General features: G+C 61.8%; 79 protein-coding genes and 1 pseudogene. 50 read left to right on the top strand and 30 right to left on the bottom strand.

Going from position 1 to position 84,809, the window contains the following annotated elements; translation table 11 throughout:
* Positions 1–98: 98 nt before the first annotated feature.
* Complete coding sequence (locus tag C0456_RS11570; protein WP_291052046.1) at positions 99–926, bottom strand: PhnD/SsuA/transferrin family substrate-binding protein; 828 nt, start codon at positions 924–926, stop codon at positions 99–101.
* 194 nt (positions 927–1,120) lie between these two features.
* Positions 1,121–1,378 carry a helix-turn-helix transcriptional regulator gene (locus tag C0456_RS20935; RefSeq protein ID WP_367179252.1) on the bottom strand — a complete coding sequence of 86 codons (258 nt, stop codon included), beginning with the start codon at positions 1,376–1,378 and terminating at the stop codon, positions 1,121–1,123.
* Positions 1,379–2,647: 1,269 nt separating this feature from the next.
* On the opposite strand from C0456_RS20935, the gene C0456_RS11565 reads away from it, so the two are divergent.
* Both C0456_RS11565 and C0456_RS11560 read left to right on the top strand, forming a co-directional pair.
* Positions 2,648–3,193 (top strand): sigma-70 family RNA polymerase sigma factor, encoded by a 546-nt coding sequence (locus C0456_RS11565; RefSeq protein WP_291052042.1) that lies wholly within the window; start codon positions 2,648–2,650, stop codon positions 3,191–3,193.
* 175 nt (positions 3,194–3,368) lie between these two features.
* Entirely contained in the window at positions 3,369–5,219 is a 1,851-nt protein-coding gene (locus tag C0456_RS11560) for a HipA domain-containing protein (protein ID WP_291052039.1), read from the top strand.
* 84 nt (positions 5,220–5,303) lie between these two features.
* On the opposite strand, the gene C0456_RS11555 is transcribed toward C0456_RS11560, so the two are convergent.
* From C0456_RS11555 to folE (C0456_RS11540), 4 genes are read right to left on the bottom strand one after another with little or no spacing between them, the layout of a single operon-like run.
* Positions 5,304–6,083, bottom strand: coding sequence for an SDR family NAD(P)-dependent oxidoreductase (locus tag C0456_RS11555; RefSeq protein WP_291052037.1), 780 nt, complete (start codon positions 6,081–6,083; stop codon positions 5,304–5,306).
* A gap of 47 nt (positions 6,084–6,130) precedes the next feature.
* Entirely contained in the window at positions 6,131–7,549 is a 1,419-nt protein-coding gene (locus C0456_RS11550; protein ID WP_291052034.1) for an aldehyde dehydrogenase family protein, read from the bottom strand.
* A complete protein-coding gene (locus C0456_RS11545; protein ID WP_291052031.1) occupies positions 7,546–8,733 on the bottom strand; it encodes a CoA transferase in 1,188 nt (395 codons plus the stop codon). The genes C0456_RS11550 and C0456_RS11545 overlap by 4 nt, the downstream gene beginning before the upstream one ends.
* 17 nt (positions 8,734–8,750) lie before the next feature.
* Positions 8,751–9,449, bottom strand: a complete 699-nt coding sequence (gene folE, locus C0456_RS11540) for a GTP cyclohydrolase I (protein ID WP_291052029.1) — start codon at positions 9,447–9,449, stop codon at positions 8,751–8,753.
* A gap of 331 nt (positions 9,450–9,780) precedes the next feature.
* Between folE (C0456_RS11540) and C0456_RS11535 the strand changes: the two genes are divergently transcribed.
* Complete coding sequence (locus C0456_RS11535; protein ID WP_291052028.1) at positions 9,781–10,776, top strand: hypothetical protein; 996 nt, start codon at positions 9,781–9,783, stop codon at positions 10,774–10,776.
* Positions 10,777–10,809: 33 nt separating this feature from the next.
* Here C0456_RS11535 and C0456_RS11530 read toward each other — a convergent pair whose 3' ends face one another.
* Both C0456_RS11530 and C0456_RS11525 read right to left on the bottom strand, forming a co-directional pair.
* Positions 10,810–11,289: an Lrp/AsnC family transcriptional regulator gene (locus C0456_RS11530; RefSeq protein ID WP_291052025.1), complete on the bottom strand. Its 480-nt coding sequence runs from the start codon at positions 11,287–11,289 to the stop codon at positions 10,810–10,812.
* Positions 11,286–11,747: an Lrp/AsnC family transcriptional regulator gene (locus C0456_RS11525; RefSeq protein WP_291052022.1), complete on the bottom strand. Its 462-nt coding sequence runs from the start codon at positions 11,745–11,747 to the stop codon at positions 11,286–11,288. The genes C0456_RS11530 and C0456_RS11525 overlap by 4 nt, the downstream gene beginning before the upstream one ends.
* A 338-nt stretch (positions 11,748–12,085) precedes the next feature.
* Here C0456_RS11525 and C0456_RS11520 point away from each other — a divergent pair, with 338 nt between their 5' ends.
* From C0456_RS11520 to C0456_RS11490, 7 genes are all read left to right on the top strand, one after another.
* Complete coding sequence (locus C0456_RS11520; RefSeq protein WP_291052018.1) at positions 12,086–13,192, top strand: phosphotransferase family protein; 1,107 nt, start codon at positions 12,086–12,088, stop codon at positions 13,190–13,192.
* A gap of 100 nt (positions 13,193–13,292) precedes the next feature.
* Positions 13,293–15,791 carry a TonB-dependent receptor gene (locus tag C0456_RS11515; protein WP_291052015.1) on the top strand — a complete coding sequence of 833 codons (2,499 nt, stop codon included), beginning with the start codon at positions 13,293–13,295 and terminating at the stop codon, positions 15,789–15,791.
* 253 nt (positions 15,792–16,044) lie between these two features.
* A complete protein-coding gene (locus tag C0456_RS11510; RefSeq protein ID WP_291052012.1) occupies positions 16,045–17,808 on the top strand; it encodes an amidohydrolase family protein in 1,764 nt (587 codons plus the stop codon).
* 100 nt (positions 17,809–17,908) lie between these two features.
* On the top strand, positions 17,909–19,201 hold the full coding sequence (locus tag C0456_RS11505; RefSeq protein ID WP_291052010.1) for a cytochrome P450: 1,293 nt from the start codon (positions 17,909–17,911) through the stop codon (positions 19,199–19,201).
* Positions 19,202–19,246: 45 nt separating this feature from the next.
* Positions 19,247–20,278: a hypothetical protein gene (locus tag C0456_RS11500; protein WP_291052007.1), complete on the top strand. Its 1,032-nt coding sequence runs from the start codon at positions 19,247–19,249 to the stop codon at positions 20,276–20,278.
* Positions 20,279–20,358: 80 nt separating this feature from the next.
* Complete coding sequence (locus tag C0456_RS11495; RefSeq protein ID WP_291052003.1) at positions 20,359–21,435, top strand: phosphotransferase family protein; 1,077 nt, start codon at positions 20,359–20,361, stop codon at positions 21,433–21,435.
* Positions 21,436–21,564: 129 nt separating this feature from the next.
* The gene (locus C0456_RS11490) at positions 21,565–22,386 is read left to right on the top strand and encodes a tyrosine-protein phosphatase (protein WP_291052000.1); all 822 of its coding nucleotides are present in this window, start codon (positions 21,565–21,567) and stop codon (positions 22,384–22,386) included.
* Between the two features lie 123 nt (positions 22,387–22,509).
* On the opposite strand, the gene C0456_RS11485 is transcribed toward C0456_RS11490, so the two are convergent.
* On the bottom strand, positions 22,510–23,796 hold the full coding sequence (locus C0456_RS11485) for a site-specific integrase (RefSeq protein ID WP_291051997.1): 1,287 nt from the start codon (positions 23,794–23,796) through the stop codon (positions 22,510–22,512).
* Between the two features lie 274 nt (positions 23,797–24,070).
* Here C0456_RS11485 and C0456_RS11480 point away from each other — a divergent pair, with 274 nt between their 5' ends.
* Entirely contained in the window at positions 24,071–24,328 is a 258-nt protein-coding gene (locus C0456_RS11480) for a hypothetical protein (protein WP_291051994.1), read from the top strand.
* Between the two features lie 305 nt (positions 24,329–24,633).
* On the opposite strand, the gene C0456_RS11475 is transcribed toward C0456_RS11480, so the two are convergent.
* From C0456_RS11475 to C0456_RS11465, 3 genes are all read right to left on the bottom strand, one after another.
* Complete coding sequence (locus C0456_RS11475; protein ID WP_291051991.1) at positions 24,634–25,563, bottom strand: HEPN domain-containing protein; 930 nt, start codon at positions 25,561–25,563, stop codon at positions 24,634–24,636.
* A gap of 102 nt (positions 25,564–25,665) precedes the next feature.
* Complete coding sequence (locus C0456_RS11470) at positions 25,666–25,989, bottom strand: DUF736 domain-containing protein (protein WP_291051988.1); 324 nt, start codon at positions 25,987–25,989, stop codon at positions 25,666–25,668.
* A gap of 702 nt (positions 25,990–26,691) precedes the next feature.
* Positions 26,692–27,246 carry an antirestriction protein ArdA gene (locus C0456_RS11465; RefSeq protein ID WP_291051986.1) on the bottom strand — a complete coding sequence of 185 codons (555 nt, stop codon included), beginning with the start codon at positions 27,244–27,246 and terminating at the stop codon, positions 26,692–26,694.
* Positions 27,247–27,976: 730 nt separating this feature from the next.
* On the opposite strand from C0456_RS11465, the gene C0456_RS11460 reads away from it, so the two are divergent.
* The 7 genes from C0456_RS11460 to C0456_RS11430 all read left to right on the top strand — a co-directional run bounded on the left by C0456_RS11460 (position 27,977) and on the right by C0456_RS11430 (position 40,663).
* On the top strand, positions 27,977–29,032 hold the full coding sequence (locus C0456_RS11460) for a hypothetical protein (protein ID WP_291051983.1): 1,056 nt from the start codon (positions 27,977–27,979) through the stop codon (positions 29,030–29,032).
* Positions 28,989–30,500: a hypothetical protein gene (locus C0456_RS11455; protein ID WP_291051981.1), complete on the top strand. Its 1,512-nt coding sequence runs from the start codon at positions 28,989–28,991 to the stop codon at positions 30,498–30,500. Before C0456_RS11460 ends, C0456_RS11455 begins: the two co-directional genes overlap by 44 nt.
* Before the next feature lie 183 nt (positions 30,501–30,683).
* Entirely contained in the window at positions 30,684–32,222 is a 1,539-nt protein-coding gene (locus tag C0456_RS11450; protein WP_291051978.1) for a class I SAM-dependent DNA methyltransferase, read from the top strand.
* Positions 32,219–33,514 carry a restriction endonuclease subunit S gene (locus C0456_RS11445; protein ID WP_291051976.1) on the top strand — a complete coding sequence of 432 codons (1,296 nt, stop codon included), beginning with the start codon at positions 32,219–32,221 and terminating at the stop codon, positions 33,512–33,514. The genes C0456_RS11450 and C0456_RS11445 overlap by 4 nt, the downstream gene beginning before the upstream one ends.
* 477 nt (positions 33,515–33,991) lie before the next feature.
* A complete protein-coding gene (locus C0456_RS11440; RefSeq protein ID WP_291051973.1) occupies positions 33,992–35,758 on the top strand; it encodes a DUF262 domain-containing protein in 1,767 nt (588 codons plus the stop codon).
* A 7-nt stretch (positions 35,759–35,765) separates the two neighbouring features.
* The gene (locus tag C0456_RS11435; RefSeq protein WP_291051970.1) at positions 35,766–38,993 is read left to right on the top strand and encodes a type I restriction endonuclease subunit R; all 3,228 of its coding nucleotides are present in this window, start codon (positions 35,766–35,768) and stop codon (positions 38,991–38,993) included.
* Between the two features lie 497 nt (positions 38,994–39,490).
* The gene (locus tag C0456_RS11430) at positions 39,491–40,663 is read left to right on the top strand and encodes an acyl-CoA dehydrogenase (RefSeq protein ID WP_291051968.1); all 1,173 of its coding nucleotides are present in this window, start codon (positions 39,491–39,493) and stop codon (positions 40,661–40,663) included.
* 93 nt (positions 40,664–40,756) lie between these two features.
* Here C0456_RS11430 and thpR read toward each other — a convergent pair whose 3' ends face one another.
* Positions 40,757–41,317 carry an RNA 2',3'-cyclic phosphodiesterase gene (thpR, locus tag C0456_RS11425; protein WP_291051966.1) on the bottom strand — a complete coding sequence of 187 codons (561 nt, stop codon included), beginning with the start codon at positions 41,315–41,317 and terminating at the stop codon, positions 40,757–40,759.
* 73 nt (positions 41,318–41,390) lie between these two features.
* Positions 41,391–41,723 carry a DUF2853 family protein gene (locus C0456_RS11420; protein ID WP_291051963.1) on the bottom strand — a complete coding sequence of 111 codons (333 nt, stop codon included), beginning with the start codon at positions 41,721–41,723 and terminating at the stop codon, positions 41,391–41,393.
* A gap of 378 nt (positions 41,724–42,101) precedes the next feature.
* Here C0456_RS11420 and C0456_RS11415 point away from each other — a divergent pair, with 378 nt between their 5' ends.
* The 4 genes from C0456_RS11415 (at position 42,102) to C0456_RS11400 (ending at position 44,843) form a co-directional block, all read left to right on the top strand.
* Positions 42,102–42,875: a Bax inhibitor-1/YccA family protein gene (locus C0456_RS11415; RefSeq protein WP_291051960.1), complete on the top strand. Its 774-nt coding sequence runs from the start codon at positions 42,102–42,104 to the stop codon at positions 42,873–42,875.
* 147 nt (positions 42,876–43,022) lie between these two features.
* Positions 43,023–43,985 (top strand): malate dehydrogenase, encoded by a 963-nt coding sequence (gene mdh / locus C0456_RS11410; RefSeq protein ID WP_291051958.1) that lies wholly within the window; start codon positions 43,023–43,025, stop codon positions 43,983–43,985.
* A gap of 8 nt (positions 43,986–43,993) precedes the next feature.
* Positions 43,994–44,296, top strand: coding sequence for a putative quinol monooxygenase (locus tag C0456_RS11405; protein WP_291051956.1), 303 nt, complete (start codon positions 43,994–43,996; stop codon positions 44,294–44,296).
* Between the two features lie 4 nt (positions 44,297–44,300).
* Positions 44,301–44,843, top strand: coding sequence for a GNAT family N-acetyltransferase (locus C0456_RS11400; protein WP_291051954.1), 543 nt, complete (start codon positions 44,301–44,303; stop codon positions 44,841–44,843).
* Positions 44,844–44,911: 68 nt separating this feature from the next.
* On the opposite strand, the gene C0456_RS11395 is transcribed toward C0456_RS11400, so the two are convergent.
* The gene (locus tag C0456_RS11395) at positions 44,912–45,208 is read right to left on the bottom strand and encodes a PepSY domain-containing protein (protein ID WP_291051951.1); all 297 of its coding nucleotides are present in this window, start codon (positions 45,206–45,208) and stop codon (positions 44,912–44,914) included.
* 155 nt (positions 45,209–45,363) lie between these two features.
* On the opposite strand from C0456_RS11395, the gene C0456_RS11390 reads away from it, so the two are divergent.
* From C0456_RS11390 to C0456_RS11365, 6 genes are all read left to right on the top strand, one after another.
* Entirely contained in the window at positions 45,364–45,936 is a 573-nt protein-coding gene (locus tag C0456_RS11390; RefSeq protein WP_291051949.1) for a hypothetical protein, read from the top strand.
* Positions 45,937–45,972: 36 nt separating this feature from the next.
* The gene (locus C0456_RS11385; protein WP_291051946.1) at positions 45,973–47,193 is read left to right on the top strand and encodes a peptidoglycan DD-metalloendopeptidase family protein; all 1,221 of its coding nucleotides are present in this window, start codon (positions 45,973–45,975) and stop codon (positions 47,191–47,193) included.
* A 32-nt stretch (positions 47,194–47,225) separates the two neighbouring features.
* The gene (locus tag C0456_RS11380; protein ID WP_291051943.1) at positions 47,226–48,572 is read left to right on the top strand and encodes a S41 family peptidase; all 1,347 of its coding nucleotides are present in this window, start codon (positions 47,226–47,228) and stop codon (positions 48,570–48,572) included.
* Between the two features lie 184 nt (positions 48,573–48,756).
* The gene (locus tag C0456_RS11375; protein WP_291051940.1) at positions 48,757–50,001 is read left to right on the top strand and encodes a divergent polysaccharide deacetylase family protein; all 1,245 of its coding nucleotides are present in this window, start codon (positions 48,757–48,759) and stop codon (positions 49,999–50,001) included.
* Positions 49,998–50,513 (top strand): RNA pyrophosphohydrolase, encoded by a 516-nt coding sequence (locus tag C0456_RS11370; RefSeq protein ID WP_291051937.1) that lies wholly within the window; start codon positions 49,998–50,000, stop codon positions 50,511–50,513. Before C0456_RS11375 ends, C0456_RS11370 begins: the two co-directional genes overlap by 4 nt.
* A 19-nt stretch (positions 50,514–50,532) precedes the next feature.
* Positions 50,533–51,285, top strand: coding sequence for an alpha/beta fold hydrolase (locus tag C0456_RS11365; RefSeq protein ID WP_291051934.1), 753 nt, complete (start codon positions 50,533–50,535; stop codon positions 51,283–51,285).
* 73 nt (positions 51,286–51,358) lie between these two features.
* Here the strand turns inward: C0456_RS11365 and folE (C0456_RS11360) are convergent, their stop codons facing one another.
* Positions 51,359–51,979 carry a GTP cyclohydrolase I FolE gene (gene folE / locus C0456_RS11360; protein WP_291051932.1) on the bottom strand — a complete coding sequence of 207 codons (621 nt, stop codon included), beginning with the start codon at positions 51,977–51,979 and terminating at the stop codon, positions 51,359–51,361.
* Positions 51,980–52,342: 363 nt separating this feature from the next.
* On the opposite strand from folE (C0456_RS11360), the gene cysS reads away from it, so the two are divergent.
* The 8 genes from cysS (at position 52,343) to C0456_RS11320 (ending at position 60,201) form a co-directional block, all read left to right on the top strand.
* The gene (gene cysS / locus C0456_RS11355) at positions 52,343–53,728 is read left to right on the top strand and encodes a cysteine--tRNA ligase (RefSeq protein ID WP_291051930.1); all 1,386 of its coding nucleotides are present in this window, start codon (positions 52,343–52,345) and stop codon (positions 53,726–53,728) included.
* A gap of 50 nt (positions 53,729–53,778) precedes the next feature.
* Positions 53,779–54,276: a histidine phosphatase family protein gene (locus tag C0456_RS11350; RefSeq protein ID WP_291051928.1), complete on the top strand. Its 498-nt coding sequence runs from the start codon at positions 53,779–53,781 to the stop codon at positions 54,274–54,276.
* The gene (locus C0456_RS11345; RefSeq protein ID WP_291051925.1) at positions 54,273–54,893 is read left to right on the top strand and encodes an exopolysaccharide biosynthesis protein; all 621 of its coding nucleotides are present in this window, start codon (positions 54,273–54,275) and stop codon (positions 54,891–54,893) included. The genes C0456_RS11350 and C0456_RS11345 overlap by 4 nt, the downstream gene beginning before the upstream one ends.
* 196 nt (positions 54,894–55,089) lie before the next feature.
* On the top strand, positions 55,090–55,533 hold the full coding sequence (locus tag C0456_RS11340; protein WP_291051922.1) for an iron-sulfur cluster assembly scaffold protein: 444 nt from the start codon (positions 55,090–55,092) through the stop codon (positions 55,531–55,533).
* Positions 55,533–55,865, top strand: coding sequence for a membrane protein insertion efficiency factor YidD (yidD, locus tag C0456_RS11335; RefSeq protein WP_291051919.1), 333 nt, complete (start codon positions 55,533–55,535; stop codon positions 55,863–55,865). The genes C0456_RS11340 and yidD overlap by 1 nt, the downstream gene beginning before the upstream one ends.
* Positions 55,866–56,128: 263 nt before the next feature.
* A complete protein-coding gene (gene thrS, locus C0456_RS11330) occupies positions 56,129–58,111 on the top strand; it encodes a threonine--tRNA ligase (protein WP_291051916.1) in 1,983 nt (660 codons plus the stop codon).
* 42 nt (positions 58,112–58,153) lie between these two features.
* Positions 58,154–59,392 (top strand): O-antigen ligase family protein, encoded by a 1,239-nt coding sequence (locus tag C0456_RS11325; RefSeq protein WP_291051913.1) that lies wholly within the window; start codon positions 58,154–58,156, stop codon positions 59,390–59,392.
* A complete protein-coding gene (locus C0456_RS11320; RefSeq protein ID WP_291051911.1) occupies positions 59,389–60,201 on the top strand; it encodes a glycosyltransferase family 2 protein in 813 nt (270 codons plus the stop codon). The genes C0456_RS11325 and C0456_RS11320 overlap by 4 nt, the downstream gene beginning before the upstream one ends.
* A gap of 48 nt (positions 60,202–60,249) precedes the next feature.
* Here the strand turns inward: C0456_RS11320 and creD are convergent, their stop codons facing one another.
* A complete protein-coding gene (creD, locus tag C0456_RS11315) occupies positions 60,250–61,644 on the bottom strand; it encodes a cell envelope integrity protein CreD (RefSeq protein WP_291051909.1) in 1,395 nt (464 codons plus the stop codon).
* Between the two features lie 177 nt (positions 61,645–61,821).
* Positions 61,822–62,040 (bottom strand): 50S ribosomal protein L31, encoded by a 219-nt coding sequence (rpmE, locus tag C0456_RS11310; protein ID WP_011648164.1) that lies wholly within the window; start codon positions 62,038–62,040, stop codon positions 61,822–61,824.
* Positions 62,041–62,212: 172 nt separating this feature from the next.
* On the opposite strand from rpmE, the gene C0456_RS11305 reads away from it, so the two are divergent.
* A complete protein-coding gene (locus C0456_RS11305; RefSeq protein WP_291051907.1) occupies positions 62,213–64,045 on the top strand; it encodes an ABC transporter transmembrane domain-containing protein in 1,833 nt (610 codons plus the stop codon).
* 4 nt (positions 64,046–64,049) lie between these two features.
* Here C0456_RS11305 and C0456_RS11300 read toward each other — a convergent pair whose 3' ends face one another.
* The 4 genes from C0456_RS11300 to C0456_RS11285 all read right to left on the bottom strand — a co-directional run bounded on the left by C0456_RS11300 (position 64,050) and on the right by C0456_RS11285 (position 67,855).
* On the bottom strand, positions 64,050–64,217 hold the full coding sequence (locus C0456_RS11300) for a hypothetical protein (RefSeq protein WP_291051905.1): 168 nt from the start codon (positions 64,215–64,217) through the stop codon (positions 64,050–64,052).
* 291 nt (positions 64,218–64,508) lie between these two features.
* The gene (locus tag C0456_RS11295; RefSeq protein WP_291051902.1) at positions 64,509–65,084 is read right to left on the bottom strand and encodes a hypothetical protein; all 576 of its coding nucleotides are present in this window, start codon (positions 65,082–65,084) and stop codon (positions 64,509–64,511) included.
* Between the two features lie 341 nt (positions 65,085–65,425).
* Positions 65,426–66,925, bottom strand: a complete 1,500-nt coding sequence (locus tag C0456_RS11290; protein WP_291051900.1) for an NAD(P)/FAD-dependent oxidoreductase — start codon at positions 66,923–66,925, stop codon at positions 65,426–65,428.
* Positions 66,926–67,033: 108 nt separating this feature from the next.
* The gene (locus C0456_RS11285; protein ID WP_291051897.1) at positions 67,034–67,855 is read right to left on the bottom strand and encodes an inositol monophosphatase family protein; all 822 of its coding nucleotides are present in this window, start codon (positions 67,853–67,855) and stop codon (positions 67,034–67,036) included.
* Between the two features lie 169 nt (positions 67,856–68,024).
* On the opposite strand from C0456_RS11285, the gene C0456_RS11280 reads away from it, so the two are divergent.
* A complete protein-coding gene (locus tag C0456_RS11280) occupies positions 68,025–68,336 on the top strand; it encodes a DUF4282 domain-containing protein (RefSeq protein WP_291051894.1) in 312 nt (103 codons plus the stop codon).
* Here C0456_RS11280 and thiE read toward each other — a convergent pair whose 3' ends face one another.
* A complete protein-coding gene (thiE, locus tag C0456_RS11275) occupies positions 68,337–69,005 on the bottom strand; it encodes a thiamine phosphate synthase (RefSeq protein WP_291051891.1) in 669 nt (222 codons plus the stop codon).
* Between the two features lie 112 nt (positions 69,006–69,117).
* Between thiE and C0456_RS11270 the strand changes: the two genes are divergently transcribed.
* Positions 69,118–69,390, top strand: a complete 273-nt coding sequence (locus tag C0456_RS11270; protein ID WP_291051889.1) for a DUF2798 domain-containing protein — start codon at positions 69,118–69,120, stop codon at positions 69,388–69,390.
* 18 nt (positions 69,391–69,408) lie between these two features.
* Here the strand turns inward: C0456_RS11270 and C0456_RS11265 are convergent, their stop codons facing one another.
* The 5 genes from C0456_RS11265 to gap all read right to left on the bottom strand — a co-directional run bounded on the left by C0456_RS11265 (position 69,409) and on the right by gap (position 73,366).
* Complete coding sequence (locus C0456_RS11265) at positions 69,409–69,639, bottom strand: DUF1272 domain-containing protein (RefSeq protein ID WP_291051886.1); 231 nt, start codon at positions 69,637–69,639, stop codon at positions 69,409–69,411.
* A 13-nt stretch (positions 69,640–69,652) separates the two neighbouring features.
* Complete coding sequence (locus C0456_RS11260; protein ID WP_291051883.1) at positions 69,653–69,952, bottom strand: zf-TFIIB domain-containing protein; 300 nt, start codon at positions 69,950–69,952, stop codon at positions 69,653–69,655.
* A gap of 104 nt (positions 69,953–70,056) precedes the next feature.
* Positions 70,057–70,950, bottom strand: coding sequence for a fructose bisphosphate aldolase (locus C0456_RS11255; protein ID WP_291051880.1), 894 nt, complete (start codon positions 70,948–70,950; stop codon positions 70,057–70,059).
* Positions 70,951–71,059: 109 nt separating this feature from the next.
* Positions 71,060–72,256: a phosphoglycerate kinase gene (pgk, locus tag C0456_RS11250; protein WP_291051878.1), complete on the bottom strand. Its 1,197-nt coding sequence runs from the start codon at positions 72,254–72,256 to the stop codon at positions 71,060–71,062.
* A 99-nt stretch (positions 72,257–72,355) separates the two neighbouring features.
* On the bottom strand, positions 72,356–73,366 hold the full coding sequence (gap, locus tag C0456_RS11245) for a type I glyceraldehyde-3-phosphate dehydrogenase (protein WP_291051875.1): 1,011 nt from the start codon (positions 73,364–73,366) through the stop codon (positions 72,356–72,358).
* 195 nt (positions 73,367–73,561) lie between these two features.
* On the opposite strand from gap, the gene C0456_RS11240 reads away from it, so the two are divergent.
* A complete protein-coding gene (locus C0456_RS11240) occupies positions 73,562–74,503 on the top strand; it encodes a DMT family transporter (RefSeq protein WP_291051872.1) in 942 nt (313 codons plus the stop codon).
* Positions 74,504–74,913: 410 nt separating this feature from the next.
* Here the strand turns inward: C0456_RS11240 and secA are convergent, their stop codons facing one another.
* Complete coding sequence (gene secA / locus C0456_RS11235) at positions 74,914–77,658, bottom strand: preprotein translocase subunit SecA (protein WP_291051870.1); 2,745 nt, start codon at positions 77,656–77,658, stop codon at positions 74,914–74,916.
* Between the two features lie 181 nt (positions 77,659–77,839).
* On the opposite strand from secA, the gene C0456_RS11230 reads away from it, so the two are divergent.
* From C0456_RS11230 to C0456_RS11215, 4 genes are read left to right on the top strand one after another with little or no spacing between them, the layout of a single operon-like run.
* Entirely contained in the window at positions 77,840–78,754 is a 915-nt protein-coding gene (locus C0456_RS11230; protein WP_291051868.1) for a peptidylprolyl isomerase, read from the top strand.
* Entirely contained in the window at positions 78,751–80,001 is a 1,251-nt protein-coding gene (gene argJ / locus C0456_RS11225) for a bifunctional glutamate N-acetyltransferase/amino-acid acetyltransferase ArgJ (RefSeq protein WP_291051865.1), read from the top strand. Before C0456_RS11230 ends, argJ begins: the two co-directional genes overlap by 4 nt.
* Positions 79,998–80,414, top strand: a complete 417-nt coding sequence (mutT, locus tag C0456_RS11220) for an 8-oxo-dGTP diphosphatase MutT (RefSeq protein ID WP_291051863.1) — start codon at positions 79,998–80,000, stop codon at positions 80,412–80,414. The genes argJ and mutT overlap by 4 nt, the downstream gene beginning before the upstream one ends.
* Positions 80,414–80,593, top strand: a complete 180-nt coding sequence (locus C0456_RS11215; RefSeq protein WP_291051860.1) for a Flp family type IVb pilin — start codon at positions 80,414–80,416, stop codon at positions 80,591–80,593. The genes mutT and C0456_RS11215 overlap by 1 nt, the downstream gene beginning before the upstream one ends.
* A gap of 21 nt (positions 80,594–80,614) precedes the next feature.
* Here the strand turns inward: C0456_RS11215 and C0456_RS11210 are convergent, their stop codons facing one another.
* Positions 80,615–81,538, bottom strand: a complete 924-nt coding sequence (locus C0456_RS11210; RefSeq protein ID WP_291051858.1) for a methyltransferase domain-containing protein — start codon at positions 81,536–81,538, stop codon at positions 80,615–80,617.
* Between C0456_RS11210 and C0456_RS11205 the strand changes: the two genes are divergently transcribed.
* The 6 genes and pseudogenes from C0456_RS11205 to C0456_RS11180 form a co-directional block, all read left to right on the top strand.
* Positions 81,537–82,307 (top strand): ComF family protein, encoded by a 771-nt coding sequence (locus C0456_RS11205; RefSeq protein ID WP_291051855.1) that lies wholly within the window; start codon positions 81,537–81,539, stop codon positions 82,305–82,307. The genes C0456_RS11210 and C0456_RS11205 overlap by 2 nt on opposite strands.
* 68 nt (positions 82,308–82,375) lie before the next feature.
* Positions 82,376–82,636 (top strand): glutaredoxin 3, encoded by a 261-nt coding sequence (grxC, locus tag C0456_RS11200; protein ID WP_291051853.1) that lies wholly within the window; start codon positions 82,376–82,378, stop codon positions 82,634–82,636.
* 17 nt (positions 82,637–82,653) lie between these two features.
* Positions 82,654–83,106, top strand: coding sequence for a DUF1178 family protein (locus tag C0456_RS11195; protein WP_291051850.1), 453 nt, complete (start codon positions 82,654–82,656; stop codon positions 83,104–83,106).
* Between the two features lie 98 nt (positions 83,107–83,204).
* On the top strand, positions 83,205–83,507 hold the full coding sequence (locus tag C0456_RS11190) for an aa3-type cytochrome c oxidase subunit IV (RefSeq protein ID WP_291051847.1): 303 nt from the start codon (positions 83,205–83,207) through the stop codon (positions 83,505–83,507).
* Positions 83,508–83,629: 122 nt separating this feature from the next.
* Positions 83,630–84,601 carry an ABC transporter ATP-binding protein gene (locus tag C0456_RS11185; RefSeq protein ID WP_291051844.1) on the top strand — a complete coding sequence of 324 codons (972 nt, stop codon included), beginning with the start codon at positions 83,630–83,632 and terminating at the stop codon, positions 84,599–84,601.
* A pseudogene (locus tag C0456_RS11180) lies at positions 84,601–84,809 on the top strand (ABC transporter permease); the annotation flags it as partial. The gene C0456_RS11185 and the pseudogene C0456_RS11180, both read left to right, overlap by 1 nt.

Raw genomic sequence — 84,809 nt, 5'->3', positions numbered from 1 at the left:
CCCTCCCAATGAAAGACATTGCTGCAAGCTCAGCCGGCACAGGATCCGGTGAGGCTCCCCATTAAGCCCCCGGAAGGGGCGGGGCAGGGATGCCTGTTTCATGGCGCCCTGAATGGCTCATAGACGGCCTCCTCATAGGCCCGGAAGCGTTCGGCCCCTTCTGTCTCGGTCCATCCCTCTGCGAGTGCCTGCGCGACGCCAGACGCCTTGTGCGCCAGGAGCGCGTCCCGGATTGCCGCGCAGGGGACACCGTCCGTTTGGCGGCAGATGACCGGTCCAGGGGGCAAGGGCTCGGACCGCCAGAGGAGCCGCAAGGCGGCAGCGCGAGCGGGCTCAGTTTCCTGGAGCTTGCGCCAGGGATTTTCAGCCAGGGCAGCGATGTCGGCCCGGCCCGATAGCAGGTCTTCAAGCGCGCGGTCATGGGTCCCGGCATGGAGCCGCGCCGCGAAGTGATCCGGCGTCACGCCAAGCGTGCGCAGGAGGGCGGCCTGGACAAGAGCGCCCGACGTCGAGCCGGGCAGCACTTCGCTGTATCGCAGGGCCTCCATATGGGCGGGAAGGCCGGCAGGCGCCGTTACGCCTGTATCGGCCCGCGCAAGGAGTACGCCGCGATAGCGGTCCAGAACGGCTGGCGGCGTATCGAGGACCGCGACCGCGTCAATCCCGGCGCAATCGCGCATCGTCACGTACGCGCCCAGGTTGGTCATCGCCACGTCAACCTGACCGGCGCAGGCCGCTTCTGACAGGGCGTCCGGGGTGTCAAAGAGCACGATACGGGCCGGGCGGCCTGCGGCCTCTGCCACAAGCCCAGCAAGCGGCGTGAGTGCGACGCTGCGGTCGAATGCCGGATAGCTGTAGGAGGCGACGACAAGTGGCGCCTCCGGGGCGGGCCCAGCGACCAGGGCGCAAAGGAGGGAGATGATCATGGCATTATTTACCGCGGGTCATCCGGCTCCACAATCCGGAGTCCTGCTCCTAAAAAACAAGAGGCCAAGGGTGTCGATCAGCGGGTATTGGCGTGAGGCTTAGCCCATGGTGCTGCCTCGGTGTATCCTGCGGCGTTTGAGACCGACCATCAGTGCACAGGCAAGCCGCTCCTGAACAATGCTTGATGACACCGTCAATTGACTGGCGGCCTGCGCCGCTCCCGATCAATGACTTGTCGCATATACGCTTCAACTTCGGCCTCGATCCAGACGCTCCGCCTACCGATATGGACAGGTGCTGGGAACGGATGAACTGGGTCCTTGATCAGGGCGTACAGGAGCGACCGGCTGATGGAGAGCCGATCCTTGACGTCCTGAAGGCACAGGAACCGTGCAGGCCTCTCTTCAATTGGCGGAGCTTCCCGAAGGGTTGGCAGGGAGTGCTTCGGCATGGTCTTCGTCCTTGTCCTGGTGAGGCTGATGATCCAGCCAGCACAGGGCCCCATATTGGTCATCGTATACGGGCATGCCTAGTTGGAGCGAAGGCCTGTGCGTGCAATGACTTGGGATCAGGTGCAACGTCGCCGCTGCAACGCGCGCCCGTCATCGGGAGCATTCGAAGCGCACATTGGTCGCCGTTCCCATAGGCTCGCTTTGGGCTGCTGCTGACGGATGAACTGACCCGTTCGCAACAGACTCAAGGATGGGCTGATTTCAGACCCGAAATGGATCCGCTGGCAGAGCGCAAATACCGTGCCGCGCGGAGTGGCCTGATGGGGCGGTGAGTAACGCAGCCACCAGAAGAACCGGTTTGCCGCTTCTGGAAAAGTGATTTTCTGGCTTCACGCCCCGTGGCCCCCAACCCAGCGGGGAAGCGGCCGGGCCCGGCCTCATTTCCGCAATGACAATTCCAGGGTGCACAGATCTAATCACGCTGGAACCTGAATTTCGGCCTCCTGGGCCTGGCGCCAGCCCAACCTGCAGCCAGTGCAGGGGATCTGGCAAAAGGCGGCGTCTCGACCCGGTGCAGAAGGCGCCGAAAAACCGTTGTGCAGGCAAGGCGTTACCCAAGGGGTGGCGCCACCTCTTTTAACTTGCCCTACCGGGTTCGCTTTCATGGTCCTTGCATCCGCTTGCATCGCCTTGCCCTACTATGTACCTGGGCCGCACACGGAAGATCCATGGGCGCGCCCGGAAAAGCGAGCGAGCCTGGATTCGCAGGCCGTTCCGAATAACGTTTCAACCATTGGAAACGGACGCAGCAGGCGCAGGAAAACTGCCTCAACTTTCGGGATGGAGTATCCCTCCAATCCCGCAAGAACGACCCTTTTCTAGGTTGCAGAAGCGCTGTCGCCCCATGCCGATTGTTGGTAGAAATGACTGGGCTAATCACTCAGAATTCATCGTGGGGGGATGCTCAGAACTTCTTCACAAAAGCGCGTCTCGCGCAACAATACACGCGCATGGCAGGGAGGTGAAGGCGGCAACCACATGACAGGATCGGTCCTGGCAAAACGGACCGCATGGGACAATTCTCCGTTACCGGAGAGCTTAACAGCTTAGCTGCAATTGCCTGGACGAAGCGGCCTCACGTCCACGAAACCAGTGAGCCCAAAAAGGCGGAGCTGCAGAGCATAAGACTCCCTTCAGCATCAAAGATGCGTGGGGTGTGATACCCTCTTCTCCGACGACTTATCAATGTGTACCCATCCGGGTGCGGAATGGGTAATCCGCAGCCTGACTTTCCAGCACCGCCGCTCACGCAGCTCTTCCGCAGCCAGTACCGGCAGCTGGTCCGGTTCTGCCGGATCCGGGTTCGGAACCAGGCCGACGCCGAAGATATTGTGCAGGCGGCGTTCCTGAATGCCCGCCGGGCCTATCCGGAGAAGGGGATAGACGAGCTCCGGCCGCTCCTGTTCACGCTGGTGCGCAACGGGATGTTCAATTTTCTCAAGTCAGGCGATCACCGGCGGCAACAGGCATCCCGCGAGATTGGGGAGGTGGCAGATCAGGTGGCCTGCCGGAAGACGGTCAGTCCGGAGCAGCAGATGATTGATGCCGAGCGTCTGGCGCTTGTTGAGGCGATTATGGAAGCGATGCCGACGCGTCGGCGGGAGGCCCTGCGCCTGCACCGGATCGAAGGACTGACCCACACCGAGATCGCGGCTAGATTGTCGGTTACCCGCCAGACCGTCATCATAGACATCGCTGACGCGGTCGCCGAGCTCGCCGAAGGGCTGGCGCGCACAGAAGGCCGGCGCAAATAGCCTGCGAAAACCTTCGCGAACTCGACCCTTGCCTGGAGGATGATGCAAAGCCCCTGTCGTAAAAGGGGAAACGGCGCCCCTGCGCGCGTAATTATTGCACATTTCAGGTGCGTGAAAATTATTGACAATTGCGCCTATTTGTAATTATTGCGCATCTGAAATGTGGAATAATTACATGCTTTACCTTGTTGGCGAGAACATTGACGCGACAACGGCCCATCGCAAGGCCCAGGCGGGGGAGCTCGTTCAGGTCGTCCGGGGGGTATACGTTGAGGCTGCTTCAGATGCTGACCAGCTCCTGCGGGAGTTTGCTGTCCGCATCGCCAGCTATCTCTACCCCCATGCGTACCTGTGTTCGGCCAGCGCTGTTGACCTCGCCCCTACGGCAGACGGCCGGCTGTTCCTTTCCGGGCGCCGGAATCAGCGCACGCGGCTGCGGACTCTGGAGATTGTTCAGACCCAGGCCCCTCCGGCGCCTTCGCTTGACCGCGCCACGATCGGGGACCGGCTGGGCGAATTCACGATGCGGGTGTCTTCTCCGGAGCAGCGTTTCCTGGAAGCCTTCCGGCTGCGCAGTGAGCAGGCCAGTGCCCTGACCGAGCCGATGCGCCGCGCCATCGCCGAGCGCCTCATCGCAGGACATGGCACCGCCGATAAGGCTGCAGACGTGCTGTGGACCCTCGCGCGCGCAAACCAGTGGTACAGGGAAGGGGAGAGTGCAGAGCGGTATCTGAAGGGACACCGTCCGGAGATGCCCGGCGTCAGGAACCTCGCCGCGTTTACCCTCGAGGTCGCCTGGCACGGAGAAATAATCGGCCACCTGCATCATGACGGCCATGAGTGGCGCTGGCAGCCCGGCAACAGCGACGGGCCAGTCCTCGTGCGGGACCCGGTGCCCGGCACACTCCCGCCCTTCATTGAATCGCTGCTTCCGGAGGGGTGGCTTGCAACCGTTCTGAATGACGCGGACCAGCGCAGCGCGCTGCGCCATGGGAGGCGGTACCTGTCGAACATAACGGTCGCGGAATCGGCCGCCGCCCTTGCCGCTCTGCCTGCAGACATACTGGCAGGCCGTCTGCCTGCCTTCACCGAAGAGGGCGTATTCTCCGGCACATACCGGGGGCCGGGCCGGGGCCACCTGAATGAAACATTTGAAACCAACCTCGCACGCCTCTTCGCCGACAAGGCCACGCCGCGTCTTTCCGGTGTGCAGATCAAGGCGCCGATGTTCCTTGATCGCGAGGGCACGCTTGTTCCGGCCACGGACCAGCCCTTCACCCATATTCTGAAACCTGCGGGGACGTCAGGATTTGAACGGATGCCGGTTGTGGAATGGCTGTGCCTGTCCCTCGGCAGGGCCGCCGGATTTACCGTGCCCGCCTTCGCCCTGGCCCCGATGCCCGACGACATGCCGCCAGCGCTCCTGGTCGAGCGATTTGATATCCGGCAGGATGAAAAAGACAGCAGGAGGTTCGCGCTCGAAGATTTCTGCTCCCTTCTCGGGCTTCCTGCAGAAGACAAGTATAAGGGGACGATTGAGCGGGCAGCGCGCAGCCTCAGGCCCTTGTCCACCAGCCCGGACGAGGATCTCCTCATCCTGTTCGAGAGGGCAGTGTTCGCCTGGCTCGTTGCGGACGGCGACATGCACCTCAAGAACATTGCAGTGCTGAAGATTGCGCAGGGCGCGGGTCGCCGGGACTTTGCCAGTGTCCGGATGGCGCCACTCTATGATGCGCTGACCACGCGGGTCTTCCCGGGCTTTTCCGAAGATCGCATGGCTTTGAAACTTTCCGGAAAGGATGACAATCTTCACGCCAGCGACTTCTTTACGCTCGCGCGGGTCATGGGCCTGTCCCGGGAAATGGCCAGCGCGTCCCTCACGCGCCTGACCTGCGATCTGCTCGATGCTGTTTCAGCAATCGCATTGCCGGATCTGATAGCACGCAGCAGCGACGCTGCTTCGAGTTCCCGAAAGGTTATGGAAATTGTGCGGGAACGGAGCAGGGATCTCAAGAACCAGATCTGAGTTCCGGGATTCCGAACGAGGGAGGCCTGAGCCTTGTCATTGCAGACAATATGACCCGTCCAAAGGCTTGATATGCGCGCGCGATCAGAGGGGCGCGCAGAGATGACCGCCATCGACTTCGATCACCGCGCCTGACATGAAGGAGGAGGCATCCGACGCCAGCAGAAGCAGCGGACCGGCAAGTTCATGCAGTTCACCAAACCGGCGCATGGGAATGCGCCCCTGCATCGCTTTGCCATAGTCGCTCTCAAGAAACTCGCCCGACAGGTCCGTCGCGAAATAGCCCGGCGCGATGGCATTGACGCGGATACCATAGCGAGCCCATTCCCCCGCAAGGGCGCGGGTCATTCCGATCACGGCAGATTTCGAGGACGAATAGGCTGGAACAGCCACCCCGGGCCTTATGCCGGTGATGGAGGCGATATTGATGATGGAGCCGCCGGTGCCGGTCTCTATCATCCGGTTGGCCGCCGCGCAGGCGACCGCAAATGCGCCGTCCACATTGGTGGCGTAGACCTCACGCCATTGATCGGGGCTGGTCTTCAACGCCCGCGCCGTCCCGCCGATGCCGGCATTGTTCACAAGGACGTCCACTTTCGGAATATGCGCGAACGCGGCTTCGATGCTGCCAGAATTGCTGACGTCCATGGACAGGGCGTGCGCCCTGCCGCCTTCCCGGGCGATTTCAGTCACAAGGCCATCCAGGGCGTCCGCGCTACGGGCAGCGGCGATGACCTCCGCCCCCATTGAAGCGAGCAGCCGGACAAAGGCCCGCCCGAAGCCCCGCGAGGCGCCGGTGACGAGTATGGTCTTTCCGGAGAGATCCGCAGTGAGGGCAGGGCGGAGCGGCGAGGCAGGCGTCATCGCGATGTTCCTTTACTTATGATTGACGCAAGCGGGTCGATTGTGGGTCAGCGGGCGAGATAGACAGCCTGCGGCACCATGAATTCGAGCAGGCCTTCCATGCCGTTCTCGACGCCGAACCCGCTCTGCTTGTGCCCGGCGAAGGGCGTATCAGGGCGCAGGTTGAGGTTCTGGTTGATCCAGACCGTGCCCGTTTCAAGCTGGCGGGCGATTTCGAGGCCGCGCTCCGGATCGCCGGTCCAGATGGCGCCGGCGAGGCCATACTCGCTGTCATTGGCGCGGGCGATCACATCGTCAATGTCTGAAAACTTCAGCAGGGGGAGGATTGGCCCGAAGGCTTCTTCCTGCACGACGCGAGCCGATTCCGGGGGATTGTCCACAAGGGTGACGGGAATGAAGTAGCCGCCATTGCCGGGGACGTCTGCTCCTTCAATCAGGGTGAGGTTGTTCTGGCGGGCATCCTCGAGAAGCTCCAGGACGCGTGTATACTGACGCTTGTTCTGGAGTGGGCCGAGCACTGTGCCCTGATCGGCGCCATCGCCGACTTTGACAGCTTTGGCGATGGCAGCGAGGCGGTCACGCAGCTTGTCGTAAACGTCCTCGTGCACATAGAGCCGTTTGGTGGCGACGCAGATCTGCGCGGTGTTGAAGAAGGCGCCGAAGAAGATCTTTTCGGCAACCTCGTCGACGTCGACATCCGGCAGGACGATCGCTGCGTCATTCCCGCCAAGTTCCAGCGTCACGCGTTTGAGATCCTTTGCGGCGCTCTCCATGACTTTCTTGCCGGTGGCGGTAGAGCCAGTGAAGGAGATCTTGGCGAAGCCCGGATGGGCGGTCATTTGCGGGCCGAGACTGTCATCCCCGGAGATGATATTGAGGACACCCGGGGGGAACACGTCCAGAAGCAGTTCTCCGATCTTCAGCATACAGAGCGGTGTGAACGGGGAGGGCTTCAGGACCATCGTGTTGCCAGCCAGCAGGGCAGGCGCGATTTTCCAGATCGCGAGATTCACCGGAAAGTTCCAGGGCGCAATGGCGCAGACGGCGCCGAGGGGCACATAGCGCGTCTCTATGAACTGCTGATCGCTGTCTTCAGAGACGTGTACCGGCGGGCGGACCTTTGAGAGGGTCTTCAGCCAGTTGCCAGCAAGGGCGATCTCACCGCGGGCGCCTTCGGTGGGGCGGCCCTGTTCCTGCGTGAAGAGGCGGGTGAGCTCTTCCAGGTGTTGAAGGATCACATCGCCCGCCTTGTCGAGCTGGGCCGCGCGCTCATCGATCGGAACCCGCTTCCAGCTTCTGAAGGCCGTGCGGGCGGCATTGACGGCTTCATCGAGTTGCTCACGGCTGCAGTCCGGTGCGGCGGCGAAGGCCTCCCCCGTCGCGGGATTGATCACGTCGATCACTGTCGCCGAGCTGGCCAGCTTTCCGTTGATGCTCATGTGGTAGTCGCGGTCGAAGGCTGTCATGGGGTGTCCTCGGAAGGGGTGGGTTTTTCTGGGAGAAGGGTGAGGCTGTCCCGGATCTCTCCGGAATGCTCGCCCGTCAGGGGCGGTGAAATCTGCGAGGGTCTGAACCCGCAACCATACCGGACCGGGGGCGACATCTGGTACCAGGCCCCTTCTGTCGGATGGTTCCGGCGCTCAAAAAAGCCGGTCTCCTTGAGGTGCGGATCCTCCAATATATCTGCCAGATCCCGTACCGGCATGCAGGGAATACGTGCCCGCGTAAATCTCTCAACCCAGTCCGCCGTCGTGCGGCGCGGGGTCAGTTCCGCAAGCCGGCGATAGAGCAGGTGTTGCTGTAGGAGCTGCTGCTTCGGGGTGTCGATGCCGGACTGGCGGAGGAAGTCCGCATCTTCAGCCACCTTAAGTACGGTCGGCCAGGAGTCGGCAGTATACGGCACAATGCTGATATGTCCGTCTAGTGTGGGGAAGGGCTGCCGGTCGGGATCAAGCTGGCGGAAATAGCCCTCCGGAGCGTTCGGGGGATCAAATGTGAGCCCGCCCAGATGCTCTGCCATCATGAAATGGGTGAAGGCCTCAAACATCGGGACTTCCACGAACTGTCCCTCGCCGGTGCGCAGCTTGTGCACATAGGCGGCAAGCGCGGCCTGCGCGCCGTAGAGGCCTGCTACCTTGTCGGCAATCAGGGAGGGGATGTAGCGGGGCGTTCCGGACCCGTCGACCCGGCCTGCCAGGGTTGTTGCGCCGGACGCGGCCTGGATGACGTCATCATAGGCCTGGAGTCCGTCATACGGCCCTCCCGATCCGAAGCCGGTGCAATGAATGTATATGAGCTCCGGATTGAGGGCCTTCAGCTGATCCGGGGCAAAGCCGAGGGCTTCTATCGCCTTCAGGCGGACGTTATGGATGAAAATGTCCGCTGTCCGTATGAGTTCCCCCATGACGGCGCGATCTGCCTCCGTCTTGAGGTCCAGGACAATCGAGCGCTTGCCGCTGTTGAGCGCCATGAAACCGGGGCTCATGCCGCGGGACCCGGCCGGCTTCCCGGAATAGCGGAACTGGTCTCCCTGTGGCGCTTCCACCTTGATGACATCGGCGCCGAGCCCGGCCAGCATCTGCGTGGCATAGGGCCCGAACACGACGCTGGTCATGTCGATGATACGAACGCCCGTCAGCATGCCTGCCATTTAAACTCCTCCTCCCGTCATGGGCCCTCGAGTCTGATCAGGGAAAGGAACTCCCGCCGCAATGTGGCATCGTTCAGAAAGGCGCCGCGCATCACGCTGTTGGTCATATGGGTCCGGTCATCTTTCACACCGCGCCAGTGCATGCAGAAATGATCTGCATGCATAACGACAGCGATGCCATCGGGCGCGATGGCATCGCTCAGCGTATCGGCCAGCCGGACAATGGCCTCTTCCTGTATTTGCGGGCGCGCCATGATCCAGTCAGCGATCCGGGCGTATTTGGAAAGTCCGAACAGGTTTGATCCTGAATTGGGCAAGATACCGATCCAGACACGCCCCATGATCGGGCAGAGGTGGTGGCTGCAGGCACTCCGGACCGTAACCGGTCCAACGATCATCAGTTCATTCAGCGCCTCTGCGTTGGGAAACTCGGTCAGGGAGGGGCGGGGGGCGTATCTGCCCTGAAATACTTCCCGGACGTACATTCTGGCAACGCGCTCAGCGGTCTGTGCAGTATTGTGATCATTGTCGACATCAATCACGAGGCTGACAAGGACGTCTCGCAACTTCCGCGCAACCTCATCTACCAGACCATCGAGTTCACCCTCCCGGATGAATTCTGAAATATTGTCATTTGCGAAGAATCTTTTTCCGGAGACTTCTATCCGTTTACGGATGACAGAGGAAATGCCGGGATATTGGCTGTTAGGGCTCATGAATCAGGATCCGAAGATTTTTGAATGTGAGGAAGGCGATGATTCACTCAGGCAACGTTTAACTCACTATACAGAGCATAACTCCGGTGCGGGAGGTTAGGCAGTCGTCGCCCAGGGTCGGCGGCCTCTGACCTTTCTGTATGGCGACCCAGAGCGTATGACATCAAGGCGTCGACTCATTTGACCTTTTCGTGACTCGACCGAAAGGATCGCAATATAGAGAAAAAATCAAACGAAAAATAATAATGCGAACATAAAAATAGGTTATGGACGCGCAAAGTTATTATGGTCTAGGCTGAAAGGGCAGGAACGACGACAAGAGGAGCAACGGATGAAATATGATCTCAGCTGGGACAAGCCGCACACACCATCCGGTGACGTACTTTGGCAGGAGAGTGACTGCTACTGGTTCTATGACAGGGCGCAGAGGATCGGCGGATTTCATCGCATCGGTCAGAAACCTGCGACAGGAAAGGGGCAGGTCACTTTGTTTATCTTCAGGGAAGGGGGGCAGAGATTTGTGCTGAGCGCCGGTCCGAGGACAGAAGTTGTCCTGGATCAGGACAGCCGCCAGGGCGCCAAGCAGGTGGTTGGGGGACATACTGCCCAAGCGCTGGGCAATGGCAGAATGCGCTTTACCTGGCAGGAGCCAGAAACTGACGCAGATCTTGAGTTCTACGAGGCGTTTCACGAACCGAGGAACTGGTCTAAAACGGGCCACTCCGACGAGTTCATGAGCAATATCAATTCCGACGGGCACCTCGAATGTTCGGGTCGCATTCGGGGCACGATCCGGATCGGGACTGAGACATACACGATTGATGGCCTCTGCCACAGGGACCGGTCGTGGGGCTTGCGCGACAACAGCCGGGCAAGCCTGCACCGCTACCGGATGTTCTCGGGGACGGTCGGCCCGGAACTGAGTTTTGCGAGTTTCTTTCTGGACCTGAAAGGCGGGCCCAGCATGGTGGCCGGTTTCGTGGCACGAAACGGAGTTGACCATGACGTGCGGGATCTGCGGGTGATCATGCGCATGGACCGGGACGGGCTTACGCCACTTGGATCGACAGGTATCCTGACACTGGAGACGGGTGAAGAAATCCGGATAGAGAGCAATTCGGTTCAGGGATTTCTGACGCCAGTTCCCGAGGCCAACAGTGTCAGCCAGGATCATATCTCGACCTTTCTCTATAACGGAAAGGTGGGATTCCTGGACCTTGAATTCTGCATCAATCCCGGTCGCGGCGCATACATCCCCGAACAGTCTGACCTCACCTTTGGGGTGATCGAGCAGGGGCTGTCCCAATGCGTGTTATATCGTGACTAGACACCGAGGCAGGCCATGCGCTGCCGGTTCGAATCAGGCAGCCGGTCTCTTCTGGTCCTGATCCACAATCCTGACCACGTCGAGCCGGTGCTTGGGGGAAGATATAAGTTCGTGGGTTTCGAGAGAATAGATCCCCTTCCAGCGCCGGAAGTGCTGGTGGACCAGATCGGCCAGCGCCTGGCGGTCTTCGACGACGGCGAGAGTCACAACATTGTGGGGCCCCCCGGTGAGGGAGACGAACGGCACTTCCTTCAAGGCCGCGGCGGACATCGCAATCTTGCGGGCCATCTCCGGCGCTGTCTTGAGTCGCACGAAGGCGGCGCAGTTGAGACCCAATGCCTGCGGATTGACGAGCGCCGTGATGCGGATCGCACCTGAGCGCTGCATGGCTTTGAGCCTTTTGCCAATCGTCACGTCCGAGACATTCAGCAGCCGTCCGACTTCGCGATTGCTGATGCGGGCATCGACGGTCAGGATTTCGAGGATCTTTTCCTCAAGGCTGTCATTCTTCAATTTCTGGCTCCAAGTGATCCGTACCGCAGGTCAAGCTTTACTACTTCCAGAGACAGATTGGCGGCCCAGTGTGAGATCCCTTTCACAGCCGCAACCTTTGTCTCGATGACCTCAAGCAGATGTTGATGATCCCGGACATTCAGCTGCAGAAAGATATCGGGGTCTGAGAGCAGGACCGACACGGACGCGGCTTCCTCGATCAGTGACAGCTCTTCAGCGACCTCCTCAGGTGAGCGTTGGCTGACATAAATGTCCAGGAGGGCAATCAGATCGAGGCCCAGCGTCTTTACATCCCGCTGCGCGACCACCCTCAGAACATTGCGCGCCTCCATGTCGCGGATCCGGTTGGCAACCGTGATCTCTGTGCTCCCGACGCGGTCGGCAATCTCCTTATTCGTGAGCTGCGCGTTGCTTGTGAGGAGATCGATAATCTGCAGGTCCAGTTCGTCAGCAATCATGAGTGTATCCGGTCAGGCGATGCGCGGGCAGGGGGGCAAGCATTTTCCTTGTTTTTCTTAGACTAGTTTCCATAACGGTGTCCATCAGCGTAATTTTGCGAACGTGGACTGCTCGCAGGTGCTTTGCCGCGCTCAGCAAGGGGCGCCGGCAAGGGCGCGCGGACCGCATTCCTGGTCTTCCATCATCCAGGGTCGGAGAATGTGGCTAATTTGCCCTTTAGGAATTGATTGCGAATTAAATAGCAAAATTTGATTAGCGGCCATTGCGTAATGCGTTATAAGATTTTAATAATGCAAACAAGCGCCGGTAACTGGCGATGAACAGGGAGGCGTTTTCAGTGGATGCTAAGGACATCAGCAAAGGGATTGTGGAGATTTCCCGCAAGGCCCGGTTTCAGGGTGTCACGCCCGATGAGTGGCGCAGCCGGCTCGCAGCGTTTCTCGCCGCCCAGCCGGATGTGAGCGCGGTTACTTCCGTGGACGATGTCCGGCCCGTGGCGGAAGCGGCAGGAGGCTCCAATGGAACGATGTTGTTTCGTGCCAGATATCAGTCCGACGAAGGCCATCAGGATCGCCAGCTCGTATTGCGCTTCCTGCCGGAGAAGGGTCTGTTTCATCATTATGATGTGACCGAACAGTTCAACCTGCAGCGAGCCCTCGGCGAGACCGCCGTTCCCGTGCCAAAGCAGCTCTGGCTGGATTCGGAAGGGTCATACCTGGGCCGGCCCGGATATGTCATGGAGCGTGTCGCGGGAGTCAGTACACCGATGGCCTGGATGACATCGGGCATCCTGTATGATGCGCCTCCGGAAGGCAGGCGCGCGATGAGTGAAGGTTATGTCCGTGCCCTTGCGGATATTCATGAGCTGGACTGGCAATCCCTCGGGCTGGACTGGATGCGCGGGCGTGCAAGGGGTGCGCGCCCTGTCGAGCGCGAAACGAACTGGTACTGGGACGCGCTGCTCTGGAGTGGGCATACGGAATATATCCGGCAGCTTGCGCCGGTCCGTCAGTGGCTTATCGAGAATGAGCCGGAAGGCATGCAGGAGGTTCTCTGCCATGGCGATGCCAATTTCGGAAATTATCTCTATGTCGGCACCGAGGTCTCGGCAGTTCTTGACTGGGAAATGAGTTTTCTCGGACCCAGGGAATGCGATCTGGCGTATCTGAGAATCGGAGATTCCATTCTCCTGGATGGTGTTCCGTGGCCGGAGGGTGTTCTCACCTATGACGAGATGCGCGCAGAATATGAGCGGGCCTCCGGCTACACGTTGCAGCACATGGACTATTTCGAGCTCTTCGCCGGCTACCGGATGGCGGTGATCAACGTTCTGGCCATGAAGCATTTTCCGCCTGAGGTCCTGAGTGCGTATGAGCCTGTGCTCAGGCGCGGACCTGAACTCTGCCGGGCGCAGGCCCGGGCCCTGGGTGTGACGCTCGAATAGATCCGGGCGATTTCTGTCCGCAAGAATCCGGCGCGCCCTCTGCGGCGGCGCCCGGATACGGGAATGCTTACAATAAGAACAAGCGACAAGGGAGGAACTTATGTCGTCAATCGGTAACAGGCTTTCTTTGGGAGTATGCCTGACGGCGCTCCTGCTCTCCGGCCAGGTGGCTGCCGCCCAGGACAGCGCCCAGCCGGGGGCCGGCGAAATCGAGGCGAATGCGGCCGGTCCGGAGGCGGGCAGCGAAAGGCGGCTCGGCAGCATTGTTGTCACAGCGCAGAAAAAGGAAGAGGTCCTCCAGAGTGCGCCACTGGCGGTGAGTGCGTTTGACACTGAGGCGCTGGAACTCAAGCAAATCGAAGGTCCGCAGCAACTGCAGTTCAGTGTGCCGTCGCTGGTTTTCGCGCAACTCACTGGCTACACCCAGCTCTCTCTGCGAGGCATCGGCTCGGATCTGACCGTCACTGCCGGGGAGCCAACCGTGGCAAGTTTTCAGGATGGGGTCTATGTGGGGCAGCTGTTTACCCAGGCGGTCCCGAGTTTTGACCTGGAGCGGATCGAAGTGCTCCGTGGTCCTCAGGGGACGCTCTACGGCCGGAACTCCACCGGGGGCACCATCAACTATATTACACGACTGCCGGAGTATGATTTCGGCAGCAATCTTGCCGTGACCGCAGGCAATTACGGGCGTCTGGTCGCCGAAGGCGGCATAACGGGCGCCCTTGTGGACGACAGGGTGGCGGGGCGGCTGACCGTCAAGCACGAGCGCCGGGACGGGTACCGCCACAATCTCTATGATGGCCGGGATTATGACGGCAACGACCTCTTCAGCGCGCAGGGATCACTCCTGTTTGATCTGACACCGGATCTGAGGGTTATTCTGCGTGCAGATAAAACAAGGCAATCAGTTTCAAGCGTTCAGCAGTCTGTGGCGTCCCTTCCGCTTGCCTCCGGCGTGACGCCCCAGACGCCTCTGGGCGTCTTCTCTCTCCCTGCGCCCGTGCTGGCGGGTATTCCAGGGCTGCTGTCGCCCGGCGACCTGGCGCTTCTGGGAAACGGAAGCATAGCTGAGTATTACGGTCTCACTGCGCCCGGGCAAGCTGGCGGCGATCCGCGGAAAAGCCTGGAATTTTGGAATGATTTTCCGCCCAAGCAGGTTTTTGATGTCAAGGGCGTGAGCGGCACTCTCGAATATGACATCGGGAACGCGACACTCCGATCCATTACTGCCTATAGGGAATCGGAAGCCGAAATTCGTTACGATGGAGACGGGTCATCTGCGGCACTCCTCAATGCAAGCCCGATATTTCAGTCTTCCAAGCAGTTTACGCAGGAGCTGACGCTGTCAGGAGACGCGCTCTCCGGCAAACTGGACTATGTTCTGGGAGCCTTTTATTTTGATGACGAAGCCATCCTCAAGGCGGACCTCTTTTTGCCCGCAATCGGGGATCAGGTTGTTCTGGCGGGTAGTCTGACGAACCCGTCTGCGACCCCGGTATTCGATCTTTCCCGGCCGCTCGTTCCAAATCTTCTGCAATTGATCGCGGATCCGGTGCTCGGTACGATGCTCTACCAGTCCGGCGTCTCCCCGATAGGGACGCTGTCCTTCGGCGCTGACCAGAAAACGAAATCCGCAGCCATATACGTCAATGGCACCTATCATCTTTCTGATCGTCTGAGGGCGTCGGCTGGAGTCAGGTACACAGAGGATGAAAAAACAGCCCTGCGGCAGCTTCACTCGAACTTCGTTCCGGCCGCCGCACTCTGCGAAACAAACACCAGCAAGAGCTGGGGGGAGGTTACGGGAACCGGCGGGCTGGACTATGACCTCAGCTCAGATACCCTGGTCTATGGCAAGGTTTCCCGGGGCTACAAAGCGGGTGGATTCAATCCGGCCGAATGCACGGCCACATTCGATCCGGAGTTCCTCTGGTCTTATGAAGCCGGCTTCAAGTCGGTGTTCGCTAATAACCAGGCGCTGTTCAACGCGGCGGCATTCTATTACGACTTCTCGGATATTCAGTTCACCACTTATGTGAACAACAGTTCGTCGATCCGGAATGCTGCGGCCGCCACCCTCTATGGTGTCGAGGTAGAGTATGTGTTGCGGCCCGACGCATTTGAGGGGCTGCAGCTTGACGGTTCCGGGTCATGGATCCACTCCGAATATGATGATCAGTTGCTGACGGACCCGACAGAAACGGCAACTCTCAATATCGGCGGCAACCGTCTCATCAGGGCGCCGGAGTGGAAGCTGAATTTCGGTGCACAATATCAGGCCGATCTCGACCGGTTTGGAGAACTGCTGTTCCGGGGTGAGGCGTCCTACACCAGTGAAGTGTTCCACGACGTTTTCAACGGCGAAGCACCCGGGCAGGCCGGAACTGTGCAGGATGGATACTGGGTGTCGAATGCCAGAGTTGTCTGGCGCCCAGCAGATGACCGGTTTGAAGCCCAGTTGTTTGTCGACAACATCACAGATGAAATTTACGCGCACAGCGTGATTGCCTCCAGCACAACAGCTTCTGTGGTCGGCCAGTTTTCAGCGCCGCGCACTTATGGGGTACGGCTCTCCATGAAGCTGGGTTCGGCGCGCTGATTTATTCCTCCTGGTAAGCGCTTCGCCGCGCCAGCCAACTCTCCCGGCGGAGGAAGCTCCGCCGGGAGTATTTTTTTCCTCGGTGACAACCGCGTCTGTCCAGCGGGCGATATTTTTGGAGGTGGATCTGCTAAATTTACACCAGATAAAAGTTCGCAAACATTTGACAAGAGTTAGAAAAAAAGCATAATGCAAATTTGTAGGCTGTTAAAGTAAAGCAAAACGCAATTCACTCTTCTCTCGGGAGGCTAAAGTGGCAAAATTTGATACAGTGATCAGGGGTGGCAAAATTGTCGACGGGTCAGGCCGGCCGGCATTCATCGGGGACATCGCCATTTCCGGGGGGGTTATCGCCGCGATCGGACCGGCGGTTGAAGGGGAGGGGACGCGCACAATTGATGCGTCCGGAAAGATTGTTGCGGCAGGCGTTATCGATACGCATACGCACTATGATGCCCAGCTGCACTGGGATCCCTATGTCACGAACTCCGGCTGGCATGGTACGACCACGATTGCCGTCGGCAATTGCGGATTTGGTCTTGCCCCCTGTCGTCCCGAGCACCGGGACAGGTATATGCAGCAGATGGAGACGACTGAGCAGGTTCCTTATAAATCCCTCAAGGCGGCGCTGGAGTGGGACTGGGTCACCTATCCTGAATGGCTCGAGCATCTCAAGCGCACGCCGTTGGGTGTTAACGTCCTCAACATGGTGCCGCTCAATCCGCTGCTTATCTATGTAATGGGGCTGGAGGCAGCCAAATCGCGTCCGGCCACGGCTGAGGAGCGTGAGGTCATGAAAGCCGAGCTTCACAAGGCCATGGACATGGGGGCTATCGGCTTTGGTTTTTCCTACCAGGGCAACAATAACACCCACATCGACTGTGACGGGCAGCCGATGCCGACAGATATCATGCATCTGGAGGACCTGTATGCCCTGGCCGATGTTCTCCGGGAACGGGGCGAGGGCGTGGTCCAGGCACTCGTAGATTCGCCCGGCGCCCGGTTCAGCGAAGTCGGGCTCGAAGTGGCGCGCCGTTCGGGCCGTCCCGTAATCCATAATGTGACGCTCGTGAATGACTACATCCCGACCTATCATGAAGAAATGCTCGATATGCTCGACCGGGCAGAGGCAGAGGGGCTTGAAGTCTATTCCATGACGCTCACGATGCGCGGCTGGAATGAATTCAAACCCATGGACTGGGATATCTGGAACATCATGCCGGTTTTCCGGGAGTTCACCTTTGCTGGTGATCAGGCCGCAAAAGTGGCAAAGGCCCGGGATCCTGATTTCCGCCGCCGGCTGCGTGAAGCCTACGACCCGGTGCATCTTGCCGCTGCAGGGGGACCTTTGGAAACCTATAAACTCAATAAGGCGCACGGTGTGGAGCCTTGGGCCCGTTTTGAAGGCAGCACAGTAAACGAAATCGCCCAGGCCCTAGGTCGGGACAGCGTGACTGATCTCTTTATGGACATTGTTGCAGATACCGACGCTGCGTCCGACTTCCTGCTGCCGGACGCCCTGAGTTCGGATACCGCGAAAGTCGCTAAGGTTCTCCGGCATCCCCGGACAATTCCGGGCACGTCGGACGGCGGCGCTCACGTCAAGTTCTGGTCGGGGGGGCATTTCTCCACCGACATGATCATGTGGATGGTCCGTGAAAGCGGGCAGATGAGCCTTGAGGAGATGCATTACAAGCTTAGCGGCCTTCCGGCGACAGTCTTTAATCTGACAAATCGTGGTACGCTCGTCGAAGGATCTGCGGCCGATATCCTGATCTATGATTTCGACAAGCTGGGTTACAAGCGCCTTGAGTATGAGATTGCGAATGACCTTCCCGGAGGGGAGTGGCGCCGTGTCTGCAAGCCCGAGGGTATTGAGTTTGTCATCGTCAATGGAGAGGTTACGTTCACGGATGGTACAAACTGCACTGGCGCTGTCCCCGGACAAATGATCGGGGTCAGTGGCCCCGAAATTGACCGGAGACTTTCAGTCCCGTTTGTCCTGGCTGCCGAGTAGCCCCCCGTGCGGATGCAAGATCCCTGAAGGGCGGAACGCTCGTCAGGGATCAAGCGCCTCCGAATGGTTCGCTTGTGATGTGTACTTTCTTGAGGGTGTTATGACCCATTCCTCTCTGTCAGCAGAATCCGAGTCCGGCCTGCCTCGCCTGCTTACCGATCCCCGCAGCTTTGCTGAGCCCGAGCCAATCCATAAGGCTTTGGCATGGGCGAGGTCGCACGATCCTGTGCGCAAAGTGGAGGCACCCGGATTTGACCCTTTCTGGCTGATCACGAGGCATGCGGACATCCTTGAGATCGAGCGGCAGGCGGACATATTCCGCAATGAAGACCGGTCCACGGTTCTTGTTCCCCGTGATATGAGAGAGGCAATCGAAGCTAAACAGGGCTCGCCTCATCTGACGCGGTCCGTCGTGAACATGGATGGCAGCGAACACCGGACCTACCGGATGCTGACACAGGCCTGGTTTGTTGCCGGCAGCCTGAGGAAACTTGAAGGGCGCATCCGGGAAATTGCCCGCCAGGCGGTTGATAGAATGCTCGAGCGGGAGGGTGCGTGTGACTTTGTCGATGATGTGGCGCTGCACTATCCGCTGCATGTGATCATGGAGATCCTCGGTGTCCCGGAAAAGGATGAGGGGATGATGCTGGCGCTGACCCAGCAATTGTTTGGAGCGCGTGACCCCGAAAAGAGCAGGGATGCTGGAGCCATGGCAGATCCTGCCACGGCCCTGACAGTGTTCGATTCCGTGCTCAGGGATTTCTATGCCTATTTCGATCAGTTGACAGAGCTTCGCAGGCAGGCGCCACGGGACGACGTGGCATCGGTCATTGCCAATGCGATGATCAACGGAAAGCCGATCTCAAAACATGAGGCCAACAGCTACTACGTCCTGGTCGCCACTGCGGGCCATGACACCACGTCTGCGTCCACTGCCGGGGGTATCTGGTCCCTGGCGGAGGCGCCCGATCAGTTGCGGGCGGTCAAGTCCGATCCGTCCCTCATTCCCGGTCTCGTGGAGGAAGCCATCCGCTGGACGACCCCGGTGAAACATTTCATGCGTACGGCGGTGTCTGATTACACGATCAGCGGCAAGAGGATCGGGGCGGGCGATTGGGTAATGCTGTCTTACATGTCGGCCAATCGGGATGAGGCCGTGTTCGACGATCCGGATCACTTCCGCATTGATCGTTCCCCTAACCGGCAGCTATCGTTTGGCTATGGTCCACATGTCTGCCTGGGCCAGCACCTGGCGCGGCTTGAAATGCGGATACTGTTTGAGGAACTGCTTCCGCGTATCCGATCGATAGAGCTTGCGGGGCCTCCGAAATGGACGCAGTCGAATTTTATCAGTGGTCCCAAGAAGCTGCCAATCCGATTCAAGCCGGCCTGATACAGAAATCAGTAGCCTGAGATAACAAAATCAAGGGGAGGGCCTATGTCACTCTATTCCGAAGTAGATCTGCCGCATAAACCGAGCGATCATCCTGACTGGCAGGAGTCTTGGGTTCTTGTCTTCCGTGATCCCATATCCGGAGCCGTCGGTTTCCTGAGAACGGGCGCCTATGTGAATCAGGGCACGACTCAGACCCACTGGGGTATGGCCCTTCCGGACGGGACCCGCTTTCGCCGCCATCTGCTGGATCGCAAGCTTCAGCCCGGGGACCGGACTGAAACAACGGCCAGCTCAGGCACCGCGAAGTATTCCATTCCTGACATGAAGTATTGCCGGTTTGAAGCGTGGGACAAGGATGCTGATGTTGATCTCCGGGTTTATGACTGGTTCCCGTCTCAGGACTGGTCCTTCGTGGGTGGCCCCAATCACGGCAAGGAGCTGTCGAGCGTCTCTGGATCTGTGAAAGAAACCGTCGGAACCTCCGGTCATCCTGAAAGCGCGGGCAGGCTCGAGGGCCGCATCCGGTTTGGTGACCGGGTCATCAATATCGAGAATGGCATTGCGTATCGCGACCACGGATATGGCGCCCGGCCTCATGCTGTGTTCCGGTCCGCAAGATGGCATGCAGGTACCGTCGGACCGGACATGTCCTACTCTCTCATAAGCATGCACGATCAGGGCGGCGAAATGCACAAGTTCGGCTGGGTCATGCTCCTGGGTGAGCGGCAGACCATCCGGGATTTCCATACCGTGAGCTCCACGCTGTGTGACGGCTACTCTGTCATCGGCGGGTGGTCTGTTGTGAAACTGGAGAATGGCGAAACCCTGCGCATCAATGTCGACACGGTCGACGGGGTGGTGACGTCCACACACCTCAACAACGGAGGTCCGGGTTCCTCTCCGGCTGGTGTTGAAGCCCTGTCGATCCCGCGCTGGAACGGGCGTGCCGGCGTCTGCGACTTCAACATGATCGATAATCCGCGTCAGGGCGAAGCGGCGGTGTCTCATACGCTGTTTGCAAATTGTGAAGACGGATTGACAAAGCGCAGCTTTGATCCGGGGTGGATCCGATAGCGATCTCAGATCGAATTCTCAAACCAGCGAACTAAAAGCAGAAGCCGTTCGCAGACACGGCGGTTTTTCAGGAGGAAGCTATGAATGATTTATCGAATACGCTGGATCAAAGCGTTGCGGCCGCAAAGGGAAACTACGCAAAAATTGACGCCACCCGGCTGAAGGGATTTCTGGAAGACGTTTTTTCCGCTGATATTCGGCTGGGTGAACTAGGGGGCGGCGCCGCGAAATCGGGTTCATCTTCCGGAATTCTGGTTTTTTCCGCCGAGATACTGAAACGGGGTAGAGCCGAACAGAAGCAGCTCGTTTTGAGGTATGATCCCCAGACGGACAATCGGATATTCTACAAGTACGACCTTGATACAGAGTATAAACTGCTTGAAAAACTTCAGAACGCGCCTGTGAAGGTACCCCGCGTCTACGGTCTGGACGCGTCCGGTGAAATGCTCGGCGTATCGGGGTTCCTTATGGAGTGTGCACCCGGCGCCCCCATTCCAACCTCATTGTTCACCAGTGGTCCACTTGTGGAAGCAACTCAGCCTGAGCGCCGTGAAATTTATCTCGACATTCTTCGCAATCTCGCAGCCGTGCACAGTCTCGACTACGCCGCTTACGGCCTGGCGGATTTTTCGAAAGAGGCCCATGGCGGGTCGCCGCCGGAGAAATTCATTAACTGGTGGCGCAAGACTTGGGACTGGGCCAGGCCCGATGATTATGAGCGCTTGCTTCCGATCCATGAGTGGCTGCTGACAAATGCGCCGGTTATCAGACAGCCTGTGCTCATGCATGGAGACCCCAATCTCGGCAATTATCTGCTGCATAACAATCGTGTCTCTGCGATGCTTGACTGGGAGCTGAGTTCGGTCGGCGCGGCGGAGCTCGATCTGGCAATTCAGATTGTCTCAATGGATCCACATCGGCCGCATGCGGCAAGTCTGCCGGTCGCTCCGCCCACAGAAGCAGACTGGCTTTCAATGTATGCGGATGTCGGTGGAAAGCCGATCGGCGATCTGAGCTATTATAAGGTGCACGCCGCTTATGAAATTCTGATCTGCATGGGGTCCATGTCGAGATATCTCCCTGGAGATATTGCCGCCCAGTACAAGGCCATGACTGCATTTTACTGGGACATGGCCCAGCGCATCATGAGTTCATGAGAACGCGACGTCGCGGTCTTGTTTCGCAAACTCTACCAGCGTCAGCAATCCGCTGATCTCTGTCGGCGGGGGCGCGGCAATGAATTCCGGTGGGCCCAAGCATGCGATAAAATCGGATAGAAGGCGGATATGTGGATACGTACATTCAAACCCTACGCAGGAAGTGTTCCCAGCCGCGTCCTGAAACTGCAGGGAGCGCAGAACTTCCGTGATCTTGGTGGATATCCTACCGTCTGCGGAAAATCCGTTAGGAGATATCAGATTTTCCGTTCTGCAGGGCTGAATAAGCTGACGCAGTCTGACTATCGCAAAATCGACAGATTGGAGCTGAAAGGCGTGTTTGACTTGCGAACCCCGGAGGAACGCAACGCCTTACCCACTGTCTGGGTCGGCAACCCTGTCAGGCAGGCCGGCTTCCAGTCGGGCGACAATGGCAACCTGGATGCGATGGCCGCCACGTTTACAGACCCTGACCTGCGGCCGGAAGCCGTGACCGATTTAATGCTAAAACTTTACAGGCGCCTGCCCTACGATCATGCTGAGGCTTATGCATCAGTCTTGCGATGCCTGGCTGAAGGAGAGTTTCCGCTTCTGTTTCATTGCGCCGCCGGAAAAGACAGAACCGGGGTCCTGGCTGCCATCATCCTGTCTCTGTTGGGTGTCCCCGAGCCTCTCGTCATCGAAGATTACGCGCTGTCGGCCCGGATCGTGGATTACCGAAAGGAGCTTGGCCTCGACGACAAGACCCCCTCCGGGCTGCACGGGCAAAGTATGTTGCGCGAGCTCGCTGAGGAGGTGGTTGAGCCGCTTCTCATGTCCCATCCCGACTATATAAGGGCAACGTTCTCCGAGCTGGAAGGACAGCACGGGACCATCGAATCATTTGTAAAGACCGTGTACGGTTTAGATGAAATAGATGTGAGCGCCCTGAAAGACAAGCTTCTCGATTAGGCCGTTGCAGAATCGTACAACGTTTCTAGTGATCGCGCTGGAAAAGCGCATCCCCGCAAGAAGCCGTGGGGGGTGTATCTTTAGCCGCATCGGACGAGGCTGAGATGTCATTCAGTTTATTTGCTATTTTGACTGCGCCACACTGCTTATCTTCAGCAGGGTTTCAGCCCAGAGTTCGAGCGCGGCGCGTTTCTCCGCCGCATAGTCATACCGGTTATAGATCTGCGTGACCGGTGAGCCGAGCGGTGTGTGGTTGAGGATGCGGGCGATCACTTCTCCGCGCACGCCGCACCGCTCGGACGCCATCATGCTTGCGCCTGTGCGGCGCAGGTCATGGGCGGTTGCATTGTCGATGTTCAGCTTCTCACGGATCCGGCTCATGGCACGCGTGACGACGTGACGATCTACCGGCCCGTTGCCATGGATCGCCGGGAAGACGTGGCCCCGGTAATCGGCGACGAGCCGCGGCAGGGGTTTATCGATATCTTTTGGAACTTCGGTCGCTGTGGCGAGCGACAGCGCTCGCCGGATCAGCTGCTGGCTGAGAGGAGAGAGGGGCACATGATGGGACCTCCGGTTCTTCGACCGCTCCGACGCAATCACCCAGGACCGGGTGGTCCAGTCCAGTTCATCCGTGTGCATGCCGATGATTTCGCCCGCCCGCTGCAGCGTTGCCAGGCAGAGCTGGAGGGCGATCGCGATGGGTTCGGACACGCCCAGCTTCCCGCCGGTCTTTGCCACCGACCAGGTCTGCCAGAATAGCCGGATTTCAGCTTCACTCAGGACGCGGTCGCGGGACCTGTGTTGATAGAGCTGGGGAAACTGAGCCGGGTTCATCTCGACCCATTCTTCCCGGATGCCAAAATTATAGATCCGTCGCAGGACAGCATGGGTATAATTTGCTGTCCTGTTCCCGGAGGCTTCGGCGACCTCCCGGATACAGGCGCGCACTTCGCCGCGTTTCAGTTCCTGCAATGGACGTTTTGCCAGTTTCGGAGCGAGGTGGTTTCGCCAGACCCCCGATTCCATGATGTTTGTCTGCTTTGTGCGCTGGGCGGCTTCGGGCGAGGCAAAGAACGCTGTAGCGAGATCCTCGACAGTGCGTTCTGCCGCGATTGCCTCCGCTTTCTCGGTCTTCCTGACGGCTGCCGGATCACCGCCACTGACAGCAGCCGCGAGCGCCTGGATGGCCCGGTCCCGCGCTTCGGCGAGTGTGAGGGCGGGATACCGTCCAAGGGAAAGTCTGTTTCGCTTACCGCCCTTTGTCCGGTAGCGCAGCGACCACATTTTTGAGCCGTTCGTGCCGACCCGAAGCTCCAGCCCTTCGACGACTGAGTCTGTAACGGTGAGGCGTTCGCCTGACTTGGGTTTGATGGTTTCCACGAAGCGCGCTGTCATATTCTGTCGCATCATATTCCTCCTTTGGGACCCCGGGAGGGACTTCTGACCCCCAGACGATCCGATTTCGGCTCCAAGCCTCATACAGGGGGTCAAGGACCCCGGGTCCCATTTGGCCGCTGCTTGAAGAAAAACGCGATGAAACCTAAGGGAGCATGAATCGTGAAATAATTCAATATATACAGGGATAGTAAGGAGCGTTCCGCAACCCAATGAAACGGCATGAAACTACCAAAAATTGCGCTTGCCTACTAGGGATGAAATTGCCGTCCGCGCGATGAAGCGAATGAATCAAAACATCGCCCCAGCGCGCAGAGGCAAGGAATCTTCGAAAGACTGCATTGTTGTTGAAACCTATCTGGATGCACTAGATTCGCTGCGCGCCGCAGGAATGCAAACCACAGCAGTTTTTCTGTCTTCGAATACAAAAGACTATCAAACTGGAGGAGGGGTTCTGGAGCCTGCGCTTGTGTCAGACTTCGGACAGTCAAACATAAGCTACGCTCCTAACATGTCAGCTGCCAAGTCGTTTCTCGGCTTCTAACTTGGTAGCGTAAAAATTGCGTACTCTGGCCAAACAGGTGCGGTATTCTTACGATCGCAGCATTTTGCCGTATCCTTTCACTTGGTTCATGCACGAGTTTCTGACTTCGAGATTTAACGTGAAGTGCCGGTCGGTGCGTCCAAGTGGCTGCACTGTGCCTAATTTGACCAAGTGAAGAGCGATCCCTTCAATTTTCGTTCGCGCCAACTGCAGACAACAAAGAACTGCGATATCTTTGTACTTTCGGCGAGAACATGATGCGCTCCTGCTGGATGCTGGAGAAACGCCCACTCCCGGTGAAGAACTTAACCACTGGATAGCGCGCCATCTCTCAATTGCTCGATTTTGCATTGCGAACGTTTTCCCACAAGCTCCCGAAGGACTTCCGCCCGCTCACCGAGCCAGGCAAGCTCCTCAACTGTGATGGCGTAGTGCTCTGAATACCGCGCATCAATGTATCCGCGCTTGAGCAATTCAAACAGCCGCCGGTCATGCTTCGTCTCACGCGGCCAAGCTGTGATCAGGTTCGGGTCGATCTGCTCTGCAAGGGAGCGTAGGAATTTTATGCTGTGCGTTGATGGCGAGTAATTCGTCTCTACAAGGAGCAGGCAAGTATAGGCGCGCTCCACGGCTTGGTGAAATGTGAATGCTGCGTCACGCAGGTTGCCTACAGACACGTAGAACTTGGCGCCTGTAAGGGCCTGTTCAATCCGAGGAAACCTTACCTCAAAGTGCTTTTCTGCAGTGGTCAGCGCTTCCCCGGCCGTCTGCGGCTGTGGCGTCACGAAGGGCGTGCTGCCCTTGAGGTCATAAAGCGCGATGCCCTCTTTGATGATGTCGGTAAAGAAGTACTGGCCCTGGCGGAGGGCATCGTTCACCTCGTCCATCGTGTGCACGATGAAATTGACCGGGGTCCTGATGCTGGTTTCCCGCATGATCCGGTCTTCGGCCCGGTACCAGTAGGTCGCGAAATCAACGACGCTCTGTTGGTTGACGACGATCAGCAGGTCATAGTCGCTGAGGTATCCCTTCGCGGTATGGGGCTCGTCCACCCAGGTCCCGCGTGCATACGACCCGAAGAGGATGATCTTGAGGATGCGGCCTTGCTTCTTCGTCGGGGAAGAAGCGCCCGCCATGGCGTCAGCAAATTCCTCGAACAGGATTTCCGTCACGCGGGCGAGTTCGCGCTGCTTGCCATGGGGGAGGTGGTCGAGGTCGGTTCGCATCATCGTCATCTTAAGGAGCGCCGCACGGCGTGCAAAGCGCCAATCCTCCCTTCAGTTGAGCCTGCCGTAAGCCGGGAAGGGCCAGCCGCGCGGGGCGCGGCTGGCCGGTTTTCACTCCCCTGGGTTCCAGAGGAGGGCGTAGCGGCCCTTCTTGCCTTTGACCGGGGCGAGGTTGGCGTAGATCCGGCGCGGCCCGATCTGGGGGTCTGCGAGGGTCAGGGAGATGTACTCCTTACCGCTGGATTTCGCCTTCATGATCCAGCCGCCGCCGATCTCGGTTTCGGTATCGCCTGCGAAGATGCGGTAGTCGGGCTGGGCCGGAGCGGTCTTGTCCGCGTTCTTCCGGATGATGAGGGGGGCTGAGAGGCTCATCATGGCGAGGGTGCCTTCAAAGCCGGTCTTGGTTTCGGTGACGTATCCGAGTGCGTTTGCCATGGGGATCTCCTTTGCGTTTCCTGGCTCTTGTCTTCCGGGAACCCTTTGTTCCCGTCGACGCCGGACCGGGAGGACGGCCTTCGGCGGGCCTGAACCCGGCAGGGGCGCAGCAAAGCGGAGCACCGCCCCGCAGAGGAAATTTGGGCCGCGAGGAATGCGCCGTGAGGCGCAGGGGAAATTTCCTCGAAAGTGGCGGTTTCAGGCACGGCGGAGGTCGTCCAGGTCAAACGGCAAGAGACGGAGACAAGGGGGCGGGCGGACCTTGCCAGAGGAAGAAAAGCAGGTGCCCGGAAAACCACTCCCATGACCTCATCGAAACTATCGGCCCTGATGGTTCGCAACGAGGCTGAGCCCAAATGGTCTTCACACCGAAGAGCCGCCAGACCTTTCCCGGTTCGCTGTCTGTCGTTCTCATGCTTCGGCGACGAACCGGGTTCGCCGGTCTGGGGACATTGAAGGCCCGTGCTGGCGGGTGTGATCATTCTTCCCCATCGCTGTCTCCGCAGTGGGCAGCAGTCCGGCCGATCTGCTGATGCGCCGCCGAAGGCCAAGAGGGCGTGTCCAATGACTGAGCACCAAGGCACGCAGACTGAAGCAGAAGGGCTGCGCGAATGTCCGTGGACGGCCCAGATTGACGGCAAGGGCGCTGCCCCTGTCTGAGGCGCCTTGGCGTGCCCGCGCGAGACGCGAGGGCACATACCTTCACCGGCACCAGAACACATGCACTTCATCAAAGCCGACCTGGATGACGAGGATTTCGCCATTCAGCGCCATGTCACGGGCGAGGGCCTGCCAGTCGATGTAGTATTCCAGAGAAGCCGGAATCTCCGTCCCGGTTTCCCGGATCATCTCTTCGGCGAACGCGCCTGCCGTCTGATACTGCCCGGCATAGTTCTCGAACGCGGCGCGGGCTTCGGTGAGACCGTTGCCAAAATGGCTGTAAAGCTTCGCCGCCAGCCTGCCGCGCTCTTCAATAAAGCTGGCCAGTTCGCAGACCGTCTCGAAGGACGCGTGTTCAGAGAGGCATATGCCCTCGAACCCTTCATAGTCATGGATTGCCCATTCTTCGGCGCGAGGCACCGGGCTTTCACTCAGCATGGCGCCCACTTCCGCTTTCACTTCATCGGGAGTGGTAACAGCAATCCACCTTCCATGCAGGATGCCGGAGTTATAGGCGGCAAGGCAGGCCACATAAATACGCGGCCGGGCAGGGGCGTCAGCCGCTACGGCGGGGGTTGGTTCAACAGGGTCAGTCATAATCCGTGCTCCTCTCTGTCCCGGGTGCCTTCCCGCATAAGGCGGGAGGGGGCGGAGAAAGGCGCGCTGGCGGGGCGTAAAAGGCGGGCGGGCACGGGGTCAGGTCGGAGGACAGCAACAATCCAGACGCTTATAATCCCGCCCCCCGTGCGCGTCCGCCGCGCCCCGGCATAAGCGACGTCCGGCCCCTCCCGCCGTGTGCAGAGGCTTTGATGCTTTTGAGATGCCGGCGCCACGATTTGACCTGTCTCGCGTGGAGCTGAAACAACCAGGCGCCGCCTTCAGACATTTATGAGCGAACGCATCGCACAGGTGACCCCCTTGCCCCGCCAATGGGAAGCGCCTGTGCGCCGCCCTGCCGGGGAGACCCCGCAGCGCCGCGATGGCCCGCAGGGCAGCGTGGGGACCGGAGCCGAGCCGGGCCGATGGGCAACCGCCCATCGAACAGCCCCCGGAACGGGGCAGGGCGGGAAAAAGATATCGCGCGATGAGCAAGTTGGAGTTAGTCGCATATGAACCAGTTTCTTAGGGAAGCCTCAGATCATCTGACGATCAGTGTCATCGTTTAGCCAGGAGCTTTTTGTTCTATATTTGTTCCAAAATTGATGTTAGAAAGCGTTTCACAGATTTTTCGTTCCGGGGACCATTCGCGTGCGGGTGTAAGTTTCGGCGCGGTTGTTGCCTAAAGCCACGATTTAGTACAGAAAACGCCTACAATCTAAGGGGGAAGATGGTGGGATTTCTGAGTGACGACGAATTAAGTTCTTTGAAGATTGTGAACATGGCGCTGCACGGCGTGAGTGGCGCCGAATTCGTGCCTCAGCCAGCTCGCTCGGTGGAACATGAAGATTTCTTTCTCGCCCGGATACGCGAAAGTGACGCTGCAGCTGTCTTTGGCTTCGATCCGGCCTCGAGCACAAAGAGAACTATCGAAAGTATAGCCACTGGGGCTCTCTCGTTCGAGACGGGCGCCCAGACTCTCGCGCGGGAGTTCAACCGCTTTCACGATGGTACTAGCCGGGAGGGCGCTTTTTTCATTTTTGAGCTTAGCGCTGGACTGCCGAACATTAAGTTCTTTAGTCTGATTAAGTATGACTATGAGGAAGTAGTCGAACAGACGGACGGTAATGTCGATGCTATGCTGCGGCTCATAGTCCAGGCCTTCGTTGCTGGGAAGCGTTCGATACAGAAGGCTGCCCTAGTAAGGGTCGTAGACGGTAAAGCGGAGTCTGGCCTTTGTGCGACTGACAGAATCAAGCCCGGACCAGACATCGGCGACTATTTCGCCAAATACTTGGAGGTGAATCGCACACGGAGCGACGAGGACTTGAGTCGGGCAGTTGTAAAGGTGCTTCGCGAGGTGCTTACTGAGCACGCAGACGATTTGCCAGAGAAGGATGTCGCCGCTGCGTTCAGGCGAGCTCAGGCCCATCTACATGACCGCATAATGGTAACGGAAGATTCGGTCCGGGACGCTGTGCTTGCGGCAGCCGGCAATCCGGAGGACGAGAAGACCATCGGACGGATTGATCGGACTATCGGCCGCAGGGTGAAGAGCGCCAAGCTTGAGGGACTTGCATTCGCTCCCGATAGAAAGATTATTAAGAAGCCCGCGATGCTGCGGCTGCGCACTACGGAAGGCGTAGTTGTTGTGTATCCGGACGATGCTACTGCCATGGTCAATCGTGAGAAGACCGAGGCCGGCGGTGAGACAATCACAATTCGTACAAAGAAGGTCACAGATGAGCGCATCGTTTCTGAGAACGCTCGCATTAAAACTAGATGAATTGGTGACGGCCGGTGCGGTGGTCAGTGAGTTGCCTGATGTGCTGAAGGTTTCGGAGCTTTCAGCAGCGTCTGCGCAAGTCCTCGCAGGGATGATAGCCGACCTATCTTGGCAGGCCAGCATATTCGATAGAGCGGAAAATGAGACTGAGTTGGGCGATCTCGACGACAGTTTTGGGCCTTTTCGCATCACAGCCGTCAAGCCAACGCGGTTGGACGTGGCAGCGTTGGTGGTATCGGATGCGGGATTTGGCGAAATACTTCTCAGCGATATGGAAGGCGTAGAGATTGCAGTCGTCGGGCTGGATTATGCCTTCGCTGTTGAAGGCATGCGGTTCATTCCGGAGGAAGAGGTTTCGAGCGGTATCAGCGTCGGGCAATCTTTCCGAAACCCGCAAACACTGGTCCGCGAGTACGGAACAAACCGGATAGTCCCAAGTGTGATCGGCAAATGGCTTCTCGTGGAGCCGTCGACTTGGCACGAAAAAGACGGCAGGTATCGGCTCTGGGTCGGCTATGCCGTTCGGGCACTTCTGCCCGCTCTGGCCACGGAGATCGATCATGTCTCTGGATCATACGTTTTCAGAGGCCCTCCGCGCCTTGCGCTCGCAAAGTTGGAAGCTGGCGGAGACATCTTTGGCACAATTGGCCGTGTGGGCTTCGAGAACCTGCAGGCCGCGGTCAGGTGGGTTTACGAGTTCGACCGAGAAGCAGAGAATCGCCACACGCTTTTCGCGACAGAGTTTGCGCGCACCGGAAGCGCGGGTGCCGACACACTAGAATGCCTGCGTGACAATCTGGGCCACGCTCTTGAGGGCGCCAAGATTGCTCACGCCATGTCCGTCGCAAAAGTGAGCGCCGATAACCTGAAGGCCCTCGCGGATCTCCGGAAGGCAGTTACGGAAGAAACGGCGAAGATCACCGATGCCGTGCGCCAAGTGGTTGGCGCGCTGGCCTCTGCGCTGGCCATCGGCATCGGTCTTATAGCGGCCAGGATCGTGGCGAACGCACCCGGTCTCTTGGTGCTTGCGGTGATGTTTGTTGTGACAGGCTATATCTTCGTAGTGATTTACTCAGGACACAGGTTTGCCGCTTTGCAGCGAGGATTGAGGGACGTGTGGCGGAACCAGATTTACAGATTCCTGTCGCCTGATGAATACCAGAAGCTGGTCATTCAACCGAGCTTGGATGCCGAGAAAACCCTTAAGCGGGTTTCGTGGGTTGGCGGAATTTCGGTAGCCTTGGCCTTTCTCGTCACGGCGTGGGTGGCTCTGGTGCCGATCAAGGCGATTCCAAACAACAACGCAGGAGCAACCTCACCGTCCGTTGTAGAAGATGACGAACCAAAAAAGGTTTCCGAACAGCAAGAGGCAGAACCCGCACCTCCGGCGTCGTTTCAGCCGACCCAGGGCGAGGGTCGGCAGGAACCTCAATCAGAGAAGCCCGTAGATGGAGCGTCTGAGCCGTGATCTCGCAAAGATTGGCAGCTTATATTGGCTGGCCGTTTCTTTCACGTTCTAGCGATGATTGGATTGACTGATGCTGCCCGTCATTCTTCGTCTGCTAGAATTGAATGCCCCCGGTTATTGCGGTTGACGCCTCACCTACCTGATGAAACGTAGCATTCAGAATTCGAACGGGAAAAACACCGCATGGCATCACCGGACACCGGCTCAGACCTTGGCATTGAAGCCAGCCTCTTCAAGGCGGCAGACAAGCTGCGCGGCAATATGGAGCCGTCAGACTACAAGCACGTCGCCCTGGGCCTGATCTTCCTGAAGCACATCTCCGATGGCTTCGAGCAGAAGCGCCAGCAGCTCCTGGAGGAATACCCGGACGGCGCGGAGGATCCCGATGAATACCTCGCCGAGAACGTCTTCTGGGTGCCGCCGGAGGCCCGCTGGGCTCACCTCCAGGCAAACGCCAAACAGGCCTCCATCGGCCGCCTGATCGATGAGGCCATGATGGCCATCGAGAAGGTCAACCCCACCCTCAAGGGCGTGCTCCCAAAGGATTATGGCCGCCCCGCGCTCAGCGCCGTGATGCTGGGAGAGCTGATCGACCTCATCTCCGGCATTGCCCTGGGGGAGGGGAAGGACAAGGCGCGCGATCTCCTCGGCCGCGTCTATGAATACTTCCTGGGCCAGTTTGCGGGCAGCGAAGGCAAGCGCGGCGGCGAGTTCTACACGCCCCGCTCCGTGGTTCGCACCATGGTGGAGATGCTGGAGCCCTATAAGGGCCGCGTGTACGATCCCTGCTGCGGCTCGGGCGGCATGTTCGTGCAGTCTGAGAAGTTCGTGGAGGCCCATGGCGGGCGTCTGGGCGACATCGCCATCTATGGCCAGGAGAGCAACTACACCACCTGGCGCCTCTGCAAGATGAACCTTGCCGTGCGCGGCATTGATGCAGACATCCGCTGGAACTCAGAGGGCAGCTTTCACAAGAACGAGCTGTCAGACCTGCGCGCAGATTTCATCCTCGCCAACCCGCCTTTCAACATCTCCGATTGGGGCGGAGACCGGCTGAAGGAAGACGCCCGCTGGAAGTTCGGTATCCCGCCTGCGGGCAATGCCAACTTTGCCTGGCTCCAGCATATCCTGCATCACCTCTCGCCCACGGGCACGGCCGGTGTGGTTCTCGCCAATGGCTCCATGTCGTCCACCCAGTCAGGCGAGGGCGAGATGCGCAAGGCGATGATCGAGGGCGAGGTGATCGATTGCATGATCGCCCTTCCGGGCCAGCTCTTCTATTCCACCCAGATCCCCGCCTGCCTCTGGTTCCTCGCCAAGGACAAATCCAATGGCATCGCGCGGGATCGCAAGCTGCGCGACCGGCGCGGTGAAATCCTCTTCATCGATGCCCGCAAGCTCGGCCACATGGTGGACCGTACACGGCGGGAGTTCTCGGGAGCAGACATCGCCCGCATCGCGGACACCTACCATGCCTGGCGCCTGGGTGAGGGGTATACGGACGTTCCGGGCTTCTGCAAATCCGCCAGCCTCAAAGAGGTGCGAGAGAATGGCCACGTGCTGACGCCCGGCCGCTACGTAGGCGCGGAGGTGGCGGAGGAGGACGATACGCCTTTTGCGGAGCGGTTCGCGGCGCTGCAGGAGACGCTGGAGGCGCAGTTTGCGGAGGCGGAAGAGTTGACGGCGACGATCCGGGCGCGGCTGGCGGGGGTTAGATTGTGACGGCGAGCCTTAGACTCGGAGATCACTGTCTGAAGATCGGCAGCGGCGCGACTCCACGCGGCGGCAAAGAAGCATATCTTGCCGAAGGTCCGTTCTCCCTCATCCGCAGTCAGAACGTCTTGAATGATCGTTTTTCCTTTAGCGGGCTCGCGTTCATCTCGCAAGATCAAGCTGACCAACTATCGAACGTAGAGGTTCAGCCCGGCGATGTTCTCTTGAACATCACAGGCGATAGCGTCGCCCGGGTGTGCCAGGTCGATCCGATAGTTTTGCCTGCCCGGGTGAACCAGCATGTCGCAATCATTCGGCCGAATCCTGAAGTAATTGACCCACGGTTTCTGCGATACTTCCTGGTCTCCCCGGAGATGCAGGCTCACATGCTTGGGCTGGCGGCATCTGGCGCAACCCGGAATGCACTGACCAAAGGAATGATCGAGAAGTTCGAGATTCCGGCGGTTCCTCTCCCCGAACAACGCGCTATCGCCAACACCCTAGGCGCGCTCGATGACAAGATCGAGCTGAACCGGAAGATGAACGAGACGTTGGAGGCGATGGCGCGGGCCTTGTTCCGGGACTGGTTCGTCGACTTCGGCCCCACCCGCGCCAAGATGGAAGGCCGCCCCGCCTACCTCTCCGAAGACCTCTGGTCCCTATTCCCCGACCGCCTCGACGACGAGGGAAAGCCGGAGGGGTGGGCAGCGGGAACTCTCAATGACCTCGCCTCACTGAACCCCGAAAGCTGGACCGCGCGAAATGCTCCGGCGCGAGTCTCATACGTCGATTTGGCGAACACCAAATGGGGGAGCATCGACAAAGTGGAGAATTACGCTTGGGCCGATGCGCCGAGCCGGGCGCGCCGCATCCTCCGAGCTGGTGATACCATCGTTGGTACGGTTCGTCCCGGGAATGGCTCGTTCTGCTATGTGGCCGAAGATGGGCTAACTGGGAGCACAGGTTTCGCTGTCTTGCGCCCAAAGAACGCAAGAGACAGGGTGTTTGTTTGGTGCGCCTCAACCAGTGTCGAGAACATCAACCGACTTAATCACCTGGCAGATGGCGGCGCCTATCCTGCTGTCAGGCCGGACGCCGTGGCTGCGACTGAAATCGTTATTCCGTCCGAGGTCGTGTTGGCGGCCTTTCGTGATGCGCTTTCCGCGAACGTCGAACTGATAGGCACGAATAACGCCGAATCCCGCACCCTGGCTCAAACCCGCGACCTACTATTGCCGCGCCTGATTTCGGGGGAATTGAAGATGGAAGTAGCGCGAACTGCCGAGGGTGTGTCGCTTTGAGGAAAAATCAGCGTACCCCCACACTCGGTACAGGTTTGTCTGCTTTCATTTACTCAAGCATTATACTGCGCTGGGAGAAAGAGCTATCTGTAGGGGAGGTAGAATGGCCCAAACCGCCCAGCGCAGAGTGGGTGGATTATATGAAGAAGGCGAATATCGACTTCAGGGCTTATGCCTCCAACAAAGAGCTGCACGAAAACCTCCGTAAGGGACTTAGTCCGTCGACCGGAAGTTTCGCTTACATAAGTGTTGGAAGTGAAGCCCAAGCCGCAGCGTTGTTCCGGCATTTACGAAATGCATTTGCACATGGCCGGTTCACCTTCGACGGAACGACATTTGATTTGGATGACATCTCGCGGTCGAACATTTCGATGAAAGCAAGGTTGCATGAGCGGGAGCTGAAACATTTGATCGGTTTGCTCTCCCCGAGTCCCAGTCGAAATGTAAGCAGCTCTAATAAATAGCGGGAACAACCTCATGAGCGAACTCAAGACATGCTTCAAGCGGGTGGATTATGACCTCGGTGGCCTGCTGCACTACATCGACGTCGGAGACATTGGCCTGCCCGACATCCAGCGCCCCTTCGTCTGGTCGAATGCCAAGGTGCGCGATCTGTTCGATTCCATGTATCGCGGCTTTCCAGTCGGCTATCTGCTATTCTGGGAGAATGGCAGCGCCACCGGCTCGCGTCAGATCGGCACCGACGCCAAGGCGCGCGCCGTGGCCAACCGGCTTATCGTTGACGGGCAGCAGAGGCTTACCTCACTGTATGCGGTCTTCCGGGGGCGGAGTGTCATCGATGAGGACTACAAGGCGCGCGGCATCGAAATCGCCTTCCGGCCTCGCGATGGAAAGTTTGAAGTTGCGGACGCTGCGATCCGCCGGGATCCAGAATGGATCGCTGACATTTCCACAATGTGGGCGTCTGGCAAGTCCAGCCGGAAACTGGTGAACGACTTTATCGAGCAGGCGTCCGCCAAGCAGGCGCTGACGGAAGAAGAGGAAGAGCTGATCTCGCACAATCTGGATCGGCTGTTCGATCTCCAGAAGTACCCGTTCACCGCGCTGGAGATCGCCTCGGATGTCGATGAAGAACAGGTTGCTGACATCTTCGTCCGGATCAACAGCGAGGGCGTAAAACTCAACCAGGCCGACTTCATCCTGACGCTGCTTTCAGTCTTCTGGGAGGAGGGGCGCGCGGATCTGGAAGCCTTCTGCCGTGCTTCACGGATAGCCCCAGTGCAGGGCAGCGCTGCGTCCCCCTTCAATCACTTCATCCAGCCGGATCCTGACCAGCTCCTCCGGGTGGCTGTAGCCATTGCCTTTGGCCGGGGACGGCTCAAGAGCGTCTATCAAGTGCTGCGCGGAAAGGACCCTGAGACAGGGGCCTTCCTCGCTGAGCGTAGGGAGGAGCAATTCGCCCGGCTGAAGGAAGCTCAGGCGCATGTGCTACACCTGACCAACTGGCATCAGTTTCTGAGCGCTCTGATTGGTGCCGGCTTCCGGAGCGCCGAGATGATCTCGTCTCAGAACGCGCTGCTCTTTAGCTATGCCTTCTACCTCCTCGGCCGCGTGCGTTACCGGGTGCCAGAACATCTTCTGCAGAAGGCGATTGGGCGTTGGTTCTTCGCGGTATCGCTCACCGGCCGCTACACTAGCTCACCGGAAACGGTAATGGACAGCGACCTTGCCCGGTTCCGTACTGTGGAGAGCGGAGAAGAGTTTCTCCAGATCCTTGATGACATCATCGCTGGGCAGCTCACGAGCGACTTCTGGTCCATTTCGCTGCCTATGAACCTCGATAGCTCCTCGGCCCGCAATCCAGAACTTTTTGCTTATGTGGCTGCACAGAATAAACTCGGCGCCCCGGTGCTGTTCTCTCATAAGACAGTTGCTGACCTGATCGATCCGGCAATCCAGACCCGCCGAAAGGCGCTTGAGCGCCACCATCTCTTCCCGCGCGCCTGGCTGGAGCGGCAGGGTCTGACAGACCTTCGGCAGATCAATCAAATGGCCAACTTTGCCCTGCTTGAATGGCCCGACAACCTGGAGATCAGTGATAATCCGCCCGCTGCTTATGTGCCAGAGGTACGGGCCCGCTTCAATGAAGGCGACTGGCGACGAATGTGTGAGCTTCACGCGCTGCCGCCGGATTGGGAACAAATGAGCTATGATGCTTTCCTTGGCGAACGCCGGAGGCTGATGGCGGATATTATCCGTCGAGGCTTCGAGAAACTGATATGAGGCGTTGATGGCTACCCTGACCGAAGCCGAAGTCGAAGTCATCCTCCTCGATCAGTTCGGGGGCCTTGGCTATCAATGCCTCGTCGACACGGTATCCGGCCCCGATGGTCCCAACCCGGAACGGGACGCCTATGGAGACACCGTCCTCATCCGCCGTCTGAGGGAGGCGATCGCGCGGCTGAACCCTCAGATCCCTGAGGAGACCCGCGAGGAAGCCCTGCGGAAGATCCTCTCGGTGGAGCGGCCATCGCTCACGGAGGAGAACCGGCGCCTACACAGGATGATGCTGGAAGGCGTGCCCGTGGAATACCGCGCCGAGGATGGCACCATTCGGGGCGACGCTGTGCGCCTTGTGGATGCGGACGACCGGCAGAATGACTGGCTCGCCATCTCGCAGTTCACGGTCATCGAGAACCGCAACAAGCGCCGCCCGGATGTCGTGGTGTTTCTCAATGGCCTTCCCGTCGCCGTCATCGAGGTAAAAAAGCCGGGGGCAGAGAACGCGACGCTCGGCGCGGCCTACAACCAGCTGCAGACCTACAAGCGGGAAATCCCTTCGCTCTTCCGCGCCAATGCGCTCCTGGTGACCACAGACGGCATGCAGGCGCGCGTCGGCTCCCTCACAGCAGACCTGGAACGCTTCATGCCCTGGCGCACCACGGACGGCGCGAAGATCGCTCCCAAGGGCGCGCCGGAGATGTCGGTGTTGATCGAGGGCGTGTTTGAGCGCCGCCGTCTTCTGTCCCTGCTGAGAGACTTTACCGTCTTCGGAGAGACGCCGGGAGGCACCGCCAAGATCCTCGCAGGCTATCACCAGTTTCACGCCGTGAAGCGGGCTGTGGCCTCCACGCTGCGGGCCCTGGCAGATACAGGCGCGGTAAGTCCCTCTGCGGCAGGGCGCCGGGGCGTCTCGGAGGATCCCGCCGATCACGGACTACCAGGCGCTGCCAGCCACCCTAAGGGAGACCGTCGCATCGGCGTCATCTGGCACACCCAGGGCTCCGGCAAGAGCCTCCTGATGGCCTTCTATGCGGGCCAGCTGGTGCGTGAACCGGCGATGGAAAACCCCACCATTGTCGTCATCACCGATCGCAACGATCTCGACGACCAGCTGTTCGCGACCTTCTCCATGTGCCGCGACCTGATCCGCCAGACACCTATTCAGGCAGAGAGCCGGGAAGACCTCCAGAAGGCTTTGGCGCGGGCCTCGGGCGGCGTGATCTTCACCACCATCCAGAAGTTCGCCCCGGAGAAGGGTGAGGCCTATCCGATGCTGACAGACCGCCGCAACGTGGTCGTCATGGCAGATGAGGCGCACCGCAGCCAGTACGGCTTCAAGGCGCGCATCGAGAAGACCGGCGAGGTGGCCTACGGGTTTGCCAAGCACCTGCGCGACGCGCTCCCGAACGCCTCCTTCATCGGCTTCACTGGCACCCCCATCGAGAAGGATGATGTGAACACCCCGGCTGTGTTCGGGGACTATATCGACGTCTACGACATCAGCCGCGCGGTGGAGGATGGCGCCACCGTCCCGATCTACTATGAGAGCCGCCTGGCGCGCATTGAGCTGCCTGATGAGGAAAAGCCCAAGGTAGACGCTGAGATCGAGGAGCTGACCGAAGAAGAGGCGGAAAGCGAGCAGGAGCGCCTGAAGCGCAAATGGTCGACCGTCGAGGCGCTCGTGGGCTCCGAGAAGCGCCTGCGGATGGTTGCGGAAGATCTCGTGGCCCACTTTGAAGCCCGCGTGCAATCGATGGACGGCAAGGCGATGGCTGTCTGCATGAGCCGCCGCATCTGCGTTGATCTCTACAAGGAGATTGTCCGCCTGCGTCCGGAGTGGCACTCGGACGATGACGCCGAAGGCGTGGTCAAGGTCGTCATGACGGGCTCGGCGTCTGACCCGGAAGACTGGCAGCCCCATATTGGCGGGAAGGGCAGGCGGGATCTCCTGGCGAGGCGGGCGAAGGATCCCAGGGATCCCCTCAAGCTCGTCCTGGTGCGCGACATGTGGCTCACCGGCTTCGACGCGCCCTCGATGCACACCATGTATATCGACAAGCCGATGCGCGGGCACGGGCTGATGCAGGCGATCGCGCGCGTCAACCGGGTGTTCCGCGACAAGCCCGCAGGCCTCATCGTGGACTACATCGGCATTGCCCAGAACCTCAAATCGGCCCTCGGCCAATACTCGGCCACGGACCAGGAGCAGACCGGCATTGATGAAGGCGAGGCCATAGCGGCCCTGCTGGAGCGTCTCGATGTCGTCCGCGCCATGTTCCATGGATTTGACTACACGACCGGGCTTGAAGGCACGCCGCAGCAACGCCTCGTGGCGCTGGCGGAGGCGCTGGACTGGATCCTGTCGAAGCAGGAAGAAGCGGCCCGCCGTGAGACCGACCAGGAAGCCCGCAAGGCGGCTCACAGGCGCTTCCAGGATGCCGTGCTCGCCCTCACCAAGGCCTTCGCCCTCAGCTCTGCCAGTGATGAGGCCCGCGAGGTCCGGGATGAGGTGGGCTTCTTCCAGACGGTGCGCGCCGCGATGGTCAAGACGGCTGACACAGGCGGCCGGACAGCAGCTGATCGCGAGTTGGCCATCCGCCAGATCGTCAACAATGCGGTAGCCTCCACCGAGATCGTGGACATCCTCTCGGCTGCCGGGCTCTCCTCGCCGGACATCTCCATTCTCTCTGACGAGTTCCTCGCCGAGATCAGCCAGATGGAGAAGAAGAACCTCGCCCTGGTGGCCCTCAGGAAGCTCCTCAATGACGAGATCCGCTCCCGCAGCCGGAGCAATGTGGTGGAGACCAGGAAGTTCTCAGAGCGCCTCGAAGAAGCCATCGCGCGCTACCACACCAACGCCATCAGCACGGTGGAGGTCATCCAGGGCCTTATTGAGCTGGCAAGGGAAATCCGCGAGGCGAGGCGGCGGGGGGAGGAGACCGGCCTCTCCCAGGACGAGATCGCTTTCTATGACGCCCTCGCGGAAAACCAGAGCGCGGTGGAAGTCCTCGGCAATGACCAGCTCAAGGTGATCGCCCACCAGATCCTCACAAGCCTCAAGGCCAATGTCACCATCGATTGGGCACACAGGGACTCCGCCCGTGCCCGACTGCGCGTCCTCGTGAAACGAATCCTCCGCCAGTACGGCTATCCGCCCGATCTGGAAGAGGCCGCCGTGCAGGGTGTCTTGGCTCAGGCTGAAGCGCTTCTTTCGGACATATCAGCTAACCAGTGACGGCCCGGTAGAACTGAGATAGACTGACGTTTTCCACAGGAATTCTGACAAAATCGGGACTCATACCGAATAACGATAAAATGTTGTTGGCATTTTTGATGGCCCAGACTCAAGGGTCGGATTTTTCCATTACAGAACAGGAACTTGCGGCAACTTCGAGTCCGGCCAGGTCCGAGCGTTTCAGACGGTCCGAGATGGTTTGAAGCGGTATATAATATCCCAAAAACAATACGTTAGCGCATAGAATCGAGACCGTGATTGCAGCGGCCGGCGAAAATCTGAATGTGCTGACCGGATGGTGAAGAATATGACGGGGTGAGCCTTTCCCGGCACCCCGGCGCGCGATGCGCTGAAAAGCGCGATGCCTTCGAAAGAGCGGATCAGCGACCTCCAGGATGCGTCATGACGTGGCGGCAAGCGGCACTCCGCCGGGGTGCAAGGGCCGCGCAGGGGTGCCATAGGTCTGCCCGGAATTCACCGGCAGAAGGAGCGGCACCATGTCTTACCCCGATCAGGCCCTCGCCATCGAGATTGGCGAACGCGTCGAGAAGTTCGTGCGCGAAGTGGTGGCCACATATGAGCGCGACCCGCGTCTGGAAGAACATGGCCCCTCACCGGAGCTGGTGGTGGAGCTGCGGGAAAAGGCCCGGGCCGCCGGCGTGATGACGCCGCACATCCTGCCCGATCAAAGCCATCTCTCGCAGCGGGGCACCGCGCATGTGCTGAAGAAGACGGGGCTGTCTCCGCTTGGGCCCGTGGCCTGCAATACTGGCGCGCCGGACGAAGGCAACATGTTCCTGCTGGGCAAGGTGGCGACCGATGCGCAGCGGGCGCGCTTTCTGGAACCGCTGGTCTCAGGTGAGGCGCGCTCGGCTTTTTTCATGACAGAGCCTGCGGGTGAAGACGGGGCAGGGTCTGACCCATCGATGATGAAGACGACCGCCGTGAAGGACGGGGACCATTGGGTGATCAATGGCCGCAAGACCTTCATCACCGGGGCGGACGGGGCCTCGGTCGGCATCGTGATGGCGAAGGCAGAAGAGGGCGCGTGCATGTTCCTTGTGGACCTGCCGAACCCGGCGATCCGCATCGAGCGCCTGCTCGATACCATCGACAGCTCCATGCCGGGCGGCCACGCGCAGGTGATGATCGAGAATTTGCGTGTTCCGCAGGCGGACATGCTGGGCAACCCCGGCGAGGGGTTTCGCTATGCGCAGATCCGCCTCGCGCCGGCGCGGCTTTCCCATTGCATGCGCTGGCACGGTGTGGCGACGCGGGCGCAGGAGATTGCCACGGATTATGCCTGCACACGGAAGGCTTTCGGAAAGTTGCTGATCGATCATGAGGGCGTTGGCTTCATGCTGGCGGAAAACCAGATCGAGCTGAAGCAGGCCGAGCTGATGATCGACTGGTGCGCAGATGCGCTCGACGCGGGCGAGAATGGCAATGTCGAAAGCTCTATGGCGAAGGTGGCCGTTTCCGAGGCGCTGTTCCGGGTGGCTGACCGGTGCGTGCAGGTGATGGGCGGGCTGGGTGTTTCGCGCGACACGATTGTTGAACAGCTGTTCCGCGAAGTGCGCGCCTTCCGGATCTATGATGGTCCGACCGAGGTACACAAATGGTCGCTCGCCAAGAAGATCAAGTCAGCCCAACTCAAGGCCGGGCATTAAGGGCGTCCTGATCCGGGAACGGATCAGGATGTTTGCGCGCCTTTACAGCACAACCGGTTGCGAGGAGGTCGAGTCCGGCCAAGCGCCGTTTGTTCAGTCGAAGCCGGCGTGCAGGTCGCGCAGGGGGTAGTCGGCCATGGGGTCGTAGCGGGACGGGCCGCCGCTGCGGCGGGGCACGCTGGCATAGAGATGGAACAGGCGGGCGCGGAAGGGCGCGCTGCGATGGGCCTGGTGGGCCTCTGTCCAGTCCCTCACCGTGTCGAGCGGTGTGCCGTGCAGATAAGCCAGCGTGATATGCGGCGTGAAGGGATGCTTCTCGAGCGGGATGCCAAGCCGGCGCGCGGCGCGTTCGCACTGGCTGGCCAGCGCGCGCAGTTCGTCGCTCTCGCCGATCCGGGCCCAGACGGCGCTCGGTTCGCGCCGGCCAAACCAGCCCATGCCTTCTACGCGCAGGTCAAAGGCGTCCGCCTCGATCTCGGCCAGTAGCTCGTCCAGATCGCGGGCCTGATTCTCGGAAAGCTCACCATAGAAACACAGCGTCACATGGAAATTCTCTTCCGGCCGCCAGCTGGCGCCGGGCAGATCCTTCTGCAGCTTGCGCAGGGGTGCCGATATCTCCGGCGGAACGGGAAGGGCAGCGAACAAGCGGTACATTCCGCCTGTTCACCACACTGCTCCGGTCATGAAAAGCCGCGCCGGTGGCCGGGCGGGCTTTTCAGTCAGGATTTCAACCGGAAAGAGCCTCCAGGCGGCCGAAATGCTCCGCCAGGAGATAATAAAAGGTCACGCGCGATTTCTGGCCCCCTTCGGCCTTCATCGTTTCGCAGACGGACTGGATCGCGGCATCGAGCTCCTGCTGCTTGTGCGCCAGACCCAGCTTTCCGCGGCACCATTTCTCACGCACACGGTCAAGTTCGCCCGAGTCCGTGCAGGCGACGATCGAGCTGTCCTTGTTGCGCAGCGCGATCCCCAGATGGCCTACAATCTTCTCGGCAGCCGCCTGATTGTACCCTTTACTGTATTTCTTGATGTTCTCAGCATAAGCAGAAGCATCAGCCATGAGTTTCCCCTTCTCATTTGATGGAACGCCTCCTGATGGAGGTTCTCCACACGGAGAGGTTTAACCCTCGCCCGTGCCGAGTCAATGATACTTAAATGGCGGGCACGGCTACATTTGGACAAAATCGGGATGGATTGAGGCATTGAAATAAAAATCAAAATCTAGACATATTATATTTCAATACATCAAGCATCATTACAATAAATACTTTTGGTTTATTGCCGATAGAGCCCCGTCCGGAAGAGTTGGTGTGCCTGCGCAATTGCTAAACTGAACGCTTCATCCCGGTTTTTGTTGCGGAGCGAAGGCGAAATGCCCATATTCAGCAGTGAACGGCACCCTCGGGTTGCCGGGTTCACAAGAAAGGACTTGAAAATCATGAACGAATTCAACCGGGGCTTCGGCGCGGTCGATGTTCGCTCGATGGACACCTCAGTCAATGTTGGTCTGCGGACCTTCATGCTGGGTGTATATCAGAAGCTTGCGCTCGGCATCGCTCTGTCTGGCGGCGTTGCCTTCCTCGTCGGTTCGGGCCTCGTGCCTGGCCTGACGCAGTTGCTTCTCGGCACGCCACTCTTCTACCTGTTCCAGTTCGGCCCGCTGGCGCTGATCCTGGGCTCAGCCTTCCTGATGCGGAACCCGTCCCCGCTGGCAACCGGTATTCTTTACTGGACCATCGTGGTCATGCTCGGCGTCTGTCTGTCCATCTGGGTGGCCATGGCGGCCGCGCAGACCGGCGTGACCACACGGGGCGGCGCGGCGCTCAACGTCACCTTCACGACGATGACGAAAGCCTTCCTGCTGACGGCCTCTGCCTTCGGCGCGCTCAGCCTGTTCGGCTACACCACCAAGACAAACCTCCGCCCGATCGGCATCATCGCCGTCTTCGCGCTGTGGGGCGTGGTGGGTATCTCGCTGCTGAGCTTCCTGTTCCCGCCTTCGGGCATGTTCGAAGTCATCGTCCAGGTCGCCGTGCTCGGCATCTCTGGCGTGCTCGTTGCCTTCCAGACGCAGGAACTGAAAGAGGGCTACTTCGCCAATGAGGGAAACACCCGCTCCCTCGCCGTGATGACGAACTGGGGCGCTCTCAACTTCTTCATCATGTTCTACAACATGTTCACGATCCTGATGTCGCTGCTCTCGCGCGACTGACGGGCAGGGAACACCCCCTTAAAAAAAAACGCCCCGCGAGCTGTGCCTCGCGGGGCGTTTCACATTTTGGCCGCATTGCAACGCGCGCCCAGCTCGGCTAGGGGTCCGCCAGCTTGTTTCCACGACCATTTTTCCGAGGAGAAACACATGGCCCGCAATAAGATTGCGCTGATCGGCTCCGGCATGATTGGCGGTACACTGGCCCACATCGCAGCCCGCGAAGAGTTGGGTGACGTGATCCTGTTCGACATCGCCGACGGCCTGCCCCAGGGCAAGGGTCTCGACATTGCCGAATCTACCCCCGTCTATGGCGCCTCGGTCAACCTCAAGGGCGTCAATGACTATGCCGGCATCGCCGGCGCCGATGTCTGCATCGTCACCGCCGGCGTGCCGCGCAAGCCTGGCATGAGCCGCGATGATCTCCTCGGCATCAACCTGAAAGTCATGAAAGCCGTCGGCGAAGGCATCAAGGCCCACGCCCCGAACGCCTTCGTCATCTGCATCACCAACCCGCTCGACGCGATGGTCTGGGCGCTGCAGAAATTCTCCGGCCTGCCCACGGCCAAGGTCGTCGGCATGGCCGGCGTGCTGGACTCTTCGCGCTTTGCCTATTTCCTCTCCGAGAAGACCGGCGTGTCGGTTGCCGACATCCACGCCTGGACCCTCGGCGGCCATGGCGACGACATGGTGCCGATGGTGCGCCACTCCACTGTTGGCGGCCTGCCGCTGACGCAGCTCGTCGCGCAGGGCTGGATGAGCCAGGGCGACCTCGATGCGATTGTTGAGCGCACCCGCAAGGGCGGCGGCGAAATCGTCAACCTGCTGAAAACCGGCTCGGCCTATTACGCCCCGGCTGAATCGGCCATCGCCATGGCGAAATCCTACCTTTCCGACCAGAAGCGCGTCCTCCCGGTTGCCGCTTACCTCTCCGGCGAATACGGCCTGAAGGACATGTATGTCGGCGTCCCGACGCTGATCGGCGCAAACGGCGCTGAAAAGATTGTCGAGTTCGACTTCAATGCCGACGAAAAAGCCATGTTCGAAAAGTCCGTCGCTTCGGTGAACGGCCTGATCGAGGCTTGCAAAGGCATTGATCCGTCGCTGGCCTAGGCCCCGCGATGATCATAGTCGAAGGCTATGTGCGGTTTGCGGATGCGGGAGATTTCCCTTGCATCCGCGACGCGGCCTTCGCCCAGATGAGTGCCAGCCGGGCCGAGCCTGGCTGCCTTGCCTACACTTACGCGCTCGATGTGGCTGATCCCTGCCTGATGCGCGTTCTCGAGCGCTGGGAAAGCTGGCAGGCGCTGGAAGACCATTTCGCCCGGCCGCACATGATCCCCTGGCGCGCGGCGCTGGCCGCCGTCTCTGTGGTTGAGCGCAACCTGCAGGCCCACGAAGTAATGCAGTCCCGGAAAGTCTGACGCGATGCCGATAGGGCCCGTCCTCGAAACCCCGCGCCTGATCCTGCGCCCTCCGCAGGCGGAAGACTTTGACGGCTTCTGCGCGCTGGCGGCAGACCCGGAAGCGGCGCGCTTCATCGGCGGGGTGCAGCCGCGCGAAAGCGTCTGGCGTGCCCTCTGCACCATCACCGGCGCGTGGACCATCCGGGGCTTTTCCATGTTCTCGGTGATCGAGAAGGAAACCGGCCAGTGGATCGGCCGGCTCGGGCCGTGGCAGCCTGAAGGCTGGCCGGGCACAGAGGTCGGCTGGGGCCTGGTGAAATCGGCCTGGGGCAGGGGATATGCCGTGGAAGGCGCCTCGGCCGCGATGGACTATGCGGTGGACGTCCTCGGTTGGCAGGACATCATCCACTGTATTGAAGCGGAAAACGCGCCCTCGATCCGCGTCGCGGAGCGTCTGGGCTCCCGCAAGCTGCGCACGGTGCCCGCGCCGCCGCCCTTCAAGGATGTGGTCTGGGACATCTACGGCCAATCGGCAGAGGATTGGCGCGCCCGCCGCGGCGGCTGAGCCGGCAACGCAAAAGGCGCAGAGGGGTTCCCCTGCGCCTTGCTCTGTTTGAATAGCGCGGCCCGCGTCTAGCGCATCACGCGCAGGCAATCATCATCCGTGTCACGATCAAGATCGTATTTGAGTATCTCTCCGGTGCGGCTGTGAACGTCGATTTCCACTTCGCGCCCGTCGGCCGTGCAGCCTTCGATTTCCCATTCGCCATCATCCAGCTCGATCTCGAGCACATGCACCATGCCCTTCTGGCTGGCGATGTCGATCGCCTGCTCGCGGCTGATCGTCTCTGCGCCGCCAGACTGGGCCAGGGCAAACGGAACCGGGGCGGCGAGGGCGGCGGCAATCAGGGCGGCGGAAATGTGCTTCATCGGGAACTCCTTGTTTTCTCTTGCCGTTCCAACGTCTGAAGTCCTTCAGGGTTCCGGCTGGATGTGCGCAGGGCAGGGAAACGATCGGCCTCGTCTCAGCCAGTTTCGCAGGAGGGCTTGCGAGGCGGGCGTGAGCCTGCAACTCAGGGGGCCTGATGGATACAGATCGCCAGTTCAGCCCCGATCCGGAAACCAGGATCGCCGACGCGCTTGAGGCAGCCCTCGAGGCGTTGCGCCTGGCCGGCCGGGAGCTTGCCGGAACAGACACCCAGCCAGAGCGCTGGCGCTGGGTGGCGCTGGGCCTCGTCAGCGCGCTGCAGGCCGCGCTCGTCGCCGCGCTTTCGGGCTATGCTTCGGCCCGGCCGGAGGATGTCGGCAACCCCTCCCAGTCAGACCGGGTGGCGCCCATTGCCCTGCTGCTGCGCCGGGCAAGATCCTCGGAACATCTCAACACACCTGAACGGCTGGACCTTACCGGCGCGCAGGTGCGCGGGCTTGAGGAGCTTGTGGCCATGCGCAATGCCGCCGTTCATGGGCTCGGCTTTGCGGTGCCGGAAAACCCCGCCGCATTCGCCCGGGTGGCGGTGGATGTCATTCGCCATCTGCTTTTGACCCATCCGGCGTTCGATGTGTCCGGATTTGTCCTCTTTTTGTCCCTGATTGATCGGGAGTTGACCGCGCTTGGCGCGGCTCTGGCGGCGAAACTCCCCGGAAAGGCCCGCGATTAACGTCAAAGTGACGCCTCCTGGCGCATTTCTGGCGCCATGCGATTTTTCCGACCGCTTGTCCTTTCCTGCCTCGCGCTCGCGCTGACTGCTGCGGGGCCGGACACCTACACGCGGCAGGATCTGGAGGCGCTGGAAAAGGAAAAGCGCGCTGCCGAACAGAAACTCGAACAACTTCAGTCTACTGGCGAAACCACCGTCCGCGATCTCAAATCGCTGGACCAGGATCTTCTCGCCGCTGCCGCCGAAGCCCTCCGCCGGGAGGAGCAGGCCGTCTCGGCAGAAAAGGCGCTGATCGACCTGTCGGTCAAACGGGAGAAGGCTTCGGCTCAACTCCTTGAAAATGAAGGCGCTTATGAGGATCTGATCGCCGCGCTCGCCGCCGCCAACCGGCGCCGCCCGCCTGCGCTGGTGGTCTCGCCCGGCCAGTCCGGCACCGCCATCCGCCGCGCCGTGCTGATGCAGGCAACGCTGCCCGAACTCAATGCCCGCGCCCAGCGCATTTCCGGCGAGATCACCGCGCTCAACAGGCTGGAAGATCAGATCCGCACCGAGCAGGCCCGCCTGGACGCGGCCGAGGCCACCATCGCCTTGAAAAAAGAGGAAATCGAGCGTCTCGCCGCGGCCAAGCGCAGCCAGTATGAGGGCCTTGCCGGCGATGTCACAGCCCTCAAGGCCAGAGCCGAAAAGCTTGGCCGGGAAGCCGATACGCTGCGCGACCTGCTGGCCGCGCTGGAATCCAGCGCCCCGGCCGCGCCCGGCATCAAGCCCAAACAGCGCCCGCAACTGGCCGCGCTGAAGCCGGCTCCGAAGTCCGCCCCGCCCAGCACCAAGAGCGCGCCGATCAAATCTTCGTCAAAACCGCTTGGAAAAGCCGCCCTCGGCAGCCTGCTCCAGCCAGTCGCAGGCGATGTGCGCAACCGCTTCGGGGACAAGCTTTCTGGCGGAAGTACTGCAGAATGGGTGAGTTTTGAAACCCGCGCTGAAGCCCAGGTTGTCGCCCCGGTGGGTGGCACCGTCGAATATGCCCGGCCCTTCCGTAGCTATGGTTCGATGCTGATTCTCCGTACAAGCGACGGCTATCATGTTATTCTGACGGGGATGAGCCGGATTTATGTATCCGAAGGCCAGTCTGTTACTGCCGGTGAGCCGGTGGGGTTGATGCCTGATCGCACCGACCCGCCACCGGAACTCACTCTGGAATTAAGGCTTGGCGACAGGGTGCTTAATCCTGCAGAGTGGATGATGCGTGGCGGCTGATCCGCCGTGTGAGGATGATGATGGAGTGGAATATGCGTTCATTGCTGACCGGAACGGCCCTGGGTGGAGTTCTGGGAGCGCTGGCGGTGGGTTTTGCGGCGATGGCCTGGCCTCAGGGGCAGGACACCCGGCCGCCTGAAGACCCGCGCGTTGCCACCTATCAGCAGATCGAGCTGTTCGCAGAAATCTTCGCGCGCGCGCAGCGGGATTATGTCGTGCCGATCGACGAGCGCGAAGCGATGGAGTCGGCCATCAACGGCATGCTGACCTCGCTCGACCCGCACTCCAGCTATATGAACCCGGAAGATTTCCGGTCGCTTCAGGTCCAGACGTCCGGTGAGTATGGCGGCCTTGGCATTGAAGTGACGATGGAAGATGGCTTCGTGAAGGTCATCTCCCCGATCGACGACACCCCCGCCCAGCGCGCCGGCATCCAGCCGGGCGATTACATCACCGCCATCAATGGCAAGCCGATCATGGGCCAGACGCTGAACGACGCGGTCAAGGAAATGCGCGGCGAGAAGGGCACCGAGATCGAGATCACCATCCTGCGCGAAGGCGTGGACCCGTTCCCGGTGAAGCTGGTGCGCGATGTGGTGCAGCAGAAATCCGTCACCTGGAAGAAAGAGCCGGGCGACATCGCCTATATCCGTGTTTCCACCTTCAACGAGCGCACCGGCACCCTGCTTGAAGATGCCGTGCAGGCGATCAGCCGCGAGATCGGCCCCAAGCCTGCGGGGATCGTCCTGGATCTGCGCAATAATGGCGGCGGCCTGCTCGACGAAGCGGTGAAGGTGTCTGACTTCTTCCTCGCTGGCGGTGAGGTTGTCTCGACCCAGGGGCGCCGGCCGATTGACGTTGAACGCCGCAATGCCACCAAGGCGGAAGTGTTCAAGGGCGTTCCGCTGGTCGTGCTGATCAATGGCGGCTCGGCTTCGGCGTCCGAGATTGTCGCCGGCGCGCTGCAGGACCGGGGCAGGGCCCTGGTTGTGGGGACGACCAGCTTCGGCAAGGGATCGGTCCAGTCCGTGATCCCCCTGGGGGCTGAGCGCGGCGCCATCCGCCTGACCACCGCCCGGTATTACACGCCTGCGGGCCGCTCCATTCAGGCCCTCGGGATCGAGCCGGACATCATGATCACGCAGGTGCGCCTGACCGAGGAAGAACTCGCCCGTATCCAGCGCTTCTCCGAAGCAGATCTGCCCCATGCTCTGGCCAATGAGTCTGGTGCAGAGCGTTCCAAGCTGCGCATGCCGGATGAACAGCCGCCGGAAGGGTATGAGGGCGAAGACTTCCAACTCGAGCGGGCGATGCAGCTGGTGAAAGAGGGCAAGGCCGCCGTTTCTCGCCTTGCCATGCAGGCTGATAAGGCTGGTTAACGATTTCCACTGCTTAAAGTCCCGATTCATTCGGGCGCGGTAAGCATATGTTTGCCTCCTGTTAACCCTGCGCGGCGATTCTGAAATCTGCTTTTCCGCAGCCATCAGAATTCCGCGAGGTCGATACATGGGTTACCGGCAGTCAGAGCCGTCACCGCTGAAGACCGGCCTCATGCACGCTGGCATGAGCCTCAGCGTCTTTGGCGGTCTCGCCGTCGTGCTGGGCGCAGGCATCCACATAACGGCCGACCCGACCGCGGCTGGCCCTCGCCAGACGATTTCGCTGTTCGGAACCAGCTCCGGCGACGCCGATGAGAGAGGCGCTGCCTTTGCCGGCATCCGCGCCGCCGATTATGACGAAGACTATGTTCCGGCAGACTACCCGGTCGCCGGGGGCATGGACCTGGCCTATACCGAGCTTGATGGCGAAGGCATGCGCATCGACATCACCGGCGGGCAGGGCGGCCCGATCGTGGCGCCAGCGGCGGGTATCCGGATCAATGGCCGCCTCGTGCAGCCAGGCCAGTCCTTCGGCGAAGTGTCTTCCGGCGCGCCTGCAGAGGCTGCGGCTACCGGCACGCCCCTCAAACTCAACACTGCCGAGACCGCGCCCAAGCCCGCCAGCAAGGCGCCTGCCGATATCTATGCCCGGCCCTTCTCCAATCCGGAGGGGCGCCCTGTTGTCTCGCTCGTGATCGGCGGCCTTGGCATCAACTCCACCCAGACCAAGCTGGCGATTGACGCGCTGCCGGCCGATGTCACCCTGTCCTTTGCGCCCGATGCCAGCCGCCTTGATTACTGGATCAAGATGGCCCGGGCAGATGGCCATGAAGTGCTGATCGAAGTGCCGATGGAGGCCTATGAATATGGCCGGATGCGGATGCACCCGGACACGCTGATCGCCGGGGCCGACAAGAAGGCAAACCTTGCCAAGCTCAACCAGGTGCTGAGCCGTGCCAGCGGCTATTTCGGCGTCATCAATTATCAGGGCGCCAAGTTCAGCGCCGATACCGGCTCTATTGAGCCGATCTTCGATGTGCTGGCCGAGCGCGGCCTTGCCTTCATCGATGATGGCAGCGTTCACAAGGCCTTCTTCGGCCAGGTGGCTGATACCAAGGGCCTGCGCTTTGCGCGCGCGGCCGGCCCGGTCGATACCCGCCAGTCCCCGCAGGACATCGCCGCCGAGTTCATGGAGCTTGAAACCCTCGCCCGGACGCATGGCGGCGCCATCGGGGCAGGCTTTGCCTTCCCGGTGACCATCGAAGCGGCCTCGCTCTGGATCGACACGCTGGACGAAAAGGGCCTGGTGCTGGCGCCGGTATCTGCCCTCGTGCCCCGCTCGGCACAGCCTGCCGCCCCGCCTTTGGCCGAGCGCCGCGAGCTTCGCACTGGCAGCGCAGGCAAGGCTGGTCTAAAAACCGGCGGGTGACCCAGCCCAGACTCGATCCCCAGCTTTATCGCGCCAATGTCGGCCTCGCCATGTTCTCGAAGGCGGGGCATGTGTTCATCGGCCGCCGTATCAATGGCCGCGGCCCCTTCCAGTGGCAGATGCCGCAGGGCGGGGTGGACCCCGGCGAAGATCCCCTGACCGGCGCCCTGCGCGAGCTGGAAGAGGAAATCGGCGTGCCCGCCAAGCTCGTCGATGTGCTCGAAGAGACCAGCGACTGGCTCTATTATGATTTCCCGCCAGACCTGAAGAAGCGGATGCCCGGCCCTTATCTCGGCCAGCGGCAGAAATGGTTCGCCTTCCGCTTCAAGGGCTCTGACAGCGATGTGCGCCTGGACCGGCATACGCCCGAATTTGACGCCTGGCGCTGGGCAAGGCTGGAGGAAACGCCGGACCTGATTGTGCCCTTCAAGCGGCCTGTCTATCAGGAAGTGGTGACCCGCTTCCAGCCGTGGACAGAGCCGGTGTTGCCGGGCAGGGTACCGCAGGGCTGACAGGAGAGGGGTAGGGGACATGGGCGATCTTCTGATGATCCACGGAGTGGGCTGCGACGGCTCAGCCTGGGACCGGATGAAACCCCTGTTTGAGGCCAGCGGCTGGACCTGCCACACGCCAACCCTTTTCCCGGACCGGCGCGTGCGGGAAAATCCGCCTGCCACTCTGTCAGACCTCGGCCTGCAGGATTATATCGAGGCGATGCGGGCCGAGGCGGCGCGCATCACCGCTGCCACTGGCCAGAAACCTGCCGTGATCGGACATTCCATGGGCGGCCTCATCGCGCAGGCCCTGGCGGAAAGCGGCGATGTTTCAAAAGCCGTCTTCCTGACGCCCGCCCAGCCCAAAGGCTGCGCGGTCATCGGCCCGTCTGTTGCCTGGACCTTCTTCAACGTGATCCTGTCGCAGGACCGGAAAAAGGCCCACAAGGTCTGGAAAACCGGCTTCCGCTACGGCGTGCTCAACTGCGTGCCCAAGGCGCGCCATGACGAGATCTATGCCGGCGCGCTTTACGATTCCGGCCGGGTCTATGGCGATATCACCGATGGAATCGAGATAGACGAAAAGAAGATCACCCTCCCCACACTGACGATTGCTGCCGGGAAAGACCGCGCCACGCTTCCCAAGGCCGTGCGCAAGGTGGCCGCCAAATATGCTGCCAGCCCCGTGCCGGGAGACTTCATCGAATATCCGGGTCACGCCCACTGGATCGTGGATGAGCCGGGCACGGAAAAAGTCGTCGCGGATATCGCCGCCTGGCTGGCGCGTTGACCTGACCCCAAATGAAAACGCCCCGCCAGAAAGGCAGGGCGTATCCAGAAAATTCTTCAGCCGTCTGAAAAGATCAGCTGTTCTGGCCGCACATTGCCAGGAAGCGGTTGCGCAGGTCAGCGTCGGATTTGAACACGCCGGTAAACTGCGTGGTGATCGTGGTGACATGCTTGTGGTGAACGCCGCGGGTCGACATGCACTGATGCTCGGCTTCGATGAAGACGGCGGTGCCCATCGGGGCGAGGCTTTCGGTGATGGCGTCGCAGATCTGCGCCGTCATCGTTTCCTGCGTCTGTAGGCGCTTGGCGAAGATCTCGACAACACGCGCCAGCTTGGAAATGCCGACCACGGCATTCGACGGCTTGTAGGCTACGAAAGCCTTGCCGATGAAGGGCGCGATGTGGTGCTCGCAATGGCTCTCCACCTCGATGTTGCGCAGCATGACGATGTCGTCATAACCCTGCACATCCTCGAAGGTCCGGCTGAGATATTTCACCGGGTCTTCGCCATAGCCTTCAAACCACTCCTTGTAGGCATTCACCACACGCTTGGGCGTGTCGAGCAGGCCTTCGCGGGCCGGATCATCGCCAGCCCATGCAATGAGCGTGCGGACGGCTTCTTCGGCCTCTTCCTGGGTGGGGCGGCGAACGGAATCCGCGCGCGGAATATCTTTTTTGGGGGTCACGGCGTCCATAGCCAATTCAGTTGTCCTTCACTGAGGGACGGGGGTCGAGCCGGGGCATCCCTTGAAGGTCTTTGACGCCTTCTTGCCCGGACTTAACGCCCGCCCGGAGTTGATACCCTCAGGGCGATGTGAGGATACATAGGCCCGGCGGGTCTCTGTTTCCAGCGCTTTCTACGGGGAAACCTGGGCGTTGGATTACGGAATTCTTGGCTTTCCCAGCGGAAAGTGATACGCACCGGCCCATGTCGAGCGCCGCGTTTGCATATTCCTGCTGCCGTCCCTGTTGCTGCTGAGGCCGCAACGGGCCATAGGGCTGCCCGGAACATCCAGCCCGCGAGCTGCTCCCCCGACATTCCCGATCCAAGAGATACGATGACCCTCCGCATATATGACACTGCCGCGCGCAAGAAACGCGTCTTCGAGCCCCAGGACCCGAAGCGGATCACGATGTATGTCTGCGGCCCGACCGTTTATAACCATGCCCATATCGGCAATGCCCGCCCGCCGGTCGTGTTCGATGTGCTGCGGCGGGTGCTGATGGCGAAGTATGGCGAGCGCGCTGTCGTCTATGCGCGCAACATCACCGACATCGAAGACAAGATCATCGCCGCGAGCCTCGCCTCGGGCGAGCCGATTGCTGCGATCACGAAGAAGTATGCCGATATCTACAATTCGGACGTGCAGGCGCTGAACGTCATCCCGCCCAGCATTGAGCCCTGGGCGACCGGCCATGTGCCGGAGATGATCGAGATGATCGAAAAGCTGGTCCGCAAGAAATACGCCTATGTCGGCGAAACGGGCGTCTGGTTCTCCGTGCCGTCCATGCCTGACTATGGCCGCCTCTCTGGCCGCAAGCCGGAGGATAATGAAGCCGGCGCCCGTGTGGCGGTTGATGAGGACAAGAAGGACCCGGCAGACTTTGCCCTCTGGAAATTCGCCAAGCCGGGCGAGCCTGAAGACGCGATCTGGGAGAGCCCCTGGGGCCGGGGCCGCCCTGGCTGGCACATCGAATGCTCGGCCATGGCGGCGAAGCATCTCGGCCGCACGATCGACATTCATGGCGGCGGCGTGGACCTGACCTTCCCCCATCATGAAAACGAGATTGCCCAGTCCGAATGCGCTCACGGCGAAGAACTTGCCCGCTACTGGATGCATAATGGTTTCCTCGACATGGGCGGGGAGAAGATGTCGAAATCGCTCGGCAACATCGTGACCGTGCATGACCTGCTGAAGGCCTGGCCGGGCGAAGTGCTGCGCTTTGCGCTGCTGACGGCGCATTACCGCGCCCAGCTCGACTGGACCGAAGACCTGCTGAAACAGGCCAAGACCACGCTCGACCGGATTTACGGCGCCCTGCGCCGCGTCTGGGAGGCGGAAGGTGGCGAGGCACGGGACACCGGTGTGCTGCGAGCGCTGGAGGACGATCTCGGCACGCCCGACGCCCTGGCCGAGCTTTCCCGCCTGGCAACCGAAGCCAATACGGCCGCCGATGTGAAAGATGCTACCGGCATGGCAAACGCGCGGGCAAATCTGCTGGCCGCAGGCAAGCTGCTTGGCCTGCTCACCAAAACGCCCAAGGAATGGGAGCAGGGCGGCGATACGGACGAGAACGCCCGCATCGACGCGCTTGTGCAGGCCCGCATTGATGCGCGCGCTGCCAAGGATTGGGCCGAGGCAGACCGCATCCGCAAGGCGCTGGCAGAAGAGGGGATCGAGATCATGGACGGTCCGGCAGGCAGCACATGGCGGCGCATCTGATCCGCCGCCGGTTTCTGGCAATTGTCGCAGCAGGCCTCATATCGGCCTGCATGATCCCTATTGAGGCGTCTGCAGAGCCAGCCGCCGAGCCGGTGACCCGGCTTTTCCTGGTGCGCCATGGCGAGAAGGAGGCCGGCTCTGATCCGGCCCTGACGCCCGCTGGCACCCTGCGGGCCGCTGCGCTGGCGGAACGCCTGTCGGCTGAAGGCGTTACCGAGATATGGTCGACCGCAACCCGCCGCACGCAGGAAACCGCCGCGCCGCTCGCGGCGTCTCTCGGCTTGCCGGTGCAGACCTATGACGCGGCTGAACTGCCTGCCCTTGGCAGCCAGCTTGCCGCAACGCCGGGGGTAAAGCTGGTGGTGGGGCATTCCAACACGACTGACGCTCTGGCCGCCCTGATCGGCGCCGATCCCGGCCCGCCGATCAATGACGCAGCCGAGTTCGACCGGCTCTATGTCATCACGCTTACCGGTGGCGGTCAGGTCAGCTCGCAGATCGAACGGTATGGCGCGCCTTCACCGGGCGCAGAAACGCCTCTGCCATGAACCGCAACGGCACGGATATTCCTGTCACCAATCTGCGCACCATGATGCGGTCGCTCGTCCTCAATACGGAAGGGGATGAGGTGACCGTTCATGAGCTGCTGGTGGCGATCGGCCGGCGGGCCCATGGCCCGGTTTTCCTGCTGCTGGGCTTCATCGCCGTCAGCCCGCTGACCATCATTCCGGGCGCCAACTGGTTCATCGCAACCGTCATCCTGGCCTTCGCCCTGCAGATCGTGTTCGGCCTGAACCATCCCTGGCTGCCCAAGGGGGTTACCGAGATCAAGTTCAAGCGGGACCATCTCGTGCAGGGCGTCGCGGCCGGGGAACGCTATGCCCATATGGTCGACGCGCTGGTGAAGCCGCGCCTCACCTTCCTGACAGAGCCGCCCTTCCTCCAGATCGTTGCGGTGATCTGCGTGCTGGCCGCCCTGCTTACCTATCCGCTGGGTCTCGTGCCCCTCGGGCCGCTTCTGCCCAGCCTGACCGTGTTGCTGTTCGGCCTGGCGCTGACGGCGCGCGACGGGTTTGTGCTGCTGCTGGCCGGGGCCGCCTTTGCCGGGGCCATCCTGCTGGTGGTGAACCTTACGCCCAGATTGCTGGCACTGTGGCCGTTCTGAAATACGGGCTGCCAAGCCTCTCCAATCGTTAAGTTGACCCTAGGGCATGGGGCGGGCATCGACCCCTCATGGCCTTCGGCCTCATTTCTCCACCTCTCGCCTTTGGGCCTGCCGGCCTGTGTCTCCAGAGACCGGCCCGGCAGGCCTTTTTTCTCGCCTCTTGCCGGTGAAGTCCGGCCGGGCCATCTAGGCAGCCATGAGCGAGCTTTATCACAACCGCATCCTCGAACTCGCTGCCGACATCCCGAATGTCGGCCAGCTTGCGGGCGCGGAGGGGCAGGCGCTGAAAGTCTCGCGCGTCTGCGGCTCGACCGTGCATGTGGCCCTGACGCTGGATGCGGCCGGCGAGACAGTTACCGCCATCGCCGTTGATCCCAAGGCCTGCGCGCTGGGGCAGGCGGCTACCTCCATCCTCTCGGCCAATGCGGTTGGCGCAACGGTCAGCGAAATCCGCGCCGCCCTTGAGGCGCTGCGCGCCATGCTGAAGGAAGGCGGCCCGCCGCCCGAAGGCCGCTTCTGGGAACTGCGCCATCTGGAACCCGTGGCCGATTATCCGCCCCGCCACGCCTCCACGCTGCTCGCCTTCGAAGCGGCCGTGGCCGCCATAGACCACGCCCTCGCCGCGCGGGCGGATGTCTGATGTCCCTGCGCCGGCGCACGGCCTATGTGCTCCTTGCCATCTACAAGCATGGCCCGAGCCAGGCGCTGCAGCTTTTCGGCGCCCGCTGCCAGCACCACCCCACCTGCAGTGAATATGGCGCCGAATGCGTCGCCCGGCATGGCTGGTGGGCAGGGGGGTGGATGGCGCTTGCCCGCTTCATCCGCTGCCGGCCCGGCGGCAGCCATGGCATCGACCCGCCCCCGGAAACGAAACCCGCCGTACCGTTCTGGCAGCCCTGGCGCTATGGCGACTGGAAATCGGGCCCCAGAGACGGTTCCGGCGGCCTGGTTGAAACCCCGCCCGAGGCGTGACATATGAGCCCCATGAACGCAGGTTTCTTTCTCACCGGGCTGACCCCGCGAACTCGTCAGGGTGCATGACGCACTCCTGAAAGCGCGCCAGCGCGCCCCGTTCATGCACCCGCACAAGATGAGCCGTCCCGGCTGCCCTGAAAACGGGGTAGGATTTCCGGTAAAGCCGCGTTAATCACGGCCCGCCAGAAACCTTAGCCGGATTCCCAGATTTTCCTGCAGGAACATGCCGTTCCGCAGCCCGCCAAAGAAACCAAAGACCCATGATCCAAGTCACGCTGCCCGATGGCTCGAAACGCGAATACCAGGACGGCGCTTCGCCGCTGGACGTTGCCGAGTCGATCTCCAAATCCCTCGCCAAGAAAGCCCTTGCCGCCAAGGTTGACGGCCAGATGTGGGACCTTGTCCGCCCGCTGGAAGGTGACGCCAATGTCGCCATCATCACGGACCGAGACCCTGAAGGTCTCGAGCTCATCCGTCATGACGCCGCCCACGTCCTCGCTCAAGCTGTGCAGGAGCTTTATCCCGATGCCCAGGTGACGATCGGCCCGGTCATCGATGACGGCTTCTATTACGACTTTGCGCGGAAGGAGCCTTTCTCCACGGACGAGTTCGAAAAGATCGAAGCCAAGATGCGCGAGATCGTCGACGCCGATTATCCGATCATCCGAGAAGTCTGGGACAAGGACGCCGCCATCGCGGAGTTCAAGCGTATCGGCGAAGACTACAAGGCCCAGATCATCGACGACATCATCCCGCCGGGCGAAGCCATCACAGTTTACAAACAAGGCAACTGGTTCGATCTTTGCCGCGGCCCGCATCTTCCGTCCACGGGCAAACTGCCCAAGGCGTTCAAGCTGATGAAGCTTGCCGGTGCCTATTGGCGCGGGGACCATCGCAACGAGATGCTCCAGCGCATGTACGGCACGGCCTGGGCGAATGAGAAAGACCTCAAGGAACATCTCCACCGCCTGGAAGAGGCCGAAAAGCGCGATCACCGGAAACTCGGCGCGCAACTTGATCTCTTCCACCTCGACGGCATGGCGGCGGCTGGCTCTGTCTTCTGGCATCCCAACGGCTTCCAGGTCTGGCGCCAGATCGAGGCCTATATGCGCCGGCGCCTCGACGCGTCGGGTTATGAGGAAATCAAGACGCCGCAGCTGATGGACTCCGTCCAGTGGGAAAAGTCCGGCCACTGGGGAAAGTATCGCGAGAACATGTTCATCGTTCCGGATTTCATTCCGGCGGGCGATGAGGGCGTGGAAATCTCCGTGCCGGAGGACGCCAAGCTGATGGCGCTGAAGCCGATGAACTGCCCGGCGCATGTCGAGGTGTTCAAGTCGGGCCAGAAATCCTACCGCGACCTGCCGCTGCGCCTCGCCGAGTTCGGGTGCTGCCACCGGAACGAGCCGCACGGGGCCATTCACGGCATCATGCGCGTGCGCCAGTTCACGCAGGACGACGCGCACATCTTCTGCCGCGAAGACCAGATTGTGGAAGAGTCGATCCAGTTCTGCCGCCTGCTCGAAAGCGTCTACCGCGACTTCGGCTTCGAGAAGATCGCGGTAAAACTTTCCACGCGCCCGGACGTGCGCGCGGGTGATGACGCGACATGGGACCGGGCCGAGGCCGGCCTCAAGGCGGCGGTCGATGCCGCGGGCCTGCCCTGCGAGCTGCTGCCGGGGGAGGGCGCCTTCTACGGGCCCAAGCTCGAATTCCAGCTGACGGACGCCATCGGCCGGGTCTGGCAATGCGGCACGCTCCAGCTCGATTATGTTCTGCCCGAACGTCTGGGGGCTGAGTATATAGCTTCTGACGGCTCCAAGCAGCGCCCCGTGATGCTGCACCGGGCGATCCTCGGCTCCATGGAGCGCTTCATCGGTATCCTGATCGAAGAGTTCGCCGGGGCTTTCCCGATCTGGCTGGCGCCGGTTCAGGTCGTCGTCGCGGCGATCTCCGATGATGCTGCCGGCAGCTATGCCGAAGAAGTCGCCGCCGAGCTGCGCAAGGCAGGGCTGCGGGCGGAAGTCGACCGGCGCAATGAGACGATCAACTACAAGGTCCGGGAACATTCCATGCAGAAGGTTCCGGTCATTGCGGTGGTCGGCGCGCGGGAGGCTGATGAGCGCAAGGTGGCACTGCGCCGGCTTGGCTCGAACGGCCAGCAGATCCTCTCGCTGGAAGAAGCGCTCATTTCGCTGGCAGAGGAAGCCCTTCCGCCTGATCTGAAGCGCGCGCGCAGCTAAGGGGCGGTGACAACCCCGTCCTCAACGGCCAGAGTGAGCAGAATGGCTTACGGACCTGTCTTTGCCGGACTGCTTCTGCTCTGGCCGCTTCTGGCCGTGCTGGGAACGCTTGGCTTTGCGCCGCTTCTCGGGGTGACGGGGATTACCGCGCTGATCCTGGCGCGCCCCCGCATTCCGCCCACCCTCTATGCCATCTTTGCCATTGCCTTCATCGGCTGGGCGGCCATCAGCGAGGTCTGGTCGCCCGCCACAAGCCGGCTGGTCAGCGGCAATCTGCTTGAAGGCAACTTCGCCATCGGCGCGCGCAGCCTGATTGTGGTGCTCACAGCCGTATTCGCCATGCTGACGATTGCCGGGGCGATGCGCTCCGAGCTGGGGCCGCGCACACGCAAATGGATCTATGGCGTTCTGGCCCTGCAGGGCGCGCTGGTTTTCATCTCGGCGCTGGCCTCTGGCCCGGTGCTGAGACTCCTTTACGGCGATGACCCCAGCGATGTTGTCAACGGCGTCCAGAATATCGGCCGCAACACCAACCTCTTCGCGGTGGTTCTGCCGATCCTCGCCGCAGCGCTCGGCGCGCGGGGCGACCGGGCCGGTCTTCTGGGGGCTTCGGGCCTGGTGCTGCTGACGGTTTTTGCCGCCCTGATGACGGACAATCATGCCGCCGTCTTTGCCGTCTGCGGCATGCTCGGCGCTTTCCTGCTGATCCGCCTGCTGCCCGAGACCGGCTATCGCTGGCTGTTTGGCGCCATTGCGGGACATCTCGCGGCTGCGCCGTTGCTGGTCAGCCTGTTCATCCGCCTGATGACTGGTCTGGACAGTATCCTGCCGCCGTCTTTCCGGTCCCGTTTCTGGTCCTGGGAGGTGGTGATGAACCGTATCGGGGAGGCGCCCTATACGGGCCACGGCCTGATGGCCACCCGGACATGGCGCGAGACCTATGCTGACTATCCGGCCTGGGCAGCGCAGCTCCCCGAATTCTGGAAAAAATTCCCCGTCGTGCCGGGGCATCCCCACAATATGCCGCTGCAGATCTGGGCCGAGACCGGCTTTGTCGGGGCGATGCTGGCCGCCTTTGCCATCACGGTGATCGGGTTCCGCCTGCCGCGCCCCTCGCAGCTGCGTCCGGAAATCCGCTTCGCCATTGCCGGCATGGCGGGCGCCACCTTCAGTATCTTCAACTTCTCCTACAGCGTATGGAACGAAGCGTTCTGGTCTGGGCTTGCCCTTGCCGTTGCCATGCTCATCCTGCTCCATCGCAGCGGCAAGGCGGCTGAATGAGCGCCCCCGCGCAGACCGCTGCCCTGGTCGTGACCTATCATACCGGTCCGCGGCTCACCGAATGCCTCTATGCGCTGAAAGCCGACCCGGCAGTTTCCGAGATCGTGATCGCGGACAACGGAAACCCGCCCGAAGTTCAGGCCTGGCTCGATGGCTTTGTGACCGCCTGTGGCGGGCGGGCGAAGCTGCTGAGGCTGGACAATCCGGGCTTTGGCGCGGCGGTCAACCGGTTGGCCCGCGAAACGGCCGCTGAGCAGCTGCTGGTGATCAATCCCGACTGTGTGATCCGGCGTGGCTCGGTGGGCCAGCTTGCGGCCGCGCTGGAGGGCGCGCCGGCGCCGGCAATAGCGGGCGGGCGCATCTTCGGCGTCGACGGGCGCGAACAGCGCGGCGCCCGGCGCACCACGCTGACGCTGAGCGCCGCGCTCGGCCTTTCCCGCTGGACGCTGGAGAATGAGCCCCCACCGCCCGGGCCGGTGCCTATTGGGGCGATATCCGGCGCCTTCTTCCTCATGCGCCGGGCCGATTTCGAGCAGCTCGGCGGTTTCGATGAAGCCTATTTCCTGCATGTGGAGGACGTTGATCTCTGCCGCCGCGCCATCGAGGCCGGAGGCAGCGTAATCTACCAGCCGCTCGCCGGCGCGCTGCATTACACCTCCACATCCGATGTGCCCTCGGCCTTCGTGCAGCAGCAGAAGGCCCGCAGCCTGGGGCGTTACTTCCGGAAGTTTGCCAAAAGCCCGCTTGAGCGGGCGATGGTGGAAGTGGCCGTTCCCTTCATCGGGCTGGTTCTAGCCCTGCGACGGTGAGCCGGGTGGGGAAACCCTGGCAGGCGTACCCGCCAGGGCTGGGAGGTTTCAGCTCATGGCAACCGGTTTCCGGCTGCCATACCAGTCGATGTTCCGTGTGACGAACATGGTGAGGCCGATGGCCGCAAAGCTTGCCAGAGCGCCGGCCAGCAGGGCGAAGCCTTCGGCGCGCATCAGGGCATAGAGCAGCCCGTAAATTGCCGAGAGGATCACTAGTGCCTTGAGGGCGTAATACGCCGACCGGAAAACGCTGGCAGCATAGCCTGAAGTCAGGGCAACCGTCATTCCGGCGGCAAGTGCAAAGGCGCCATCAAATCCGATCCGCTCGGCAAAGGCCAATAGCAGCAGGTAGAAGACCGACTGTGCCAGACCCACAAGCAGATACTGCGCCGGGTGCGCGCGTGCCGCGCTCATGATTTCCAGCAGAAAGTAGGCAAGGAAAACGAGGCCCACGAACATGACACAGTATTTCAGGGCACGTTCCACGCTCTGATAGGGGTTGGCTTCCCGCATGAACCGGACACCCATCTCACGCTGGTTCTGCGATGTGACATCGGCAAGATTGAGGTCTGTTCCGGAACCCGGAATGCCGCGCGCCAGATAGGCAACTCTCCAGGCGGCTTCAAATCCGGTTTCCGCCTTGCCGGCGGTATGCGTCAGCGGAAGAACGCCGCCGGTGAAACTCGGGTCCGGCCAGTTGCTGGAGAGGCTGAAGGATGTGTCCTTGGCAAAGGGGCCGACTGTCAGCCGTTCGGCGCCGCTGAGCTTCAGCTGACTTGTCACCGTCAGCGGGCCGGTTGCCGTATCAAGGTTGATGAGCCGGGCACCCGCAAGAGAAACCGAAGCGCGCGGGGCGATGGCAAAGCTGCCCGGTTCCCTGGTCTGGGGGTCCACGGGCTCCATCATCAGCTTGCGGCCGTTTACCGTGACCGCAACTTCGTCCCGAATGCCCCGCGTGTCGCTGACGCCGGTCAGCAGGCGGGCCTCATGCCAGAGGGGAACGGCGTCGCGGGGTAGTGTATCCCGGATCGCATTTGTATCGAACCGGGCTGTGAAATGGATGCCCGCTTCAAACACCGGAATGAGGTAGAGCCCGCGTTTGCGCTCTTCCACCTTGACCTCAGCGGTGGCGCTGCCTGTCTCGGGATAGATCACAGCGATGCCATAGGCTTTCTGCTGCCCACGCTGGGCGGATGGGGCATGCTCGAACGGAACCGAGATGACCGGCCCAAGCACGGCTTGTTGCCCGCCAACGCCATCACTGACGGCCGCGAAAGCTTGCATCTGGCCGAGCGTGCGTTCGCGTACCACGCTGTAAATGAAGAGCGCCGGGATCGCCATCAGCAGGGCGAGGCCGCAGACAAGGATCAGTTTCAACCCCGCTGAGCGCTCCGGCAGAGGCAGGGTGAACGGGGAAGGCAAATCAGGGGACGGTTCGGTCATGAGACATATCCAGATGAGAAAGAGGAGTGAGCCTCTTCCATCCGGAGTGAGCGGGTCATTGCGAGGGCGCGGCCATGTCAACTTCCGGAAGAATCGTGATTTCTTCGGGGCAAAGAAAAAACCCCGGCCAGAAGGCCGGGGTTTTTCACGCTACACATCGCGTAGAAGCAGAAAGCCTTACACGAAGCCTTTGAACTTGTCCTTGAAGCGCGAAACGCGGCCGCCGCGGTCCAGGGACTTGCCCTCGCCGCCGGTCCAGGCCGGGTGCACTTTCGGGTCGATGTCGAGCACCATGCGGTCACCCTCTTTGCCCCAGGTGGAACGGGTCTGGTACTCGGTGCCATCTGTCATCACCACGGTGATGAAGTGATAGTCGGGATGCCCTTCTTTTTTCATGGCCTGGGCCTCTCTCTCATAAACGGTTCGCAACGGGTTGACGCAGCTGGGTGCGCTGGCATGTCTCAGCCGGAATTAGAAGTGGGCCGTATAAGGGAAAGGCTTGGCGCCCGCAAGAGGCGCTGACAGGGATTCGGCGCCCGCCGGTCCGAAAGGGAGAAACGACAGGCCGATGGCCGATTCCAGCCCCAGTATCGTGGATGATCGCCGCACAACCCTGCCTGAAGGCGGGGAAGCCATTGCCCGTCCGCGCGGACGCAGCCTGAAGCCGCTGGCGCTGCTATGGCCCTATGCCCGGCGGCACTGGATCACGGTTACCGTGGCCCTGGTCTTCCTGGTGGCCGCGGCCGTGCTCAGCCTGGCGATCCCCATGCTGCTCGGCCGGGCAGCCGATGCCGGGCAGCGGGCAGGGCAGGACCCGGCGCTGCTCAAGGCGCTGATCGATCAGGCCTTCCTCTGGGTGTTTGCGGCCGCCGTCGGCTCGGGCATCCTGGGCGCGATCCGCTTCTATTTTGTTGCCCGCTTCGGCGAACGGATTGCCGCTGACCTGCGCCGGGACATTTATGCCCATCTCCTGAAGCTCTCGCCTGCCTATCACGCCAAGATGCGCTCGGGCGAAGCCGTCTCCCGGCTGACGGCGGACATCACGCTCCTGGAGACGTTCCTCGGATCGTCGGCCTCACTGGCGGCGCGAACGCTGATGACAACCACCGGCGCGCTGGCGCTGATGCTGGCGGTGAACTGGCAGCTGGGACTGACGCTGCTGGCGATGTTGCCGGTGGCGATCCTGCCGGTGATGATCATCGGGCGGACGATCCGGAAGATGTCCAACCAGGCTCAGTCGCGCCTGGCGGACGCGGGCGCAGAAGCGGCCGAGACGCTCGACTCCATCGAGCTTGTCCAGGCCTATGGCCGCGAGGCGGGCCAGCTTTCGGCCTTTGAGCGCGCAGTGGAGGCAACCTTTGCCGCCGCGATGCGCCGGACGGGCGCGCGGGCGATCATGATCGTGCTGGTTTCCGTTCTGCTGTTCGGCGGCTTTACCGGCGTTCTGTGGCTGGGCGCGCGGGCGGTGGCGAGCGGCGAGATGAGCTTTGGCGATCTTGCCACGATGGTGCTTTATGCCGCTTATGCCGGATCGGGCTTCGGGATGCTGGCGGAAGTCTATGGCGAGGTGATGCGGGCAGCCGGCGCAGCGGACCGGGCGGCCGAAGTGCTGCGCGCAGTGCCGGAGATTTCCGCCCCGGCCAATCCCAAGCCGCTGCCCGCCAAGGGGCCTGGCGCGCTGACCTTTGACAGGGTGTCGTTCCGCTATGGCGAGGAGAGCGTGGCGGCGCTGGAAGACTTCTCGCTGGATGTGAAGCCGGGGGAGTTTGTTGCCCTGGTGGGGCCAAGCGGGGCGGGGAAGACGACCGTGTTCCGGCTGGCGCTGCGCCTGTTTGATCCGCAGGCGGGGCAAATCCGGCTGGACGGCGTGGCATCGACGGAGGCCGAGCCGCATGACTGGCGCCGGTGTTTCGCCTATGCGCCGCAAGAGGCCGCGCTGTTCACCGGCTCGGCCGCCGACAATATCCGCTTTGGCGACGAGCGCGCCGATGACGCGATCCTTGAGCAGGCCGCGCGGATGGCCGAAGCGATGGGCTTCCTCGATGAAAAGGAAGGCCTGGCGACCGAGCTTGGGCAGAAGGGGCGCAGCCTTTCGGGCGGCCAGCGCCAGCGGATTGCGCTCGCCCGGGCACTGGTGCGCAATGCGCCGGTGCTGCTGCTGGATGAGGCGACCTCGGCGCTCGATTCCGAAAGCGAAGCGGCCGTACGCCGGGCGATCGAGAATGCCGCCGAAGGGCGCACGACGATCGTGATCGCCCACCGCCTGTCCACCGTTCGCCGGGCCGACCGTATCCTGGTGATGGAGCATGGCCGGATCGTCGAAGAGGGCACCCATGACAGCCTTGTGGCGCAGGGTGGGCTCTATGCGCGGCTGGCGGAACTTCAGTTCACGGAGCGCTGAAGGCTCAGCCCAGCAGCTTCTTCCGGTCGCGCTTCAGGGCGCCGTCAAGGGAGAAGGAAAAGGCGAGGGACAGGATCAGCGGCACCCAGATCGGCAGGTTGCCGAGACCGGGCGTTTCCAGCGCCGCGGCGAGATGATCATCCACACACCACCATAAAAGCCAGAGCCACATCGGGAACCTCCTTCGGGTTGAGAGGGAGAGTTTAATCTGAGGGGGCGGGAAGGGCTATGGGCTTCATTTGCGGTCTCCATTCATCGTCATCCTCGATGCGCGCGAGCGCATCTGAGGGCCCATTTCCTTACCCTTCCCCTTGCGCCTGCGTCACCGGCAGGAGCTGGGCCCTCAGATGGCCTTTGGCCATCGAGGGTGACGAGGGTTCGCTTTGTGCCTTACATGCAGCGCTCTTATCCTCCCCTGCGAAGCGGGGGAGGTGGATTGCGCGCAGCGCAAGACGGAGGGGGCCTAGCCGCTGTTGATCCCGGCCCAATCCTGCGGCCGGGCTTCTTCATCCAGGCGGAGCAGCAGCGCATCGGTCCAGGGTGGCAGGCGGCGGATGATGTGGCCGGGGACGGGCAGATCCTTCAGGACGCGGCCCTTCCGCCTGCGGAGCATCCGGGCGAGGCGCAGGGCGTGTCTTTCCGGATGGTTGAGCACGAGCGCGAGGCGCCGGGCGGCCTCCATCATCAGCGCCCATTGCACGAAGGGGGTGTCTGCGCCGTCTGACTTTGAGGCGGTGCGAGCGAGGCGCGTTTCTTCGATGAGACGGAAGAGGGCTTCGCGGCGCGCCTTGTTTGTCCTTGGAGTTTCGTTGTAGTTTTTCGGGGAAACGCCAACGGCGCGTTCGGGGAGGATGATGTCAGCGGCGAGCACATGGATGTAGCGGCGCACCAGGGCGGTGGCGGCGATGAGCTGGGCGCGGGCGTCCGCAGCGATCTTGTGGAAGTGTTCCGGCACCGCCTCGCGCAGCAGGGTCCGCAACGCGCCGAGCAGGGCAGCGATGCGGGTCCAGAGTTCCGGGCGGGGCGCGGTGATGTCCATGCGCGGAGGATGGGGGCGTTGAGGACCCGGTTGGATAAGTTTCCCAAAAAACTTCTCGGCCGTCTTCCCGGTTTTGCCGGAGGCAAAGACCGGGATCCAGATAGAGCTTTGTTTTGCTGGGCTTTCTGGGTCCCGGATATTTGCTTCGCAAATTCCGGGATGACGGGGCGAGCGGTGCACGGAGGGAGGATAGGGCTGGATTTATCCCCCCTCCGTCTTGCGCCAAGCGCAATCTACCTCCCCCGCTTCGCAGGGGAGGTGCCCGGAGGGCGGAGGGGGAAGTGGCAAACGCAGCGATGGCGGTGCATTGCGCTGCGCTTAATGCACCCTACGGATCGCGCTTACTCCGCCGCTTGCAGGGCGGGTTTTGCCGGGGCGGCCTTTGCGGGGATGTGGAACTGCATGACGCCGTCTTCGATGGGCAGCTCGCGGAGGTTCTTGCGGTCCACGAAATAGTTCTGGTTGAGCTTCCAGGGTGCCTCTGTGTGCTGGCGGGGGAACTGGTCCATGACGCGCTGGAAATAGCCTGAGGAGAAGTCGACGAATGGCTCGGTCTCGTTCGGGAAGGCGGCGAGATAGGGCATGGCCGAGGTGGCGCCCTTTTCGTCCATCAGATTGATCAGGCGGCTGACATATTCGCTGGTCAGGTCTGCTTTCAGCGTCCAGGAGGCGTTGGTGTAGCCGAAGGTGACCGCAAGGTTTGGCACGTTCGACAGCATCACGCCCTTATAGTTGAGCAGGCGGCCGGGATCGACCTTGGCCCCGTCGAGCGAGACTTCCACCCCGTTCATGAAGACAAGGTTGAGGCCGGTGGCGGTGACGATGATGTCGGCTTCCAGCTCCTTGCCCGATTTCAGCAGGATTCCTTTTTCCGTGAAGCGCTCGATATGGTCGGTCTCGATGCTGGCCTTGCCGGATTTCAGGGCGTTGAACAGGTCAGAGTCCGGAACAAGGCAGAGGCGTTGCTCCCAGGGATTATAGGCCGGGTTGAAGTGTTTATCGACGTCATAATCGGGCCCGAGTTCCTCGCGCACCATCTTGAGCAGACGTTCGCGGGCTGCGGCCGGGTCTGACCGGGTCTTGCGGAAGAAGAATTGCTGAAAGGCCACGTTCCGCCAGCGGATGAGATTATAGGCCCACTGATCGGGCAGGATCTTGCGCAGGAAATTGGCGAGGCCATCGACGGCCGGGCGGGAAACCACATAGGTCGGCGAGCGTTGCAGCATGGTGACATGGCCAGCCTTCTCCGCCATCGAGGGCACCAGCGTCATGGCGGTGGCGCCAGAGCCGATGACGACGACCTTCTTGCCCGAATAGTCGAGGTCTTCGGGCCAGTGCTGGGGATGGATGATCTGTCCCCGGAAGGCAGCTTCGTTCGGGAATTCGGGGCGGTAGCCCTCGTCATAACGGTAGTATCCGCCGCACATGAACAGGAAGCGGCAGGTGGTCTTTTCCTGCGCGCCGGTTTTCACGTTTTCGCTGGTGACGGTCCAGGCCTGATCGGCGCTCGACCAGTTGGCGGCGACGATTTTCGTGTTGAAGGAGATGTTCTTGCGGACGCCGTATTCATCGGCGGTGTCGTTCACGTATTTGCGGATGGAGGGGCCGTCGGCGATGGCCTTGGCCTCGGTCCAGGGTTTGAAATTATAGCCCAGCGTGTGCATGTCCGAATCCGAGCGGATGCCGGGATAGCGGAAGAGGTCCCAGGTGCCGCCGATGGCGTCTCGCGCCTCATAGATGCGGTAGCGCTTGCCGGGGCTGCGCTTGGTGAGATGCACGGCAGCGCCAATGCCGGAGAGGCCGGCGCCGATGATGAGGATGTCTGTGTCGAGCTGGGTCATGGGGCCGGAGACTACGCGATTTTGCGTAGAATGAAATAGGTGACGCGGGCGTCACGTTAATTTAACCGGCAGTATCCGTGCAAATTCCTTGGGCCAGCGCCCGGAAAATCAGACCTTGGCAGCCTTGCCGAAGGAGCCGGCATGGCGCAGCTGTTCCCTCACGCCGGGCACGATGTCTTCATTACCGGCGAGGATGTTGCCGGTTTTCATCACATCGCCGCCTTCGATTTCCTCGACGATGCCGCCTGCTTCGCGCACCAGGACGATGCCGGCGGCGATGTCCCAGGGCTTCAGGCCGCGTTCCCAGAAGGCGTCAAACCGGCCCGCGGCGACCCAGGCGAGGTCGAGCGCGGCCGAGCCATAGCGGCGGATGCCGGCGGTGACGGGCGTCATGGCGGCCATTTCACGGGCGAAGGTGATGTGGCTTTCCTCGCTCTTGCCCATCCAGGGCGTGCCGGTGGCGACAACCGCTTCGCCGAGCTTCTTGCGGGCGGCCACGCGCAGCTTGCGCTGTTCCAGCCAGCAGCCACGGCCGACTTCGGCCCAGAAGATCTCGTTCTTGGCGACATCGAACACGACGCCGGCAAACGGCCTGCCATCGCGCTCCAGGCCGATGGAGACGGCGTAATGGGGCTGGCCGTGCATGAAATTCAGCGTGCCATCCAGGGGGTCGACGATGAACTTGTTCGACTTGTCGGTGCCTTCGACGATACCGCGCTCTTCCATCAGGAAGCCATAGCCGGGGCGGGCCTTGGTGAGGCTGGTATAGATGATCTCTTCGGCGCGCATGTCGGCGCTGGTGACGAAGTCGGCCGGGCCCTTGCGGGAGACCTGCAGGTTTTCAACCTCGCCGAAATCGCGCGCCAGGCTGCGGCCTGCAGCGAGGGCGGCGGCGATCATCACGGCTCCAACGGGAGAGGGTTTCGACATGGGAACGTCTCGTCTAGGCGCATTTCTGGCGGAAACGGGGGGCGTAAGCCTTTGATCGCTCAGGGTCAAGGCGCCGGAGTGTTAACGGGCCCTCGGGGGCTCAAGGTGGTTGCCGTAAGCGTCAACTCCCGGCACTGTGGCCTCTCATGAGCAAAGGAGGGCTGAAGACATGCTCACTCAATTCCTGTCATTCGACAAGCTGATCGGCACCCGGCTGATCACCATCCTCTACTATCTGGGGCTGATCGGTATCGCCCTGGGCCTGATTGCCGGCGTTCTGTCGGGGCTTGGCACCATGGTGAGCTTCAGCTTTTTCGGCGGCATCGGCATGGTGATCGGATCGCTGATCGGGGCGGCCCTGGGCCTGCTGTTCTGGCGCTTCATCTGCGAGATGTACATGCTGCTGTTCCGCATGGCCGATGACCTGCGGGACATCAAGACCGCCAAGGGCGTCCCGCCGGTGGTGCCGCCGGCCGTCTGATCAGGGCGCCAGCTCGTCGAAGATCGCGTTGAAGGCCCTGACCGCTGCGGCAGGGCCTTCTTCATGGTCCCAGATGCCGCTGGAAACGGCGAGGAAGTCCGCCCCGGCGGTGACCAGCGGGGCGGCGTTGGACACCTTGATGCCGCCGATGGCGACGCAGGGGATCAGCATGGCGGCCTGCCAGACTTCCAGAAGCTCCAGCTCGGCGGGCACCGTGCCTTCCTTGGTGGTTGTGGGGTAGAAGGCCCCGAAGGCGACGTAATCGGCCCCGTCCTCGCCGGCCTGCATGGCGCGGTGATAGGAGTTCTTGGCGGTGGCGCCGATGATGGCGTCCGGCCCCAGCAGGTTGCGGGCGGTCTTCACCGGCATGTCATCCCAGCCGACATGTACCCCGTCGGCGCCGAGGTCCCGGGCAAGCTCTGCGGAATCATTGACCAGCACGGCCACGCCCGCTTCCTGCGCCATGGCAGTGACAGCGCGGCCAACGTCGCGCGTGGCCTGCATATCTACCATGCCGTCCGGGCCCTTGAGGCGCAGCTGAAGCGAGGCCACATCCCCGGCGCGGAGGGCGTCCTCCAGTGATTTTCCGAAGGCCTGAACATCGCCGATCTGCGGCGGTGTGATCAGATAGAGGCGTGTGCGGGCGCGGGGTGGGGCTTTGTCAGACATGGCAGCAGCCTCTGGCGCCCCGGCCACGGGAAGTCAACGGAAGGCGTAGACCTCGCGCAGCAATGGTAATAAGTTCCAAAATGGAACTATTCTATTCCGGGATACTGACCCCATGACCAAGAAACTGCCCGTCCGCCTGTTCCAGCCCCTCTTCGGCCTGTTCATGGCCTTCTTCATGAGCTTCCTGATGTCGGGCGCCATCACGGCCATCAATGTCGGCCTGCCGCCGGATTTCGTCAGCCGCTGGATGCATTCCTGGGGCCTAGCCTTCATGCTGGCCTATCCGGCGATCCTGATCGTCGCGCCACTGGCACGGCGGCTGGCGCTGAAATTCGTGGAGTCGCCCTTTTCGCCCGCCGCGCCCGTGGCCGGCACCAAAGGCTGATACGGGGGGAAGGGGACGCTACCCCTTCTTCAGCACGCGTTTCGTGCTGGCGGGATTTTTCGCCAGCGCGGCGCCCCGGCGCATCGGGCGGGGTTCCAGCTCGCCCCGGCAATTGGGGCAGATCCCGTCGAGATCGCCATCGGCGCATTCATCGCAGAAGGTGCATTCGAACGAGCAGATGAAGGCGCCGGGTTCATCCGGGGGCAGATCACGGTCGCAGCATTCGCAGTTCGGGCGCATTTCCAGCATGGGTCTGGTGTCCTCAGAAGTCGAACAGGTCGCTCAGGAAGCTTTCGCGCTTGTAGCGTTTGCCCTTCCGGTATTTCCAGTCGTCATCATCATCATCGCGGCTGCGGAAGCGATCTTCGTCGCGGAAATGTTCCGGGCGGTGGGCTTCGGGGTGCGGCGCCGAAGGGGCGGGGATGACGGTGGCGGCGCGGTCGATGATCTTGTCGAGTTCGCCCCGGTCCAGCCACACGCCCCGGCATTTGGGACAATAGTCGATCTCGACGCCGGAGCGCTCCGCAATCACGAGGGTTTCATTGTCGACGGGGCATTTCACGGCGTCAGTCCTCCAGAAACAAGAAAGCGCAGCAGGGGCCTGCTGCGCTTCCTGAAATGGGGGCAGTTGCGCCCGCCTCAAGGGCCGAGCCCTGCGGCAAGCGGTCAGCCTGCCTTGGAGGCTTCGCAGATGCAGTCGATCGTTTCCCCGAGCACGGCGTCGAAATCGCCGTCTGCCTGCTGGGCCGAAAGGCCTTCGGTCAGCGCGCGGGAGAAGGAGGCGATGATGCCGGTATTTTCCGAAAGTCGGCGGTTGGCTTCCTCGCGGCTGTAGCCGCCCGACAGGGCCACAACGCGCATCACGCGGGGATGGTCGACCAGCGGCTTGTAGAGGTTGGCTTTCTCCGGCAGCGACAGTTTCAGCATGACCTGCTTGTCATGACCCAGGGCGTCGAGCTGTTTCAGGATCTCGGCCAGCAGGATCTCTTCAGCCTCTGCCTTGTCGGCGATGGTGATGGTCACTTCCGGCTCAATAATCGGCATCAGGCCGTGGCCGAGGATCTGGCGGCCGACATCAAACTGCTGGGCAACGACGGCAGCGATTCCTTCTGCATTGGCGGCATTGATGACCGAGCGCATCTTGGTTCCGAAGATGCCCTTGGCAACAGCGCGTTCGAGCAGGGTGTCCAGCTCCGGCATCGGCTTCATCAGCTGCACGCCGTCTTTCTCGTCGGCGAGGCCCTTGTCGACCTTCAGGAAGGGAACGACCTGACGCTTCGTCCAGAGATATTCTGCGGTCGGAATGCCGTCGATCTCGCCCTCCATGGTGCGCTCGAACAGGATGGCGCCAACGACCTTCTCGCCGGTGAAGGCGGGGGATTTGATGATCCGGGCGCGCATCTGGTGGATGAGGGCGTACATTTCCTCATCATTGTTATAGGCGCTTTCCTGGATGCCATAGAGGCGCAGGGCTTTCGGAGTCGAGCCGCCCGACTGATCGAGCGCCGCGATAAAGCCAGGCTTTTCGGCGACCTGTTTCGCCATTTGTGCGTTCATCATGATGTTTGTGTCCCGGTAGGTTCGTTCGTTGGTGGCTAACTGACTTGGATTCTTGTCCGCTTTGTGGCGCCCCTTGCAAGAACGGCGCCGCGAAGCAGTCAGGTGGCGGCTATTTGAGCAGGGCGGTGACGCCCGGAAGCTCCTTGCCTTCCATCCATTCCAGGAATGCTCCGCCTGCGGTGGAGACGAAGGTGAAATCATCTGCCACGCCCGCATGGTTAAGCGCGGCAACCGTATCCCCGCCGCCGGCCACGGCCACCAGCTTGCCGGACTTGGCAAGGCCGGCAGCAGCCTCGGCCAGCTTCACGGTGGCGGTGTCGAAAGGCGTCAGTTCGAAGGCGCCGAGCGGGCCGTTCCAGATCACGGTTTTGGCGCGGGAGAGAGCACCGGTCAGATGGCGGATGGTTTCGGCGCCCGCGTCGAGCACCATTTCATCGGCCGCAATATCGCTGAGGCCGCAGGTACGGTTTTCGGCGTTCGCCTTGAATTCCCTGGCCACCACCACATCGCGCGGCAGCAGGATCTCGCAGCCGGCTGCCTTTGCAGCCGCCTGAATCTCGCGGACGGTTTCGGCGAGGTCATGCTCGCAGAGCGACTTGCCGACATTCACGCCATCTGCGGCGAGGAATGTGTTGGCCATGCCGCCCCCGATGGCCAGCATGTCGACCTTCGAGACGAGGTTTTTCAGGAGGTCGATCTTGGAGGAGACCTTCGCGCCGCCAACGATGGCCATCACCGGGCGTTCGGGCTGGCCGAGCGCCTTGTCGAGTGCGTCGAGTTCGGCCTCCATCGTGACACCGGCATAGGCGGGCAGCAGGTCTGCCAGCACGGCCGTCGAGACATGGCGGCGGTGGGCGGCGGAGAACGCGTCGTTGACATAGAGGTCGCCAAGCGCGGCGATTTCCCTGGCCAGGTCTGCGTCGCCCTTTTCCTCGCCCTTGTAGAAGCGGGTGTTCTCCAGGAGGATCACGCCGGCGGGCGGAAGCTCGGCAATCGCCTGTTTCACATGATCGCCCTTGCAGTCGGCAATGAAGCTGACATTGGCGCCGAGCACCTTGGCGAAGGCGCCGGCGATGGGGGCGAGGCTCATCTCGGCAACACGCTCGCCCTTGGGGCGGCCGAAATGAGCGAGCAGGGCGACCTTGGCGCCCGCGGTGCGCAGGGATTGGACCGTATCGACGGCGGCGCGCAGGCGCGTATCGTCCGTCACCAGACCATTTTCCATCGGCACGTTGAAGTCGACGCGGACCAGCGCGACCTTGCCGGTGAGGTTTCCTGCGTCAGGAATGCGTTTGAAGGCGGGCATCGCGTATCTCCGGTCACCCCCGCCAGGGCGGGGGCGCGTGAAGGGTTACATGCCGCGCGAGGCCCCCGCCTTCGCGGGGGCGAGCGGCGGGGGAGGGGCTTAGATCAGCTTCGCCATCGCAAGGGCGGTGTCGGCCATGCGGGTCGAGAAGCCCCACTCATTGTCATACCAGGTCATGATGGAGACGAAGTTGCCGTCCATCACCTTGGTCTGGTCGAGGTGGAAAATAGAGGAGCGGTCGTCATGGATGAAGTCCGACGACACGTTCGGGACTTCGGTGTAGCCGAGGATGCCCTTCAGCGGGCCGGCATCAGCGGCGGCCTTGATGGCGGCGTTGATTTCTTCCGGCGTAGTGGCTTTCTTGGCGACGAATTTCAGGTCAACGACCGACACGTTCGGGGTCGGCACGCGCACCGAGATACCGTCGAGCTTGCCCTTCAGTTCCGGCAGCACGAGGCCGACGGCCTTGGCGGCGCCGGTCGAGGTCGGGATCATCGACAGCGAGGCGGCGCGGGCCCGGTAGAGGTCCTTGTGCATCTGGTCGAGCGACGGTTGGTCGTTCGTGTACGAATGGATCGTCGTCATCATGCCTTTTTCGATGCCGACGGCCTTGTGCAGGACCTGGGCGACCGGGGCGAGGCAGTTGGTGGTGCACGACGCGTTGGAGACGACGGTGAATTCTTTCTTCAGCTTGTCATGGTTGACGCCATAGACAACCGTGAGGTCTGCGCCATCAGCTGGGGCCGAAACCAGCACGCGCTTGGCGCCGGCGGCGAGGTGGGCGGAGGCCTTGTCCTTGGAGGTGAAGATGCCGGTGCATTCCATCGCGATATCCACGTCGAGTTCGCGGTGGGGCAGATCCTTCGGATCACGGATGGCCGTCACGAGGATTGGCTTGCCATTGATGACAATCTTGTCACCATCGACCTTCACATCCGCCGGGAAACGGCCATGTACCGAATCGAAGCGGAGCAGGTGGGCATTGGTTTCGACGGGTCCGAGATCGTTGATGGCCACCACTTCGATATCGGTGCGTCCATGCTCGATGATCGACCGAAGAACCAGGCGGCCGATGCGGCCGAATCCGTTGATGGCTACACGAACGGTCATCTTTATTTCTCCTCTTGGGCGAGCAAATTCACAGGCTTGCGCCCCTTTAAATGGGTGTGTCCGCCCCGTCCACCCCGCACTGTGCGGCACCGCGACGCGAAACGGGACAAACAGGATTTCCGCCTTGCTGCTTGCAAGCTGCGTGCTAGTCCGGAGGGGAGACAGGCGGCGCAGAGACGCGGCTGGGAGACAACGATGACAATGCCCGGAACGGCGCAGTCAGGCACCGGACGCCGCCCTCTGGCCGTCTGGATCATCTTCACCGTGCTGACAATTCTGTGGGCCGGGGCCTATGGCCTGACACGCATTGCTGTTGGCAAGGACACCGCCGAAGGCCTGCCCCCCGAATGGGTACTCCCCGGCCGGCTGACCGGCGGGGCGGTGTTCCTGCTGATCCTGATGTTCGCGCTCGAAAAGCGCCTGCCGCCGCTGAGCGACCGGCGCCGCTGGGGCGTCATCATCGCCATGGGGGTCATCGGCTCGCTGATCCCCTTCTTCCTGATCACCGTGGCCCAGCAAACGGTCGATTCCAGCCTGGCCGCGCTCTACACCGCTGCGGCGCCGGTGTTCGTGACCCTGGGCGCCAGCCTGCTGTTTGCCGCAGAGCGCATGACCCGGAACACCGGCCTTGGCATCCTGCTCGGCTTTGCCGGTGTGGTGGCGCTGTTCGGCCCGGACGCGGTCCGCCATTTCGGCTCGGCCAGCATGACGGCGCAGCTGCTGCTTCTGCTGGCGACGCTCGCCTTCTCGGCCAGCACGCTGATCGCGCGGGCTGCCCCGCCGATGGAGGCAATCCCGATGGCGGCGGGGTTCATTTCCGTTTCGGCGGTGCTTTCCTGGCCGCTCGTGTTCACCGTCGATCCGGCCACGGTTTCGGCAGACTGGCATCATTGGGCGGCGGTGGCGGGGCTCGGCCTTGGCCCCTCGGGGGTGGCGCAGGTGCTCTACATGGCGCTGGTGGCGCGGGCGGGGGCGACGTTCCAGTCGCTGACGGGCTATTCGGTGCCGGTGGCGGGGGCAGCGTTCGGCTGGCTGTTCTTCCGCGAGACCCAAAGCTGGAATGCGGGCCTTGCCCTGGCGCTGATCCTCGGCGGAGTATGGCTCGCCCGGCGCGGCGGGCGGGGCAAGATGGGCTGAGCTTGTCCACCGGATAAGCGCTCGCCCCTCAGGGGAATTTTGCGGGGGCCCTCAGAGGGAAAAAGACGCAAAAAAACTCCAACGAAAACTCCAACGGCTGGCCCGAAAACTCCAACCGGGCGCCAACCGCTACCCGGTTTTGACCGGGGCTTTGAACGGGCAGCGGGTCCATCGTTTGGCGTTCTCCCGCGTAGGGAGGTCTCCCCCCTGAAGCGGGGGAGGGGCTTCGTTTTCCGGGAGGGGTGCTTCTTTTCCGCTGCCCCGCCCTCCTCGTCACACCCGATGCGCGTCAGCGCATCCGGGTGCCCATCTCCAGATAGATCGGGAGAGCGGCGCGGGCAGGAGATAGGCTCCCAGATGGCCTTCGGCCATCGGGAGTGACGAACCGGAGATCCCGGTTATTCGGCCTATCAGGCCTTCTGCGGAACGATGGCGCCGTGGCAGTATTTGTATTTCTTGCCCGAGCCGCAGGGGCAGGGGGAGTTGCGCGGCGTGTTGGACCAGTCGTCTTCGGCCTGGTGCAGCGGCGGGCCGGGCGGCGGGGTGGTGTCGTCCGGGTCCATCTCGTTGATGCCGGTATCGGGATCGAGCTTGGTCTCGTGGATCTGCTGCGGCGGCTGGGCGCGCGGCGGCGGGGCCACCGGCTGGGGCTGCTGGGCCGGGGCCTGCTGCACGCGGATATGCATCAGCGAGCGGGTGACCGTGGCGCGCAGTTCGCTCAGCAGGCTGTCGAACAGGTTGAAGGCTTCGCGCTTGAACTCGTTGAGCGGATCGCGCTGGCCATAGGAGCGCAGGTGGATCACCGAGCGCAGCTGGTCGATCTGCTGGAGGTGTTCGCGCCAGCGCAGGTCGAGCACCTGAAGCAGGAACTGTTTCTCGATGCGGCGCATCTGCGGCGCGCCGATCTGCGCAATGAGATCGGCATAATGGGCATTGACGGCCTCACGGATGCGGCCGGCGATTTCCTCATTGGCCACGCCCTCTTCGGCGGCCCAGTCGCGCACCGGAAGTTCCAGGGCGAGGTCTGACCGCAGGCTTTCCTCAAGCCCGGCGATATCCCATTGCTCCGCATACGCCTTTTCCGGCATCGTGCGGGAAACGAGCGCCTCGATGACGCTTTCGCGCATGTCCTCGATCACATCGGAGACATCATCGGAGCGCAGGAATTCCATGCGCTGCTCGAAGATGGCCTTGCGCTGGTCGTTGATCACGTCGTCATATTTGAGGACGTTCTTGCGGATCTCGAAGTTGCGTTCCTCGATCTTGCGCTGCGAGGTTTCCATCGCCTTGTTCATCCAGGGATGGGTTATGCCCTCATCTTCCTTGATGCCGAGGCGGCGCATCACGGCGTCCATCCGGTCGGCCGCGAAGATGCGCATCAGATCGTCTTCGATGGAGATGTAGAATTTCGATTTTCCGGGGTCGCCCTGACGGCCCGTCCGGCCGCGCAGCTGGTTGTCGATGCGGCGGCTTTCGTGACGCTCCGTGCCCAGAACATAGAGGCCGCCCGCGTCCAGCGCCTGCTTTTTCTTGACTTCGATATCTGCCTTGATCTGCGCGCCGAGCAGCGAGATTTCGCCTTCCGACAGGGCGCGGCCAAGGGCCTTTTCCTTTGCGGTGCGCTCATTTTCGAGGCGCATGTCATAGTTGCCGCCGAGCTGGATGTCGGTGCCGCGGCCGGCCATGTTGGTGGCGACGGTAACGGCGCCGGGCACGCCGGCCTCGGCCACGATGAAGGCTTCCTGCTCGTGATGGCGCGCGTTCAGCACCTTGTGCGGAATGCGCTGCGCGGTGAGGAGGTGGGAGAGGAGTTCGGATTTCTCGATCGAGGCGGTGCCGAGCAGGATCGGCTGGCCCTTGGCATTGGCCGCGCGCACTTCCTTTATGATCTCGGCATATTTTGCCTTGGCGGTGCGGTAGACGACATCATCCTCGTCCAGGCGGCGCACGGGCCTGTTCGTGGGCAGATCAACCACTTCCAGCTTGTAGATGTCGGCAAATTCGGACGCTTCGGTCAGCGCGGTGCCGGTCATGCCGGCGAGCTTCTTGTAGAGGCGGAAATAGTTCTGGAAGGTGATCGAGGCCAGCGTCTGGTTTTCCGGCTTGATCTCGACGCGCTCTTTCGCCTCGATGGCCTGGTGCAGGCCTTCGGAGAGGCGGCGGCCTTCCATCATCCGTCCACTGAACTCGTCGATCAGCATCACCGAATCGTCCTTGACGATGTAGTCCTTGTCCCGCGAATAAAGCTTGTGAGCGCGCAGGGCCTGGTTTGAATGGTGAACGAGGGTGATGTTCGAGGGCTCCCAGAGCGAGCCTTCCAGCACGCCCATCTCGGTGAGCCATTCTTCCATCTTCTCGGTGCCGGTTTCGGTGAAGACGACCGAGCGCTGTTTCTCGTCCAGCTCGAAATCACCCTCTTCCAGGCGCGGGATCAGGCTGTCGACCGCCATGTAAAGCTCGGAGCGGTCATCGGTCGGGCCGGAGATGATCAGCGGCGTGCGCGCTTCGTCGATGAGGATGGAGTCCACCTCGTCGACGATGGCGTAATGGTGGCCGCGCTGGGCCATCTGGTCCAGCGAGTATTTCATGTTGTCGCGCAGATAGTCGAAGCCGAACTCGTTGTTCGTGCCATAGGTGATGTCGGCGGCGTAGCCGGCCTTGCGCTCGTCCTCGGAGATGCCGTGGACGATCACGCCGGTCGACATGCCGAGGGCGGCATAGATGCGGCCCATCCAGTCAGCGTCGCGGCGGGCGAGATAGTCGTTGACGGTGATGACGTGGACGCCCTTGCCTTCAAGGGCATTGAGATAGGCGGCGAGGGTGGCCACCAGCGTCTTGCCTTCGCCCGTGCGCATCTCGGCGATGGCGCCGGAATGCAGGATCATGCCGCCCATCAGCTGCACATCGAAATGGCGCATGTTGTTGACGCGCTTGGCCGCTTCCCGGACGACCGCGAAGGCTTCTTCCAGCAGGCTGTCGAGGGTGGCGCCATCAGCCAGGCGCTTGCGGAACTCTGCGGTCTTGCCCTTGAGGGACTGGTCCGACAGCGCCTCCATGATCGGCTCGAGTGCGTTGATCCGGTTTACCCGCGCCTGAAGCGGCTTGAGTTTACGGTCATTGACCGTACCGAAAATCTTGCGAGCTATGGAAAGCATATAAGCAGCACCAACCAGTTCGGGTGAAAATTTCTAATCCTGCCAGACATCTTACAGGACTTTTCCGGGTTCTCCCACCGCGCTTTCACCGGATGAAACCACTCGACCAGCGCGCGGGGCAGACTTAAGAACGCCGCCAAAGGGTGTCAATGCGGCGCCTTCAGCCAGAGAGGTGTGGCCCATGACCCGGCGGCGCGCTGATTTTACTGTCCTTTGTACCGCCCTGGCGGCGCTGGCGCTGGCCGGTTGCTCGCAGGATGGCTTCCAGCTGGACGAGAAGCAGAGGCGGGAAGTGAGCCGCGAGGTGGCGGCCCGGGTCAATGGCGAGGCGATCTATACGGCGGATGTGGAACTGGAAGCCGTGGCGCGGGGGCTGGTGGTCTCCGGCGCGGCGCTGCGCAGCGGGGACGAGGCCTACAAGCAGGTGCTCGACCAGCTGATCGACCAGAAGCTGATGGCGCAGGAAGCCCACCGGCTGGGGCTGGAGAAAGACCCCGCCGCCCAGCGCCGCCTCGAAATGGCGCAGGAGCGGATCATGGGCAACCTTCTTGTGGAAAGCGTGGTGGCCCAGCAGGTGACCGACGAGATCATCGACAAGATGTATGCCGAGCAGGTGCGCCTGCAGCAGGTCAATGATCAGGTGTCGGTGGCCCATATCGTCACCGATACGGAGGAGGAGGCCGAGGCCGTCTGGCTGCGCGTGGAAGCGGGCGAGCCGTTCGAGAGCCTCGTCTTCAACCATTCCAGGGACAGCGCCACCCGGATGGAGAATGGGGACCTGGGCTATGTCGCGCCCAATGATCTGCCCGATCCCTATCCGGTGGTGATTGCCAATACGGCGGTGGGCGAAGTCTCGCCGCCATTTGAAGTGGAGGGCAGCTGGCGCATCCTGAAGGTCAAGGACCGCCGCACCGAACCGCCCAAGACGCGCGAGGAGATGCGGCCGGAGATCGCCACCTTCCTGACGCTCAGTGAAGTCAGCCGCATTCTCCGCCGCCTGCGTACCGAGGCGAATATCGAGAAGGTGGATGGCCAGACCTATACGCCGGAAAGCGCGCCCGCCCCGGCCAAAGCCCTTACCGGAGATGAACTGTGAACCTGACCCCTTCGCCTTTTGCCCCTGCCGCTTTTCCGGCGCTTCCGGCTGTGCGCGGCCTCAAGGCCGCCGCCGGCAGCCGCGGCTTCTATGCGCGCCGGGGCATCACGCGCGATGACGTGTTCCTGGTGGTGTTCGACCCCGGCACGGCTTGCGGCGGGGTGTATACCCGCTCGCTGACGGCCTCGGCGGATGTGCGCTGGTGCCGGCAGGCGCTGGAGCAGGGCGGGGGGCAGGCGGTGGCGCTGGTGGCCAATTCGGGCAACTCCAACGCCTTCACTGGGCCCAAGGGCGCGGCGAAGAATGAGGCGACCCTGGCAGCGCTGACCCAGACCCTCGGCGTGAAGAAGGAGCATTGCTTCCTCGCCGCCACCGGTGTCATCGGCGAGCCGCTGTCTGACCCCAACTATGTGGGCGCCTTTGTGCCGGAGCTGGCCGGGAAGCTCGGCGCGCCGGATTGGGAACGCCTGGCGCGCGCCTTCATGACGACCGACACCTATCCCAAGGGCGCGGGCACGGTGGCCAGCATTGACGGCACCGAAGTGCGCTTTGCCGGCATCGCCAAGGGCTCGGGCATGATCGCGCCGAACATGGCGACGATGCTGTCCTACGTCTTCACCGATGCGGCCATCGCGCCGGAGCTGCTGCAAACCGCGCTGAAACAGGTGGCCGACGAGACGTTCAACTCGATCACGGTGGATGGCGACACCTCCACCTCCGACACGCTGATGGTGTTTGCGACCGGGGCGAGCGGCATGGCGCCGGTCACCTCGGAAGAAGACCTCCGCTTCCGCGCCTTCACGGCCGCGCTGAAAGAGGTTTGCCTCGACCTTGCCATGCAGGTGGTGAAGGACGGGGAAGGGGCGAGCAAGGTGGCCACCATCACCGTGGAAGACGCTGCGTCCCCCGCTTCGGCCAAGAAGATTGCCTGCGAGATTGCCAACTCGCCCCTCATCAAGACCGCGATGGCGGCGGGCGACGCCAACTGGGGCCGGATCGTCATGGCGGTCGGCAAGGCGTATGAGCCGATCGAGCTGGACCGTCTCGCCATCTGGTTTGACGATGTTCAGGTGGCCGAAGGCGGCGCGCGCGCGCCCAATTATGATGAGGCCGCTGCCAGCGCCGTATTTGCCAAAAGCGAATTCGCGATCCGCGTTTCGGTTGGCGTGGGCACCGGCCGGGCGACGGTGTGGACCTGCGATCTCACCCATGGCTATGTCGACATCAACGGCGCCTACCGGACATGAGCCGGCGCCTGCTGCTGGTCGTTGCGGCCGCGCTGATCGATGAGAAAGGCCGCATCCTTCTGGCCCAGCGCCCGGAGGGCAAGCAGCTGGCCGGGCTGTGGGAGTTTCCGGGCGGCAAGATCGACCCCGGCGAAACGCCGGAGGCCGCGCTGGTGCGGGAACTGGCCGAAGAGCTGTCGATTACGGTTAAGGAAGAGGAACTGAAGCCGCTGACATTTGCGAGCTTCACTTACCCCGACTTTCATCTGTTGATGCCATTGTATGCTTGTGAGAGCTGGACCGGGGTCCTCCATCCGCGCGAAGGGCAAGCCATCGCCTGGGTAGAGCCTGCAAGGCTGCGAGATTATCCGGCGCCACCAGCAGACCTCCCCCTGTTCGACTGGCTCATGGACCAAACCTTTGCGGAGCGATGATGCGCCTGTTCAAATCCCGTATGCGCCAATGGGCGAAAGACGAACGTGGCGCCACGGCCATTGAGTACGGGCTGATCGCCGGGCTCATGGTCCTCGCCATCATTGGCAGCCTCTACTCCTTCGGGGACGCCAATGACGAAATATACAAGACAATCGAAGAGAACCTCGTCGGCATCTGAGCGGTCCGGTCAGGGCGCCTTTCAGCCTTCACTGCCCGGCTCGCCCGCGCGGCGCACAGCGTCTGCCATGCTGGCCTTCGCGCTTCCGGGTTTCAGCGGCTGAGGCTGCCCCGGTGCCGGCGCCCAGCCTGACAGGTGAACGATCTCGAACGTCGCGCGCACGCGGCCATCAGGATCAGAGAACCGCTCCCTGTAAAGATCCATCGCCCGCGCCAGCACCCGCCGGGGCAGCGGCCGGCTGACCCCGCGCGTGAAAGCGGCGCGCTCGCCCATCCCCTTGAGATCACGCAGCAGACCCTCCGGCGTCTTGTAGCGAACGGTCACCGTATCGCGGTCGGCCACCGGCAGGGCAAAGCCCGCGCGCTGGAGGAGGCCTGCCATGTCCCGCAGGCCGGGCAGGGGGGAGAGGCGGGGGCTGAGGCCGCCGGTGAGGTCTGTTTCCGCCTCGGTCAACACCTCGCGCAGCTCTGCCAGCGTGCCGGCCCCGAACAGTGCGCCGAGGAAGAGGCCATCGGGTTTCAGCACGCGGCGGATCTGGACGAGGGCGCCCGGCAGGTCGTTTACCCAGTGAAGGGTGAGGGGCGAGATAACCAGATCGAAACGTTCCGTTCCGAATGGCAGGGCTTCCTCATCGGCGAAGACCGCTTCCAGGCCGCTGGTGGCCGCGGCCTTCAGGAAGAGGTCCGCGGTGTCGCCGACGATGACCGATTTTGTCCGGTTTTGTCCAAGAAGTGTCCGGGAAAGTCCGCCCTCTGCCCCGCCCAGTTCCAGCATTGTCTCGAAAATGCGCGGCGTGTCGGCCACCCGCGTTTCAAGATCGCTCGACACGCGGGCGCGCAGGAAGTCATAGTCCGGATAGTGGCGGGCAAAGGCCTGGCGCCGCCGGCGCAGCTTGTCGCGGTCGAAGATCTGCGGCGGGGACGGGGATTGAGGGGAGGGGGGCATGAGCGGGGATATGAAGGCTGGCGCGCTCGCGGCCAAGAGCCTATTCCGCCAGACACGGGATTTCCTCTGGCCGCCGCGCTCCCTGATCAGCGGCGACCGGGGCGAAGGCGCCGGGCCGCTCAGGCCCGACGAGTTCACAAAAATCCGTTTCATTACAGACCCCGTCTGCCATCGCTGCGGCGCCCCGCAGGCGTATGATGCCGGGCCGGAGGCCGAATGCCCTGCCTGCATCGCCCGGCCGCCCAGATGGGGCCGGGCGCGCGCGGCCTTTGTGTATGACGACATCTCCCGCCGCCCGGTGCTGGACCTGAAGCGCGCCGGCCGCCGCGACGGGCTGGACATCCTCGCCGGCTGGATGCTGCAGGCGGGCGCCCCGCTGGTGGAGGAGGCCGATCTGATCGTGCCCGTGCCGCTGCACTATACCCGCCTCGTGATGCGGGGCTTCAACCAGTCCGCCTGGCTGGCCCAGGCCATCGGGCAGGCCTCCCGGCGGCGTGTCTGCGTCGACGGGCTGAGGCGTACGCGGCGTACACCCAGCCAGGCGGGCCTCTCGACCCGCGCGCGGCGGCGGAACGTGACCGGCGCCTTTGACGTGCGCCCCTCCCGCCGCAAGCTGGTGGAAGGCAAGCGCGTGCTGCTGGTGGATGACGTGCTGACGACCGGGGCGACGCTGAATGCGTGCGTGCGGGCCCTGAAACGGGCAGGCGCGCGGCAGATCGACGTTCTGGTGCTGGCGCGCGTTGTCCGGGCAACGGATGTCACCATATAACCGCTTGATGACACTTCGGGCCCAGACTGTCCGGAAATGTCCAGGTTTTGACGAAAGGAGTTCGCGCCATGGCCAAGGTTACGATCTACACCCGCCAGTTCTGCCCGTACTGCACCCGCGCCGTGGCCCTGCTCAAGGAAAAGGGCGCCGACTTCAAGGAAATCGACGCTGGCATGGATCCCAAGCTGCGCGAAGAGATGATCCAGCGCTCCAATGGCGGGCGCACCTTTCCGCAGATCTTTGTGGGCGAGACGCATATCGGCGGCTGCGATGACATGATGGCGCTGGAGCGGGCCGGCAAGCTCGATCCGATGCTGGCGCAGGCCTGAAGGGCGGAGCGTTCGCGGTGATTCTCTACGCGCTGATCTGTGGTGACTGCGATCACGAGTTCGAGGGCTGGTTTGCCAGCTCCGAAGCGTTTGACCGCCTGGCCAAGCGCAAGCAGATCGATTGCCCGGAATGCGGCGGCCACAGGGTGGGTAAGCAGATCATGGCGCCGGCCGTGCGCCCGTCGGACAAGGCGCTGCCGGGCAAGATGGATGAGGAGGCGCTGGTGAAGGAATTTGTCCGGCGCGCCCGCGAACATGTCTCGCAGAACTTTGATTATGTTGGCGAAGATTTCGCCGAAGAGGCCCGCGCCATCTATTATGGCGAGCAGGATCACCGCCCGATCTGGGGTGAGACGACGCCGGAGGAACGCGAAGCGCTGGCAGAGGAAGGCATCCCGGCGATGCCGCTGCCCGCGCCGTTTGCGCCAAAGCCGCCCAAATCCGCCAAACGTAAACAGCCGCTCAATTGATGGCGCGCGCTTTGCCGCGCTTGAACGTGGCAGAGGGCTTGGGTAGAAGGCGGCCTGTCAGTAATCTGAAGTCACAATCTGTAGTCGGGGAGGCCCTCATGGCGAGCCAGGAATATCATCGCGGTGAAATGGACATCCACGGCCAGAAAGCGACCTGGGATGGCTTCATCACCGGCTCCACCTGGGGTTCGCTGATCACCATCATGGTGGTGGGCTATGCGACCCTGGCAATTGCCATTGGCCTCAACTGGGTGGTTGCCCTCGGCCTGATGGCGATCCTCGGCTTCGGCGCCGGCCTGTTCCTGAACCTCGGCGGCCGCTGGATGGCGACCGTTGTGGTGATGATCGGCCTCGCTCTGGTGGTGCAGGCCTTCATCTGGCTGTTCGGCGTTCTTCTCTAGCAAACGCCTGAGGAATTTGAGGGCGCGGTTAACGCCGCCGCAAAGCCTTCTGCCGCATACCCTCTTGAACTTTATCGAAACTCGCTAAAGTTGAGAGTCTGTCCGGTTCTGGGAGGCCGCTTTTGAGCGACGCGCCACTTATCCTGTCACACGCGACCAAGCGGTTCGGCGCATTCACCGCCGTCAATGACCTGTCATTCGAGGTGCCTGCCGGGCAGATTGTCGGCTTTCTGGGTCCCAACGGGGCGGGCAAGTCGACCAGCCTGCGGATGTCGCTGGGCGTGATGGCGCCGGATGAGGGCGAAGTGCGCCTGTTCGGCGCGCGGCCGGAGCTGAAGAACCTGAAGCGCGTAGGCTTCCTTCCAGAGGAACGCGGCCTCTACAAGAAGATGACCGCGCGCGATACGATCACCTATTTCGGCCGCCTGAAGGGCCTCAGCGCCAGTGACGCGCGTGCCCGGGCCGATGAGCTGCTGGAGGCGACCGGCCTCGGCAAGTTCCGCACGACGCGCATTTCCAAACTCTCCAAGGGCATGGCGCAGAAGGTGCAGATCCTCTCCACGCTGGCCCACCGCCCGGATTTTCTCATTCTCGATGAGCCCTTCTCCGGCCTCGACCCGATGAACCAGCAGACGCTGGAAGATCTGATCCGGGCCGAACATGCGCGCGGGGCAACGATCCTTTTCTCCACCCATGTGATGGAACATGCCGAACGGCTGTGCGACCGGATCGTGATGCTGGCGCGGGGCCGCAAGGTGCTCGATGGCACGCTGGAAGACGCCTATGCCACGCTGGGCAGCGGGGCGCGGATTACACTGGAGCCGGGCTTTGATCTCGCCGCGGCGCTGGCGCCGAAAGGCTTTGGCGTTCACCGCGCCGCCGACAAGGGGCCGGGTGAAGCTTGGCGGGTGGATCTGGCGCCCGGGCAGGGGCCGCAGGACGCGCTGCGCGCCGTGCTGGAGGCGGGCGCGCCGATTATCGGCTTCCAGCCGGAAGAAGCGCGGCTGAGGGATGTGTTTGTCTCGCTGGTAGGCGAGGCGGAGGCGGCAGCGCTGGACGCGCCCGCGATGCCGGCGGAAGGGGAGGTTGTCTGATGCGCAACATCTATCTGGTCTTCCGGCGCGATTATCTTGGGTATGTCAAAGCCTGGGGCTTCTGGCTGAGCCTGGCGGCGGTGCCGCTGTTCCTGGTCATTGGCGCGAGCTTTGGCTATTTCGCGGCCACCGCTTCGCCGGTGCGCTATTTCGCGGTGGTGGAGCCAAGCCGCGTCTATGCCGATGCCATCGAGGGGGAGTTCCAGCG

It is taken from the genome of Hyphomonas sp. (assembly GCF_013823385.1).
GTDB lineage: Bacteria > Pseudomonadota > Alphaproteobacteria > Caulobacterales > Hyphomonadaceae > Hyphomonas.
This window is presented reverse-complemented; position numbering and strand designations above follow the sequence as displayed.

What these genes read in the sequence shown, in the direction of transcription:
- C0456_RS11285 (WP_291051897.1), bottom strand. Translation starts at nt 67,855, where the DNA reads ATGTCGAAACCCTCTCCCGTTGGAGCCGTGATGATCGCCGCCGCCCTC.
- folE (WP_291052029.1), bottom strand. Translation starts at nt 9,449, where the DNA reads ATGAGCCCTAACAGCCAATATCCCGGCATTTCCTCTGTCATCCGTAAA.
- folE (WP_291051932.1), bottom strand. Translation starts at nt 51,979, where the DNA reads ATGGACGCCGTGACCCCCAAAAAAGATATTCCGCGCGCGGATTCCGTT.
- C0456_RS11205 (WP_291051855.1), top strand. Translation starts at nt 81,537, where the DNA reads ATGAGCGGGGATATGAAGGCTGGCGCGCTCGCGGCCAAGAGCCTATTC.
- C0456_RS11350 (WP_291051928.1), top strand. Translation starts at nt 53,779, where the DNA reads ATGATCCCTATTGAGGCGTCTGCAGAGCCAGCCGCCGAGCCGGTGACC.
- C0456_RS11525 (WP_291052022.1), bottom strand. Translation starts at nt 11,747, where the DNA reads ATGATTGCTGACGAACTGGACCTGCAGATTATCGATCTCCTCACAAGC.
- C0456_RS11490 (WP_291052000.1), top strand. Translation starts at nt 21,565, where the DNA reads ATGTGGATACGTACATTCAAACCCTACGCAGGAAGTGTTCCCAGCCGC.
- C0456_RS11365 (WP_291051934.1), top strand. Translation starts at nt 50,533, where the DNA reads ATGGGCGATCTTCTGATGATCCACGGAGTGGGCTGCGACGGCTCAGCC.
- C0456_RS11545 (WP_291052031.1), bottom strand. Translation starts at nt 8,733, where the DNA reads ATGGCAGGCATGCTGACGGGCGTTCGTATCATCGACATGACCAGCGTC.
- secA (WP_291051870.1), bottom strand. Translation starts at nt 77,658, where the DNA reads ATGCTTTCCATAGCTCGCAAGATTTTCGGTACGGTCAATGACCGTAAA.
- C0456_RS11435 (WP_291051970.1), top strand. Translation starts at nt 35,766, where the DNA reads ATGGCTACCCTGACCGAAGCCGAAGTCGAAGTCATCCTCCTCGATCAG.
- C0456_RS11395 (WP_291051951.1), bottom strand. Translation starts at nt 45,208, where the DNA reads ATGAAGCACATTTCCGCCGCCCTGATTGCCGCCGCCCTCGCCGCCCCG.
- C0456_RS11270 (WP_291051889.1), top strand. Translation starts at nt 69,118, where the DNA reads ATGACCAAGAAACTGCCCGTCCGCCTGTTCCAGCCCCTCTTCGGCCTG.
- C0456_RS11495 (WP_291052003.1), top strand. Translation starts at nt 20,359, where the DNA reads ATGAATGATTTATCGAATACGCTGGATCAAAGCGTTGCGGCCGCAAAG.
- C0456_RS11280 (WP_291051894.1), top strand. Translation starts at nt 68,025, where the DNA reads ATGCTCACTCAATTCCTGTCATTCGACAAGCTGATCGGCACCCGGCTG.
- C0456_RS11385 (WP_291051946.1), top strand. Translation starts at nt 45,973, where the DNA reads ATGCGATTTTTCCGACCGCTTGTCCTTTCCTGCCTCGCGCTCGCGCTG.
- C0456_RS11290 (WP_291051900.1), bottom strand. Translation starts at nt 66,925, where the DNA reads ATGACCCAGCTCGACACAGACATCCTCATCATCGGCGCCGGCCTCTCC.
- C0456_RS11210 (WP_291051858.1), bottom strand. Translation starts at nt 81,538, where the DNA reads ATGCCCCCCTCCCCTCAATCCCCGTCCCCGCCGCAGATCTTCGACCGC.
- C0456_RS11485 (WP_291051997.1), bottom strand. Translation starts at nt 23,796, where the DNA reads ATGCGACAGAATATGACAGCGCGCTTCGTGGAAACCATCAAACCCAAG.
- C0456_RS11500 (WP_291052007.1), top strand. Translation starts at nt 19,247, where the DNA reads ATGTCACTCTATTCCGAAGTAGATCTGCCGCATAAACCGAGCGATCAT.
- cysS (WP_291051930.1), top strand. Translation starts at nt 52,343, where the DNA reads ATGACCCTCCGCATATATGACACTGCCGCGCGCAAGAAACGCGTCTTC.
- C0456_RS11325 (WP_291051913.1), top strand. Translation starts at nt 58,154, where the DNA reads ATGGCTTACGGACCTGTCTTTGCCGGACTGCTTCTGCTCTGGCCGCTT.
- C0456_RS11460 (WP_291051983.1), top strand. Translation starts at nt 27,977, where the DNA reads ATGGTGGGATTTCTGAGTGACGACGAATTAAGTTCTTTGAAGATTGTG.
- C0456_RS11295 (WP_291051902.1), bottom strand. Translation starts at nt 65,084, where the DNA reads ATGGACATCACCGCGCCCCGCCCGGAACTCTGGACCCGCATCGCTGCC.
- C0456_RS11380 (WP_291051943.1), top strand. Translation starts at nt 47,226, where the DNA reads ATGCGTTCATTGCTGACCGGAACGGCCCTGGGTGGAGTTCTGGGAGCG.
- C0456_RS11470 (WP_291051988.1), bottom strand. Translation starts at nt 25,989, where the DNA reads ATGGCAAACGCACTCGGATACGTCACCGAAACCAAGACCGGCTTTGAA.
- C0456_RS11300 (WP_291051905.1), bottom strand. Translation starts at nt 64,217, where the DNA reads ATGTGGCTCTGGCTTTTATGGTGGTGTGTGGATGATCATCTCGCCGCG.
- thiE (WP_291051891.1), bottom strand. Translation starts at nt 69,005, where the DNA reads ATGTCTGACAAAGCCCCACCCCGCGCCCGCACACGCCTCTATCTGATC.
- mdh (WP_291051958.1), top strand. Translation starts at nt 43,023, where the DNA reads ATGGCCCGCAATAAGATTGCGCTGATCGGCTCCGGCATGATTGGCGGT.
- C0456_RS11265 (WP_291051886.1), bottom strand. Translation starts at nt 69,639, where the DNA reads ATGCTGGAAATGCGCCCGAACTGCGAATGCTGCGACCGTGATCTGCCC.
- C0456_RS11340 (WP_291051922.1), top strand. Translation starts at nt 55,090, where the DNA reads ATGAGCGAGCTTTATCACAACCGCATCCTCGAACTCGCTGCCGACATC.
- thrS (WP_291051916.1), top strand. Translation starts at nt 56,129, where the DNA reads ATGATCCAAGTCACGCTGCCCGATGGCTCGAAACGCGAATACCAGGAC.
- C0456_RS11555 (WP_291052037.1), bottom strand. Translation starts at nt 6,083, where the DNA reads ATGACGCCTGCCTCGCCGCTCCGCCCTGCCCTCACTGCGGATCTCTCC.
- creD (WP_291051909.1), bottom strand. Translation starts at nt 61,644, where the DNA reads ATGACCGAACCGTCCCCTGATTTGCCTTCCCCGTTCACCCTGCCTCTG.
- C0456_RS11440 (WP_291051973.1), top strand. Translation starts at nt 33,992, where the DNA reads ATGAGCGAACTCAAGACATGCTTCAAGCGGGTGGATTATGACCTCGGT.
- C0456_RS11475 (WP_291051991.1), bottom strand. Translation starts at nt 25,563, where the DNA reads ATGACGATGATGCGAACCGACCTCGACCACCTCCCCCATGGCAAGCAG.
- yidD (WP_291051919.1), top strand. Translation starts at nt 55,533, where the DNA reads ATGTCCCTGCGCCGGCGCACGGCCTATGTGCTCCTTGCCATCTACAAG.
- C0456_RS11230 (WP_291051868.1), top strand. Translation starts at nt 77,840, where the DNA reads ATGACCCGGCGGCGCGCTGATTTTACTGTCCTTTGTACCGCCCTGGCG.
- thpR (WP_291051966.1), bottom strand. Translation starts at nt 41,317, where the DNA reads ATGTACCGCTTGTTCGCTGCCCTTCCCGTTCCGCCGGAGATATCGGCA.
- C0456_RS11535 (WP_291052028.1), top strand. Translation starts at nt 9,781, where the DNA reads ATGAAATATGATCTCAGCTGGGACAAGCCGCACACACCATCCGGTGAC.
- C0456_RS20935 (WP_367179252.1), bottom strand. Translation starts at nt 1,378, where the DNA reads ATGCCGAAGCACTCCCTGCCAACCCTTCGGGAAGCTCCGCCAATTGAA.
- C0456_RS11455 (WP_291051981.1), top strand. Translation starts at nt 28,989, where the DNA reads ATGAGCGCATCGTTTCTGAGAACGCTCGCATTAAAACTAGATGAATTG.
- C0456_RS11465 (WP_291051986.1), bottom strand. Translation starts at nt 27,246, where the DNA reads ATGACTGACCCTGTTGAACCAACCCCCGCCGTAGCGGCTGACGCCCCT.
- pgk (WP_291051878.1), bottom strand. Translation starts at nt 72,256, where the DNA reads ATGCCCGCCTTCAAACGCATTCCTGACGCAGGAAACCTCACCGGCAAG.
- C0456_RS11240 (WP_291051872.1), top strand. Translation starts at nt 73,562, where the DNA reads ATGACAATGCCCGGAACGGCGCAGTCAGGCACCGGACGCCGCCCTCTG.
- C0456_RS11505 (WP_291052010.1), top strand. Translation starts at nt 17,909, where the DNA reads ATGACCCATTCCTCTCTGTCAGCAGAATCCGAGTCCGGCCTGCCTCGC.
- mutT (WP_291051863.1), top strand. Translation starts at nt 79,998, where the DNA reads ATGAGCCGGCGCCTGCTGCTGGTCGTTGCGGCCGCGCTGATCGATGAG.
- C0456_RS11560 (WP_291052039.1), top strand. Translation starts at nt 3,369, where the DNA reads ATGCTTTACCTTGTTGGCGAGAACATTGACGCGACAACGGCCCATCGC.
- C0456_RS11305 (WP_291051907.1), top strand. Translation starts at nt 62,213, where the DNA reads ATGGCCGATTCCAGCCCCAGTATCGTGGATGATCGCCGCACAACCCTG.
- C0456_RS11345 (WP_291051925.1), top strand. Translation starts at nt 54,273, where the DNA reads ATGAACCGCAACGGCACGGATATTCCTGTCACCAATCTGCGCACCATG.
- C0456_RS11430 (WP_291051968.1), top strand. Translation starts at nt 39,491, where the DNA reads ATGTCTTACCCCGATCAGGCCCTCGCCATCGAGATTGGCGAACGCGTC.
- C0456_RS11400 (WP_291051954.1), top strand. Translation starts at nt 44,301, where the DNA reads ATGCCGATAGGGCCCGTCCTCGAAACCCCGCGCCTGATCCTGCGCCCT.
- grxC (WP_291051853.1), top strand. Translation starts at nt 82,376, where the DNA reads ATGGCCAAGGTTACGATCTACACCCGCCAGTTCTGCCCGTACTGCACC.
- C0456_RS11570 (WP_291052046.1), bottom strand. Translation starts at nt 926, where the DNA reads ATGATCATCTCCCTCCTTTGCGCCCTGGTCGCTGGGCCCGCCCCGGAG.
- C0456_RS11420 (WP_291051963.1), bottom strand. Translation starts at nt 41,723, where the DNA reads ATGGCTGATGCTTCTGCTTATGCTGAGAACATCAAGAAATACAGTAAA.
- C0456_RS11480 (WP_291051994.1), top strand. Translation starts at nt 24,071, where the DNA reads ATGAATCAAAACATCGCCCCAGCGCGCAGAGGCAAGGAATCTTCGAAA.
- C0456_RS11415 (WP_291051960.1), top strand. Translation starts at nt 42,102, where the DNA reads ATGAACGAATTCAACCGGGGCTTCGGCGCGGTCGATGTTCGCTCGATG.
- C0456_RS11405 (WP_291051956.1), top strand. Translation starts at nt 43,994, where the DNA reads ATGATCATAGTCGAAGGCTATGTGCGGTTTGCGGATGCGGGAGATTTC.
- C0456_RS11390 (WP_291051949.1), top strand. Translation starts at nt 45,364, where the DNA reads ATGGATACAGATCGCCAGTTCAGCCCCGATCCGGAAACCAGGATCGCC.
- C0456_RS11375 (WP_291051940.1), top strand. Translation starts at nt 48,757, where the DNA reads ATGAGCCTCAGCGTCTTTGGCGGTCTCGCCGTCGTGCTGGGCGCAGGC.
- C0456_RS11450 (WP_291051978.1), top strand. Translation starts at nt 30,684, where the DNA reads ATGGCATCACCGGACACCGGCTCAGACCTTGGCATTGAAGCCAGCCTC.
- C0456_RS11190 (WP_291051847.1), top strand. Translation starts at nt 83,205, where the DNA reads ATGGCGAGCCAGGAATATCATCGCGGTGAAATGGACATCCACGGCCAG.
- C0456_RS11255 (WP_291051880.1), bottom strand. Translation starts at nt 70,950, where the DNA reads ATGATGAACGCACAAATGGCGAAACAGGTCGCCGAAAAGCCTGGCTTT.
- C0456_RS11320 (WP_291051911.1), top strand. Translation starts at nt 59,389, where the DNA reads ATGAGCGCCCCCGCGCAGACCGCTGCCCTGGTCGTGACCTATCATACC.
- rpmE (WP_011648164.1), bottom strand. Translation starts at nt 62,040, where the DNA reads ATGAAAAAAGAAGGGCATCCCGACTATCACTTCATCACCGTGGTGATG.
- C0456_RS11515 (WP_291052015.1), top strand. Translation starts at nt 13,293, where the DNA reads ATGTCGTCAATCGGTAACAGGCTTTCTTTGGGAGTATGCCTGACGGCG.
- C0456_RS11550 (WP_291052034.1), bottom strand. Translation starts at nt 7,549, where the DNA reads ATGACAGCCTTCGACCGCGACTACCACATGAGCATCAACGGAAAGCTG.
- C0456_RS11215 (WP_291051860.1), top strand. Translation starts at nt 80,414, where the DNA reads ATGCGCCTGTTCAAATCCCGTATGCGCCAATGGGCGAAAGACGAACGT.
- gap (WP_291051875.1), bottom strand. Translation starts at nt 73,366, where the DNA reads ATGACCGTTCGTGTAGCCATCAACGGATTCGGCCGCATCGGCCGCCTG.
- C0456_RS11565 (WP_291052042.1), top strand. Translation starts at nt 2,648, where the DNA reads ATGGGTAATCCGCAGCCTGACTTTCCAGCACCGCCGCTCACGCAGCTC.